This window comes from Rathayibacter sp. VKM Ac-2929 (assembly GCF_022815495.1).
GTDB classification, from domain to species: Bacteria; Actinomycetota; Actinomycetes; order Actinomycetales; family Microbacteriaceae; genus Rathayibacter; species Rathayibacter festucae.
Window position 1 is genome coordinate 316448 of sequence record NZ_JALGRV010000002.1, and the last position, 115343, is coordinate 431790.

Genomic DNA, 115343 nt, shown 5'->3' on the forward strand with positions numbered 1-115343 from the left:
CGGTGCTCCCGCCGCGAGCGGGCCGCCGTCGAGCGTCGTGAGGTACTCGTCGAAGACGGGGGCCGGGTCGGTGCCCGTCGCGACGGCGTCCACGAGGGCCCGCCGCACCAGCGCCAGCACGACCGTGGCGAGCACGGCCGCGCGCGGCTCGTCCGCCGCGGGCAGGCGCATCCGCCGGGCGATGCTCGGGGTGAGCGCGGCCTCGCCGTCGTGCAGCGACTGCGCCCAGACCGCGCGCATGCCGGGCGTCTCGGTGAGCAGCGGCATCAGCCGCAGCGTCCGCTCGAGCTGCGGGCCGGACGCGGCCGCGGCGAAGGCGGCGCCCAGCGCGGTGTTCAGCGACTCCGACTCCGGCCGCGCGACGAGCTCCCGCGCCATCGCCGCGATGGCCGCGTAGAGCACGGGCCGCACGCAGTCCTCCTTGCCGCCGAGGTAGCGGTGGAAGGTGCGCAGCGAGATGCCGGCGGCGTGCGCCAGGTCGATCGAGCTGACGCCCTTGGTGGTCCCGCGCTCGAGCAGCAGGGCGACGCACTTCTCGGACAGGGCGAGCGCGATGGTGCCCTGCCGCTCCTGCGGACCGCTCATGCGAGGACCTCCCGGTGGCCGGTGGTGAGGGCGACGAGGAGCTCGGGCGCGAGGGTGCCCCGCCCGACGACGTCCACGGTGTCGAGCCCCTGCCAGTGCGCGGCGGCGACGAGCAGCGCGGCGAGGCGCTCGGCCGTGTCCGGCGGCGCTCCGGGCTCGCGCCAGGCCGCCTGCACCCGCAGCACGCCGTTCTGCCGGTCGCTCTTGAGGTCGACGCGCGCCGCGATCACGTCGTCGAGCAGCACGGGCAGCACGTAGTAGCCGTGCACGCGCTGGGCCGCCGGGGTGTAGATCTCGATCCGGTAGTGGAAGTCGAAGAACAGCTCGGCGCGCGGGCGGTGCCAGACGACGGGATCGAAGGGGGAGAGCAGTGCGTCGGCCCGCAGCTCGCGCGGTCGCCGCGCCGCCGTGTGCCGCCAGAGCGGCAGCGGGCGCCCCGAGCGCTCCCAGCCGCGGACCTCGACCGGCACCAGCTCGCCCGCGTCGACCAGGTCGTGCACGGCCGCGAGCGTCGGCGCCTTCAGCAGCCGGTGGTAGTCGGCCAGATCGCCGAGCGTCCCGACGCCGAGCGCGAGGGCGGAGCGGCGCACCAGCTCGCGGACCGCGTCCTCGGTGGAGACCTCCGCCTCGAGCACCTCGCGGGGCAGCACCTGATCGGCGAGCGCGTAGGAGCGCTCGAAGCGCGTGCGCCCGGCGGTCACCACCTCGCCCCAGCGGAAGAGCACCTCGAGCCCGCGCTTCATGTCCGACCAGCCCCACCACGGTCCGGTCCGGGTGTTGGCCTCGTGCTCGATCTCCGACGCGCGGAGCGGGCCGTCGGCGAGGGCCGCGCGCAGCCAGTCGAGCGTGGACCGGTTCTCGGCCGCCCAGCCCTCGTGCTCGGGCAGGCGGACGCGGCGGTAGTGCTCCATCCGCCAGCGGTAGAGCGGGAGGTCGGCGCGGCGGATCAGCGCCGCCTCGTGCGCCCAGTACTCGAGGTAGTGGCCCTTCGGCGAGAACGCGACCGCGTCGAGGAGGGCGCGGTCGTAGGGGCCGAGCCGGGCGAGGACGGGGAGGTAGTGGCTCCGCTCGAAGACGTTGACCGAGTCGAGTTGCAGCGGCCGGATCCGGTCGATCACGCCGAGGATCTGCCGCGTGCCGACCCGCGGCGGCGGCGCGGCACCGAAGCCCTGGGCGGCCAGGGCGATGCGGCGCGCGAGCGCGGGGCTGAGCTGCTCGGTCATGGTGCCCCCACGCTAGCGAAGGCCGCCGACATCGGCCGATCCCGCCCCGGCGCCGAGTGTTCCCGTCCGGTTCATCCGGGCGGCCCCGGAATGTCGGGAGCCGCCCCTACGTTTCCCGAGGCGCCCGCAGGGGCCCACCCACCCGACTCCTGGAGGACTCTTGACGACCCAGCGCTTCCCCCGCCCCGGCGTGCTCGCCGCCGCGACCGCCGCACTCGCTCTCACCCTGACCGCCTGCTCCGGTGACGCCGGCGCCTCGACCGGCGACGCGTCCGTCGACGCCTCGACCGCGACCTCCGCCGCCGACCTCGGCGGGCTCGACGCCCTGGTCGAGGCCGCGAAGGCCGAGGGCGAGCTGAACGTGATCGCGCTGCCCGACAACTGGGCCAACTACGGCGAGCTCATCTCGGGCTTCGAGGACGAGTACGGCATCACCGTCAACTCGGCCGACCCCGACGTCTCCTCCGCCGAGGAGATCAGCACCGCGCAGAACCTGGCCGGCCAGGACACCGCTCCGGACGTCTTCGACCTCGGTGCCGCCGTGGCGCTCGCCAACACCGACCTCTTCGCGCCGTACAAGGTCGAGACCTGGGACGACATCCCCGAGGGCAACCGCGAGGAGACCGGCCTCTGGGTGAACGACTACACCGGCCTGATGTCGATCGGCTACGACGCCGACGCCGTGCCCGCGCCCGAGTCGCTCGACGACCTGCTCGGCGCCGACTACCGCGGCTCCGTCGCGATCAACGGCGACCCGACCCAGGCCGGCGCCGCGGCGGCCGCCGTGCAGCTCGCCGCCCTGCAGTCGGGCGGCTCGGCCGACGACGTCCAGTCCGGCATCGACTTCTTCGAGAAGCTCAACGACGCGGGCAACTTCCTGCCGCTGGACCCGACCGACGCGACCATCGCCTCCGGCGAGACCCCGGTCGTCTTCGACTGGAGCTACAACAACCTCGCCGCCGCGAAGGCGAACGAGGGCACCCGCGAGTGGACGACGACGGTGCTGCCCGGGACCGCGGTCGGCAGCTACTACAACCAGGCGATCAACGCCGACGCGCCGCACCCGGCCGCCGCGCGCCTCTGGCAGGAGTACCTCTACTCCGACGCCGCGCAGAACCTCTACCTCGCGGCCGGCGCCTACCCGGTGCGCCTGGCGGCCATGGTCGACGCCGGCACGGTGGACACGGAGGCCCTCGACGCCGTCGGCGCCGCTCCGGAGGACCTCGTCCAGTTCACCTCCGAGCAGACCGAGGCCGCCTCGGCCCTGCTGGCCGAGAAGTGGGGCGCGGCGATCCAGTGACGACCGCCGCCGTCCGCGCCGTTCCCGGGGCCCGCGCGCCCCGGGGACGGCGCGGTCTTCCCGCAGCGCTCGGCGTCGCTCCGTTCGCGGTGTACGTCCTGCTCTTCCTCGCCGTGCCGACCGTCCTCGCGGTCGGGACGGGCTTCGTGGACGGCGACGGGCGGCCGACGCTCGCGAACGTCGCGGCGCTGGGCGACCCGGTCGTCCTGTCCGCCTTCGGCGCCTCGCTCGGACTGTCGGCGCTCACCGCCGTCGTCGGCGCGGTCCTCGGCGGCGTCGTCTGCCTCGCTCTGCTCGGCGCCGATCCGCGCGGTCCGCTGCGCACGATCGTCGACGCCGCGGCGAGCGTGCTCGCCCAGTTCGGCGGCGTGATGCTCGCCTTCGCCTTCATCGCGACGATCGGCGTGCAGGGCCTGGTCACGACCCTCCTGGCCGGCGCCGGCGTCGACCTCTACGCCGACGGCGTCTGGCTGTACCAGCTGCCCGGGCTGATCCTGCCCTACCTCTACTTCCAGGTGCCGCTGATGGTGCTGACCTTCCTGCCCGCGCTCGAGGGTCTGCGCCCCGAGTGGGCCGAGGCGAACGCCGTGCTCGGCGGGGGAGCGGTGAGCTACTGGTGGCGGGTCGCGGTCCCCGTGCTCGCGCCCTCCTTCCTCGGCTCGGTGCTGCTGCTGTTCGCCAACGCGTTCTCCTCGTTCGCCACGGCCGCGGCACTCATCAGCCAGGGCGCGCAGATCGTGCCGCTGCAGATCCGCGCCGCGCTCGTCAGCGAGACGGTCCTCGGCCGGGAGAACCTGGCCGGCGCGCTCGCGCTCGGGATGCTCCTCGTGATGATCGTGCTGATGTCCGGCTACGCGCTGCTGCAGCGCCGGGCCCGTCGGTGGCAGCGGTGACCCGCGCTCTCTCCCGCATCGTCCTGGTCGTCACCGGCCTCGCCTTCGCGGTGCCGCTGATCGCGATGGCGGAGTTCACCCTCCGCGGCGCCGGCGGCTACGACCTCTCGCACTGGACCGCGATCCTCGACTCGGAGAACGAGCGCGGCTACCGCGCGCTCTTCCAGGGCATCGGCAACTCGCTGATCCTCGCAGTGGTCACCGCCCTGATCGTGCTCGTGCTGCTGGTGCCGACGATGCTCCTCGTCGAGATCCGCCTGCCGCGGCTGCGCCGACCGCTCGAGCTGGTCTGCCTGCTGCCGCTGACCGTCCCCGCGATCGTGCTGGTCGTCGGGCTCGCGCCGGTGTACTCGGTGATCACCCGCCTCGTCGGCTCGGCGCCCTGGACGCTCGCGCTCGCCTACGGCGTGCTCGTGCTGCCCTACGCCTACCGCGCGATCGCTGCCGACCTCGCGGGCCTGGACGCGATCACGCTCTCGGAGGCCGCCCGCTCGCTGGGCGCCGGCCCGTTCGGCGTGCTCGTCCGGGTGCTGCTGCCGAATCTGCGCCGCGGTCTCGTCGCCGCCGCGCTGATCACGGTCGCCGTGGTCCTCGGCGAGTACACCATCGCCTCGCTGCTCAGCCGCACCACCCTGCAGACCGGTCTCGTGCAGGTGTCGAAGCAGGACGCCTACGTCGCCGTGATCTTCTCCCTCCTCTCCCTCCTGTTCGCCTTCGCCCTGCTGCTCGGGATCGGCCGCCTCGCGCGGATCGGCCTCGTCGCCACCGGGCGCCGCGCCTCGAAAGGCACCTCGTGACCGCGCCCCTCTCCCCGGGCGCCCGCGTCCGCTTCCTCGACGTCGCCCGGCACTTCGGCGCGGCTCGCGCCCTCGACGGCGTCTCGTTCGACGTGGCGCCCGGGGAGTTCATCGCCCTGCTCGGCCCCTCGGGCTGCGGCAAGACCACTGCTCTCCGCGCCCTCAGCGGGCTCGAGCGGATCGACTCCGGCCGCATCCTGGTCGACGAGCGCGACGTCGCCGATCTGCCGGTCGCCCGCCGCGACATGGGCATGGTCTTCCAGTCCTACTCGCTCTTCCCGCACCTGCGCGCCCGCGAGAACGTGGAGTTCGGGCTGCGCACCCGCGGTGTCGCGGCGAAGGAGCGGCGGACGGCCGCGCAGGACGCGCTCGACCTGGTCGGCCTCGGCGCCCTGGGCGATCGCTACGCGCACCAGCTCTCCGGCGGGCAGCAGCAGCGGGTCGCCCTGGCGCGGGCGCTCGTGACCCGCCCCCGGGTGCTGCTCCTGGACGAGCCGCTCTCCGCGCTGGACGCGAAGGTCCGCGTGCAGCTGCGCGACGAGATCAAGCGGCTGCAGTCCGAGATCGGCATCACCACCTTCTTCGTCACCCACGATCAGGAGGAGGCGCTCGCCGTCGCCGACCGGGTCGCGGTGATGAACGCGGGGAGGATCGAGCAGCTCGGCGCGCCCGAGGACCTCTACGCCCGGCCGTCGTCGCCGTTCGTCGCGCACTTCGTCGGGCTCTCGAACGTCGTGCCGGGGGTCGTCTCGAGCGGGGCCGTCTCGGTGCTCGGAGCGCGCCTGCCCCTGGTGGACAGCGCGGCCGTCGACGGCGCCGTCTCGGCGTTCCTCCGCCCCGAGGACATCGAGATCGTGCCGGGCGGCGCTCCGGGCGATCTGCCTGCCGTGGTCCTCGCGACCAGCTTCCTCGGACCGGTGCGCCGCTCCACGGTCCGCACCGAGCAGGGGGACGAGCTCGTCGTCCAGCACGCGGCCGGGATCCGGCTCGAGCCGGGGGAGCGGGTCGGCCTCGCGCTCGCGCGGCGGCCGGTGGCCGTCCGCGCGGCCTCGTGAGCTGTCGCGGATTCCGCCCGCGGAATGCGGCGGGGATTAGTCTGGGCGGATGAGACTCGGCCGGTCCCGCCGCACGTCCGGCGCCCGCGACGCCGTCCGCGCCGCCGCGGCTCCCGAGCGGGCTCCGCAGCCCCGCCCGCTCGACCCGGACGCCGCCTTCGTCAGCACCGGGATGCGTATCGCCGGGGCCTGGGCCTGGCGGATCCTCGTCGTCGCCGGTGCCCTCGCCGTGATCGGCCTGCTGGTGATCGAGCTGCGGCTGATCGTCATCCCGCTGCTGCTCGCGATCGTCATCGCGGCGCTCCTCGTGCCGTTCTCGACGTTCCTGCAGCGGCACCACTGGCCCAAGTGGCTCGCGATCGTGGTGGCCGAGCTCGGCATCGTCCTCGTGATCGGCGGCCTGCTCTTCCTCGTCGTCACCCAGGTCACCTCCGGCTTCGACGACCTCAGCCGCCAGACCGTGCAGTCCTACGACGCCCTGAAGTCGTGGCTGCTCGAGGGGCCGCTGCACCTGACCGAGACCGACATCAACCAGTACGCGCAGCAGGCGCTCGCCGCCGTGCAGCAGGACTCGGGGATGCTCGTCAGCGGTGCGCTCAGCGTCGGCTCGACGGTCGGGCACGTGCTCACCGGGGTGCTGCTGACGCTGTTCTCGACCCTCTTCATCCTGATCGACGGTCCGAACATCTGGCGCTGGGTCGTGCGGCTCTTCCCGCACCGCGCCCGGAGGGCCGTCGACGGGGCCGGCCGCGCGGGCTGGATCACGCTGACCAACTTCGTGAAGGTGCAGATCCTGGTCGCCTTCGTCGACGCGGTGGGCATCGGGCTCGGCTCGTTCCTGCTCGGCGTCCCGCTCGCGATCCCGATCGGCGTGCTGGTCTTCCTCGGCTCCTTCGTGCCCGTGATCGGCGCGGTCGTCACCGGCGCGCTGGCCGTCTTCATCGCCCTGGTCTACAACGGCCCGGTCATCGCGCTGATCCTGCTGATCGTCGTCCTCGGCGTCCAGCAGCTCGAGGGGCACATCCTCCAGCCCCTGATCATGGGCTCCGCCGTCAAGGTGCACCCGCTCGCCGTCGTCCTCGCGGTCGCCGGCGGCTCGATCGTCGCGGGCATCGCGGGCGCGTTCTTCGCGGTCCCGGTCGTCGCGACCCTCAACGTCATGGTCAACTACGTCGCGAGCGGAGCCTGGCGCTCGCCGACCCGAACCCCCGAGAGAGTTGCCGAAGAGCATGCAGACTAGCCGCGTCGTCGGACCGACCCTGAGCGAGTTCGAGGCGGCCCGAACCGTCCTCGCCCCCGTCATCGCGAACACTCCGATGGAGACGAGCACCTTCCTCGCCGAGGTGCTCGGCTCGCCCGTCTTCCTCAAGTGCGAGAACCTGCAGCGCACCGGCTCCTACAAGATCCGCGGCGCCGTGTTCCGGCTCTCGCACCTCACTCCCGAGGAGCGGGAGCGCGGCGTCGTCGCCGCCTCGGCCGGCAACCACGCCCAGGGCGTCGCCTTCGCCGCGCGTGAGCTCGGCATCAAGGCGACCATCTTCATGCCGATCGGCGTCGCGCTGCCCAAGCTCGCGGCGACCCGCGACTACGGCGCGGAGGTGGTGCTCAGCGGGCACATCTTCAACGAGGCGCTCGCCGCGGCGGCCGAGTTCGCCGAGAGCACCGGCGCGGTCTTCATCCCGCCCTACGACCACCCCGATGTGATCACGGGCCAGGGCACCATCGGCCTGGAGATCCTCGAGCAGGCGCCCGGCGTCGAGACGCTCGTCGTCCCCATCGGCGGCGGCGGGCTCATCGCCGGCGTCGCGTCGGCGGCGAAGCAGAAGGCCGCCCAGGAGGGCCGCACGCTGCGCGTCATCGGCGTCCAGGCGGCGAACGCCGCGCCCTACCCGCTCTCGCTCGCGGCCGGCGAGCCGATCGCCATCACGATCTCGCCCACCATCGCCGACGGCATCGCGGTCGCGAAGCCCGGTCAGCTGAACTTCGAGATCATCCGCGAGGTCGTCGACGAGGTCGTCACCGTCGAGGACGACGACACCGCCCGCGCCCTGCTCGTGCTGCTCGAGCGCGCGAAGCTCGTCGTCGAGCCGGCCGGAGCCGTCGGCATCGCCGCGATCCTCACCGGCAAGATCCGCAACGCGGGCCGCACCGCGGTCATCCTCTCCGGCGGCAACATCGATCCGCTGATGATGGAGCGGGTGATCAGCCGGGGCCTCGCCGCCTCCGAGCGCTACCTGAAGATGAGCATCGGCCTGCCGGACCGGCCGGGCCAGCTCGCGCGGATCGCCGACCTGATCTCGGAGGCCAACGCCAACGTCGTCGAGGTGCTGCACACCCGGCACGGCCGCGGCCTGCAGATCAGCGAGGTCGAGCTCGAGATCAGCGTCGAGACCCGCGGCCCCGAGCACGCCGACCGCGTCCTCCAGGTCCTCCGCGACGCCGGCTACAGCCCGCGCCTCTCCCGCGGCTAGTCCGCCGGATACGCGAGATGCCACTTGTGACGCTTCGACACGGCGTGTCGAGCGCACAAGCGGCATCTCGCGGAGTGACTCACGACAACGCCGCGGACGGGTCACCGTGACGTGCTCAGTGGCCGTTCCAGGTCTCGACGTCGACGACCTTCACGGTGATGTTCCGGCCGTTGGGGGCCTCGAAGGTGGTGGAGTCGCCGACCTTCAGGCCCATGATCGCGCCGCCGAGCGGGCTCTGCGGGCTGTAGACGTCGAGGTCGCTCTCGCCCGCCATCTCGCGGTTGCCGAGGAGGAAGCGCGACTCGTCGCCGGCGATCTCGGCGGTGATGATCGTGCCGGCCTCGACGACTCCGTGGCTCTCGGGCGGCGTGCCGATCTCGGCCTCGCGCAGCAGCGCGGTCAGCTGGCGGATGCGCGCCTCGATCTTGCCCTGCTCGTCCTTGGCGGCGTGGTAGCCGCCGTTCTCCTTGAGGTCGCCCTCCTCGCGCGCGACCTCGATGCGCTTGGCGATCTCGAGGCGTCCGTTGGTGGACAGCTCGGTGTGCTCCGCCTGGAGGCGGTCGTACGACTCCTGGGTCATCCAGGTGACCTGAGGCTGGTCGGCCATGGTGGGCTCCTCACATGACGGCCGCGCGCGACCGACGGTGCTGTCGGGCGCCTGGCCCGTCGAGCGGATCGACCGAGGGCGTGCGGCGGGGGAAAAGACAAGGCCCCGACGAGTCCGTCAGGGCACCCCGACACCCTACGGGAGCCAGCAGGAGGAGATCAAACCTGTCGTGGCGAGCTCCGTGGTGCGCACCGTCTCGGTGTAGGAGCGGAAGCGATCGCTGGACGCGGGGTACTCGACGACGAGCCAGCCGACCACGGCGGACTGCTCGTTGAGCGCCTGGACGGCGCAGGCGGCGTCGCGGCCGGTGGGGACGGTGAGGTCGAACGACACCTGGACGGTGCGGTCGTCGACGACCACGTGCGCGGTGTCCTGCACGTCGACGCCGTCGCGGGCGCCGTCGAGGCCGGCCCAGATCACCCAGGCGGCGAAGACCGCGACGAAGGCGACGGCGACGAGGGCGAAGAGGCGCCGGTCGCCGCGGCGGCTGCGCGGGGTGCGCCCGTAGCGGGAAGCCAGAGGGCCGGCGGCGCGGACGGCGTCCGGGTCGAGGGCGGGGTCGCTCGCGCGCTCGTCGCTCTCGGACGTTCGGGCGGCCACGGAACTCCCTGGGGTGAAGCGACTATTCTGGCGGGTGACGTGCGCCGGTGAAAACCGAGCGACGCCCCCCCATTAAACCCCGACGAATCGAGCGATCGTGTCCCAGGCCGTCCAGGTCTCCGCAGATTCAGAGGCGCCTGCCGCTGTGGCGCCGCGCGAGGTCCCGCGCCTGCTCGCCGTGCACGCCCACCCGGACGACGAGTCCAGCAAGGGCGCCGCGACCCTCGCCTCCTACGCCGCCCGCGGTGCCGAGGTCATGGTCGTCTCCTGCACCGGCGGCGAGGCCGGCTCCGTTCTGAACGAGGCGCTCGGCGCCCGCGCGCACGCCGAGCGCGACATGGGCGGCCTGCGCCGCTACGAGATGGCCGCCGCGCAGCGCGCGCTCGGCATCGAGCACGCCTGGCTGGGCTTCGTCGACTCCGGGATGCCCGAGGACGGCGCCGTCGCCGCGGACTCCTTCGCCGGCCTGCCGCTGCCGACCGCGTCGGCACCGCTGGTGCGCCTCGTCCGCCGGTTCCGCCCGCACGTGATCATCAGCTACGACGAGAACGGCGGCTACCCGCACCCGGACCACATCCGGGCGCACCAGGTCGCGGTCGAGGCGTTCCGCGCCGCGGGCGAGGCCGACGAGTACCCCGGCACCGGCGCCGCCTGGTCGGTCTCGAAGCTCTACTACGACCGCGTGTTCAGCTCGCAGAAGCTGCGCGCCATCGCCGAGCACATCCGCGCGATCGACCCGGAGGACCCGCTGCTCGCGGCCTTCGAGGAGATGAAGCGCTGGAACGAGGAGACGCCCTACCTCGCCACCACGAAGATCGTCGTCTCCGGCTTCCACGACCGCCGCGACGCCGCCCTGCTGGCGCACGCGAGCCAGGTCGCGCCGGACAACAAGTTCTTCTTCCTCCCGCACTCGGCGATCGACGCCGCGTGGCCGACCGACGACTTCCAGCTCGTGCAGAGCCGGGTCGACGCGCCGACGCCGGAGACCGACCTCTTCGCCGGGATCGATGTCGCGCTGCCGGATGACGCCGCCCTCGCCGCCCCCGCCTCCGAGGAGCAGTCCGCATGATCGCCGCGACCGTGCTCGAGGCCGCCAACGTCGCCCTGATCCGCGCCGCTGAGGCCACGCCGGTGCCGACGACCGCGCCGGAGTTCAACGAGGACACGGTGACGCCCGGCCTGTTCGGCTTCATCACGATGTTCGTGATCGCGCTCGCCGCCGTGTTCCTCGCGCTCGACATGGTCCGCCGCGTCCGCCGGACGACCTACCGCGCCCAGGTCAACGAGCAGCTCGACTCCGAGGAGCGCGAGCGCGCGGAGGACGCCCCGTCCGGACGCTGACGCCCGGGCGCTGATTTCAGGGCGGTGACGCCTCCCGCGCTCAGCCGACGTTGTAGGTCGGGTTCAGGCAGACGATCAGCGCCGCCGTCCAGTGGCAGAGGAACGCCACCGCGGTCAGCGCGTGGAAGATCTCGTGGAAGCCGAAGACCCCGGGCACCGGGTTCGGCCGCTTGATCCCGTAGATGACCGCGCCGACGGAGTAGCAGAGGCCGCCGACCAGCACGAGCACCATCATCGCCGCGCTCGCCTCGAACAGCGGGCCGAGGTACATCACCGCCGCCCAGCCCAGCAGCAGGTAGAGCGGCACGTAGAGCCAGCGCGGCGCGGAGATCCAGAACACCCGGAAGCCGATCCCGAGCAGCGCCCCCGCCCAGACCAGGACCAGCAGCAGCGAGCCCTGCGCGGGCGGCAGAGCGAGCGCGGCGAGCGGCGTGTAGGTGCCGGCGATCAGCAGGAAGATGTTCGCGTGGTCGATCCGCTTGAGGATCATCTTGGTCCGCGGCGACCAGTCGAAGCGGTGGTAGAGCGCCGAGTTGCCGAAGAGCAGCAGCGACGAGACGGCGAACACGGTCGCCGCCCACTTCGCCGGTGCGCCGTCGGCGACGCTGACCAGGACGATGCCCGCGACGATCGCGACCGGGAACAGTCCGGCGTGGATCCAGCCGCGCCAGGTCGGTCGCGCCTCCGTCGCCGGGCCGTGCTCGATCTCGTCCTCGACGAGCGGGAGGGCGGGGAGCGACGGGCCGGCCGCGTCGTCCTCCGCCACGGCGCGCGCATCCGGATCGGGCGTGGGGGAGGTCGGCCGGTGGCTCATACGGACGAGGATACGACCCGCCGCCGCAGGGCGACCGGGAGAGCCTGCTCGAACGGGGGAACAGCCGTGGTCCGGTACCGGGCCGCGGTTTCGACTACCGTGGCACCGTGCCGAAGCCGAGACTGCCCGTGGGGAGCGACCTGCTCTACGGCGTCTACAAGAAGCGGCTGCGCTCGAGTCTCGAGGGCGCCGCGCTGCCGAACCACGTCGCGATGATCATCGACGGCAACCGCCGCTGGGCCCGCCAGCGCGCGCTGGAGACGGCCGCGCACGGCCACCGCGCGGGCGCGGCGAAGGTGCACGAGTTCCTGCAGTGGTGCGACGAGCTCGGCATCCGGCACGTCACCCTCTACCTGCTCTCGCAGGACAACCTGGTCGGCCGGGAGAGCTCCGAGCTCACCGAGCTGATCGCGATCATCGCCGACCTCGCCGAGGAGGTCTCGCAGCAGCCCGAGTGGCGCGTGCAGCACGTAGGCTCGGACGACGGGCTGCCGGAGTCGCTCGTCTCGGCGCTCGACCGCGCGGAGGAGCGCACCGTCGCGCACACCGGCCTGCACATCAACCTCGCGGTCGGCTACGGCGGCCGCCACGAGATCGCGCAGGCGGTCCGCAGCATCCTCGACGAGCACGGCAAGCGCGGCTCCTCGATCGAGGACGTCGCGGGCCTGCTCACCCCCGAGCTGATCGGCGAGCACCTCTACACAAGCGGTCAGCCCGACCCGGATCTGGTGATCCGCACCTCGGGCGAGCAGCGCCTCTCCGACTTCATGCTCTGGCAGAGCGCGCACAGCGAGTTCTACTTCATGGAGGCGCTCGGCCCCGATATCCGCGAGGTCGACTTCCTCCGGGCGCTGCGTGACTACGCCGGCCGGCACCGCCGCTTCGGCAGCTGAGCTGCCCTCCCGCGCGCGCTGTTCACATAGCCGTTACACGTTCGTCTCGGCAAGAACCACACGGCTGTCATTTCCGGGATTAGGTTCGGATCATCAGGTGACGCACCTGGTCGAGTCGGCCACACAAGTACGACTCGATGACTGCCAGTGAAGGAACTGCGCGGTGCCGAGACGCACCACCGGCCGACTCGAATCCTCTGAAGTGAGTCGGGGGCTCCGGCCCCCGGAATGTGGAGAGTCGACGTGACAGTTCCCCAGGGTACGGATCCGCAGAACGGCACGCAGGGCGCGGTCCACCGCCGCGCGCAGCACGGCTCCTCGGATCGCACCGAGCAGCTCCAGCGCACCTACGTCCTCGACACCTCGGTGCTGCTGTCGGATCCCTCCTCGATGTTCCGCTTCGCGGAGCACGCCGTCGTCCTGCCGATCGTCGTGATCAGCGAGCTCGAGGGCAAGCGCAACGACCCCGAGATCGGCTACTTCGCCCGCCAGGCGCTGCGGCACCTCGACGAGCTGCGGGTCAAGCACGAGCGGCTGGATTTCCCGATCCGGGTCGGCCGGGGCGGGACCCTCCGCGTCGAGCTGAACCACTCGAACATGTCGGTGCTGCCCAGCGGGCTGCAGCTCGGCGACAACGACTCGCGGATCCTCGCCGTGGCGATGAACCTGCAGAGCGAGGGCGCCCTCGTCACCGTCGTGTCGAAGGACATGCCGATGCGCGTGAAGGCCGCGTCGATCGGCCTCACCGCCGAGGAGTACCTCGCCGAGCTCGCCCCCGAGTCGGGCTGGACGGGCATGGACGACGTCACCCTCCAGGGCGACCAGATGAGCGAGCTCTACGACCGCGAGCGGCTGTTCACCGACGAGGTCGCCGACATCCCGATCAACACCGGCTTGGTCGTGCACTCGGATCGCGGCTCCGCGCTCGCCCGGGTGACCGGCAAGCGCCAGATCACGCTGGTGCGCGGCGACAAGGACGTCTTCGGGCTGCACGGCCGCTCCGCGGAGCAGCGGCTCGCGATCGACCTGCTGCTCGACCAGGAGGTGGGCATCGTCTCGCTCGGCGGCCGGGCCGGCACCGGCAAGTCGGCGCTCGCGCTCTGCGCGGGGCTCGAGGCGGTGCTGGAGAAGCGCCAGCACAAGAAGATCATGGTGTTCCGGCCGCTCTACGCGGTCGGCGGCCAGGACCTCGGCTTCCTGCCCGGCGACGCCGCCGAGAAGATGAACCCCTGGGCGCAGGCGGTCTTCGACACCCTCGGCGCGCTGGTCTCGCAGAACGTGCTCGACGAGGTGATCGAGCGCGGGATGCTCGAGGTGCTGCCGCTGACGCACATCCGCGGGCGCTCGCTGCACGACGCGTTCGTGATCGTGGACGAGGCGCAGTCGCTCGAGCGCAACGTGCTGCTGACGGTGCTGTCGCGGGTCGGCCAGAACTCGCGGGTGGTGCTCACCCACGACGTCGCCCAGCGCGACAACCTGCGCGTCGGCCGCTACGACGGCGTCGCCTCGGTGATCGAGACGCTGAAGGGGCACCCGCTGTTCGCGCACGTGACGCTGACCCGCTCCGAGCGGTCGGCGATCGCGGCGCTGGTCACAGAGATGCTGGAGTCGAACGAGTCGGCCTGAGTCCTCCCCGCCGGCGGCTCGCGTCTGAGCGGCCTCCGGCTCGCGGAACCGGTCCCGGCTCGCCGGATCGACCTGTTCCCGCGAGCCGGAGGTCGTTCCGCGTGCCGGAGGTGCTCCGCGACTGGAGTGATCCGGGGCTGCGGCGCGTAGCGTGGGGCGGGTGAGCATCCTCGACGACGCGCTCCTCGAGCGCTTCCGCCTCCGCGCGGCCGACTACGACGCGCGCAACGTCTTCTTCACCGAGGACCTCGAGGAGCTGAAGGCCGCCGGGTATCTGACGATGCTCGTCCCGGCGGAGCTCGGCGGCGGCGGCCTCGGTCTCGAGCAGGTCACGGCCGAGCACACCCGGCTGGCGACGGCCGCTCCCGCGACCGCGCTCGCGACCACGATGCACCTGGTCTGGACCGGCATCGCGAAGGCTCTGCGCGCCCGCGGCGACGCCTCGCTCGAGCACGTGCTGGTCGACGCGGCGGCCGGGCACGTCTTCGCCTTCGGCAACAGCGAGCCCGGCAACGACCTCGTGCTCTCCGACTCGCTCACCCGCGCGGAGCCGCTCGGCGACGGCGGCTACCGCTTCACCGGAACCAAGATCTTCACCTCGCTCTCGCCGGCCTGGACCCGGCTCGGCGTCTTCGGCCGCGACGACAGCGGGCCGGAGCCGCGGCTCGTGCACGGCTTCGTCGACCGGCCGTCGCCGGACGCGCCGATGCCGGGGCTCACTGTGCACGACGACTGGGACACCCTCGGCATGCGCGCGACGCAGAGCCGGACCACGGTGCTCGACGGCGTCGAGGTGCCGGCCGCGCGGATGTTCCGCTCGCTGCCCGTCGGCCCGACCGCCGACCCGCTGGTCTTCGCGATCTTCGCCGACTTCGAGCTGCTGATCGCCTCGGTCTACCTCGGGGTGGCCCAGCGCGCCCTCGAGCTCGGCGTGGCGTCGGCGCGGAAGCGGACGTCGCTCCGGGTCGGCGGGCGGCCGCTCTCCGAGGACCCGGACATCCGCTGGCGCCTCGCCGACGCCGCGATCCTGCTCGACGGACTCCGGGCACCGCTCGCGAGCGCGGCGGCCGACGTCGACGCCCTGGTCGAGCGCGGGGCGGCCTGGTTCCCGTCGCTCGTCGGCGTGAAGATCCGCACCACCGAGGCGGCACTGCGCATCGTCGAGAGCGCCGTCCGCGTCTCGGGCGGCTCGTCCTACCGCCGCGACTCCGAGCTCTCCCGGCTCTACCGCGACGTGCTCGCCGGGCTCTTCCACCCCTCCGACGACGAGTCCGCGCACGGGCTCTTCGCGAACGCGCTGCTCGGGTCGGTGCCGCCCCGGGAGTGACGGGCGGACGTCCGGCATCGCCTGTGGAGAACTCCGGCGGGCGCGGGGCGATCGGCCCTACAGTCTCCGGATGCACCGGCTCCAGGACCTCTCGGCGGCGCTCGTCGGCGCGCTTCTGCTCGGCGCGATCGGGCTCGCGCGGGTCGAGGGGCTCGCGGCGATCGTCATCCTCGTCGTCGCTGCGGCGACCGTGCCGCTCGTGGTCGCGGACGTGCGCGAGCGGCGGCTGCCGAACGCGCTGACGGTGCCGATCCTGCTGGCGGGGCTCGCGTCGATGGTCGGCGAGTCGCTCTCGGGGCGGGTGCCGGGGGAGCTGCCCGCCGCGCTGGCGACGGCGCTCGCGCTCGGGGTGCTGCACGCCGCGGGCGGGCTCGGCCGGGGCGACGTGAAGCTCGGGACGGGGCTGGCGCTCCCGCTCGCGGCGGTCGATCCGGCGCTCGCCCTCCTGGCGCCGGTGCTCGCGTTCGTCCTGGCCGGGGCGTGGAGTCTGCCGTCGGCGCTGCGGGGCGGGGGCGAGCGGATCCCGTTCGGGCCGTTCCAGCTCGCCGCGTTCTGGATCGTCATCGCCTGGACGTGACGTGCGAGCGTCCGACGCTGGTCCGCACGGCCGCAGAGGTGTAGACCGGGTGCCGAGCGAGGAGGCCGACGTGGCGGACGGCGACGGAGACGACGGGGTGGACGGTGGGAGCGCGGCCCTGCAGCGGGGGACGACCTGCGCGATCGTGGGCGGCGGGCCGGCGGGCCTGGTGCTCGGTCTGCTGCTGGCGCGGGCCGGCGTCGCGGTGACGGTGCTGGAGAAGCACGCCGACTTCCTCCGCGACTTCCGCGGCGACACGGTGCATCCGACGACGCTCGGGCTGCTCGAGGACCTCGGGCTCCTCGACCGCTTCGAGGCGATCCGGCACTCGCGGGTGGAGCGGGTGACGATCCCCGGCCGCGACGGGCGCGACGTGGTGATCGCGGACTTCGCGCGGCTGCCGGTGCGCCACCCGTACGTCGCGATGGTGCCGCAGTGGGACCTGCTGGCCCTGGTCGCCGAGGCGGCGCAGGCCGAGCGCTGCTTCACGCTCCTCACCGAGCACGAGGTGACCGGCGTCGTCCGCGAGGGCGGGCGGGTCGTCGGCGTCGAGTACCGGTCGCCGGCCGGGGAGGGGCGCCTGCTCGCCGATCTGACGGTCGCCTGCGACGGGCGCTGGTCGGCCGTGCGCCGCTCGTCCGGACTGCCCGTGCGGTCGCTGGCGGTCGGCTTCGACGTCTGGTGGTACCGCCTGCCGACCGCGCGGGCCGTGGGCGAGTCGCTCCTGCCGCGGATCGGGCGCGGGCGGGTGTCGATCGCGATCCCGCGCGACGGCTACCTGCAGATCGCGCGGCTGGGGCTCAAAGGCACCGACGCGGCGGTGCGGGAGCGGGGGATCGAGGCGTTCCGGGTGGAGGCGGCCGATCTGCTCCCCGAGGTCGCCGAGGACGTGGCGGGGATCGCGTCGATGGACGACGTGAAGCACCTCGACGTCCGGCTCGAGCGGCTGCCGCGCTGGCACGCTCCAGGGGTGCTCTGCCTCGGCGACGCGGCGCACGCGATGTCGCCGGTGGGCGGCGTCGGCATCAACCTGGCCGTGCAGGACGCGGTGGCGGCCGCGCGGCTGCTGGCCGGGCCGCTGCGCCGCGGTGTGCTGCGGACGGCAACGGGCGACCGCGTGCTCGCGCGGGTGCAGCGCCGGCGCGCGCTGCCCGCGATGCTGATCCAGTCGCTGCAGCGGGTCCTGCACGCGAGGCTGATCCTGCCGGCGCTGAACGGGCGGCTCTCGGGACCGCCGACCGCGCTCGCGGTGCTGCTCCGGCTGCTGCCCGGGCTCGCCGTCGTGCCGGCGGCACTGGTCGGCATCGGTCCTCGACCCGAGCGCGCGCCGTCGTGGGCGCGGCGGCCGGCCGCGCGCTGACGGCCGACGTCCTGGCCGCGGTGGGTCTCGATACGCGCCTGCGGCGCTACTCGACCAGCATGGTGTGGGCGCCCGTCCCACGGCGGCGGCCCGGTCCATGTTGATCGAGCAGCCCGCGGAGCGGGCGTATCGAGATCCACCGTTGTCTGGAGTGGGGGTCTCGATACGCGCGTGCGGCGCTACTCGACCAGCATGAGAGCGGGGCTCAGCCCGGGTGGGTCATCGACATGACGTCGAGGGCGCTGTCGAGCTGCGACTCCGTCACCTCGCCGCGCTCGACGAAGCCGAGGTCGACGACGGACTCGCGGACGGTGATGCCCTTCGCGACCGAGTTCTTCGCGACCTTGGCGGCGGCCTCGTAGCCGATCACCTTGTTCAGCGGCGTGACGATCGAGGGCGAGGACTCGGCGAGAGCTCGCGCGTGCTCGACGTTGGCCTCGAGGCCGTCGATGGTCTTGTCGGCGAGCAGCGTGGCCGAGGCGGTGAGCAGGCGGATCGACTCCAGCAGCGCCGTGCCCATCACCGGGATGGCGACGTTCAGCTCGAAGGCTCCCGAGGCTCCGGCCCAGGCGATCGTCGCGTCGTTGCCGATCACGCGGGCGCAGACCATCAGGACCGCCTCCGGGATCACCGGGTTCACCTTGCCGGGCATGATCGACGAGCCGGGCTGGAGGTCCGGGATGCTCAGCTCGCCGAGACCGGTGTTCGGGCCGGAGCCCATCCAGCGCAGGTCGTTGTTGATCTTGGTGAGGCTGACGGCGAGCACGCGGAGCGCGCCGGACGCCTCGACGAGCGAGTCGCGGGCGCCCTGCGCCTCGAAGTGGTTGCGCGCCTCGGTGACGGGCAGGCCGGTCTCCTCCGCGAGGCGGGCGATGACCTTCGCCGGGAAGCCGGCGGGCGTGTTGATGCCGGTGCCGACGGCGGTGCCGCCGAGCGGGACCTCCGCGACCCGGGGGAGGGCGGACTGCACGCGCTCGATGCCGAGGCGGATCTGCGCCGCGTAGCCGCCGAACTCCTGGCCGAGGGTGACGGGCGTCGCGTCCATCAGGTGGGTGCGGCCGGCCTTGACGACCTCGGCCCACAGCTCGGCCTTGGTCTCGAGGGCCTCGGCCAGGTGCTCGAGCGAGGGCACCAGGTCCTGGATCAGCGCGCCGGTCACGGCGACGTGCACCGAGGTCGGGAAGACGTCGTTCGAGGACTGCGAGGCGTTGACGTGGTCGTTCGGGTGCACCGCGCGGCCGAGCGCGGTCGTCGCGAGGGTGGCGAGCACCTCGTTCATGTTCATGTTCGACGACGTGCCGGAGCCGGTCTGATAGACGTCGATCGGGAAGTGCTCGCCGTAGCCGCCGCCGACGACGAGGTCGGCCGCGTCGGCGATGGAGCGGGCGATCTCGCCGTCGAGCACGCCGAGATCGGCGTTGACGAGGGCCGCGGCCTTCTTGATCCGGGCGAGGGCCGCGATCTGGGCGGGCTCGAGGCCGGCGCCGGAGATCGGGAAGTTCTCGACCGCGCGCTGCGTCTGCGCGGCGTAGAGCGCGTCGCGCGGGACGCGGACCTCGCCCATCGTGTCGTGCTCGATGCGGAAGGCGTCGTCGGCGCCGGAGTCGGTCGGGGAGGTGTCCACCACGCTGTGTTCGTCCTGTTCTGTTCGGTTCATCGGTTCGGTGAGAGGAGGTCGGTGGTCGGCTGCTCGGCGGCCGGAGCGGTCGCGTCGGGGCCCGACACGCTCTGCAGGGGGCTGGAGGTGCGCTCCTGCTCCGAGCGGTACGGGCTCATCTGCGGCGGATCGATGCCGAGGACCACGTCGGAGTCGACGGTGCCGTCGGCGAGGCGGTAGTTGGCGCCGACGACCGCGAGCTCTCCCGCGGCGACCGCGTCGGCGATGAGCGGGGAGCGCTGCAGCAGCTCGGCGACGGTGTCGCGGAGGTGCTCGCGGCCGACCGCGAGGGCGTCGGTCGTCGACGGGTCGACGAGCACGCGGCCGTCGGGCTGCGGGCCGACGATGCGGCGGACGGCCGGGATGATCGGCTCGATCAGGTGCTCGATGTGCGGCGGGAGGCGCTCGGCGTCGGGCGCCTGCGACTGGATCGCGGCCTTGACCGCTCCGCACTCGTCGTGGCCGAGGACGAGGATCAGCTTCACGCCGAGCACGGCGACGCCGTACTCGAGGGAGCCGATGATCGAATCGGCGATGACCTGGCCGGCGTTGCGGACCACGAAGAGGTCGCCGAGGCCGAGGTCGAAGATGATCTCGGCTGCAAGGCGCGAGTCGCTGCAGCCGAAGAGCGCGGCGAGCGGCTTCTGCTCGGCGGCGAGCTCGTTGCGGCGCTCGACGTCCTGGCGGGGGTGGCGGGGCTCGCCGGCGACGAAGCGCTGGTTGCCGCGCAGCATCTCCTTCCAGACCCACGACGGCGGGCGCGATTCGCGCGCGACGACGATGCTCTGCGGGACCTCGTGCTGGGGACTCGACGGATCGAAGCTCAACGGGACTCCTCCTGGCCGATCTGCGGGGTGATGGCGTCGACGACCTGGCGGATCTCGTCCGTCGGCGCCGTGCCGTAGACGAGGTAGGTGCTGCCACCGGCCGTCGTCTCGAGAGCGTAGGGGCTGTTGCCGGTCTCGCCGGCACCGTCGCGGTGGTCGTAGACCGTCCACTCGCGGCCGTCGATCTGCTCGACGCCGGTCGCCGCGGCGCTGTCGAGCTGGCCGGAGACCCAGCGCTCGTCGGCGTCGAAGCCCTGGCTGACGCCGATGTAGCCGCTCTTGGGCGTGATCAGGCCGACGTACCAGTACTCGACCCCGCCGTCCTCGCGCAGCTCGGCCGCGTTCGAGGACCAGGAGTCGGGCATGTCGGGCGCGGCGAGCGTCTCGCTCTCGCCGAGCTGGAACTGGGCGGCGACCGCCGGCACGTCCACCGGGTCGCGGACGGTGCCCTCGCCGCGCGGGACGATCAGCACGATCAGCGCCACGGCGCCGACGGTCGCGAGCAGCGAGAAGACGAGGTTGTTGACGGTCTTGCGCTGGCGGTAGAGCCGGGAGTTCTCGGCCTTGCGGGCCGCGGTCTCGGCGTCCGTCTCGGGACGGCCGAGCTCGGCGACGACGCGCGGCGGCTTCTCGCGGCTCATCCGGCGCTCGATCCGCCGGCGGCCGATCCGCCTGAGCGGGCGGCGTCGAGCCGAGCGCGGGCACCGATCAGCCACTCCTCGCAGCGGGCCGCGAGCGCCTCGCCGCGCTCCCAGAGGGCGAGCGAGCGCTCGAGGGTGGAGCTGCCCTGCTCGAGCTCGGAGACGACGCGGACGAGCTCGTCGCGCGCCTGCTCGTAGCTGAAGCCGGAGACGTCGGTCTCGCGGGTCGGGACGGGGTCGCTCGACGGCACGGCGGGGGAGTCGGTGCGGGCGTCGGCCATGGGGGTGATCCTATCGATCGGGGCTGCGAGGAGGGCGCGGGCGGGTGGGAGCGGGACGGGTCAGCCGCGGCCGGCGGGATCGGCGGCGGGCCCTGTCGAGCGGGCGGCGACGGCGCCCTCGGCGAGGGTGAGCACGAGCGCCTCGCCCTCGGCCGCGTCCTGCGGGGTGCGGACCACGTGACCGTTGCCGTTCTGCACGATCGCGTAGCCGCGGTCGAGGGTGTGCTGCGGCGACAGCGCGCGGAGGTGGCCGTGCAGGCGCTCGACCTCGAGGTGGGCGCGCTCGATCCGCCGCTCGACCAGCTCGGCGCCGCGGGCGACCCAGCGGGTCAGCTCCTCGGAGCGCTGGTCGACCAGGACGCGAGGCTGGGCCAGGACCGGCCGCGAGCGCAGCTGCGACAGGCGGTCGATCTCGTGCGAGACGAGCCCGCTGACGCGGGTGGTCATCCGCAGCCGCGCCTGCTGCACCCGGAGCAGCTCGTCGGAGACGTCCGGGACGACCCGCTTCGCCGCGTCGGTCGGGGTGGACGCGCGGAGGTCCGCGACGTCGTCGAGCAGCGGGCGGTCCGCCTCGTGCCCGATCGCGCTGACCACGGGGGTGGTGCAGGCCGCGACCGCCCGCACGAGGGACTCGTCGCTGAAGCCGAGCAGGTTCTGGAAGTCGCCGCCGCCGCGGGCGATCACGATCACGTCGATGCTCGCGTCGGCGTCGAGCGTGCGCAGGGCCGAGGTCACCTCGGACACCGTGCGCTCGCCCTGCACGGCGGCGTGCACGACGCGGAAGCGGACGGCCGGCCAGCGCAGCTGGGCGTTGCGGAGGACGTCCTTCTCGGCGTCGGAGTCCTTGCCGGTGATCAGGCCGATCCCGTGCGGAAGGAAGGGCAGCCGCTGCTTGCGCGCCGGCTCGAACAGCCCCTCCGAGGCGAGCTGCCGGCGCAGCCGCTCGAGCTTCTCGAGCAGATCGCCGAGCCCGACGTGCCGCATCTCGAACACCTGCATCGAGAGCGTGCCGCCCTTGACCCAGTAGTTCGGCTTGACCAGCGCGATCACCCGGTCGCCCTGCTTGAGGTCCGCCGGGAGGCGGGCCCGGACCGAGGACCAGACGGTGAAGCCGACGGTGGCGTCGCCGGAGAGGTCCTTCAGCTTGCCGTAGACGTTGCCGCCGGAGACGCCCCACTGCGTGATCTCACCCTCGACCCACGCGGTGCCGAGGCGCTCGATCCAGCCCTTGATCTTGCTCGCGAGCAGACCGACCGGCCAGGGAGCATCGGCGGTGGGAGGGGCGTCTGTCATCGGTGCCTTCGCTGGAGCGGGCGGGCGGGGGAGCGGGCGGCGGACCCGCGACGACAACGGTACGGGATGCCTCCGACACCTCGGCGGCCGCGGCGCCGGGCCGGGCGCGAGGCGGCCCGTCCGGCCGCCGGTCAGCGGATCCGGCCCTTCCGCGGGGAGCACAGGATGCACCGCGTAGAATCGCGGGGTGAGTGAAGCCCCGATCAGCCTGCCCATGCCGCGCATGCCCCGCGCTACCGGGCGCCTGCGCGACGAGCCCGTCGACGGTGCCAAGCGGGTGCTCCTCGCCGCCCCGCGCGGCTACTGCGCCGGCGTCGACCGCGCGGTCGTCGCCGTCGAGAAGGCCATCGAGCACTACGGCGCCCCCGTCTACGTGCGCAAGCAGATCGTGCACAACGTGCACGTGGTCTCCACGCTCGAGAGCCAGGGGGCGATCTTCGTCGAGGAGGTCGACGAGGTCCCCGAGGGCTCGCACATCGTCTTCAGCGCGCACGGCGTCTCGCCGGCGGTCGTGCAGGACGCGGCCGACCGGGGGCTCCAGGCGATCGACGCGACCTGCCCGCTGGTCACCAAGGTGCACCGCGAGGCCGTCCGCTTCGCGCGCGACGACTTCGAGATCCTCCTGATCGGCCACGAGGGGCACGAGGAGGTCGAGGGCACCGCGGGCGAGGCTCCCGATCACGTGACCCTGGTCGGCAGCCCCGACGACGTCCCGAACATCGTGGTGAAGGACCCGGACAAGGTCGTCTGGCTCTCGCAGACCACGCTCTCGGTCGACGAGACGATGGAGACGGTGCGCCGCCTCCGCGAGCGCTTCCCGAACCTGCAGAACCCGCCGAGCGACGACATCTGCTACGCCACCCAGAACCGCCAGGTCGCGATCAAGAAGGTCGCCGAGCACGCCGAGCTGGTCATCGTGGTCGGCTCGGCCAACTCCTCGAACTCGGTCCGCCTCGTCGAGGTCGCGCTCGAGTACGGCGCGAAGGCCGCGTACCGGATCGACTACGCCGGCGAGATCAAGCAGGAGTGGCTCGACGGCATCCGCACCGTCGGCGTCACCAGCGGCGCCTCGGTGCCCGAGGTCCTCGTCCGCGAGGTGCTCGACGACCTCGCCGCCGCCGGCTACGGCGACGTCGAGGAGGTCAAGACGGCCGAGGAGGACCTGATGTTCTCGCTCCCCAAGGAGCTGCGCAAGGACGTCGCCGGCAAGCGCGACGCCCGCGGGGCCGGCGGACGCGTGAGCGCCTCCGTCAGCGCCTGACGCTCCGCACGCAGAACGAGGAGAAGGCCGCCGCTCCCGAGGGAGGGCGGCCTTCTTCGCGTCAGCGGGTCGGGCGCTAGACGTCCGTGCCGGTCCCGGCGGACATCCGCGAGACGTAGTCGGCGAAGGTCGGATCGCCGAGGATCGCGATGGCCGCGACCGTCAGCGAGAGCACGACCGTCGCGACGATCCCCAGGATCGGCACGAGCACCGCGCGCTTGCCGGCCCGCAGCCGGCGGATCGAGATCCAGACCGCGAACGCGACGATCAGCGCCTGCGCGAGCGCCACGACCAGCCCGAGGGTGCGGGCGAGGTCGGGGGAGGCGTAGGTGCCGATGCCCTGGCTCGTGTACAGCTCGGAGAGGGTGGTGGCGAAGCTCGAGGGGTCGAGCAGCGTCGGCACGGCGAAGAAGACGCCGAGCGCCAGCAGGATGATCGTGATCAGCCGGTCGACGGGGTGCGCGACGGTCTTCGCGGAGGGCGCGGTCACGGGCCGCGGATCGGTCTCGGACCCTCGCGGGTCGGGGACGACGACGGCGTCCTCCGGAGGCGTCCACGACCAGCCGGGCGGCGCGTACTCGCCGTACTGCGGTTCCGGGCGCTCTGTGCGGCCCGGCTGGTCGTGTGCGTTCGTCACGGAGCGGTGCCCTACTTGCCGGAGTGGCCGGCGGAGCCGAGCTGGCGGGTCGCCTCGGCGACGCGGACGGCCATGGCGGACTCGGCGATCTTGCCCCACGAGCGCGGGTCGTAGACCTTCTTGTTGCCGACCTCGCCGTCGACCTTGAGGAAGCCGTCGTAGTTCTTCAGCACGGTGTCGGCGACCGAGCGGCTGAAGGCGTACTGGGTGTCGGTGTCGATGTTCATCTTCACGACGCCGTTGCGGACCGCCTCGGCGATCTCCTCGTCCGTCGAGCCGGAGCCGCCGTGGAAGACGAGGTCGAGCGGGAGCGCCTCGGTGCCGTACTTCTTCTGCAGGCCGTCCTGGATCTCGCGGAGCAGCTCGGGACGCAGGCGCACGTTGCCGGGCTTGTAGACGCCGTGGACGTTGCCGAAGGTCAGCGCGGCCATGTAGCGGCCCTGCTCGCCGAAGCCGAGGGCCTCGACGGTCGCGATCGCGTCGTCGAGCGTGGTGTAGAGGTGCTCGTTGATGTCGTGCGAGACGCCGTCCTCCTCGCCGCCGACGACGCCGATCTCGACCTCGAGGATCGCGTTGATCGCCTTCACGCGCGGCAGGATCTCCTGGGCGATCTTCAGGTTCTCGTCGAGGGGCACGGCCGAGCCGTCCCACATGTGCGACTGGAAGAGCGGCTCGCGACCGGCCTTGACCTCCTCCTCGGAGGCGGCGATCAGCGGGTAGACGAAGCCCTCGAGCGCGTTCTGCGGGCAGTGGTCGGTGTGCAGCGCGACCGTGACCGGGTAGTTCTTGGCGACCTCGGTGGCGAACTTCGCGAAGGCGATCGCTCCGGCGGCGCGGTTCTTGACCGTGTGGCCGGCGAAGTAGTCGGCGCCTCCGGTCGTGACCTGGATGATGCCGTCCGAGCCGGCCTCGGACAGGCCCTGCAGCACCGAGTTGATGGTCTGCGAGGAGGAGACGTTGAACGCGGGGTACGCGAAGCCGCCCTTCTTCGCCTTGTCGAGCATCTCTGCGTACTGGTCCGGGGTAGCGACGGGCATGGCATCTCCTTTGACGGATGAACGGGAGGGGGTCGGGCGAGGCCCGCGTCGGCGTCGAGTCTAGCGAGGCGGCTGCGGGGCGTCCCCCGGGCGCGGGGCGGGCCTCGGATAGACTCCGCTCCGGGATGGGGATCCGCTCCGCGGGTCCTGCGACGACGCCGTCTGCACGAACTCGAACGCGAAGGACTCCGCGCTGTGACCGATATCGACCACGACTCGCTCTACCTCCACCCGGACCGCAACCTCGGCATGGAGCTCGTCCGAGCCACCGAGGCGGCGGCGATCCGCGCCGTCCCCTTCATCGGCAAGGGCGACAAGAACGCCGCCGACGGTGCCGCCGTCGACGCGATGCGCACCTTCCTCGGCACCGTCAACTTCGACGGGGTCGTCGTCATCGGCGAGGGCGAGAAGGACAACGCGCCGATGCTCTACAACGGCGAGCACGTCGGCAACGGCTCCGGGCCGGCCGCCGACATCGCCGTCGATCCGATCGACGGGACCTCGCTGACCGCCGCGGGCCGGCAGAACGCGCTGTCGATGATCGCCGTCGCCGACCGCGGGGCGATGTTCGACCCCTCCGCCGTCTTCTACATGGAGAAGATCGTCACCGGGCCCGAGGGCGTGGGGATCATCGACATCGAGCGCCCGATCGGCGAGAACATCCGCGCGCTGGCGCGGGCCAAGCGCAAGCCCGTCGACGAGATGCGCATCGCGGTGCTCGACCGCCCGCGGCACGCGCAGCTGATCGACGACATCCGCGCGGCGGGCGCCGGGACGCGGCTGCTGCTCGACGGCGACGTCGCGGGCGGCATCAACGCCGCTCGGCACGACTCGCGCGTCGACATGTGCGTGGGGACCGGAGGGACGCCCGAGGGCATCATCACCGCGTGCGCCATCCGCGCGCTCGGCGGCGTGATCCAGGGCATCCTCCGCCCCAAGGACGACGACGAGCGCCAGCGCGCGATCGACGCCGGACACGACCTCGACCGCGTCCTGCACGCGAACGACCTGGTCCGCAGCGACAACACCTACTTCGTCGCCACCGGCGTGACCAACGGCGGGCTGGTGAAGGGCGTCCGCAAGGAGGGCCACATCATCACCACCGAGTCGATCGTCCTGCGCTCGCGCTCGGGCACGATCCGTCGCGTGACGGCCCAGCACCTCGCGGAGAAGTGGGTCTAGGCGGCCGACCCCGTCACCTGCTGGTCGAGTAGCCGCGCAGCGGCGCACCCCTGCTGAAGCAGTGTGCGCCGGTGTTGCGCTTCATGCTGGTCGAGTAGCCGCGGAGCGGCGTATCGAGACCGACGTCTGCAGGACGGCGGATCTCGATACGCGCCCTGCGGGCGCTACTCGATCAGCATGATGGGGGCGCGCCCTGTCCGGTGGTCGAGTAGCCGCGGAGCGGCGCACCCCTGCTCGAGCCGCCGCGGAGCGGCGCCCGCATGCTGGTCGAGTAGCCGCGGAGCGGCGTCTCGAGATCCCGCGGCTCAGGCCGTGCGCTCGTCCGGCGCGAGGAGCTCGACGGCGGTCAGGCGGCGCGGTGACACCGTGACGCCGCCGGCCGGCGCGATCACGCGGGACTCGTCGAGGGTGTCGAACTGGCGCGCGGTGACGAGGACGCGGGTCTCGAGCGAGCCGGCGAAGGCGTTGTAGGAGTCGACCGTCTTCTCGATCGAGCGGCGCAGCCCCTCCGCGTGGTCGGCGAGGGTCGCCAGCCGCGCGTAGAGGGTCTTGCCGAGATCGAGCAGGCGCTTCGCGTCGTCGGTCAGGACGTCCTGCTGCCAGGTGTAGGCGACGGTCTTCAGCACCGACCAGAGCGTCACCGGCGAGGCGAGGGCGACCCGCTTGCGGAACGCGTATTCCAGCAGCGTCGGGTCGACATCGAGCGCGCTGGCGAGCAGTGGCTCGCTGGGGATGAAGGCGATGACGAACTCCGGGCTCGCCGGCAGCCCGGTCCAGTAGGCGCGGCCGGCGAGGGCGTCGATGTGCCCGCGGAGGGCCCTCACGTGCGCCCGCAGCAGACCGGCGCGCCGGGCCTCCTCCTCGGCCCCCGCGCCGGCGGGGATCGCGCTCGCCTCGAGGTAGGCGTCGAACGGCACCTTCGCGTCGACGGCGATCGCCTTGCCGCCGGGGAGGCGGACGACCATGTCGGCGCGGCCCTTCCCGCCCTCGCCCTCCAGGCCGAACTGCACGTCGAAGTCGACCCGCTGCGTCAGCCCGGCCGCCTCGACGACGTTGCGCAGCTGCGTCTCGCCCCACGCACCCCGGCTGGCGCTCGAGCGCAGCGCGGACGCGAGCGTCTCGGTGGTCGAGCGGAGCCTCTCCCCGGCGAGCCGCTGCCCCTCCAGCTGCTCGGTGATGGCGCCGAACTGCGCGGCGCGCTCGCTCTCGAGGCGGCGCACCGACTCCTGCATCCCGCGCAGGCTCTCGGCGACGGGGGAGAGCGTCTGCAGGATCCGCGCGTCGTGCCGCTCGCGCTCGGCGACGACCCGCAGCTGCTCCTGCAGCTCGCGGATCTGATCGCGGGCGGAGCCGAGGTGCTCGCGGTGCTGCTCCACGACCGACTCGTGCCGCTCCTCGAGCCCCTCGGCCCGCGCCTGCGCCGTGGCCAGCTCGAGGGCGAGCGCGGTGTCGGGGGTGCGGGCACGGGCGAGCAGCACGGCGACGACGGCGGCGAGGAGCGCGCCGACCGCGAGGCCGAGGACGAAGCTGAGTTCCATGCGCCGAGGAGACCACGGACCTCCGACATCCGCCCTGCGGCGCTCCGACGATGTCCGTCTGACCCTCGGACGGGTGTCCGGAGCGGGAGGAGGCGGAGTCGGAGGTTGCCCCTAGGCTTCGGGACCATGGGGAATCACCGCCGTCCTTCGCGCCTGCTCACCGCCGCACTCGCCCTCGCCGTCGGACTCGGGACCGCTCTCGTCCCGGTCGCCGCCGCCGCCGCCGCCGACGAGACGCTGCCACCCGCGTCCGTCCTCGTCGATCCGGGAGCGGGGGAGGCGCAGGTCACCGCCGCCGACGGCTCCGTCCTGCCCGACGTGAAGGTCCAGTACGAAGCGGAGAGCACCAAGAGCTTCCGCGCCGGCTACATCTTCAGCGACGCGAACTTCTTCGACAGCGACGCCCGCTCGGCGCAGCAGATGCAGGCGCTCCTGGACGACAAGGGCCGCAACTGCTCCGGTACGCCCAACGGCGTGCCCTGCCTCAAGGCCTTCAGCCAGGTCACGCCGTCGAAGGCGGCCGACCCGATGTGCAAGGCGTACCGCGGCGGCGTCCTCGAGTCCGCGGCGTCGATCTTCGCCGGCGTCGGCGAGGCGTGCGGCATCAGCCCGCTCGTGCTCGCCGTCCTCGTGCAGAAGGAGACGAGCCTCGTCTCGACGACGAGCCCCACCGAGCGCCTCTACAACCGCGCGACCGGCTTCAACTGCCCCGACAGCACCGGCTGCGACAACGGCTCCGCCGGCTTCTTCACCCAGGTCTACGGCGCGGCCCGCCAGTTCAAGAAGTACGCGAACCCGCCCGGCTCCGGCTCGAACTTCACGGCCTACGCCGCGGGCACGACGCCGAGCATCCTCTTCAACCCGGACACGTCCTGCGGCTCGTCGCCGGTCGCGATCCGCAACCAGGCCACGGCGAACCTCTACTACTACACGCCCTACCAGCCCAACAGCTACGCGCTCACGAACACGGGCAACCAGGCCTGCGCCACCTACGGCAACATCAACTTCTGGTACATCTTCAGCGACTGGAACGGCTCGCTCGCCAACGCCGGCGTCGCCCCGGCCGGCCGCGTCGACGCCCCGAGGATCTCGGGCGGCACGCTGACCGCCTCCGGCTGGGCCGTCGACCCGACGACGCAGCGCGCGCAGCTCGCCACCACGGTCACCATCACCGCGCCCGACGGCTCCAAGACCGTCCGCACCCAGACCGCGAACGCCTCCCGCGGCGACATCCCGGGCGAGTACCCGGCCGCCGGCGGCAACCACGGCTTCTCCGCGACCGCCCCCGCCTCGGCCGCGGGCACCTACACGGTCTGCGCCAGCGCCGCCTCGGTGGACTGGAACCTCTGGACCGGCTCGGGCGACGCGAAGGCGCCCGGCACCAAGGACCTCGGCTGCACGAGCGTGTCCAACGGCACGACCGTTCCCGTCGAGCGGATCGCCGGCACCGACCGCCAGGACACGGCCGTCCGCGTCTCGAAGGCGACCTTCACGGCGAACGTCCCCGTCGTCTACGTCGCGACCGGCTCCGCCTTCCCCGACGCGCTGAGCGCCGCGCCCGCCGCGGCCAAGCAGGGCGGCCCGCTCCTGCTCGTCGACCGCGACTCGATGTCGCAGCCGGTCCGCACCGAGCTGACCCGCCTCAAGCCCGCGAAGATCGTCGTGGTCGGCTCCACGCTGAGCGTCAGCGACGCCGTGCTGCAGGACCTCAAGCAGTACGTGCGCGGCGGAGCGACCCCCACCCGCCTCGGCGGCGTCGACCGCTACGACACCGCGAAGAAGGTCGTCCAGTACGCCTTCTCCGACGGGTCGAGCCGGGCGTGGCTCGCGACGGGCGAGAAGTTCCCCGACGCCCTGGGCGCCAGCGCGGCGGCCGGCTCGGTGGACGCTCCGGTGCTCCTGGTCAACGGGACGCTGGCGACCGCGGACGCCACGACGAAGAGCCTCGTCTCGCAGCTCGGAGTCCGCTCGCTCACCATCGCGGGCAACGCCCTCTCGGTGAGCGACGGCATCGAGCGCTCGCTCGCCGTCGCCTCGAAGACCCGCATCGCGGGCTCGGACCGCTACGACACCTCGGAGAAGCTGAACAGGGCCGCCTTCCAGCGCGCGAGCACGGTCTACCTCGCGACCGGGGAGAACTTCCCGGACGCGCTCGCCGGAGCGACCGCCGCCGGCTACACCTCGAGCCCGCTCTTCGCGGTCCCGCGGGACTGCGTGCCGCAGGCGGTGCTGAACGACATCAGTGCGTTCGGCGCCAAGAAGGTCGTCCTGCTCGGCGGCCCGAACACGCTGTCGGACGCGGTCGCGCGGCTCACGCCCTGCGGCTGATGCTCCGGCGCACGGCCGCTAGCGTGGAGGGATGAGCTCGGCCGATCCCTCCCCGGTCGCCCCCTCCCCGTCCGTCGTGCGACGTCGACGGGGAGGGGCGGCGGCCCTCGCAGCCCTCGCGGTGATGCTGCTGCTCCCCGGCGCGACGGACTTCGGCGCCGCGGCCGCTCGCGCGACCGAGGTGCCGAGCATCCGGATGTGGACCGACCTGGCCGGCGGCGTCGACGGGTCGGGCTTCGATCCCGGCGACATCGTGTCGGACGAGGTCTTCTTCGACGGCGACGCCCTCGGCCCGCTGACGATCCAGGCGTTCCTCAACGCGCGGGTGCCCTCCTGCGCGGGGACCGATGTCCCGTGCCTGCGGGACTACGCCGAGGACACCGGCGACGTCGCCGCCGACGAGCAGTGCGCCGCCGTCACGGGTGGGCAGGACGTCTCGGCCGCCGAGATCATCGCCTTCGTCGCCGGCGCCTGCGACGTCAGCCCCGCCGTGCTGCTGACGCTGCTGCAGAAGGAGCAGTCGCTGGTGACCGACAGCGCGCCGAGCGAGCGCCAGTTCCGCAGCGCCACCGGCTACGGCTGCCCGGACACGGCCGACTGCGACACCGACTACTTCGGCTTCTTCGGCCAGGTCTACGGTGCGGCCTGGCAGTTCCAGCGCTACCGCAACCCGGAGAGCAGCTTCGACTGGTACCCGGTCGGCGAGACCAGCGAGATCCAGTACTCGCCCGACGCCGCCTGCGGGACGGCCCCGGTGCGGATCGAGAACGCGGCGACCGCGGGGCTCTACTACTACACGCCGTACCAGCCGAACGCGGCCGCGCTGGACGACCTCTACGGCTCGGGCGACGCGTGCTCGGCCTACGGCAATCGCAACTTCTGGCGCATCTTCAGCAACTGGTTCGGCGACCCGCGAGCGGGGGAGTGAGCGCGCCGGCTCTCGGATCGCCGCCCCGGGCGTCAGGCGGCGACCGGCGCCTTCGGCCGCAGGCGCTTGACGGAGACGCCGGCCAGCTCGCCGAGCTCGGCCAGGCTCCCGGCCCCGTGCCGGCGGGCGGCGTGCACCACGATCGCAGCACAGGCCTCGGCGTCGGCCGAGGCGTCGTGGTGGCGGAAGTCGTCGTAGCCGGCGGCGAACGCGACGGACGGCAGGCGGTAGGACTCGAGCTGGTAGGTCCTGCGGGCGAGCTGGAGCGAGCAGAGGTAGTCGTAGGCGGGGAGCTCGAGCGCCGTCGCGGCGCAGGCGGCGCGGATCACGCTCATGTCGAAGCCGGCGTTGTGAGCGACGAAGACGTCCTCGCCGGCGAAGGCGACGAGGTCGGCGAACTGCTCGACCCAGGAGGCGGCGCCGTGCACGTCGTGCTTGCGGATGCCGTGGATGCGGGTGTTCCACTCGAGGAAGTCGTCGTAGCCGTAGGGCGGGCGGATGAGCCAGCCCGCGCGGTCGACGACGCGGCCGTCGCGGACCTTCACCAGCCCGACGGAGCAGGCGGACGCTCCGTGCGAATTGGCGGTCTCGAAGTCGATGGCGGTGAAGTCGATGGGCACGACTTCACCCTCTCACGCACCTCCGACGCCGCCGGGACCGGCACGCGGCACCCCCGCGACCACGCCGTAGGATGGATGCCCGTGGCTCTTACTATCGCAATCGTCGGACTCCCCAACGTCGGCAAGTCGACGCTCTTCAACGCGCTGACCAAGAACACGGTGCTCGCCGCGAACTACCCGTTCGCGACGATCGAGCCCAACGTCGGAGTCGTGAACCTGCCCGACTCCCGCCTCGAGGTGCTCGCCGGCATCTTCGGCTCGGAGCGCATCCTGCCCGCGCCCGTGTCGTTCGTCGACATCGCCGGCATCGTCCGCGGCGCGTCGGAGGGCGAGGGCCTGGGCAACAAGTTCCTCGCCAACATCCGCGAGGCCGACGCGATCGCCCAGGTCATCCGCGGCTTCGAGGACGCCGACGTCGTGCATGTCGACGGCAAGGTCGACGCCGCGAGCGACATGGAGACGATCAACACCGAGCTCGTCCTCGCCGATCTGCAGACCCTCGAGAAGGCCGAGGCGCGCTACGAGAAGGAGCTCAAGGGGAAGAAGATCGAGCCCATCGTCCTCGAGACGGCGAAGAAGGCGCGCGAGTTCCTCGACTCCGGCAAGCCGCTCTCGGCGTCCTCGATCGAGCTCGAGCCGATCCGCGAGCTGGGCCTGCTCACCGCGAAGCCCTTCATCTACGTCTTCAACGTCGACGAGGCCGTGCTGACCGACGGGGCGCGCAAGGCCGAGCTGGCCGCGCTGGTCGCTCCGGCGCACGCGATCTTCCTCGACGCGAAGATCGAGTCCGAGCTGATCGACCTCGACGAGGCCGACGCCGCCGAGATGCTCGAGTCCACCGGCCAGACCGAGTCGGGCCTCAACCAGCTCGCGTCCATCGGCTTCGACACCCTCGGCCTGCAGACCTACCTCACGGCGGGCCCGAAGGAGACGCGCGCCTGGACGATCGGCAAGGGCTGGACCGCCCCGCAGGCGGCCGGCGTGATCCACACCGACTTCCAGAAGGGCTTCATCAAGGCCGAGATCATCTCGTTCGACGACCTCGTCGAGACCGGCTCCATCGCCGAGGCGCGCGCGAAGGGCAAGGCCCGCATCGAGGGCAAGGACTACGTCATGCAGGACGGCGACGTGGTGGAGTTCCGCTTCAACGTCTGACGACCGCCCGGGCTCCGGCTCGCGGAACGGCCTCCGGCTCGCAGGATCTCGACGATCCGGCGAGCCGGAGGTGTTTCCGCGTGCCGGAGGGCCGCGTCGGCCGACGTGCCGAGCCTCAGTTGAGGACGTCGCCGATGATCCAGCTCGAGAGGCCGACCAGCGTGCAGACGCCGACGACGACCCAGGCGACCGTCCGGCGGGTCGAGCGGGCGACGGCCTCCGAGGTGCGCGGGGTAGGCCGCAGCGGCGCGACGTAGGCGGGTGGCGCCCCGGTGGCCCCCGGGACCAGCCGGGGGAGCGTCACCGGCCGGCCGTCGACCCAGTCCGCCGGCAGCTCGGCGGCGCGCGCCGCCTGGAGGGTCAGCTCGGCCTTCAGCGGCGAGCCCTGGAGCGAGCAGTAGGCGACGGCGGTGAGGCCGAGGCCGGTGAGGTGGCGGAGGGTGGGCGCGAACTGCTCGGACATCGACGCGGTCAGCTCGCCCACGCGGTCGCCGTCGAGGCGCACCTCCACGAGACCGCCGACGAGGTGGAGCGTCACGAGGAGGAGGCCGCGGCCGCCCTGGGGGACCACGCCGGCCAGGCGGACGAAGTGCTCGTCCTCGCGCTGCACCTGCAGGGCGCGACCCCACGGCAGGATCGAGTAGCGCTCCTGAGGCGGCGCGTTGAGCGGCACGAGGAGCTCGGGGGCGACAAGGGCGACCTTCACCGAGGCGCGCAGGCCCTCCTCCGTCCGCTCGGCGCGCAGCCGGGCGGACGTCGTGGGGGCGGCGCGACCGGCGACGACGCGGGAGAGGCCGGTGAGCGCGGGGGCGCGGCGGTAGGCGTCGGGGAGGTAGCCGATCACGCGGCCGCCGGCACGGACGGAGACGGCGGGAGTGCCGGTGGGGTGGTCGGGCTCGGGGACGAGGACGACGTCGAGGATCCGGTCGGAGATCTCGCCGACGCGCAGCGGGCGGCCGACGACGGCGGCGATCTCCTCGATCCGCTCCGCCTCGTCCGTGGCGTCGACGGTGGGGGTGCCGGCGGAGTTCGGGAGGCGGTACTCGACGTGCTCGGGGGCGGTGTCCGGGAGCCTCCGCGTCTCCTGCGCGCCGGTGGAGCGCGTCGCCGCGTCCTCTGCCGAGCGGCGGGCGTCGGTCCAGGCGGTGCCGTCCCACCAGCGCATCGACTCCGGGTGGGCGTCATCGCGGTACCAGCCCGCAGGTGCGGCGCGTTCGTCGTCCACCGGGTCCCCGTTCTCTCGGCCCGTCGAGTCTACGAGGGGCCCGCGGCGTCCCTCCGCTCGGCGGGGGAGGCCCCGACTCCGCAGAAGCCGGGGTAGTCGCGCTCGACTACCGCAACTCTCGGGGAGTGGAGAGTGGCCGGGAGGCAGAGGCGCCTCCGAGTCCGCGGAAGTCGCGGTAGTCGCGCTCGACTACCGCGACTTCTGAGGAGTGGGGCGAGGCGGCGAAGTGCCGGGTGACGCGGTGGCGGTCGGGGCGTTCAGAGGGCCGGGTTCTCGTCCGCCGGGTCCTCCGACGCGAAGGCGACGAGCTGGGCCGGGGCGCCGGCGCAGTCGCTGAGGGCCGGGGCGGAGTCGAGGGCGCCGGCGAGCAGTCCGCTCACGTGCCGGGCGTGCCCCGGGTTGATCGGCGCGGGGTCCTCGAGGACCTCCACCAGTCGGTGGAGCACGGCACAGGTGTCCGGACGCGACATGCGATCCACCGTATTGACGGCCCTCGCCTCCCGGTAGAGGCGATTCGCGCCAGACCCCCCGTCTACGCTTCGGACATGACTCGATTCGAAGGCTCCGTCGTCCTCGTCCTCGGTGCCTCCGGCGGCCTCGGGCGGCTGATCGCGGACGAGCTGGAGCAGCGCGGCGCGACCGTGGTCCGCTCCGGGCGCCGCGCCGCCGACCTCGGCGACGCGCCGCTCGTCGCCGATCTCCTCGGCGAGGACGCCCCGCAGCGCCTGGTGGACGAGGTCCTCCGCCGTCACGGGCGACTCGACGGCGTCGTCGTCGCGGCCGGCGTCGTCGCCTTCGGCCCCTCGGCCGAGCTCGATCCGGCGGTGCTCGAGGAGCTCGTCGACGTGAACGCCCTGGCGCCGATCCGCGTGCTCACGGCGACGTTCCCCGCCCTGTCCGCCTCCGGGAATCGGCCCTTCGCGGTCACGATCAGCGGGGTGGTCGCCGAGGCGCCGACCGCCGGTCTCGCGGCGTACTCCGCGTCCAAGGCGGCCCTGTACTCGTTCGTCCGGGCATCGGCCCGGGAGTACCGGAAGGCGGGCGTCCTCCTGCTCGACGCGCGGCCCGGCCACACGGAGACCGCGCTGTCGCAGCACCCGCTGGCGGGCACGGCTCCGCGCTTCGGCGCGGGGCACTCGCCGGAGACGGTCGCGGCGCGCATCGTTCGCGCCGTCGAGGACGGCGAGACGGACCTGCCGCCGGCGGCCTTCGACGCCTAGACGAGTCCGGGAACAGAAGCGGTCGCTCGTCCCTCCACAGCCGCGTGATCGCTCGGCCCTCCCCAGATCTCGGTATCCGGCGCCGGAGCGAGCGCGGTGCTCGCCACCATCGACGCATGGGAATCCGTTATTACGCTTACGCCTTCGATGCCGATCTGACCGAGCGCGCGCTCGCCGACCCGCGGAGCGTGATCGGCGAGACCGCCCTGGCGGGCGCCTGGGGGATGCCGCACGGCGCCGAGATCGACGCCGCCGACCTGCCGCAGCCGGTGCCGGAGGACGACATGCTCTTCCTCGACCGGGCGTGGTCCGGGCTGCAGGCGCTGACCGCTCCGCGCTCGCCGGGGCAGCCGCCCCGGCCCGCGCACCGGATGCTGGAGGGCCGGGTGTCGCTGCGGGGGATGTGCTGGGATCCGTGGGTGCGCGCCGTTCCGCCGGGAGAGGTCGCCGAGATCGCCGACGATCTGCTCGCGCTCCGGCAGGAGCTCGAGGAGGGCCTGCCGCAGCACCCCGAGGGGGAGCAGCTCGGGCAGTACCTGGACCGCGCCGTGGAGTTCGCGTCCCGGATCGCGCGGTCGGGTCGCGGCTTCGTCTACCTGATCGGCTAGCGCGTGCCCCTCCCGGATCGGCCGGCGCGTGCGTCGCACCTCACGCCGTGGCGAAGCGCTGGGCCGAGCGCTCGCGGGCCTTCGCCGCCTCGACCTCGCGGTCCTTCGGCGGCGCGGTCGTCACCAGGTCCTCGAGGAGGTGGCCCGTGATGTGGGCGATCTCCGCCACGGCGCGGTCGAACGCCTCCTGGTTCGCCTTCGACGGGCGGGTGGCGCCGCTGATCTTGCGGACGTACTGGAGGGCGGCGGCGTGCACCTCCTCGTCGGAGGCGGCGGGCTCGAAGTTGTGGAGGGTGTGGATGTTCCGGCACATGCGACGAGGGTACGTCCGGGTGCGCGCGGGCGCGAGAGGGCGGACACCCGCCGTTCACCCCGGCGTCGCTCGGGGCCCCTAGCGTCGCTCCGTGCCCTCCGTCTCCGATCGCTCCCTCAGCCCCGACGCCGTCCTCGATGCCGCTCCCGACGCCGCTCCCGATGCGGCTCCCCGCGGCGCCCTCGTGCCGACGCCCGAGCTGCTCCGCTCGCTCACGCCCGAGGACGCCCGCGATCTCGTCGTGCTCGACGAGGACGACGACGATCCGGTGCTGCTGCGCCGCGACGGCACGCAGATCGACACCTGGCGCGAGGGCTACCCCTACGACGAGCGGATGTCGCGCGAGGAGTACGAGGCCGGCAAGCGGCTGCTGCAGATCGAGCTGCTGAAGCTCCAGAACTGGATCAAGAAGCACGGCCGGCGCTTGGTCGTCGTCTTCGAGGGGCGCGACGCCGCGGGCAAGGGCGGCACCATCAAGCGCTTCACCGAGCACCTCAACCCGCGGGGCGCCCGGGTCGTCGCGCTCGAGAAGCCGACCGAGCGGGAGGGCACGCAGTGGTACTTCCAGCGGTACGTCTCGCACCTGCCCGCCGCGGGCGAGATCGTGCTGTTCGACCGCTCCTGGTACAACCGGGCGGGGGTCGAGCGCGTGATGGGCTTCTGCACTCCGGAGCAGTACGACGAGTTCGTCCGGCAGACGCCGCTGTTCGAGAGCATGCTCGTCGGCGAGGGCATCGACCTGGTCAAGCTCTGGTTCTCGGTCTCGGCCGAGGAGCAGCGCACCCGGTTCACCATCCGGATGATCGACCCGGTGCGGCAGTGGAAGCTCTCGCCGATGGACCTCGCCTCGCTGGACAAGTGGGACGACTACACCGCGGCCAAGGAGGCGATGATGGCGGCGACCGACACCGCCGACGCGCCGTGGACCATCGTCAAGAGCAACGACAAGAAGCGCGCCCGGCTCGAGGCGATGCGCTACGTGCTGAGCCTGTACGACTACGACGGCCGGGACGACGAGGTCGTATCGCCGCTCGGACCCGATCCGCTGATCGTCGGCTCGGCGGCGGACGTCTACGAGCGCGGCGAGCACGCGGCGACCGCTCGGGCCGCCGAGTAGCGCTGGACCGGGGACGGGATCATGGGGGACACGACCGTGGGGGACGGGATGAGGAACGACGACGGCGTGCGTGATCTGCCGGGGGTGCACCTGCGCTGGCTCGCGCTCGACGAGCAGCGCCTCGACGCCGAGCGGCTACTGCCGCTGCTCGGCACGGCGGAGCGGGAGCGCTACCGCGCGACGGGGTCGGCGGCGGTGGCGGAGCGCTTCGTCTTCGGCCGCGTCCTGCTGCGCATGCTCGCGGGCGAGCTCCTGGGGCTGTCCGCCTCGATGGTCCGGGTCACCGCCCGCTGCTCCCGCTGCGGTGGTCCGCACGGGCGCCCCTGGATCGAGGGCGCCGAGCACCTCTCCGTCAGCATCGCGCACTGCCCGGGCGCGGTCGTCGTCGCGGCCAGCAGCGCGGGCGTCGTCGGGGTCGACGTCGAGCCGGTCGCGGGTCCGCCCGAGCGCGGCGTCGCGATCACGCGGATCGCCGGCGCTCCCTTCGCGACGGGCGGGTTCCGCGCCGCCGACCCGATCCTGCACTGGACCCGCATCGAGGCCGCGCTGAAGGCCGACGGCCGCGGGCTGGACGTCGATCCGCGGCGCGTCCGGATCCACGAGTCGCGCTTCACCGCGGAGGCTCGCATCGACAGCACGCGCTTCCGGCTCGCCGAGCCGCACCTCGACCCGTCGCTCCGGGTCAGCGTCGCGCTGGGCGACTCCGTCGGCGGTGCCGGTCCGATCATCGGCTGGCGCCGCGAGCACGGCGACGCGCTCGAGGACTCGCTGGTCTCAGCGGGCGGCCGGTAGCGGCGGCAGCCGCACGTCGACGAGCCAGGCGTCGAGCAGCGCTTCGACAGCCGAGACGGCCGTGCCGCCCGCGATCGCCGAGCCGCCGGCGACCTCGGCGCAGAGCGCGCGGAAGTCGTCCTCGCTCGCGGTGCCGGACGCGTGCCGCGCGGTCCAGGTGCGCAGGAGCCGGAAGAACACCTCGTCGCCGAGCCGGAGCCGCAGCGCGTGCAGCGTCAGCGCGCCCCGCTTGTAGACCCGGTCGTCGAAGAGGTCCACCGGTCCCGGGTCGCCCAGCACGAGGTCCTGGCGCTGGAACCGCAGGAGCGCGTGGTGCCGGCGGGCCTGGGCATCGGCGCTGGGCCCGCCCGACTCCTCCGACCAGAGCCACTCGGCGTAGCAGGCGAAGCCCTCGTTCAGCCAGATGTGCCGCCAGCGGGCGAGGCCGACGCTGTTGCCGAACCACTGGTGCGCGAGCTCGTGGGCGATCAGCCGCTCCGAGCCGCCGCGGCCGTCGACGTGGTTCGCGCCGAACACGGCCATGCCCTGCGCCTCCAGCGGGATCTCCAGCTCGTCCGCGGTGACCACGACGGTGTACTGGCGGAACGGGTACGGGCCGAAGACCCGGGAGAAGAACGCGAGCATGGCGCTGAGCGGTGCGAAGTCGCGCGCGACCCGCGCGGCCAGCGCGGCCGGGCGCGCGAGCGTGACGGCCACTCCGGAGAGCAGGCGGTCCTCGAGCACGTAGCGGCCGATCTGCACCGACGCGAGGTAGCTCGCGGTCGGCTCCCGCTGCTCGTAGAGCCAGGTGCGCCGGCCCGAGCGCTCGCTCGTCTCGAGCAGCACGCCGTTCGCGAGCACGGAGTAGCCCTCCTCCGCGCTCACCCGGATCCGGTAGGTCGCCTTGTCGGCGACGTCGTCGTTGCAGGGGTACCAGGTCGACGCGCCGGAGGGCTGCGAGGCGACGAGCACGCCGTCGGTCAGCTCCTCCCAGCCGAGTTCGCCCCAGTGGCTGGCGCGCGGCCCGGGGTGCCCGCCGTACTCGATCTCGACGACGGCGCTCGCGCCGGCCTCGAGCGGCTCGGCGGGGGTGACCCGGAGCTTGTGCGCGGCCTGATCGCTGCGCGCCTTGCGTCCGGCGACCCGCACCCGCGTCGCCCGGAGGCGGCTCAGATCGAGCGAGAAGCGGCGCAGCGGCTGCAGCGCGACGATCCGCAGGGTCGCTCGGCCGGCGAGCCGGTTGCTCGAGACCCGGTAGTCCAGGTCGAGCTCGTAGGACTCGACGCGGTAGCCGGTGTTGCCGATGCCGGGGAGGTACGGGTCACCCGCCGTCTCCAGCCCGGTCTGCGCGTCGCTCACGCGACGGGCGCGTGGTAGTCGCCGACACGGACCTCGCGCCACGGGCCGATCGGGTTGCCGCTCCAGCGGCTGCCCGCGGGCACGAGCTCGCCGCGCATGACGAGGGAGGCGGGGCCGACCGTGCCGTGCGCCGCGATGGTCGCGGCGGGGAGGATCACGCTGTGCGGGCCGAGGGTCGCGCCGGCGTCGAGACTCACGAGATCCATGCTCATGATTCGATCATGGAACAGGTGGGTCTGCACGACGCAGCCCCGGTTGACGGTCGCTCCGTCGCCCAGATCGACCAGATCGGCCTCCGGGAGCCAGTAGCTGTCGCACCAGACTCCGCGGCCGATCCGCGCGCCGAGGCTCCGCAGCCACCAGACGAGGGCGGGCGTTCCGGCCGCGGCGTGCGCGAACCACGGCGCCGCCACCATCTCGGTGAAGGTGTCGGCGAGCTCGCTGCGCCAGACGAAGGAGGACCAGAGCGGGTGCTCGCTCGGGCGGACGCGCTGGATGAGGAGCCACTTCGCCGCGGTCGAGACGCCTGCGGCGACCGCGCCTGCGGCGAGCAGGACGACACCGCCGACCACCGCCGTCGCCGGTGCCCCGATCACCGGCACCAGTGCCAGCAGGGCCGCGACGACGCCGAGGCCGATCGCGATCGAGACGACGACCGGGACGAAGCGCAGCAGCTCCCAGACGATCCGGGCGGCGCGGAGGCGCGCGGCCGGCCGGAACGTGCGCGCCGACTCCGCCTCGACCACCGTGCGCCGCAGCCGCACCGGCGGCGAGCCGAGCCAGGACGAGCCCGCCTTCGACTTGCGCGGGGCGGAGGAGAGGACCGCGACAAGCCCGCCCGCCGGCACCGTGTGTCCGGGCGCCGCCATCCCGGAGTTCCCGAGGAACGCGCGCTCGCCGATCTCGGCGCGGGCGAGCCGCATCCAGCCGCCGCCGAGGGCGTAGGAGGCGACGAGGGTGTCGTCGGCGAGGAAGGCGCCGTCCCGGATGGTGGTCATCGCGGGCAGCAGCAGCACGGTCGAGGCCTCGACGTCGCGGCCGACCTTCGCGCCGAGCAGCCGCAGCCAGACCGGCGTGAACAGGCCGGAGTAGAGCGGGAAGAGGAGGGCGCGGGCGTGGTCGAGCAGGCGCTCCGTGGACCAGACCTGCCAGCCGATCCGGCCGCGGACGGGATGCGTGCCGGCCTCGACGCCGCGGCCGAGCAGGCGCACGAGCACGACGACCAGGCCCGCCAGCACGACGCCGGTGACGGCGACCGCGGGGACGAGGGCGGCGACGGCGCGGGGGAGCGCCTCCGCGAGATCCGCTGCGCCCTGTACGGCGAGGGCGAGCACGCCGAGTCCCGCCGCGAAGGAGACGACCGGCACGGCGGCGAGGCCGACCGCCGAGACCGCGTAGGCCCAGACCCACGGCGTCGCACGCGGCGGGCGCTCGGCGGGGAAGCCCGCGCTCGCCTTGCCGAGGCGCTGCGCGGGCGAGCCGCCCCAGCGCTGGCCGGCCGGCACCCGGCCGAAGACCGCGGAGCCGGGCTCGATCTGCGCGTTCTTGCCGATGCGGGTGCCGGGCAGGAGGGTGCTGCGGGCGCCGACCGTGCTGCCGGCGCCGACGCGGACCGCGCCGACCCGCAGGACGTCGCCGTCGATCCAGTAGCCGGAGAGATCGACTTCGGGCTCGATCGCGGCGCCGCGGCCGAGGGTCAGCATGCCGGTCAGCGGCGGGAGCGAGTGCAGGTCGACGTCGTCGGCGATCCGGGCGCCGAGCGCACGGGCGTAGTGCGCGACCCAGGGTGCTCCGGCGAGGCTGACGGCACCGAGCTGGTGGGCGATCCGCTCGGCGAGCCACAGCCGCAGGTGCACCCCGCCGCCGCGCGGGTGGTCGCCGGCGCGCACCCCGCGCAGCAGTGCGCGGGCGGCGAGGACGGTGAGGCCCATCCGGCCGAACGGAGTGCAGAAGAGGGCGAACGCGACGACGAGCCCGGGCAGCGGCACGGTGGGCAGCCAGCCGAAGCCGGGCAGCAGGTCGAGCAGGGCGCAGACCGTGAGCACGACCGTCGTCCAGCGGGCGCCGCTCAGCACCAGGAGCGGCGCGCCGAGGAGGGTCTGCAGCACCTGCATCCGACGCGGGACCGGGGCGATCCGGTGGCTCGAGACCTCGCCGGCGCCGGTCGCGCGACTCGCGATCTCGGCCGACATCGCCGCGAGCCGAGGGTGCGCGTAGACGTCGGCGACGGTGAACTCGGGGTCCTGCTCGCGGATCCGGGCGACGAGCTGGGCGGCGGCGAGCGACCCGCCGCCGAGGTCGAAGAAGTTCGCCCTCTCGTCGACCGGGACGCCGAGGACCTCCCGCCAGAGCCCGGCGAGCCAGGCGGTCCCGGCGTCGAGCCCCGGGTCCGCCGCAGTGCTCTCGGGCAGCGGCCAGGGCAGTGCGGCCCGGTCGACCTTGCCCGACACGCGCGTCGGCAGCTCGTCGACCACCGCGAGCAGCGGCACGAGGGCGGCCGGCAGCTCCTCGCGCAGCCGCGTCAGCGCGGCGTCGCGGTCGAGCGCGCGCCCGCCGGCGAGGGCGAGGTAGCCGACGAGCACCTGGATCCCCGCGCCGGTGGTGCGGACGGCGGCCGCCGCGCCCGAGACTCCGGGCAGGCCCTGCAGCGCCGCCTCGACCTCGCCGAGCTCGATCCGCCGGCCGCCGAGCTTGACCTGGTCGTCGGCGCGGCCCTGGAAGACGAGTCCGGCGCTCTCGAAGCGCACGAGGTCGCCGGAACGGTAGGCGCGCTCCCAGCCCAGCGTCGGCGCAGGGGCGTACTTCTCGGCGTCCTTCGCGGGGTCGAGGTAGCGGGCCAGGCCGACGCCGCCGATGATCAGCTCGCCGACCTCGCCCTCGCCGACGCGGCGGCCCTCGGGATCGACGACGGCGAGCCGCCAGCCGTCCAGCGGCAGGCCGATCCGCACCGGGCCGGGCCCGCCGAGGGGAGCGGCGCAGGCGACGACGGTCGCCTCGGTGGGGCCGTAGGTGTTCCAGACCTCGCGGCCGTCGACGGCCAGGCGCTGGCCGAGCTCGGGCGGGCAGGCCTCGCCGCCGAAGATGAGCAGGCGGACGTTCTCGAGCGACTCGGCGGGCCAGAGCGCGGCGAGGGTCGGCACGGTCGAGACGACGGTGATGCCGTGCGTCGTCAGCCAGGGGCCGAGGTCCATCCCGCTGCGCACGAGCGAGCGCGGCGCGGGCACGAGGCAGGCGCCGTTCCGCCAGGCCAGCCACATCTCCTCGCAGGAGGCGTCGAAGGCGACCGAGAGGCCCGCGAGCACCCGGTCGCCGGGGCCGAGGGGCTCGGCCCGGAGGAAGACGCGCGCCTCAGCATCGACGAAGGCGGCGGCCGAGCGGTGGCTGACGGCCACGCCCTTCGGTGTGCCGGTCGAGCCCGAGGTGAAGATGATCCAGGCGTCGTCCTCGAGGGTCGGCGGCTGCAGCAGCGGGATCGAGGCGGTGCTGGGGTGCGGCGCCGACCCGGTGAACAGTCGCGCGGGCTCCGCGTCGGCGCGCTCGAAGCGTCCGGAGCCGGTGATGACACCGCGGACGGCGGCCTCGCCGAAGACGAGTCGCGCCCGCTCCTCGGGGTCGTCGGCGTCGACCGGGACGTAGGCGGCACCGGCGGCGAGGATGCTGAGGATCGCGAGGTAGAGCTCGCGCGAGCCGCTGGCCATCCGCACGCCCACTCGATCGCCGCGACGCACCCCGGCGGCGGTCAGCTCGGCGGCGGCGGAGACGACGCGGGCGAGCAGCTCGCGGTAGCTGAGGGCGCCGGCGGGATCCTCGAGCGCGGAGGCGTCGGGGTGGCGCTCGGCGGTGTCGCGGAGGACATCGATCAGGGTCCGCGGTGCCGGGGCGAGGGCGCCGGCGTCGAGGAGGTCCTGGGGATGCGCGTCCGTGCTCACGAGTGCTCTCCGTTCCGGCCGCGCGTCCGGGAGCGGGTCGGCCGGGGCGCCACGGTAGGGGCACCCGGTGTCGCGGAGGTGAACAGCCGGTGCCCCGCGCGGACGCGGAGCACCGGCGGTCGGCCTAGTGCGCGACCATCGGCCGCGGGCCGTCCGTCTCGGCGGGGCGCTTCACGAAGAAGGCGGCGACGATCGCGGCGGTCGCGATCGAGGCTCCCCAGACGAACGCGGAGTGGATGCCGCCCGCCGTGGCGACGACTTCGTCGACGCCCTCGCGGGCGAGCGCGGCCGACTGCACCGAGAGCACCGTGACGAACAGCGCCGTGCCGGCCGCGCCGCCGAGCTGCTGGACCGTGCCGATGATCGCGCTGCCGTGCGAGTAGAGCGCGGGGCGCACCGAGCCGAGGCCCGCGGTGAACAGCGGAGTGAAGACCAGCGCGAGGCCGAGGCTCAGCACCACGTGCAGGGAGAGGATGAACCAGGAGACCGAGTTCTCGTCGAGCGTCGTGTAGCCCCAGAGCGCACCGGCCACGATGATCGAGCCGGGCACCAGCAGCACCCGCGGGCCGAAGCGGTCGTAGCCGCGGCCGACGAACGGCGCGAGCAGACCCATCAGCAGCCCGCCCGGCAGCAGCAGCAGACCGGTCTCGAGCGGGGTGAGGCCGAGCACGTTCTGCGTGTAGAGCGGGAGCAGGATCAGCGTGCCGAAGAGCGCCGACATGCTCACCGCCATCATCACGATGACCACGGTGAAGTTGCCCGAGGAGAAGGTGCGCAGGTCCAGCAGGGCGCGGTCGGTCTTCTGCAGCAGCAGCTGGCGGACGATGAAGGCGGCGAGCGCGACACCGGCGACGACGAAGGGCACCCAGGGAGCGACGATCGCCTCGCCGCCCTCGCCGAGGCTGCTCAGGCCGTAGACCAGGCCGCCGAAGCCGAAGACCGAGAGGACGACGGAGAGCGAGTCGATCGGGATCTTGCGCGGCTCGGTGACGTTCTCGACCTTGCGGAGGCCCAGGATCAGCGCGCCGACGGCGATCGGCAGCACGATCCAGAACATCCAGCGCCAGCTGAGGAAGTTGAGGATGACGCCCGAGATCGTCGGCCCGACGGCGGGTGCGACCGAGATGACGATGGAGATGTTGCCCATCATCCGGCCGCGGATCGCCGGCGGCACGAGGGTCATCACGGTGGTCATCAGCAGCGGCATCATGATCGCCGTGCCGCCGGCCTGCACGACGCGCGCGGCCAGCAGGACCTCGAAGGTCGGCGCGAGCGCGGCGCTGAGCGTGCCGAGGCTGAAGAGGGTCATCGCGGCGGCGAAGAGCGTGCGGGTGTGCAGCCGCTGGATCAGGTAGCCGGTGATCGGGATGACGACCGCCATCGTCAGCATGAACGCGGTGGACAGCCACTGGCCCACGTGAGCTTCGACACCGAAGTCGCGCATGAGGTCGGGAAGCGCCACGCTCATGATCGTCTCGTTGAGGATGACGACGAAGGCCGAGACCAGCAGCAGGCTGATCACCAGGCGGCTGCGCGGATCGAGGGCCGTCGAGGGCGTGTCGGTCGCGGCGGCGGGCCGCGTCTCGGGAAGGGTGCGCTCGGTCACTGGTGCGTCTCCGGTCGTGAAGGGGATCGTCGTGAGGGGGCGCATCGCCAGGGTGACGTCGATGCGACGGGTGGTACGAGACTCAGAACACTGCCAGGCGCCTCCGACATTCCCGATCGGCCGACATCCGTCGCACAACCGGCGTGTCGGCCGCGAGGTGAGTGGTGGTGCGACGGCGCGCCTCCGCCGCCGTTCTGCATGCTGGTCGAGCAGCCCCGCAGGGGCCTGCCGCGACTGCATGCTGGTCGAGCAGCCCCGCAGGGGTGTATCGCGATTGCATGCTGGTCGAGTAGCCCCGAAGGGGCGTATCGAGACCCACCGTCCCCAGCAGGGCAGGTCGACAGTCGTCTCGTCTGTCGCCGGTGGATCTCGATACGCCCGCTCTGCGGGCTACTCGATCAGCAGGACGCCCGCGCGATCGTCACTCGACGGGAACCGGATCCCCGATCAGGCACCGACCGGTGGCGAGTGGTGCGACGCTCGCCCCGAGGTATTTCGTGTCACCGTCCTCACCTGACGCCTTGTGCCGGTACTGACCCACGAAGCACGAGTCACCGACTTTCACCGCGACGAAGACCGCATCGGCCCGCTCCTCCGCCGTCGTGATATCGACGGTGATCTCTACATCAGCCCGAGCGAAGCCGCCAGCAATGAGGGCCAGGGCAAGATCCCGGCCGGTCGGATCGCCGATCGTCGCGACAGTGGCCCGATTGATCGAATTGAAGGTCTCGAGATTCAAGCTCGTTGCTTGGTTCGTCGTTGCAGCGTCTGAAGTGCCAATGGTTGTAGACGGGACAGGAGTCGGCTCCTTCCCACGGGGAGATGCAGTTGTGCACCCACTGAGGACGAAACACGCGGCAGCAATGACCGCAGTCGTCTGGGACGAGCGACTTCGGAACCGTGCCCGCGATTGCTCTACTTCGGGGCGGACTCTTTCAGGGCTGCGTTCTGGTTCAACCCTTCGAGGCGTCAATGAGGTACCCATATCCATCCACGAAGGGGCAGTTCTTGAGGATCTTCCAGCCCTCGGTCCGGTACGCCTTCACTTCTGCGCGGCACGCGGATGAAGTCGTGAAATATCTACCGCTGTATTGAATTGCACTGGCCGAATTCGGTGTAGCGGCAAGTAGCGCGGCACCGATCAGCCCCGCCATCGCGGTCAGGGATGTCCATTTAGTCAACTGGAGTCGCATCATCGTCCTTCCATTACGCGGGCATCGTCGCCCTTGTCTGCGGAAAACGATAGGTAGGATGCGGCACCGAGAATCGCGAATGGTCAGGAATGGCGGGGAATCGGCGCGCGACGTCGGCTCAGGGGCTCGGCACGGCTCGAGCTAACCTTTGAGCACCGCCGCGAACGCGTCCGCCGCCGCGTCCGCGTCCGCGGGCGTCGACTCCGCGCCGAAGCTGAACCGCACCGCCGTCTGGGCGACGGCCGGCTCGAGGCCGAGCGCCAGGAGCGTCGGCGACGGCTCGTCGCGGCCGGCCGCGCAGGCCGAGCCGCTGGACACCACGACGCCGCGCTCCTCCAGGGCGAGCAGGATCGACTCGCCGCTGCGTCCCGGCACGACGAACGACGCGATCGAGGGGAGCCGGTGCTCCGCCGCCCCGAGCGGCACGGCCCGCGGCACCTCCGCCGCCACCCGCGCCGCGAACGTGTCGCGCACCGCCGAGACGCGGGCGCCCCGCGCGGGATCCACGAGCTGCACCGCCGCCCCGAGGGCCACCGCGAACGCCACGTTCTCGGTCCCCGAGCGCCGCGCCCGCTCCTGACCGCCGCCGTGCACGAGCGGCTCGAACGGCACGCGACTGCGCAGCAGCAGCGCCCCCACGCCCTTCGGCGCCCCGAGCTTGTGCCCCGAGATCGACACCGCGTCCGCGCCGAGGCCGGCCAGGTCGATCCAGCCCGCCGCCTGCACCGCGTCCACGTGCAGCGGGATCCGGTGCGGCCGGCAGAGCGCCGCGATCGCCGGCACGTCCTGCAGCGTGCCGATCTCGTTGCTCGCCGCGAGCACCGAGACCAGCGCCGTGTCCGGCCGCAGCAGCGCGGCGAGCGCCTCCGGATCGAGCCGCCCCTCGCCGTCCACCGGCGCGACCGACACCTCGAAGCCGTGCAGCCGCCGCAGATGGTCGGCCGACTCCACCGTCGCCTCGTGCTCGATCGCCGAGATCACGACGTGCCGGCCGCGCCCCGCGGCGAGACCACCGAGCGCGATGCCCTTGACCGCCGTGTTGATCGACTCCGTCCCGCCCGAGGTGAAGAGGACCTCCGAGCCGCGCCCGCCGAGGAAGCGCGCCACGTGCCGCCGCGCCTCCTCCAGCGCGCGCGCCGCCGACGCGCCCAGCGCATGACTGCTCGACGGGTTGCCGTACTCACCGGTGAGGAACGGCCACATCGCCTCGAGCACCTCGCGGCGCACGGGCGAGGTCGCCGCGTGGTCGAGGTAGATCACGCGGCCGGAGCCTCGATCGCGATGTCGAGGCCGAGGTCGAGCGAGCGGACGCTGTGCGTGAGCGCGCCGACGGAGATCACGTCGACGCCGGCCTCGGCGATCGCGCGGACCGTCTCGAGGTTCACCCCGCCGCTGGCCTCGACAACGGCCCGGCCGCCGATCAGCGCGACGCCCTGCGCCAGCTGCTCGGGCGTGAAGTTGTCGAGCATGATCGTGTCGGCGCCGCCGGCGAGGGCCGCGCCGATCTGCTCCAGCCGGTCGACCTCGACCTCGATGTGCGTCGTGTGCGAGACGGCCGTGCGCGCGGCGAGCAGCGCCTCCGTCAGGTCGAGTCCGCGCTGAGCGAGGATCGCGAGGTGGTTGTCCTTCGCCAGGATCGCGTCCGAGAGCGAGAAGCGGTGGTTGTGCCCGCCGCCGCTGCGCACCGCGTGCCGCTCGAGGGCGCGCAGTCCCGGCGTGGTCTTCCGGGTGTCGACGATGCGCGCGCGCGTGCCCGCCACGGCCTCGACGTAGCGCGCGGTCAGCGTCGCGATGCCGCTCATCCGCTGCACGAGGTTGAGCGCCACGCGCTCGCCGCGCAGCACCCCGCCGGCGGGGCCGTCGATCCGCGCGAGGACGTCGCCGGCCGCGAAGACCGTCCCGTCCGCGGCGACGTCCTGCACGCGGATCCGCGAGTCGGCCTGCAGGAACGTGCCGAGCAGCACCGCGCCGCCGCTGAAGACGCCGGGCTCGCGGGCGACGAGGGCCGCGGAGGCCGTCGCGTCGGCGGGCAGGAGGGTGTCGGAGGTGAGGTCGCCCCAGGGGGCGTCCTCCTCCAGGGCCAGGGTGACGATGCGCTCGATGCTCTGACGGGTCAGCACGGGACGGCGACCTTTCTCGTACCGGCGACGCGGTAGGCGCTCGCCGAGGGGTGGGGGTGGTCGGTGCGGTGGTGGGCGCCGCGCGACTCGGCGCGGGCCAGGGCGGCGTCGATCAGGGCGAGACCGCAGGCGCGGAGGTTCGCGTCCTCCAGCGTCGCTCTCGACAGCGGCGCGGGGGAGCCGGCGGCGGCGAGAGAGGTCCGTGCCGTCTCGAGGCCCGCGGCGTCGCGCGAGAGTCCCGCGCCGGTCCAGAGCGTCTCCTGCAGCTGCGCGCGGTCGAGCGCGAGCGGCACGAGGGCGGAGAGCTCCGGCGCCTCGGACGAGGGCTCCGCAGGCGGTCCGTCGAGCGCCGCCGCGACCCGCCGCGCGAACACCACGCCCTCGAGCAGGCTGTTCGACGCCAGCCGGTTCGCGCCGTGCACGCCGGTGCAGGCGACCTCGCCGACGGCGAAGAGCCCGGGGAGGCTGCTCCGCCCGTCGAGGTCGGTGGCGATCCCGCCCATCCAGTAGTGCGCGGCCGGCGTCACGGGGATGAGGTCGTCGGCGAGCGAGAGCCCGCCCGCGCGGCAGGCGGCGGAGATGGTGGGGAAGCGGTGCGCGAGCACGTCCGCGGGAATGGCGCGCGCGTCGAGGTGCACCGGCAGTCCGCCCTGGAGCAGCATCCGGTCGGCGATCGCACGGGCGACCACGTCGCGGGGCGCCAGCTCGGCGTCCGGGTGCACCCCGACCAGGAAGCGCTCACCCGCGGCGTCGCGCAGCACCGCGCCCTCGCCGCGGACCGCCTCCGACACCAGGAACCCGCCGGCCAGCGCGAGCCAGGTGGGGTGGAACTGGTAGAACTCCAGGTCGGCCGTCTGGGCACCGGCCCGGAGCGCCGCGGCGAGCCCGTCGCCGGTCGCGACCGCGGGATTCGTGGTGTGCCGGTAGAGCTGCCCGGCGCCGCCGGTCGCGAGGACGACCGCGTCGGCGTCGATCCGCTCGACCCGTCCGTCCCGCAGCACGTCCACGCCGGTCACGGCGGCTCCCGGCCGCACCAGGTCGACCAGCACCGTCTCCTCGAGCACCGTGACGGCGGCGGCGCGCACCGCGGCGACGAGCGCCTCCTCGATCGCGGAGCCGGTCGCGTCGCCGCCGGCGTGCAGGATCCGCGGCCGCGAGTGCGCCCCCTCCAGCCCGCGGGCGAGGTCGTCGCCGTCGCGGTCGAAGCCGACGCCCCACGCCTGCAGCGCGGCGACCGCCGCCGGGCCCTCGGCGCAGAGCACCTCGACGGCCGAGCGCGAGCAGAGCCCGGCGCCCGCGGTCAGGGTGTCCTCGACGTGCAGCGCGACGGAGTCTCCCGCCGCCGTGACGGCGGCGATCCCGCCCTGCGCGGCACGCGTGCTCGACTCCGCGAGCGCGCCCTTGGTGACGAGGACGACCTCGTGCCGGCGCGAGGCCAGCAGGGCGACGACCAGGCCGGCGATCCCGCTGCCGACCACGACGACGCGGGCCATGTCAGACCCCTGCCACGGGAGCAGGAGCCACGGGCCCGGCCGGCGGAACCGCCGCGAGCATCCGCTCGAGCGCCACCCGCGCCTGGTCCTGCACGGAGTCGTCGACCGAGATCCTGTTGTGCACCGTCCCCGCGACGAGCCCCTCCAGCACCCAGGCGATGTACCCCGGGTGGATCCGGTACATCGTCGAGCACGGGCAGACCACGTCGTCGAGGCAGAAGATGGTGTGCTGCGGGTACTGCACGGCGAGGCGCTGCACGAGGTTGATCTCGGTGCCGATCGCGAAGGTGCTGCCCGCCGGCGCCGCCTGGATCGCCTTGACGATGTAGTCGGTCGAGCCGTACTCGTCCGCCGCGTCGACGACCGCCATCGGGCACTCCGGGTGCACGATCACGCGGACGTCCGGGTGCTGGAGCCGCGCGCGCTCGATCTGCGCGACGGTGAAGCGCTTGTGCACCGAGCAGAAGCCGTGCCAGAGGATGACCTGCGCGTCGAGCAGCGTCGCCTCGTCCGAGCCGCCGCCCGGCTTCCGCGGGTTCCACATCGGCATCCGCTCGAGCGGCACGCCCATCGCCTTCGCGGTGTTGCGGCCGAGGTGCTGGTCCGGGAAGAAGAGGACCCGCTGCCCGCGCGCGAATGCGTCCTCGAGCACGGTGGTCGCGTTCGACGAGGTGCAGACCACGCCGCCGTTGCGCCCGCAGAACGCCTTGAGCGCCGCGGAGGAGTTCATGTAGGTCACCGGGATCAGCGGCACGCGGCCGTCGGCGTCCGGCTCGGTGCCGTAGAGCTCGGTCAGCTCGGCCCAGGCGTCCTCGACCGAGTCGATGTCGGCCATGTCGGCCATCGAGCAGCCCGCGGCGAGGTTCGGCAGGATGACCGCCTGGTCCGGCCGGGAGAGGATGTCCGCCGTCTCGGCCATGAAGTGCACGCCGCAGAAGACGATCGCCTCGGCGTCGGGCCGGTTCGCCACCGCCTTCGCGAGCTGGAAGGAGTCGCCGACGAAGTCCGCGTACTGCACCACCTCGTCGCGCTGGTAGAAATGGCCGAGCACGACGACGCGCTCGCCCAGCGTCTCCTTCGCCGCGAGGATGCGGCGGTGCAGCTCGTCGGCGCTCGCCGCGGTGTACTCGTCGGGCAGCCGGCCCTGCACGGGCGACGCGGCGGGGATCGGGTCCGCCTGCGAGGCGCCGGGTCCGTAGGCCGGGAGGCCGAGGTCGAACGCCCAGGGCGCCTCGGCGAGCTCGGGCGCGCAGGTCGCGCCGGGGGCGGCTCCCCGCTCGATGAGCTGGATGGTGCTGTCGACCGATGTCACGGTGTCTCCTCGATGGTGCGGTTCGGACGGCGGCGGCGGCCGGTGCGGGGCCGGCGGCGGCCTGGTGCGGGCGGCGGCCGGTGCTAGACCGGCAGGGGCCCGTTGTCGACGAGTGCCACGGACCCGTCGTAGCGGTACAACCGGGGCGGGCGGTGACGAGTGCCCGTCAGCCGCTGCTCGGTCGGCACCACGGTCTTGGAGGCCTCGATCGTCCGGCGGAAGTTCGCCGGGTCGAGGGGCTTCTGCAGGACGGCCTCGTGCACCTCGCGCAGCTGGGCGAGCGTGAACGTCTCGCCGAGGAAGGCCTGCGCGATCCGGGAGTACTCCATCTTGTTGCGCAGGCGCCAGAGGGCGTAGTCGACGATCAGCCCGTGATCGAAGGCCAGCTCGGGCAGCAGATCGGTGCAGAGCCAGGCGACGTTCTCGTCCACGATCGCTGCGTCGGCCTCGGAGGTGCGCACCAGGGCCCAGTAGACGATCGAGACCACGCGGCGCTCGCCGCGGGAGCGCTCGGTGCCGCCGACGGCGTACAGCTGCTCGAGGTAGCGCGGAGCGAGGCCCGTCGTCTCGCGGAGGGTGCGGCGCGCCGCCTCGGCGAGGTCCTCGTCGGGCCGGAGCGGGCCGCCGGGCAGCGCCCAGAGCCCCTGGTAGGGATCGCGCAGGCGACGGACGACGGGGATCCAGACGGCGGCGGCCCCGGTCTCCGGGTGCGGGCGCAGCGCGAAGATCACGGTCGACACCGCGAGCTGCGGCACTGCTGCCTCCACGAGCCCCTCCCTAAAGGTCACCCTGACCCTAACGACTCCCTGAAGCTTAGTGTCACCCCGACCCGAACACCACCCCGGCACCCGTCCTCCTCCCCGCCTCGAGATGCCACTTGTGCACGCGACACGCCGAGGAAAGCGTGCACAAGTGGCATCTCGCGAGGGGGAGGGACAGCGCGCGCGCCCGCCCGCTAGGGTGAGCGGACAACCGAATACCGGGCCGCATACGCGACGCGGGAGAGCCGACTCCGGTCGGCACCGAAGGAGCAAGCCTCCCCGCCAATCTCTCAGGTCTTGTACCGCGTCGAACTGGCCACTCTGGAAAGCGATCCGCAGAGGATCCGCCGATGGTGAAAGCGATCGCCCCGCGAGGGGCGGCGTGAATCTCTCAGGCACCACGACAGAGGGGGAGTTCCCACGGCACTGCTGTGCCACGCATCACCGACCTGTGCGGGCGCGTGCGCAGCACTGCGACGAAATGGAGAACTCCCACATGTCCGAAGAAAACTCTGCCGACGAGAACACTGTCGAAGGCATCTCCGCTCAGACGGCCCCTGTCGAGTCCGGCGCCCCCGAGACCGGCGGCATCGAGATCGACTCGCCCGACGCCACCGCGCCGAGCACCGAGCCCCGCCGCTCGCCGCTGCACGACGTGCACGTGGCCGCCGGCGCCTCCTTCACCGACTTCGCCGGCTGGTGGATGCCCGTCCGCTATTCCGGCGACCTCGCCGAGCACCACGCGGTCCGCACCGCGGCGGGCCTCTTCGACCTCTCCCACATGGGCGAGATCCTCGTCGTCGGACCCGAGGCGGTGGACGCCCTCGATTACGCGCTCGCGAGCGACCTCTCCGCCGTCGCCGTCGGCCGGGCGAAGTACACCCTCCTGCTCGACCGCACCGGCGGCGTGATCGACGACCTCGTCGTCTACCGCACCGGCGAGGACCGCTTCATGGTCGTCGCGAACGCGGCCAACCGCCACGTGGTCGCCGAGCAGCTGCGCGACCGCACCGCGATGTTCGAGTGCGAGCTCTACGACGAGAGCGACGACGTCGCCCTGATCGCGATCCAGGGCCCGCGCTCGCTGGAGATCCTGCAGAACGTGCAGGGCCTCGCGATCGAGGTCGACCGCGGCGAGGAGTCGGTGCTCGACACCGACGACGCCGCCCGCCTGCTCGAGGAGCTGCGCTACTACCGCGCCGTCCCCGCCACCTTCGAGGCGCACCCGATCCTGATCGCCCGCACCGGCTACACCGGCGAGGACGGCTTCGAGATCTACGTCGCCCCCGACACCGCCCCGGAGCTCTGGGAGGCGCTCGCCGAGACCGGCGCCGGCGCGGGCCTCGTCCCCGCCGGGCTCGCCGCGCGCGACACCCTCCGCCTCGAGGCGGGCATGCCGCTCTACGGCCACGAGCTCTCCCGCGACGTCTTCCCCGCGCAGGCCGGCCTCGGCCGCGTCGTCGCCCTCGGCAAGCCGATCGACTTCGTCGGCCGCGCGGCCAGCGAGGAGGGCCCGTCCGGCGACGCCCCCGTGCTGGTCGGCCTGATCGGCGAGGGCCGCCGCGCCGCCCGCGCCGAGTACAGCGTTCACGGCCCCGACGACGACGTCATCGGCGTCGTCACGAGCGGCGTCCTCTCGCCCACCCTCGGCGTGCCGATCGCGATGGCCTACGTCGCGCCGGCCTCCGCGCAGCCCGGCAGCGTCGTCTCCGTCGACATCCGCGGCAGCCGGCTCCCGATGACCGTCACCGAGCTCCCCTTCTACTCCAGAAAGAAGAACTGACCATGGCCGTTCCCACCGAGCTCCAGTACACCTCCGACCACGAGTGGATCCTGGTCGAGGGCGAGACCGCGACCGTCGGCATCACCGCCTACGCCGCCGACAAGCTCGGCGACGTCGTCTTCGTCGAGCTGCCCGAGGCGGGCACGCGGGTCGAGGGCGGCTCCGTCGTCGGCGAGATCGAGTCGACCAAGTCGGTCGGCGAGCTGTTCGCACCGGTCGACGGCGAGGTCCTCGAGACCAACGCCGCGGTCGTCGACAGCCCCGAGCTGGTCAACGCCGACCCCTTCGGCGACGGCTGGCTGATCAAGGTGCGCTTCGACGCGCTGCCGGACGGCCTGCTCGACGCCGCCGCCTACGACGAGCTGGTGGGCGAGTAGATGGCGGCCCGCACCCCCGGAGAGTTCGAGTCCCGCCACATCGGGACCGACGCCGACGCCCAGCGCACCATGCTCGCCGCCCTCGGCTACGACTCCGTCGACGCGCTGGTCGAGGCCGCCGTCCCCGAGTCGATCCACGTCCGCGACCTGGCGCCCGTGCTCCCCGCGCCGGCCACCGAGGCCGAGGCGCTGGCCGAGCTGCGCGCCCTCGCCGCGCGCAACACCGTCCGCCGCCCGCTGATCGGCATGGGCTACCACGGCACGCTCACCCCGGCCGTGATCAAGCGCAACGTCCTCGAGAACCCGAGCTGGTACACGGCCTACACGCCGTACCAGCCCGAGATCTCCCAGGGCCGGCTCGAGGCGCTGATCAACTTCCAGACGATGGTCGCCGACCTCACCGGTCTCGACACCGCCGGCGCCTCGATGCTCGACGAGGGCACCGCCGTCGTCGAGGCGATGCTGCTCGCCCGCCGCGCCTCGAAGGCGAAGACCGACGTCTTCGTCGTCGACTCCGACGCGCTGCCGCAGACCCTCGCGCTGCTGCGCGGCCGGGCGGAGGCGGTGGGCATCCGCATCGTCGAGCTGCCGCTCTCGCGCACCGACGCGGACGACGTGCCCGAGTCCTTCGGCGCCCTCGTCCAGTACCCGGGTGCCTCCGGTCACCTCTGGGACCCGTCCGCCGTCCTCGGCGCGGTCAAGGCGCACGGCGGTCTCGCGATCGTGGCGGCCGACCTCCTCGCACTCACTCTCGTCCGCTCGCCGGGCGAGCTCGGTGCCGACGTCGCCGTGGGCACCACCCAGCGCTTCGGCGTCCCGATGGGCTTCGGCGGACCGCACGCCGGCTACCTCGCCGTCCGCAAGGGCCTCGAGCGCCAGCTCCCCGGCCGCCTCGTCGGCGTCAGCCAGGACGCGGCGGGCAACCCCGCCTACCGGCTCTCGCTGCAGGCGCGTGAGCAGCACATCCGCCGCGAGAAGGCGACCTCGAACATCTGCACCGCGCAGGTCCTCCTCGCCGTGATGGCCGCGATGTACGCGGTCTACCACGGTCCGGACGGCCTCGCCCGGATCGCCGAGCAGGTGCACTCCCGTGCCGCCCTGCTGGCGCGGCTCCTGCTCGACCGCGGACACGCGCTCCGGCACGCCGACTTCTTCGACACCGTCGCGGTCGTCGTCCCACAGGGTGCGGAGGCGGCCGTCGCCCGCGCCCGCGAGGCCGGCTTCGACCTGCGCCTCGTCGACGCGGACACCGTCGCGGTCGCCCTCGACGAGACGGTGACCCCGGAGGAGGTCGTGGCGGTCGCCGTCGCGATCGGCGACCTCGACGCGCGGCACGGCGTCCTCGCCGGCGCCGCGCGCAGCATCCCCGGCGCGCTGGAGCGGACCACTCCGTTCCTGGTGCACCCCGTCTTCAACACGCACCGCAGCGAGACCTCGATGATGCGCTACCTCAAGCGCCTCGCCGACGCCGACTACGCGCTGGACCGCGGCATGATCCCCCTGGGCTCCTGCACGATGAAGCTCAACGCCGCGGCCGAGATGGAAGCGGTCAGCTGGCCCGAGTTCGCCGGCCTGCACCCCTTCGCGCCCGAGGCCGACGTCGAGGGCTCGCTCGCCCTGGTCGATCAGCTCGAGCGCTGGCTCGCGCACCTCACCGGCTACGACTCCGTCTCCCTGCAGCCCAATGCCGGCTCGCAGGGCGAGCTCGCCGGGCTCCTCGCGATCCGCGGCTACCACCGCTCGCGCGGCGACGAGGCGCGCACCGTCTGCCTCATCCCCTCGAGCGCCCACGGGACGAACGCGGCCAGCGCCGTCCTCGCCGGCATGCGCGTCGTGGTCGTCGCCTGCGACGAGCTCGGCAACGTCGACCTCGACGACCTCCGCGCGAAGATCGCGGAGCACGCCGAGGGCCTCGCCGCCCTGATGATCACCTATCCGTCCACCCACGGCGTCTACGAGCACGAGGTCGCCGAGATCTGCCGGCTCGTGCACGAGGCCGGCGGCCAGGTCTACGTCGACGGCGCGAACCTCAACGCGCTGCTCGGCTTCGCCCGCTTCGGCGACTTCGGCGGCGACGTCTCGCACCTCAACCTGCACAAGACGTTCTGCATCCCGCACGGCGGCGGCGGCCCCGGCGTCGGCCCCGTCGCCGCGAAGGCGCACCTCGCGCCGTTCCTGCCGGGCCACCCGCTCGCGCAGCGGCTCGAGCACTCCGTCGGCCAGCACGGCGAGACCGTCGTCCACGGCGGCGCGCCCGTCTCGGCGGCCCCGTACGGCAGCCCCGGCATCCTGCCGATCTCCTGGGCCTACGCCCGGATGATGGGCGAGGAGGGACTGCGCGCCGCCACCGGCGCGGCGGTCCTCTCGGCCAACTACGTCGCCGCCCGCCTCCGCGAGCACTTCCCGGTGCTCTACACCGGCGGCAGCGGCCTCGTCGCGCACGAGTGCATCCTCGACATCCGCCCGCTCACCGCGGCGTCCGGAGTGACCGTGGACGACGTCGCCAAGCGCCTCGTCGACTACGGCTTCCACGCGCCGACGATGAGCTTCCCCGTCGCGGGCACTCTGATGGTCGAGCCGACCGAGAGCGAGGACCTCGCCGAGATCGACCGCTTCATCGACGCGATGATCGGCATCAAGGCCGAGGCCGACCGCGTCGGCGCGGGGGAGTGGCCGGTGGACGACAACCCGTTGCGCAACGCCCCGCACACCGCGGAGTGCCTCGTCGACGCCGAGTGGTCGCACCCGTACAGCCGCGAGGAGGCCGTCTACCCGGTCCGCTCGCTGGTGCGCGGCAAGTACTGGCCGCCGGTCCGCCGCGTCGACCAGGCCTACGGCGACCGCAACCTCGTCTGCGCCTGCCCGCCCATCGAGGCCTTCGCCTGACGCGCGCCGACGATCCGTCGCGGACGGTCGTGTCCGCTCTCTCGACACGACCGTTCGTGACGGATCGGCCGCCCGGCGCCGGACGACGAGGGGCGTCAGGGGGTGGAAGTGACGGAGGGCGTCGGCTGCGGGGTCGGCGCCGCGAACAGCTCCGGCCAGAGGGCGACCGCCAGCGGGTAGCCCACGAACGACACGATGTCGATGATCGAGTGGGCGATCACCAGCGGCAGCGTTCGCCCGAAGCGCTGGTAGAACAGACCGAAGACCACGCCCATGATCACGTTGCCGATGAACGGCCCGATGCCCTGGTAGAGGTGGTAGCTGCCCCGCAGCAGCGCGCTCGCGAACAGGATCCTCCACCGCCCCCAGCCGAGGTCGCCGAGGCGCGCGAAGAGGTAGCCGATCATGATCACCTCCTCCTGCACCCCCGCCCGGATCGCCGAGAGCACCAGCACGGGCACCGTCCACCAGTAGGCGTCCAGCGGTGACGCGACCACCGCGACCGTGATCCCGAGCGCCCGCCCGAGCGCGTACAGACCGATGCCGGGTGCGCCGATCGCCACCGCGAGCACGACTCCTGTGCCGAGGTCGGGGAGCGGACGGCGCAGGTCGAGCCCGAGTCTCCCGAGCGGACGCCGGCCGCCCTGCCAGAGCAGGAAGACGCAGAGCAGCACCGGCACGAGGTCGAAGAACAGCGCGAGCAGCTGGTAGATCAGGTCGAAGGCCGGCCGGTCGCTGAGCGCCCCGTTGATCGTCGTCGACTGCTGCCCGAGCGAGACCGAGCGGGTGAGCTTGTTGGCGATCGAGACGACGGAGTAGACCGCCGACGCCCCGAGGGAGAGCCCGAGGACCAGGAGGATCTCCGCCCCGATCCGGCCCCGGGACTGTGCGGACGCTGGGGGAGCGGTGGACACGCGGGCCTCTTCCTCGGATTCGCTGGTGTGCGCGGAACGACGCGCAGACGCACGTTTCGTGCGAATCCGCGCAAGGATTCCACCTCCTGGTTACCGCTGTGTAACGGTTTCCTCATCGTTTTGTGGCGATAGGCAGTCGATACATAGTCTCGACGGAGGCATTCGCGCGGTGGCCACCAGTCTCGCGCGCCGACGTCGTCGCCACGCGCACGGCACTCCACGCGTCAGGGAAACCACTTCTCGCGCGCCCCCACACCACTGGAGGAATTGTGAAAATCAGACGTTACGGCCTCGGAGCTCTGGCGCTCGTCGCCGCGAGCACGCTGGTCCTGGCCGGCTGCAGCAGCTCGAACGACTCGGGCGGCGGAGACGCGAGCGGTGACACCGCCGCGATCATCTCCACCAACGGCTCGGAGCCGCAGAACCCGCTGGTCCCGACCAACACCAACGAGGTGGGCGGCGGCAAGATCCTCGACGAGATCTTCGCGGGCCTGGTCTACTACGACGCCGAGGGGGCGCCGAACAACGACGTCGCCGAGTCGATCGAGTCGGACGACGCGCAGAACTACACCATCACCATCAAGGACGGCCTGACGTTCACGAACGGCGACCCGGTGACCTCGAGCTCCTTCATCGACGCCTGGAACTACGGCGCGAAGCTCTCGAACAACCAGCTCAGCTCGTCGTTCTTCGCGAACTTCGAGGGCTACAGCGACACCGAGGACAGCGAGCTCACCGGCCTCAAGGCCGTGGACGACACCACCTTCACCGTGGCGCTCAAGTCCCCGCAGTCGGACTTCCCGATCAGCCTCGGCTACTCGGCGTACTACCCGCTGCCCGCCGTCGCGTTCGACGACATGGCCGCGTTCGGCGAGAACCCGATCGGCAACGGCCCGTACAAGCTGGCCGGCGACGACGCGTGGCAGCACGACGTCCAGATCGACCTGGTCAAGAACGAGGACTACTCCGGTCCCCGCGAGGCGCAGAACGGCGGCCTGAAGATCGTCTTCTACGCCACCCAGGACGCGTCCTACGCCGACCTCCTCGGCGGCAACGTCGACGTGGTCGACCAGATCCCGGACTCCGCCTTCGGCACCTTCGAGAGCGACCTCGGCGACCGCGCCGTGAACCAGCCCGCCGCGATCTTCCAGTCCTTCACCATCCCGGAGCGCCTCGCGCACTTCGGCGGTGAGGAGGGCCAGTTGCGCCGTCAGGCCATCTCGATGGCCTTCGACCGCAAGGAGATCACCGACGTGATCTTCGAGGGCACCCGCACCCCCGCCTCCGACTTCACCTCCCCGGTGATCGACGGCTACAGCGACTCCCTCGAGGGCGCCGACGTGCTCGAGTACAACCCCGACGAGGCCAAGGCGCTGTGGGCTCAGGCCGACGCGATCAGCCCCTGGGACGGCACCTTCAAGATCGCCTACAACGCGGACGGCGGCCACCAGGGCTGGGTCGACGCGGTGACCAACTCGATCAAGAACACGCTGGGCATCGAGGCCGAGGGCGACGCCTACCCGACCTTCGCCGAGGCGCGCACGAAGATCGTCGACCGCTCGATCGAGACGGCGTTCCGCACCGGATGGCAGGCCGACTACCCGAGCCTCTACAACTTCCTCGGACCGCTCTACGTGACCGGCGCCTCGTCGAACGACGGCGACTACACGAACCCCGAGTTCGACGCTCTCGTCGCCTCGGGTCTCTCCGACGCCGACACCGACGCTGCGAACACCACGTTCCAGCAGGCGCAGGAGACCCTCCTCACCGACCTCCCGGCACTGCCGCTCTGGTACGCGAACGTGACCGGCGGCTACGGCGAGGGCGTGTCGAACGTCGAGTTCGGCTGGAACTCGGTGCCGCTCTACTACGAGATCACCAAGAACTAAGCTCGAACCACTGGGGCGCTTCGCCCGTGCCGCCGGCCACCAGGTCACGGCACGGGCGGAGCGCCCTGTTTCGGTCACAATCGAATGAGGTCCCCATCCATGCGACTCCGGAACCGGCTGGGCTGACATGCTCGCCTACATCGTCCGACGCATCCTGCAAGCCGTCCCCGTGCTCATCGGCACCACGTTCCTCATCTACTTCATGGTCTTCTCCATGCCGGGGAACCCGCTCCTGTCGCTCTTCGGCGACAAGACGCCGAGCCCCGCGCTCCTCGCCCGCCTCGAGGAGCAGTACCACCTGAACGAGCCGTTCATCGTCCAGTACCTGTACTACCTGGGAGGCGTCGTCCGCGGCGACTTCGGCATCTCGTTCTCGGGCCAGTCGGTCAACGAGATCCTCGCACGCACCTTCCCGGTGACCCTGACCCTCGCGATGATGGCGATCATCATCGAGATCGTCGTGGCGCTGACCATCGGCCTCATCAGCGGACTGCGCAAGGGCAGCTTCTTCGACGCGAGCGCCCTGGTCGTCAGCCTCCTGCTCGTCTCGGTGCCGATCTTCGTGCTCTGCTTCATCGCGCAGTCGTTCTTCGCGATCCAGCTGGGCTGGTTCCCTCCGACGGTCGGTGCCGACGCGTCGTTCCAGAGGCTCCTGCTCCCGGCGATCGTGCTCGCGCTGTTCGTGGTCGCCTCGGCGATCCGCCTGACCCGCGGCTCGGTCATCGAGACCGCCGGCTCGGACTTCGTGCGCACCGCGTACAGCAAGGGACTCTCGCGTCGTCGCGTCATCCCGGTGCACGTCCTGCGCAACTCGCTGATCCCGGTCACCACGCAGTTCGGAGCCGACTTCGGCCTCCTGATCGTCGGTGCCACCGTGACCGAGGGCATCTTCAACGTTCCCGGCGTCGGGAACACGCTCTACCAGGCGATCATCCGAGGGGAGCGACCGACCGTCGTCTCCTTCGTCACGGTCATGGTGCTGTTCTACCTCGTGGTGAACATCCTCGTCGACCTGCTCTACGCCGTACTCGACCCGAGGATCCGCTATGCCAAATGAGTTCTCCGGCGGCGCGCAGAAGGCCCGCCGCATCGACCACTTCGTCGCCCCGCTCGAGGAGACGCCGATCGCGTCCGTCGACGCGGTCAGCCTCGACGAGAAGCCCAGCAACCTCTGGACCGACGCCTGGCGCGACCTGCGCAAGCGCCCGATGTTCTGGATCTCCGGCGTGATGATCGTCGTGATCATCGCGGTCGCCCTGCTCCCCGGCCTGTTCACCTCGGTGGACCCGCGGCAGTGCGCGCTCTCGTTCAGCAACCAGGGCCCGGGCGGCGGCAGCCTGCTCGGCTACACCAAGCAGGGCTGCGACGTCTTCTCGCGCATCATCCACGGCACGTCCACGTCGCTGACCGTCGGTCTGATCGTGATCGTCATCACGACCGTCTCCGGCGTCATCGGCGGCGCGCTGGCCGGCTTCTTCGGCGGCTGGGTCGACACCGTGATCATGCGCCTCGGCGACATCTTCTTCTCGATCCCCTACATCCTCGCCGCGGTCGTCATCATGTCGGTCTTCTCGGCCTACCGGAACGTCTTCGTCATCGCCCTGGCGATCGGAGCGTTCGCCTGGCCGACGACGGCGCGCGTGCTGCGCTCCGAGGTCCTCCGCGTCAAGCAGTCCGACTTCGTCGGCGCCGCCACCGCGACGGGCCTGTCCAAGATGGCGATCCTGTTCCGGCACGTGCTGCCGAACTCGATCGCCCCCGTCATCGTCGTCACGACCATCTCGCTCGGCGCGGCCATCACCGCGGAGGCGACGCTGTCGTTCCTCGGCGTCGGCCTGCCCGGCTCGGTGATGTCCTGGGGCAACGACATCAGCCAGGCGCAGCGCGACCTGCGCACCAACCCGCAGACGCTGATCTACCCGTCGATCGCGCTGACGGTGACGGTGCTGAGCTTCATCCTCCTGGGCGAGTCGCTCCGCGACGCGCTCGACCCGAAGGCGAGGGCCCTCCGATGACGTCCACGACACCGAGCACCCCTCAGGGGCCGCTGCTCCAGGTCACCGACCTCGAGGTCGGCTTCCAGACCGGCAGCGGACTGGTCCCCGCACTCCGCGGCGTCAGCCTGACGATCGAGCACGGCCAGACCGTCGCGATCGTCGGCGAGTCCGGCTCCGGCAAGTCGACGACCGCCGCGGCGATCATCGGCCTGCTCCCCGGCACCGGCACGGTCACCGGCGGCTCCGTCCTGTTCGACGGCAAGGACCTGGCCAAGGCGGCCAGGACCGAGCTCGAGGACATCCGCGGCCGCCGGATCGGCTACGTGCCGCAGGACCCGATGTCCAACCTCAACCCGGTCTGGTCGGTCGGCTTCCAGGTCGAGGAGACGATCAAGGCCAACGGCCTCGCCTCCGGCCGCAAGGAGGTCCGCGCCAAGGCGATCGAGGTCCTGCAGAACGCCGGGCTCGCGGACGCCGAGAAGCGGCTCAAGCAGTTCCCGCACCAGTTCTCCGGCGGCATGCGCCAGCGGGTGCTGATCGGCATCGGCCTGGCCGCGTCGCCGCAGCTGCTGATCGCGGACGAGCCCACCTCGGCGCTCGACGTGACCGTGCAGCGGCGCATCCTCGACCACCTCGAGACCCTGACGAGGACCGACGGCACCGCGCTGCTCTTCATCACGCACGACCTGGGCCTCGCCGCCGAGCGCGCCGAGAAGCTCATCGTGATGTACAAGGGCCGGATCGTGGAGTCGGGCGCCTCGGTGGAGGTGCTGCAGAACCCGCAGCACCCCTACACGCAGCGCCTGATCGCCGCGGCGCCGAGCCTCGCCTCGCGCCGCATCCAGTCGACCGCCGGGAAGGCCACCGAGGCGGTGCCCGGCGAGTCCGAGGCCGTCCGAGAGGTCGACCTGGTCGGCGCGGCCGGCGCCCACCACGGCGCGGCGACCACCACCGCGCGGCCGATGATCGAGCTCGACGGGCTCACCAAGGTCTTCAAGATCCGCCGCGGCGGGCTGAAGGCCGAGGACTTCACGGCCGTCGACGACGTGTCGTTCTCGATCCCCAAGGGCACCACCACGGCGCTCGTGGGGGAGTCGGGCTCGGGCAAGTCGACGATCGCCCGCCTCGTGCTCGGCCTCGAGACGGCGACGTCCGGCGCGATCTCGATCGACGGCCGTCGCACCGAGAAGCTCCGCGGCAAGGAGATGCTGGCGCTGCGGCGCTCGATGCAGCCGGTGTTCCAGGACCCGTACGGCTCGCTCGACCCGCTGCACAACATCGGCAACACCATCTCCGAGCCGCTGCGGGTGCACAAGGTCGGCGACCGCACCTCGCAGCGCGAGCGCGTGCTCGAGCTGCTCGACCAGGTGTCCCTCCCGCGGGTCATCGCGAGCCGCTACCCGAACGAGCTCTCCGGCGGCCAGCGCCAGCGCGTGGCGATCGCCCGCGCGCTCGCGCTCAAGCCCGAGATCGTGGTGCTCGACGAGGCGGTGTCGGCCCTGGACGTGCTCGTCCAGGCGCAGATCCTCCGCCTCCTGGCCGACCTGCAGGCCGAGCTCGGGCTCACCTATCTGTTCATCACGCACGACCTCGCCGTGGTCCGCGTGATCGCCGACGACGTCTGCGTGATGCAGAAGGGCCGGATCGTCGAGCACGCCTCGACCGACACCGTGTTCGAGTCGCCGCAGCAGGAGTACACCCGCGAGCTGCTCGCCGCCATCCCGGGCGCCGGGATCGAGTTCGCGGTCTAGTCCGCCGGATCCACTCCGCGAGGGCCCCGTTCCGGGCCCGGCGACACCCGATGTTCACCGGGTCGCCGGCCCGGAACGGCGCCCTCCGCCGTCTCGGCGCGAGCCTGCGGTACGATGGAGGGTCCCCCTTACTGCACGAGAACACGAGACGAGTCCGTTCACATGGCAAGTGCCACCCGCTCCGACCTGCGCAACGTCGCGATCGTCGCCCACGTCGACCATGGCAAGACCACCCTGGTGGACGCCATGCTCAAGCAGACGAACTCCTTCGACGCGCACGCCCACGTGGACGAGCGCGCGATGGACTCGAACGAGCTCGAGCGCGAGAAGGGCATCACGATCCTCGCGAAGAACACCGCTGTGTCCTACAGCGGCAAGCACGCGGTCGACGGCCCCATCACCATCAACGTGATCGACACCCCCGGCCACGCCGACTTCGGCGGCGAGGTCGAGCGCGGCCTGTCGATGGTCGACGGCGTCTGCCTCCTCGTCGACGCGTCGGAGGGCCCCCTTCCGCAGACCCGCTTCGTGCTGCGCAAGGCGCTCGAGGCGAAGCTCCCCGTCATCCTGCTGGTCAACAAGACCGACCGCCCCGATGCCCGCATCGACGAGGTCGTCGCCGAGAGCCAGGACCTCCTCCTCGGCCTCGCCTCCGACATGGCGGACGACGTCCCCGACCTCGACCTCGACGCCATCCTCGACGTCCCCGTCGTCTACGCGTCCGGCAAGGCCGGCCGCGCCTCCGCGAACAAGCCGGAGGACGGCACGCTGCCCGACGCCGAGGACCTCGAGCCGCTGTTCGAGGCGATCCTCAAGCACATCCCGGCGCCGACCTTCGACGACGAGGCCCCCCTCCAGGCCCACGTCACCAACCTCGACGCGTCGCCGTTCCTCGGCCGGCTCGCCCTCCTCCGCGTCTTCAACGGCACGATCAAGAAGGGCCAGACCGTCGCCTGGGTCCACCACGACGGCTCGCACACCAACGCGCGCATCACCGAGCTGCTGATCACCAAGGCGCTCGACCGCTACCCGGCCGAGACCGCCGGCCCCGGCGACATCGTCGCGATCGCGGGCTTCCCCGAGATCACCATCGGCGAGACCATCGCCGACCCGGAGGACATCCGCCCGCTGCCGGCCATCACGGTCGACGACCCGGCGATCTCGATGACCATCGGCACCAACACCTCGCCGCTGGTCGGCAAGGTCAAGGGCCACAAGCTCACGGCGCGCATGGTCAAGGACCGCCTCGACCGCGAGCTCATCGGAAACGTGTCGCTCAAGGTCCTCGACATCGGCCGCCCCGACTCGTGGGAGGTCCAGGGCCGCGGCGAGCTCGCGCTGGCCATCCTCGTCGAGCAGATGCGCCGCGAGGGCTTCGAGCTCACGGTCGGCAAGCCCCAGGTGGTCACCCGCCAGGTCGACGGCAAGGTGCACGAGCCCTTCGAGCACCTCACCATCGACGCTCCGGAGGAGTACCTCGGCGCGATCACGCAGCTCCTCGCCGCTCGCAAGGGCCGCATGGAGAACATGGCGAACCACGGCACCGGCTGGGTCCGCATGGAGTTCATCGTCCCCTCGCGCGGCCTGATCGGCTTCCGCACCGAGTTCCTCACCACGACCCGCGGCACCGGCATCGCGAACGCGATCCTGCACGGCTACGAGCCGTGGGCCGGCGCCATCGTCACCCGCAACAACGGCTCGATCGTCGCCGACCGCACCGGCGTCGTGACGCCGTTCGCGATCATCGCTCTCCAGGAGCGGATGACCTTCTTCGTGAACCCCACCGAGGAGGTCTACGAGGGCATGGTCATCGGCGAGAACTCGCGCAACGACGACATGGACGTGAACATCACCAAGGAGAAGAAGCTGACCAACATGCGTCAGTCCACCTCCGACACGTTCGAGTCGATGACGCCCTCGCGCCAGCTGACGCTCGAGGAGTGCCTCGAGTTCGCCCGCGAGGACGAGTGCGTCGAGGTCACCCCCGAGATCGTGCGCATCCGCAAGGTCGAGCTGGACGCGAACGCCCGCGCCCGCGCGACCAGCCGCCTCAAGAAGCAGGCCTGATCCCCGGGCGCCCCCGAGGCGCCCGCCACGACGAACGACCGGCCGGAGCCCCGCTCCGCCGGTCGTTCGTCGTTCCGCCGGGTCTCGATACGCCCTCTGCGAGGGCTACTCGACCAGCATGTCGGCGGCCCTCGCCTTCAGCGCAGGTCGGCGCTCGCCAGCGGCACGAGCGGGCGCCCGCTCGCGGTCCTTCTCCCATGCTGGTCGAGTAGCCGCGCAGCGGCGTATCGAGACCCGGCCGTCAGCCCGCAGGCGTCGGCGTCGGAGTCGCACCCTCCGCCTCGAGCGTGGCCGTGATGAAGGCGACGAACGCGTCGGCGTCGTCCGGCTTCCCCGTGTACTGCTCGCCGTTGACGAGCACGGTCGGCGTCGAGCTCAGCTTCGCGACCGAGGAGTTCGCCAGGGTCCCGCTCGTCGCCCGCTTCGTGGCCGCCGCGACCCACGGCCGGAACTCACCACCCGTGATGCAGGCCAGCACGTCGTCGTCCGTCACGCCCGCCCCGGTCACCAGCGTTCGCAGCTCGTCGTCGCTCAGCCCCGTCGTCCCCTCGGTCGGCTGCTTCGCGAACAGCGCCTCGTGCACGGCGAGGAAGCGGTCCGGATCCTCGTCCGCCACGCAGGCCGCCGCGTTCGCCGCCCGGCTCGAGTACTCCGACCCCGCCGAGGAGGAGTCGAGGATCGCGACCGGATGGATCTCGAGCGTGATCGCCCCCTGCGTCAGCCACGACTGCAGATTGTCCATATTCGCCGTCTCGAACTGCCCGCAGTACGGGCAGAGGTAGTCCACGTACAGGTCGACGGTGACGACGCCGCCCGCACGCGCGGCGGCCTCGTCGGTCGGCACCGGCTCCTCTCCCGCCTCGAGGGGGGCGGTCGTCACCGGAGTGACCGCCGACTCCGCCCCCGCGAGCACGATCCCGTCGCTCAGCATGTTCGCCGGACCGGTGCTGGCGATCTCCTGTTGCGACCAGACGTTCCACGCGACGAGCGCCACGACGGCGAGCACTCCGACGGCCGCTCCGCTCTGCCCGAGCACCCGGTTCCGCCGCTTCCGGCGCCGCTCCTGCTCGCGCCGCTCCTTCGCCTCGAGGCGGGCGAGCTCCTGGCGCTCGCGCTTGGTCGGCTGGTTCTTCGCACTGTTCCCGGACATCGTCGTCGACGCTAGGGAGCCGACCTTGCCGCACTCGGAGAGGCAGCCGTCGGCGACCTGTGCCGGGATGGAGATTCCCTCAGGAAAGCGGACGGCTCAGGTGAAGAGCCCCGACCCCACGTAGTCGCTCTCGTCGCGGACGCCCGGCGGGACGGCGAAGACCGCCGAACCCACGTGCTTGATGTACTCGTTGAGCGCATCGGTCGCGAGGTTCCTCTGCACGGTGATGAACTGCTCCGGCGACCGCTGGAACGAGAGGAAGAACAGCCCCGCGTTCAGCCGCCCGAGCTCGTCGTTCCCGTCGACGAAGTTGTAGCCGCGGCGCAGCAGCCGGACGCCGTTGTTCACGGTCGGGTGCGCGAGCCGCACGTGCGACTCCTTGTCCACCAGCGGCACGCCGGTCGCCCCCGCCGCGTCGAAGTCGGGCTCCGTGAACTCGCCGCCGCCCGAGAGCGGGGCGCCGGAGCCCTTGCTCCGGCCGATCACGCGCTCCTGCTCACCGAGCTGGCTGCGGTCCCAGGTCTCGATGATCATCCGGATCTTGCGCGCGACGAGGTAGCTGCCGCCCACGAGCCAGGCCGGGCCGTCCTCGTCCTGCACCCAGACGTGCTCCTGCACGGCGTCCGGCTCCTCGGACTTGATGTTGGCCGTGCCGTCCTTGAAGCCGAAGAGGTTCCGCGGAGTCGCCTGCGCGGTGGAGGTGGAGGAGGTGCGGCCGAAGCCGAGCTGCGACCAGCGCAGCGAGGCGCGACCGAAGGCGATGCGGCTGAGGTTGCGGATCGCGTGCACCGCGACCTGCGGGTCGTCGGCGCAGGCCTGGATGCAGAGGTCCCCGCCGCCCGCGGTCGGCACCAGCGCGTCGCCACGGAAGCGCGGGAGCGCCGCGAGCTCGGCCGGCCGGCGGTCGGCGAGGCCGAAGCGGTCGGTGCCCGACTCGTCGGTGAAGAGCGTCGGTCCGAAGCCGAAGGTCAGGGTGAGCGAGGACGCGTCGAGGCCGAGCGCCTCGCCGGTGTCGTCCGGCGGCGCCGTGTCCGGGCCGCCGACGGCGCCCTCCTCGCTGACGTCGAGGCCCCGGGTGAGGCGGGCGGCCGCGAGGGTCCAGTCCTGCAGCAGCTCGATCAGGTCGTCGCGGGTCGCCGTGGAGGCCAGGTCGAACGCCGCGAAGTGCAGCCGGTCCTGCGCGGCCGTGGTGATGCCGGCCTGGTTCGCGCCGTGGAACGGTACGACGCGCGTCGCGGCGGAGGAGGCGCTCGCGCTGGTCGCCGAGGTGACGGCGACGGTCCCGCCGATGCCCGCGGCGAGGCCCGCGGTCCCCGCCGAGACGAGGCCGAGCAGCCCGCGCCGCGAGAGGCGGCGGGGCTGCTCGTCGGGTCGGCCCGCCTCGTCGGCGGGGCCGGTGGCGTTCTGCTCGGGCTCCACTACTCCGCGGGCTCCTCGACGCCGAGCACCGTGTGGGTGAGCTGCGAGAGCGGCTCGGACAGGGCGTTCACCTGATCGGAGAGCTCCTTCTTCTGCTCGGCGGTGACGCTCGAGTAGGCGACGAAGCCGGAGTCGAGCGAGCCGTACTGGGCGAGCATCGCGTCGAGCTCGGCGAAGCGCTGGCCGATCTCGGCGGTGAGCGCGGCGCCGTCGTCACCGGTGGCGGTCGCGATCGGCTCGACGTTGCCGAAGGCCACCTCCGCGCCCTGCACGTTCGCGGCGAAGTCGGTCAGGTCGGTGCCCGACCACCAGTCCTCCTCGCCGGTGATCTTGCCGGCGGCGACCTCGTCCAGCAGGCCGATCGCGCCGTTCGAGATGTCGCCGACCGAGACGGTGAAGTCGGGCGCGGCGACGAGGTCGTAGAGGTCCTGCACGTCGGAGACGAGCCCGTCGGCGAAGGCCGTCCGCTGCTCGGGAGTGGAGGGCGCCCAGTCGAGCCAGGCGCTCGTCCCGTCGGAGTTCAGCGCGTCGGCGGCGGGGACCCAGAGGTCCTTCTCGATGCGGTGGAAGCCGGTCCAGTCCAGGCCCTCGGCGACGGCGTCGACCTCGCGGTAGTCGATCTTCGGGTCGAGGTCGCCGAAGGCCTCGGCGGTCGGCTCGATGCGCTCGTAGAAGACGCGGGTCGCGGCGAAGAGGCTGCGCGCCTTCTCGTCGTCGCCCGCCGCGTACGCCTCGGCGAAGGCCGTCACGGCGGGCAGCAGCTCGCCGGACTGCGACTGCACGTAGGAGACGTAGTTGGTGACGGCGGCCTCGGTCGCGGCCTGCTCGTCGGCCGACTGCTCGGTCGCCTCGCCGGTCACAATGAACTCGGCGAGACCGACGGGAGCGCCGACCTGCTGGAACTTGCAGGCCGTGTAGTAGGTGCCGGGCTCGAGCTGGGCGACGTAGGAGACGCTCTGACCGGGAGTGACGTTCTCCTTCTCGCCCACGATGCGCAGCTTGTCCTCGGCGAGGATCTCGAACTCGTTGACGTCCGATCCGGTGTTCTCGAGCGCGAAGGTCACCGCACCCGCCTCGGCGGTCGCGGCCGACACCGCGCAGGCGCCGTCGTCGATCGCGACGTCGAGGGCCGCGGCGGAGGAGGCGGCCGGGGTGTTCGGCACGCAGCCGGTGAGGAGGAGGGCGAGAGCGCCGGCGCCGGCGAGGCCGGTGGCGACGCGGGGGAGGCGGGGTCGAGTGCGCGGGGGCATGGTTCTCCTGGTGGTGGGAGGTCGTTCCGGCGGTGCCGGGGCGGGATCAGACGGAGGTGGCGACGGGTGCGGCGACCGGGGCCGCGCTGCCTCGTCGCGGCCGGCGGGAGCGGACCTGGCGGACGAAGAGGGACCCGACGACCACGAGGTAGAGCAGCCAGGCGGAGAACTGCAGGGCCGTCGGCTCGGGCGTGTAGTTGAAGAGTCCGCCGAGGACCGCGGCGGCCGTGGCCGGCAGGATCGGGCCGAGGTCGAACAGCGGAGTGCCCCACCCGGGCAGCAGCGCCGCCTCCTGCAGGTCGCCGACGCCGTAGAGCAGCACGCCGGCCGCGACGACGATGAGGAAGCCGCCGGTCCAGGTGAAGAAGCGGCCGAGGTCGATCCGGACGAAGCCGCGGAAGATCAGGTAGGAGGCGACGACCGCGCTGAGGATGCCGAGGAAGGCGCCGATCGTGCCGACCCAGGCGTTGGAGGCGGAGGAGGCGCTGCTCGAGGAGACGCTCGCCCAGACGAACAGGGCGGTCTCGATCCCCTCGCGGCCGACGCTGACGAAGCCGAGCACGACGATCCCGAGGGCGGAGCCGCTGACGGCCGCGTCCAGCTTGGACTCGAGCTCGCCCTTGAGGCTGCGGGCGTTGGCGCCCATCCAGAAGATCATCCAGGTGACGAGGCCGACGGCGAGCAGCGAGAGGCCGCCGCCGAGGAGCTCCTGCGCGGTGAAGCTGAGCCCGTAGGGGCCCCAGGTGAGGATCGCGCCGGTGACGAGCGAGAGGACGACCGCGGCGGCGATGCCCGTCCAGAGCCGGGGGAGCACGTCGCGCCGCTGCAGCTTGGTCAGGTAGGCGACGAGGATGCCGACGACGAGCCCGGCTTCGAGGCCTTCACGGAGGCCGATGAGGTAGTTTGCGAGCACGTGTGTTCTCTTCGTCGTCTGCACGGGAGGACGGTGCGAAGCCCACCCCCGGGCCGCATCCTCAGGTAAGCCTTGCCTAACCCGTGGACGACTGTAGTGGCCATCCGGTCGCGTGTCCACACAGGACGCCGGGCGCGCGATGTGCGGCGCCGAGCGGCCGGTCGGACGCGCTTCGAGCGGGGCCCCGCGGCGGAACGAGAGCACAGGACGGACGAGAGGCGAAGAGTGGACGCGAGTCGAGACGGCGCAGGCGAGCGGGTCGTGGCGGTGCACGCCCATCCCGACGACGAGACCATCACGATGGGCGGGACCCTCGCGCGACTCGTCGCGGACGGCGCCGCGGTCACCGTCGTCACCGCGACGCGCGGCGAGTGCGGCGAGGTCATCCCGGCCGATCTCGCGCACCTCGAGGGCTCGGACGAGCTCGCCGCGCACCGCACCACCGAGCTGGTCGTCGCCCTGACCGCCCTCGGCGTGGCCGATCACCGCTTCCTCGGCGATCCGGCCGCCCGCGCCGCCGGTCTCGCCCCGCGGGTCTACCGCGACTCCGGCATGCAGTGGGGCCCGGGTCGCGTGCCCGTCCCGCTCGAGCCTGTCGATCCCCGCTCCTTCACCTCCGCGCCGGAGGAGGAGGCGATCGCCGACCTCGTCGCCGTCCTCCTTCAGACCGGCGCGACCCTCGTGCTCTCCTACGACGTCGGCGGGGGCTACGGCCATCCCGACCACATCCGCGCCGCCCTGATCGCCTCGACGGCCGCCGAGCGGCTCGGACTGCGCTACCTGGCCGTCCTGCCCGACGCCGTCCCCGAGCAGCCCGGCGACGTCGCGATCGAGCTCGACGACACCGATTACGCCCGCAAGCGCGCGGCGCTCGAGGCGCACCGCACGCAGCTCGTCGTCGACGGCGACGAGCTGCGGCTCTCGAGCGGCCCGCCGTTCCCGATCGGCCGCCTCGAGCGCTTCCGCCCCGAGGGTGCGCCGAGGCCGCCGGAGCCGGTCGCCGAGGAGCGGCCCGATCTCGGCACCCGCATCGTCTCGGGCCTGCTCTCGGTGCTGACCGGCGCGGTGGTCGGCGCGATCACGACCGTCGCGCACCAGAGCACCGTGACCGTCGGCGACGCGGAGCTCCCGGTCGGCCTCGCCGTGTCGCTGGCCGCCGTGCTGCTCCTGCTGCTCGGACTCCGTCTCGTGATGGTGGACCGCTTCGTCGCCTTCTGCACCGCGATGGGCCTGCTCGGCGCGATCGGGCTGCTGGCGCTGCGCAGCACTGGCGGCTCGGTCCTCGTGCCGGCCAACGGCCTCGGCGTGGTGTGGACCTTCGCCCCCGCGCTGATCGCCCTCGTGGTGATCGCCTGGCCGCGGGTCCGCCCGCCGTCCCGCCCCGCTCCGGCGGAACCGGCGGCCGACAGCACCGCCCCGCCGCTCCCCGTACGATAGAGAACACTGTTCGAAGGGACGTCCACGACCGTGACCTACGTGATCGCACTTCCGTGCGTCGATGTCAAAGACCGCGCCTGCATCGACGAATGCCCGGTCGACTGCATCTACGAAGGCGAGCGCTCGCTCTACATCCACCCCGACGAGTGCGTCGACTGCGGGGCGTGCGAGCCGGTGTGCCCCGTCGAGGCCATCTACTACGAGGACGACCTCCCCGAGGAGTGGTCCGACTACTACAAGGCCAACGTCGAGTTCTTCGACGAGATCGGCTCGCCCGGCGGCGCCGCGAAGGTCGGAGTGATCGCGAAGGACCACCCGGTCATCGCCGTCCTCCCGCCGCAGAGCCACTGAGCGCGCGTCCGTGGCTCTCGGACCGCTGCCGGACTACCCCTGGGACCTGATGGGTCCCGCCACCCGGGTCGCCTCCGCGCACCCCGGCGGCCTCGTCGACCTCTCGATCGGCTCGCCGGTCGACCCGACGCCCGAGCCGATCCGCGAGGCCCTCGCCCGGGCGACCGACGCGCACGCCTACCCGACCACGGTCGGCACTCCCGCCCTGCGCGAGGCGATCGCCGCCTGGTACGCCCGGCGCCGGGGCGTCCCGGGGCTCGGCCTCGACGAGGTGCTGCCGACGATCGGCTCGAAGGAGCTCGTCGCCTGGCTGCCGTTCCTGCTCGGTCTCGGCGAGGGCGACGTCGTCGTCCACCCGCGCGCCGCCTACCCGACCTACGCCATGGGCGCCGCCATCGCCGGAGCCTCGGTGCTCGCCTCCGACGACCCCGACGAGTGGCCGGCCGAGACGCGCCTGGTCTGGCTGAACTCGCCCGGCAACCCCGACGGCGCCGTGCTCGACGTCGACGCGCTGAGGCGCGCGGTCGAGCGCGCGCGCGAGCTGGGCGCCGTCGTCGCGGGCGACGAGTGCTACGCCGAGCTCGGCTGGGACGGCCGCTGGGCCGACGAGCCGATCCCGAGCGTCCTCGACCCCCGAGTGGCGGGCGAGGACCGCCGCGGCGTGCTCGGCGTCTACTCCCTCAGCAAGCAGTCCAACCTGGCCGGCTACCGCGCCGCCTTCGTCGCGGGCGACCGCGAACTGATCGCTCGGCTCGTCACCGTCCGCAAGCACGCCGGGATGATCGTCCCCGCCCCGCTGCAGGAGGCGATGGTCGTCGCGCTCGCCGACGACGGCCATGTGGCGGAGCAGAAGGAGCGCTACCGGTCCCGTCGCGATCTCCTGCGCCCGGCGCTCGAAGCCGCGGGCTTCCGCGTCGACCGCAGCGAGGCCGGCCTCTACCTCTGGGCGACCGAGGGGCGACCCGCCTGGGAGTCGATCGACCGGCTCGCGCGCCTGGGGATCCTCGCCGGCCCCGGCGTCTTCTACGGCGACCACTTCACCCAGCACGTCCGCCTCTCGCTGACGGCCACCGACGAGCGGATCGCGGCCGCCGCCGAGCGGCTGGCGGGCGGTCTCTGACCCTCGGCTCACCGCGATCCTGAAGGATCCCCACAACGGACGGGGGCGAGCACTGGGCGGTGTCACAGTGCCGCCGCTTTGCCCATAGGCTGTATGGGGTTCGGTCAGCGTCGCCACAAACGGCCCTGGTTCCGGACAGTTCCAGCCCCCGGCGCCGCCCGCTCCGCGCGAGCGCACCCGGGTGCGACCGATGACCTGGGAGGCGTTGTGACCGAATCCGGCACGCAGAGCGACGGAACCGCGACGGTGGAGACACCCGAGCCCGCCACGGAGAGTGCGCCGGCCGCGGCCGAGGTCCTGCCCGAGAAGGTGACGCTCACGTTCGGTGATCGCACCGCGGAGTTCCCGGTCCTGCGCAGCGTCGACGGCTCCTCGAGCATCGACTTCTCGACCCTGTCGAAGCAGACCGGTCTGATGTCGCTCGACTACGGCTTCGTCAACACGGCCGCCACCAAGTCGAGCATCACCTACATCGACGGCGACGAGGGGATCCTGCGCTACCGCGGCTACCCGATCGAGGAGGTCGCGACGAACGCGACGTACCTCGAGGTGGCCTGGCTGCTGATCTACGGCGAGCTGCCCACCGCGGACGAGCTCGCCGGCTTCGACGACCGCATCCGCCGGCACACGCTGCTGCACGAGGACCTCAAGCGCTTCTTCGACGCGCTGCCGCACAGCGCGCACCCGATGTCGGTCCTCTCGGCCGGTGTCTCGGCGCTGTCGACCTACTACGAGGACAGCTCGAACCCGAAGGACCCGGAGGCGGTCGAGCTGACCACCATTCGCCTGCTCGCGAAGCTGCCGGTGATGGCGGCGTACGCGCACAAGAAGGCGATCGGCCAGGCGTTCCTCTACCCGGACAACTCGCTGAGCTTCGTCGACAACTTCCTCCGCCTGAACTTCGGCACCATGGCCGAGCCGTTCGAGGTGGATCCGGTGCTCTCGAAGGCGCTCGATCGCCTGCTGATCCTGCACGAGGACCACGAGCAGAACGCGTCGACCTCCACCGTCCGCCTGGTCGGCTCGACCGAGGCGAACCTCTACGCGTCGGTCTCGGCCGGCATCAACGCCCTGTTCGGCCCGCTGCACGGCGGCGCGAACGAGGCCGTGCTGACGATGCTCGGCCGCATCCGCGAGTCCGGCGAGAGCGTCCAGACCTTCGTCGAGCGGGTGAAGAACAAGGAGGAGGGCGTCCGCCTGATGGGCTTCGGCCACCGGGTGTACAAGAACTACGACCCGCGCGCGAAGCTCGTCAAGGAGAGCGCGTCCGAGGTGCTGCAGGCGCTCGGCGTCAAGGACCCGCTGCTCGACATCGCGATGGAGCTCGAGGCCCTCGCCCTGGAGGACGACTACTTCAAGGAGCGCCGCCTCTACCCGAACGTCGACTTCTACACCGGCGTCATCTATAAGGCGATGGGCTTCCCGACCCGGATGTTCACCGTCCTCTTCGCCATCGGCCGCCTGCCCGGCTGGATCGCGCACTGGCGCGAGATGAACACCGACAAGCAGACCAAGATCGGCCGCCCCCAGCAGCTCTACACGGGAGCCCCTGAGCGCCACTGGCCCACCGGCCGCTGACCCGGGCCGAGGAGCCCGTCGGCGGGTGGGTCTCGATACGCCGCGTGCCGCGGCTACTCGACCAGCATGTTTCGCCCTGCTGGTCGAGCATGCCGCGCAGCTGGCCCACCATGCTGGTCGAGTGGCCCGCGCAGCGGGCGTATCGAGACCCGATGTCTGCAGAGGGGTGGGTCTCCATATGCCGCGTTCCGCGGCTACTCGACGAGCAGGTGCCTCGCCCGCGCGTCAGGCGTGCAGGGCCGTGTTCAGCTCGATGCCGGCGCCGGTGCGGGGGAGCACCTCGACCGCGCCCGTGAGCGAGTTGCGGCGGAAGAGCAGGTTCGGCACTCCCGACAGCTCGACGGCCTTGACCGTCTGCGGACGCCCGTCGGCACGCGGGGCGCCGCCCACCACGACGACCTTCGTCCCCGCCGTGACGTAGAGCCCGGCCTCGACGACGGTGTCGTCGCCGATCGAGATGCCGATGCCCGAGTTCGCGCCGAGCAGCGCCCGCGCGCCGATCGACACGCGCTGCACGCCACCGCCGGAGAGCGTCCCCATGATCGAGGCGCCGCCGCCGACGTCCGAGCCGTCGCCGACGACGACGCCCTGTGAGATGCGGCCCTCGACCATCGAGCTGCCGAGCGTCCCGGCGTTGAAGTTGACGAACCCCTCGTGCATGACGGTCGTCCCGGGAGCGAGGTGCGCGCCCAGGCGCACCCGCGACGTGTCCGCGATGCGCACCTTCGCCGGCGTGACGTAGTCCGTCAGCCGCGGGAACTTGTCGATCCCTGCGGCCTGGATCCCGTGGCGCCGCAGCGACGGACGCAGCCGGGTGAACGAGTCCGGCGCGACCGGCCCGGCGTTCGTCCACACGACGTTCGGCAGGTGCGCGAAGATCCCGTCGAGGTTCACGGTGTTCGGCTGGACGAGCAGGTGCGAGAGCAGGTGCAGCCGGAGGTACGCGTCCGACGTCGACGCCGGCGCGCTCTGCAGGTCGATCTGCAGCGTCACCACGTCGATCCGCACCTCGCGCCGCGGGTCCTCACCGGCGAGGGCCTCGAACTCCGCCGGCACGATCCACGGGTCGCGGCCCGCGGGGATCGTGCCCAGCCGCGGCTCCGGGAACCAGGTGTCGAGGACGGTGCCGTCCGAGGCGATCGTCGCCAGCCCGTAGCCCCAGGCGGAGGCGGGCGCGGGCACGGCGGAGTCAGCGGTGTTCTGGAGGCTCATGTCGCCCAGGGTAGCGCGCACGATCCGGCCGGTACCCTGGGGCGCATGGCCGTACCGACCTCCGCCCCGGCGCCCGCCGCGCCCCTCGATCTGGGCTCCGATCCGATCGCGCTGACCCGCGTGCTCTGCGACATCCCCTCCGTCTCCGGCGATGAGCTGGCGCTGGCCGATGCGGTGCAGCTCGCCCTCGAGCAGTACCCGCACCTCGAGGTGCTCCGCGACGGCCACACCGTGGTCGCCCGGACGAACCTCGGGCGCGAGCAGCGCGTCGTCATCGCCGGCCACCTCGACACGGTCCCGATCAACGACAACCTCCCGGTGCGCGCCGAGACGATCGACGACGTCGAGCACCTCGTCGGCCGCGGCACCACCGACATGAAGGCCGGCGTCGCTGTTCAGCTGGTCCTCGCCGCCGAGCTGACCGATCCGGTCGTCGACATCACCTGGATCTGGTACGACAACGAGGAGGTCGCCTCCGACCTCAACGGCCTCGGCCGCCTCTCCCGCCACCGCCCGGACGTCTTCGCCGCCGATTTCGCCGTGCTCGGCGAGCCGACGCGGGGCGAGGTCGAGGGCGGCTGCAACGGCACCCTCCGCGTCGACGTGACGACGCACGGCCGCCGCGCGCACTCCGCCCGGAGCTGGGTCGGCGAGAACGCGATCCACGCCGCCGCCCCGATCCTGGACCGCCTCGCCGCCTACCAGCCGCGCGAGGTCGAGGTCGAGGGCCTCGTCTACCGCGAGGGCGTCAACGCGGTGCGCATCAGCGGGGGAGTGGCGGGCAATGTGATCCCCGACCTCTGCACGGTGCACGTCAACTACCGCTTCGCACCGAACCGCAGCGGCGACGAGGCGGTCGCCCACCTCCGCGAGCTGTTCGAGGGCTTCGAGGTCGATGTCGTCGATCTGGCCGAGGGCGCGCGCCCCGGGCTCGACGCGCCGCTCGCGCAGGCCTTCATCGCCGCGGTCGGCGCCGAGGCGAAGCCCAAGTACGGCTGGACCGACGTCGCCCGCTTCTCGGCGATGGGCATCCCCGCCGTCAACTACGGCCCCGGCGACCCGCTCAAGGCGCACGCCGACGACGAGCACGTCGCCGTGCACGAGATCACCGCCTGCACCGAGGGCCTCCGCCGCTGGCTGCGCGGCTCCGCGTGAGCGCCGTCCTCACCGGGCTCCCGGTCCGCCGCCGCGCGCAGCTGCGCCTCGTCCCCTGGTGGGCGCGCGTCCTCGCGGTCTTCGTCCTCACCCGCATCGTGACGACCGTGATCATGCTGCAGTTCGCCGCGAACCAGCAGGCGAACTCGTGGACCGGCCCGTCGCCGGCCTACGTCGACTTCGCGACGATGTGGGACGGCCGCTGGTACGAGATCATCGCGACCGCCGGCTATCCGACCGAGCTGCCCGTGACCGACGCGGGTGAGATCGGCGAGAACGCGTGGGCGTTCATGCCGCTCTACCCGGTCGTCGTGCGCCTGCTGATGGTGCTGACCGGCCTCGGCTGGGCCACCGCCGGTGTCGCCGTCTCGGTGATCTGCGCGGCCGTCGCCTGCCTGGTGCTCTACCGGCTGATGCGGCACTCGCTGAGCGAGTCGCAGTCCCTCGTCGCCGTCCTCTTCTTCTGCGTCGCGCCGACCTCGCCGATGCTGCAGATCGCCTACGCCGAGTCGATGGCGATGATGCTGACCGCGATCGTGCTGCTGCTGCTCGTCCGGCGCCGGTACGCCTGGGTCTTCCCGGTCGTGCTCGCGCTCGGGCTGACGCGCCCGAGCGGGCTGGCTTTCGCGGCGGCGATGGGCCTCTACGTCGTCTACCGGTTCGTCCGGCGCGCGAAGGAGCCGTTCCCGCGGGCCGACGCCGTCCCCGCCGTCGCGCTGACGGTGTGGGGCCTCGTGGTCGGCTTCCTCTGGCCCGCGGTGGCGTGGGCGGTCACCGGCTCGCCGACGGCCTACACCGACACCGAGCTGGCCTGGCGGGCCTCCTACATCGGCTACCAGGAGCTGTTCCCCTTCACCTCCTGGTTCCAGGGCGGCGCGTGGTGGGGCGGCTGGTGGTTCGGCGCGCCGATGGTCGGCATCGCGCTGGTCGTCGTCCTCGTGCTGCTGTTCGTCGGCATCCTCGCGTCGCCCTGGACGCGGCGGCTGGACCTCTTCAGCCGCGCGTGGATCGCGGGCTACGGCGTCTACCTCTTCGCCTTCTTCTTCCCGCAGTCGAGCACGTTCCGCCTGCTGGGCCCGATGTTCCCGCTGGTCGGAGCGCTCGCGGTGCCGCGCTCGCCCCTCTTCCGGAGCGCGCTGGTGCTCGTCTCGATCGCCGGCCAGATCGGCTGGATCACCATCGGCTGGGCCGTCGACGGCTACGACTGGACACCGCCGTGATCGACGCCGCGTTTCCGCGGGAGGCCGCCGATTTCGTCCCTGGCGCGGATGCACGATAATAGACGGATACGTCACGAAAGGGGAACTCTATGGCGGCCATGAAGCCGAGGACCGGAGACGGACCGATGGAGGCTGTTAAGGAGGGGCGACTCATCGTCGTGCGCGTTCCGCTCGAAGGCGGCGGACGCCTCGTCGTCTCAGTCAACGATGCAGAGGCGAAAGAACTCCACGACGCTCTCGCGTCGGTGGTGACTCCAGCCTGACCCACCAGCACCGTCGAGAACGCCCGCCGCATCCGATGCGACGGGCGTTCCCTCGTTCCCGGAGTCGGGCCCGTGCTACGCGCGGCGCTTGTTCGCCTGCAGCAGCCCGTCGCCGATCGGCGACAGCACGCTGACCACGGCCGGCGAGCCGCAGACCTCGGCGACCAGCGTGCGGAAGGCGGAGGCGATCTCGTCGCGCTGCGCGGGGTTGGAGACGCGGCCGCGCCAGAGCGCGTGCGGCACGAGCACGGTGCCGCCGACGCGGACGAGGCGCAGCGCGTGCTCGACGTTCTCGATGACCTGCAGCGGATCGCCGTCGACGAAGACGATGTCGTAGGAGTTCTCGTTCATCCGCGGGAGCACCTCGAGAGCGCGGCCGGGGATGAGGCGCAGGCGGTTCGGCGAGATGCCGGCCTCGTGGAACTGGGCGCGGGCGTGCTGCTGGTGCACCGCCTCCGAGTCGATCGAGGTGAGCATGGCCTCCGGGGCGCCGTCGAGCAGCCAGAGTCCGCTCACGCCGGTGCCGGTTCCGATCTCGATGATCGACGTCGCCCGGGCGGCCGCCGCGACGAGCGCGGACTGCGCGCCGATCGAGGGCGCGATCGCGTCGATGCCCAGCTCGACGGCGAGCCGGCGGGCGGAGGCGATGGCCTCGGGCTCGACGACGGCGTCCTCGGCGTACTTCCAGTTGGCATCCTTGTCGGACACGGGCGGGCTCCTCTGGTGGGGGTCGCGGCGGGCGGATCGCGCCTGCGCATCGCCAGGGTACGGGGGTCCGTGCGGTCGTCGGCGCAGGCGCGGCGGACTAGGGTGGTCCCGTGTTCGGTTTGACGTTCGACAAGCTCCTCATCATCGGAGTCATCGCCGTCTTCGTGCTGGGCCCTGACCGCCTCCCCTACTACGCCTCACAGCTCGCTGCGCTGGTGCGGAAGGTCCGCGGATTCGCCACGCAGGCGCGCGAGCGCGTGAAGGACGAGATGGGCGACGAGTTCGACGAGGTCGACTGGCGCAAGCTCGATCCGAGGCAGTACGACCCGCGGCGCATCATCCGCGACGCTCTGCTCGAGGACGAGCCGGCCCCCACGGTCAAGCCGCCCTCCACGGTCTCCGCGCCCGTCACCGCGGGCGGCGGCGCCTCGATGGCGGACAGCTACTACACGACGATGAAGCGCTCGGCCGGCGCCGGCGAGCTCTCGACGGTGGCGCCGCCGCCGATCGACCTCGAAGCCACCTGACGCGCTCCCGTCGGCCGAAGTGCTGACGACAGCGGGTCTCGATACGCCCCTGCGGGGCTACTCGACCAGCATGGTTGCGGCACTTCCCTCGGTCGCGGCCGGTCGAGCAGCCCGCAGTGCGGCCCTTGCCTGCTGGTCGAGCGGCCCGCGGAGCGGCCCTTGCCTGCTGGTCGAGCAGCCTGCAGTGCGGTCCTTGCATGCAGGTCGAGCTGCCCGCGCAGCGGGCTCCCTCATGCTGGTCGAGCAGGCCGCGGAGCGGGCGTATCGAGACCCACCTCAGTCAGGGCCTGCGGCGAAGGCCTCAGCCGACGGACATCGGGAGGCGCCGGCCCGTCAGACCACGTGGCCGCGAGGCGAGGGTCAGGGCCAGCTCCGTGATCGCGACGGCGGCCGGGTCCTCCGGGTCTCCGATGACGACCGGCAGGCCGTCGTCGCCGCCCGCGCGCAGCGCCACGCTGATCGGCAGCGAGGCGAGCAGCGGCACGTCCTCGCCGCTCGCGCTGAGCCGGCGGGCCACCTCGGCCCCGCCGCCGCTGCCGAAGAGCTCGAGCACCGACCCGTCGGGCTGCGGCAGCCCGGACATGTTCTCGACCACGCCGACGATGCGCTGCCCCGACTGCCGGGCGAGCGCACCGCTGCGCTCCGCCACGTCGGCGGCGGCCGGCTGCGGAGTCGTCACGATCAGCACCTCCGCGTGCGGCAGGAGCTGCCCGATCGAGATGGCGACGTCGCCCGTGCCCGGCGGCAGATCGAGCAGCAGCACGTCCAGGTCGCCGAAGTACACGTCGGTGAGGAACTGCGAGATGGTGCGGTGCAGCATCGGTCCCCGCCAGGAGACGGCTGCGCCGCGGGTGTCGCCCTCGAGGAACATCCCGATCGAGATCACCTTCACGCCGTGCGCGACCGGCGGGAGCATCAGCTCGCCGACCCGCGTCGGCCCCGCGACGCGGCCGTCGTGCATCAGGCCGAGCAGCCCCGGGATGGAGAAGCCGTGCACGTCGGCGTCGACCAGCCCGACCGCGAGCCCGCGCCGGGCCAGGGCCACCGCCAGATTCGCGGTGACGGTCGACTTGCCGACCCCGCCCTTGCCGCTGGTCACCGCGTAGACCCGTGTCAGCGAGTCCGGGCCGAACGGCATCTCGCGCCGCCCGCCGCGCAGCCGCTCGGTCAGAGCCGTGCGCTGCGCCGGCGTCATCACGCCGACCTCGACACGCACGGCGGCGGAGCCCGCCGCCGACTCCGCCGCCGCGCGGACATCGCGCTCGATCGCGGACGCGGCCGGGCAGCCGACGATCGTCAGCCGGATGGCGACGGTCACCGCGCCGTCCTCGCCCACCGTCACCGCGTCGACCATGTCGAGCTCGGTGATGGGCTTCCGGATCTCCGGATCGATGACCCGGGCGAGTGCCGCGAGCACCGCGCTCTCGAGAGCGACGGGATCCGCCGGACCCGTCACGGCGTCGTCAGGCATCGCGCCGCTCGCTCGCGATCGACTCCGCCCGATCCTTCTCGAGCTCCTCGACGAGGCTGCGCAGCTCGGAGCGGATGAAGTCCTTGCTCGCCATGTCACGGATCGCCAGGCGGAGCGCGACGACCTCTCGAGCCAGGTACTCCGTGTCAGCGAGGTTGCGCTCGGCGCGCTGGCGGTCCTGCTCGATCTGCACGCGGTCGCGGTCGTCCTGGCGGTTCTGTGCGAGCAGCAGCAGGGGCGCCGCGTAGGAGGCCTGCAGGGACAGGATCAGCGTGAGCACCGTGAAGCCCAGGGCCTGGGAGTCGAAGCGCGACTCCTCGGGGCCGTAGGTGTTGAACAGCAGCCAGAACACGCAGAAGATCGTCATGCCGACGAGGAACCACGGCGTGCCCATGCCGCGGGCGAAGGATTCGGTCAGGCGGCCGAAGCGGTCGCTGCTCTGCCGGTTGCGCCGGGGGAGCACCCGCGTGCGCAGGCCCTTCGGGGCGTCGAGCCGTCGATCCTGCTTGGTGTCCCTAGCCACGCGCACCCCTCCGTCCTCGTCGTCCTGCCCTGAACCTGCTGGTCGCCACCGCGGGCGGCGCGATCGGTATGCCCTGGGTCGTCGTGCTCACCGGCACGCGCGGTTCGTCGTCGCCGTCGTGGCTGCGCCAGTCGTCGGGGAGGAGGTAGTCGAGCACGTCGTCGATCGTGACGACGCCGACCAGGCGGTGCGACTCGTCCACCACGGGCACCGAGACGAGGTTGTAGCTCGCGAGGATGCGGGCGACCTCGGCCGCGGAGGTGTCGGGCGTGATCGGGTCGAGGCTCTGGTCGAGCAGCGTGCCCAGGCGCTCGTGCGGCGGGTAACGGAGCATCCGCTGGAAGTGCACCATGCCGAGGAAGCGGCCGGTCGGCGGCTCGTACGGCGGCAGAGTGACGCAGACCGCGGCGCCGAGCGCCGGGGCCAGCTCGTGGCGGCGGATCATCGCGAGGCCCTCGGCCACGGTCGCCTCGGACGAGACGATGATCGGCTCGGTCGTCATCAGTCCGCCAGCTGACTCGGGCGCGTAGGAGAGGAGCATGCGGACGTCGTCCGCCTCCTCCGGCTCCATCAGCTCGAGGAGCGCCTCGCCGCGCTCGTCCGAGAGCTGAGCGATCAGGTCGGCCGCGTCGTCGGGCTGCATCTGGTCGAGGACGTCGGCCGCGCGGTCGTCGTCGAGCCGGCCGAGGATCTCGACCTGCTCGCTCTCGGGCATCTCCTCGAGGACGTCGGCGAGCCGGTCGTCGGAGAGCTCGCCCGCGACCTCGAGCATCCGCTGCTGCGGCAGGTCGAGGAGCGTGCTGGCGAGGTCGGCGGGCTTGAGCTCGGAGAGGCTCGCCACGTACTGCTCGGCCGACTGCGCCTCGGTGGACACGCTCTCGCGGACCTCGCGCCAGCCGGCGAAGGTCGTCGCGCCCTTGGCGAAGGGGGAGGGGCTGGTCTTGGGGCGGCGGACGAAGAGCTGCGCGAGCTCCCACTCGCCCGGCCCGACCTCCTCGATCGCGACGTCCTCGACGATCGCGTCGCCCGAGCCGTCGACGAAGGTCATCCTCCGGCCGAGCAGCTCGGCGATGACGCGGACCTCGCCGCCGCGCTGCTCGAAGCGGCGCACGTTGATCAGGCCGGTCGTGATGATCTGCCCGCTGCCGATGCTGGTGACCCGTCCGATCGAGACGAACACCCGGCGGCGGCCGGGGATCTCGACGACGAGGCCGACCACGCGCGGCGCATCGTTCTGACGGTGCACGAGCAGCACGTCTCGGACCTTGCCGACGCGATCGCCCGCCGGGTCGAAGACGCTGCAGCCGGCCAAGCGCGCTACGAAGACTCTGGCGGAACTCACGGCTACCAACCTAGACCCGGGCGCCCCTGCGGAAGCCGAGCGCGGGGTCCCGCTACTCCCACCGCGCGCTCGGGAAGCTCTCGATCCGTGCCCAGAATGCTCCAAGTCCTCTGTGACAGTCTGAGCAGGTGACTCAGCAGATGCCCATGAACAACCGCCGGGGCGCCGCCTCCCCGACGATCCCGCGCGGCGAGATCCTCGCCACCTTCGACACCTACGAGAAGGCGCAGCAGGCCGTCGACGTCCTCGCCCGGGCCGACTTCCCGGTCAAGCAGCTGGCCATCCTCGGCAACGACCTCAAGAGCGTCGAGCGCGTCACCGGCAAGCTCACCTGGGGCCGCGTCGCCCTGGCCGGCGCCGCCTCGGGCGCCTGGCTCGGTGTCTTCCTCGGCCTGCTGCTGATCATCTTCTCGCCGGCCACCGAGTTCTCCTTCCTCATCGCGGCCGTGCTGCTCGGCGCCGGCTTCGGCATGCTCTTCGGCCTCGCCTCCTACGCGGTGAACCGCCGCCGCCGCGACTTCACCTCGACGATGCAGGTCATCGCCACCAGCTACTCGGTGATCGTCGACCCCGAGGTGGTGAACCGCGCACGCAACCTGCTCGACGGCACCCCCGCCGAGTCGGAGGCGCCGGTCTGGTCGCCGCCGCCCGCGAACGCGGAGCCCGTGCCGATCCGTCCGGAGGACGAACGGCGCTGACCCCCTCGAAGGCCCCCGGAGCGATCCGGGGGCCTTCGTCGCGTCCGGGCCGTGGCGACCGGGCGGGTCCGTCTGCCGGGCCGTCGCCTCAGCGGGCGGCGGAGCCCACCGGAGGCAGCACGATGTCGACCGCGAGACCGTGCGGCTCCCGGTTGGAGAGCGCCACGGTCCCGCCGCCGGAGAGCACCGTCGTGTGCACGAGGGCGAGACCCAGGCCGCTGCCGCCGGAGGCGATCGTGCGCGAGTCGTCGGGACGGGAGAAGCGGTCGAAGGCGACCGGGATGAACTCGGCCGGCATGCCCGGTCCGTCGTCGGAGACCGTCAGCAGCAGCCGGCCGTCCTTCTGCGCGAGCGCCGCGACGATCGTCCCGCCGTGGCCGATCGCCTGGATCGCGTTGCGGACGAGGTTGTCGATCACCCGGCCGAAGTCCTGGGTGGCGACGGCGTAGAGCCGAGCGGGCTCGCGCTCGTCGATCTCGTAGTCGATCTCGACGTCCGACTCGGCCGCGAGCAGCCGGGTGCGGTCGACCGCGCCGACCAGCTCGTCGACCAGCTCGGCGAAGGGCGAGGCGGGCCGGGCCGAGCGGCTCTCGATCCGGGAGATGTCCAGCAGTGCGGAGGCGAGGCGGACAAGGCGGTCGACGCTCTTCTGCGCGTCGAGGATCACGCGATCGACGGCGACCGGGTCCTCGACGCGGTGGTGCGCGATCTCGAGCTGGGCCGAGAGCGCGGCGAGCGGCGTCCGCAGCTCGTGGCTGGCGTCCGAGACCATCTGCTTCTCCCGCGCCAGGGAGGCCGTCTGCTTGGCGAGGAACGCGTTGAGCGTCTCGGCGAGCTCGTCGATCTCGTCGCGGGTGCCGACGACCGGCAGCTGATCGCCGGGAGTGGGGTCGGCGGCGATCTGGTCGGCGCGCGCGCGCATCCGGCGCACCGGGGCCAGAGCCGCTCCGGTGAGGATCCACGAGGCGAGCCCGAAGGTGACCACGAGGAAGATCGCCGCGTACACCAGCACGTGCGCGAAGTCGTCGAGCACCAGCTGCGACGCGGCCTGGTCGCGGGCGGTGGCGACGCTCCAGGTGCCGTCCTCGCCCTCCACCGCGGTGATGCGCACCAGGTAGCGCGTGGTGGCGGTGGCGACCTCGGTGTAGCGCGGCACCGCGTCGGCCGCGCGGTCGCGCAGCTCCGCCTGCACCGAGCGGCGCACCTCGGTCGGCATGGTGGTCGCGTCGATCGCGCCGTCCGGGGTGATCGCGAGGTAGAGCTGCCCCGTGGAGGAGTCCCGGACCCGGGGGACGTCGCCTGCCGCGATGTCGCGCCGGATCTCGTCCTCGATCGAGACGAGGATCGTCCGCTCGCTGCGCTCGACGATGCCGGTGACGACCTGGTAGAAGAGCATCGCCGCGAGGGCGAAGAGCACGGTCGCGACGGCGACGGAGCCGACGGTGATCCTGGCGCGGATCGACAGGGCTCCCGAGCGCCGCCTCGCGGCACGCGCCGCGGCGAGCGGGCTCGGGGCGGCCATGCGGCTACTCGACCGGGCGGAGGAAGTAGCCCTTGCCGCGCACCGTGACGATGCTGACCCCGGTGTCCTCGGCGGGCAGCTTCTTGCGCAGGTAGCTGACGTACTGGTCGACGATGTTGTTGTCGACGATCTCGCCGCCGCCCCAGATCTCGGAGAGGATGCGCTGGCGGGTGACGACCGAGCCGACCGGCGAGATCAGCAGCTTCAGCAGCTCGAGCTCCTTCGGGCTGACGTGGATGCGCGTGTTGTCCGCGGTGCGGCGGATGCTCGACCCGTCCACCGTGATGCGGCCGACCTCGATGGAGGTGGACATCAGCGAGGGGCTCCGCCGCAGCAGCGCCCGCAGCCGCGCGTTCAGCTCGGTGAACGCGAACGGCTTCGTCAGGTAGTCGTCGGCGCCGGCGTCCAGGCCGAAGACGCGGTCCTCGACGGAGTCGCGCGCCGTGAGCAGCAGGATCGGGGTGGACCGGCCCAGCTCGCGGATGCGCCGGCAGATCTCGAAGCCCGACATCGCGGGGAGCATCACGTCGACGATGGCGGCCGAGAACTCGGCGTTGCTGAACGCGACGAGCGCGTCGATGCCGTTCGTCGTCAGCTCCGCCTCGTAGCCGGCGTCTTCTAGGCCGCCCACGAGTGCTTCGCCCATGGCTGGATCGTCTTCGACGACAAGGATCTTCACGGGCTCACCCTACGACGCCGCTCTCAGGAACCGCGTGTGCGCCGAGCGTGTCTCGGCGGCGCGAGGGAGAGGAACGCGCTGCTCACCGGCCGGGACGTGATCGCACTGCTGCCGCTCCTCTGTCGCGGACGGGCTGAGCGCGGAGGCCCAGACTTTCCAGCACTTGCACGGAATTCCACCCTGCCAGTACCCCTACGGGGGGCGTAAAGTACGTCAAAACGCGACGACCCGAAAGTCGCGTAGATACGGAGCGAACGATGCTCATGAAGATCTCTCGACCGCCCTCGATCCTCGCCCGGATCATCGGAGCGCCCGTCAGAATCCCCAGGGAGTCGGCAGCCCAGCGGGCCACCCCGCAGCAGTCGCACCAACGAACTCCTGCGGCGGCGTTCTCGTTCTCGCGCAAGAGCTCCGGCTCCTCGCAGTGCGAGGCGTGCGGCGTCAAGCCGGCTCGACGCGACGGCTTCTGCGACGACGCCTGTGCGAGGACGAATTACCTGTACGCCTGATCGCGCCCGACCTCCCTGTGGGTACTGCGGGGAGACGAACCCCGCGGCGGAGCCGTACTGCTCCTCCACGTGCGCTCGCCGAGCGCAGAGGTTCGATCTGAACCCCTGACGCCGGCGTCGCGCAGAGCGTCGGACGCGCGTCCCGCGCCTTTTCCGCCGCCGGCTGCGACTTGCGGACGAGGGCTGCCGCCGATACGGCAGCCTGCTGACGTCCCCCGCCTCCATCGCTGCGAGTTCCGCCGCGTCCGGGTGACCGGTCGGAGTGGCAGCGATGACCTACCGGGCCCTCGACTCCGTCCGGGCCTGCGCTGCCCTGCTCGTCCTCGTCGCCCACGTGCGGCAGGCCTTCCTGGTTCCGGCTGCTGAGACGCGAATCGGCCCCGTCGACAGCGCGCTCTACGCGCTGACGTCCCTCGGTCACGGCGCCGTCATCGTCTTCTTCGTCCTGAGCGGCTTCTTCGTCGGCGGCTCCGTCCTCAGCGCTCTGTCCCGCGACGCCTTCAGCGGGACGAGGTACCTCACCTCCCGCCTGACCCGGCTGTGGCTCGTCCTGATCCCGGCCCTCGTGCTCACGGCCGTCCTCGACGCCGTCGGCGTCGCCTTCCTCGCGGACCGGCCGCAGTACGCGCCGGGCGGTTCCGCGCAGGTGAACGGCGGTGTTCTCGGGGCACTGGGCAACGTGGTCTTCCTCCAGCCGCACCTGGTCCGCCCCTTCGGCACCGACCAGCCGCTCTGGTCGATCGGCTACGAGGCCGGCTACTACCTGCTGTTCCCGTTGCTCCTCGTCGGGCTCACGCGCGGCTCCTGGCGGCGGCGAGTGCTGTGCGCCGCAGCCGGCGTCGTGATCGTCTGCGTTCTCGGGCCGGCGGGAACGGGGCTCTTCCTGGCCTGGCTCGCCGGCACGGCGGTCGCCTGGAAGGGAGCGGCGGCCACGCGGTTCCTCTCCCGACTCGGGCCGAAGGGCACCGCCGCCTCGATCGGTTTGGTACTCCTGCTCGTGATCTCGGCGATGTCGGTCGACCGGCTCGCGAAAGCCGGCCCGGATGATCTCGGCTGGACGACGTGGGCGACGACGATCGCGGCGGCGGCCCTCGTCATCGTGCTGTGCCACTCCGAGGGGACTCCAGGGAAGGGTCTCGACCGTCTGCTCCGCGGCGGCACCTGGGTCTCGGGGTTCTCGTTCTCGCTCTACGCGACGCACGTGCCCGTGCTGATCCTGCTCCACGCGCTGCTGTTCCCGCCGGCGTCGGCCTGGTGGCCGCCGTCCGCGGCGAGCTGGGCAGGTGTCCTCGCCCTCGCGCTCCTCGCCTGCGCCGTGGGCTGGGCCTTCGGCGCGCTCACGGAGCGGAGGACCGAGGCCGTGCGCGCCCGGGTGCTCGGCGCCGTCGAGCGTCTCCGGCGACCGCGGCGCACGGCCGTCGGCGAAGGCTGATCAGCCGAGGACCCCGACCTGGTCGAGGCGGCCGTCGGAGAAGGCGAGCGGGAGCGAAGAAGGCCCGGCTCGCGCTGCTTACCGCGTGATTCCGGGCCTTCGAGAGTGGTGCCCCCAGTAGGATTCGAACCTACGCCCCTGCCTCCGGAGGGCAGTGCTCTATCCCCTGAGCTATGGGGGCCAGGAGTGCCTGACAACATTAGCACCCGGGGTGGGCGCCGCCGGACGCCCTGGCGGGCCGTGCGGTCGTGCCACGATGGGGGCATGCTGCGCACCGTCTCCGCCTCGCTGGGCCTGCGACTGAACGGGCCGACCGACCTGATCTTCCTCCTGGCGGCGACGCCGACAGGAGACGGGTTCGAGGACTCGTTCACCGTCACGCTGGACGGCGAGCCCGTCCCGGTGCGGGAGTTCCCGGCGCGGCACGGCGCGCGGGTGCACCGCGTCGCGGCGAACGCCGGGGCGATGCAGGTGGAGTACCGCGGCCGCGTCTCCGGGCGCGGCGTGCCGGACGAGCCGAGCGAGCTCGAGCTGGTCGAGTACCTGCGGCCGAGCCGCTACGCGGAGACCGACGCGCTCGGCGGCATCGCCCGGCGCGAGTTCGGACGGGCGCGAGGCTTCGAGGCGCTCGCCGCGGTCGAGGAGTGGGTGCACGCGCACCTCTCCTACGTCTACGGCTCGACGGTCGCGACCGGGGGAGCCGCGCAGGTGATCGAGAGCGGGCAGGGCGTCTGCCGCGACTTCGCGCACACCGTCGTGGGGCTGCTGCGCGCGCTCGACATCCCGGCGCGGGTGACCGCCGTCTACGCTCCCGGCCTCGAGCCGCGCGACTTCCACGCGGTGTCGGAGGCCTGGGTCGACGGGGCCTGGCACGTGGTCGACGCGACCCGGCTCGCTCCGCGGCCGTCGATGCTCCGGATCTCCTCCGGCCGCGACACCGCCGACACCGCCTTCCTCAGCAGCTACCTCACCGACCTGCGGCTCGAGACGATGAACGTCGAGGCGACCTGCGACGAGGTCGTCGAGGACGACCACGTCTCGCCGGTGCGCCTGGGCTGAGCCCGCACGTTCCGACCGGGTGGTCAGCCGGCGAGGGCGGCGAGCGCCGCGCGCACGAGCGGCTCCGGGTCGCCCGGCTCGACGAACGACGCGCTCGACGCCTCGAGCCAGTAGTCGCCGATGAAGGCGTCCGCGATGCCCCGGCTGTCGGCGACCTCGTAGTAGCCCTCGATCTCCGGGGGCCGACCGTAGGTGGGGACGGCCTCGCTCGTGGTGAAGAACTCGTTCTTGAGGGCCTCGATGACGGCCGGGTCGAGCCGGGCGACCGCGAGCTGGAAGTCGGCGCCCTCGGAGTCGGCCCAGCCGCAGACCAGGCCGTCGTAGCCGGCGATCTCGGTGGAGACCGCGGTCGGCTCCACCGCGCCGCTGGGGGAGAAGCCCGCCCAGAGGCCGGTCAGGGCGGAGGCGGGCACGAGCTGCTCGCAGGTGACGGGAATAGGAGTGCCGGTGACCGCGTCGCTCGCACTCGGCGCCGGATCCGCGGCCGGCGCGCAGCCGGCGAGGGCCGCGACGGCGACGATCAGGGCGAGGGCGGCGGGTCGGCGCATGCGCTGCACCCTAGCAATCGCGGCGGGCGGGGCGCCGGGGTGCGGGCGGCGGGGGCTCCGGGGAGGGTGGATCTCGATACGCCGGCTGCGCCGGCTACTCGATCAGCAGAAGGAGAGGGGTGGCTCGATCCGGAGGAAGAAGGCGCGTGGGGACCGGCCGGTAGAATCGTGCCCCGTGACTCCCGAACAGCTCGCCGCCTCCCTGCACGCCCTCGTCCTCGACGCCGTGCAGCGACGAGGGAGCGACGCCGAGGTCGCGCTCGGCGACGTCGTGCTCGAGCGGCCGAAGAACCGCGAACACGGCGACTGGGCCTCGAACATCGCGATGAAGATCGCGAAGAAGGCCGGGGCGAACCCGCGCGAACTCGCGACCGAGCTCGCCGAGGGCCTCGGCGCGGTCGACGGCGTGGCTTCGGTCGAGGTCGCCGGCCCGGGGTTCCTCAACGTCCGGCTCGACGCCGCCGCCGCGGGCGCGCTCGCCGGCACGATCGTCGACGCGGGCGAGGCCTACGGCACCGGCTCCGCCTACTCCGGTCTGAAGATGAACCTCGAGTTCGTCTCCGCCAACCCCACCGGCCCGATCCACATCGGCGGGACCCGCTGGGCGGCCGTCGGCGACAGCCTCGCCCGGGTGCTGATCGCGCAGGGCGCCGAGGTGACCCGCGAGTACTACTTCAACGACCACGGCGCGCAGATCGACCGCTTCACCCGAAGCGTCCTGGCCGCCTACCGCGGCGAGCCGACTCCGGAGGACGGCTACGGCGGCGCGTACATCGCCGACATCGCCGATCGCGTCGTCGCCGCCTACCCGGGCGACCTCTCGGTCCTGCCCGAGGCCGAGCTGAACGAGACGTTCCGCTCGATCGGCGTCGACCTGATGTTCGGCGAGATCAAGCAGAGCCTGCACGAGTTCGGCGTCGACTTCGACGTCTACTTCCACGAGAACTCGCTGCACGAGTCGCGTGCTGTCGAGCGGGCGATCGAGCGCCTCCGCGAGCTCGGCCACATCTTCGAGGCCGACGGAGCGACCTGGCTGCGCACCACGGACTTCGGCGACGACCGCGACCGCGTCATCATCAAGAGCGACGGCGAGGCGGCCTACATCGCCGGCGACCTCGCCTACTACCTCGACAAGCGCGAGCGCGGCTTCGACCGGGCGATCATCATGCTCGGCGCCGACCACCACGGCTACATCGGCCGGATGATGGCGATGTGCGCGGCCTTCGGCGACACCCCGGGCGTGAACCTCGAGATCCTGATCGGGCAGCTCGTCAACCTGCTCCGCGACGGGCAGGCGGTCCGGATGTCCAAGCGCGCGGGCACCGTCGTGACGATGGAGGACCTGGTCGAGGCAGTGGGCGTCGACGCCGCGCGCTACTCGCTGGTGCGCTCCTCGGCCGACTCCTCGCTCGACATCGACCTCGACCTGCTCACCAAGCGCAGCAACGACAACCCCGTCTACTACGTGCAGTACGCGCACGCCCGCACCCGCCAGGTGGCGGCCAAGGCGGAGGCGTCGGGCGTGCCGCGCGAGCCGTTCGCTCCCGAGACGCTGGTGCACCCGAGCGAGTCGGCGCTGCTGGGCGGACTGCAGGAGTTCCCGCGCATCGTCGCCCTCGCCGCCGAGCTGCGCGAGCCGCACCGCGTGGCCCGCTACCTCGAGGAGATCGCCGGTCTGTACCACCGCTGGTACGACAACTGCCGCGTGGTCCCGCAGGGCGACGACCCGATCGAGGCCGTGCACTCGACCCGCCTGCGCCTGAACGACGCGACCGCGCAGGTCCTGCGCAACGGGCTCTCGCTGCTCGGCGTGACCGCTCCGGACCGGATGTGACCGCCGCTGACGCCGGTGCGCCGCGCCGCGGCCGCCGGATCGCGATCGTCGCCGTGATCGTGATCGTGCTGCTGGCGGTGGCCGCCGTCGTCGGCGACGTGCTCGCCCGCCGCGCCGTCGCCGACACCGCGGCGTCGAGCATCCGGGAGGCGCTCTCGCTCCCCGCGGACCACCCCGTCGAGGTCGAGGTCGCCGGCTGGGCGGTGCTGCCGCAGCTGATCGCCGGCTCGCTCGACCGGCTCGACATCCGCAGCGAGGACGTCGCGTTCGGCGACCTGAACGGCGATGTCGACGCGACCCTCGAGGGCGTCCCCGCGAGCGGCGACGGTCCGCTCGAGGCGGGACGCGCGACCGTGGCGCTCGACCCCGACTCGGTCAGCACGCTCGTCGCCGCGCGGAGCCAGGTGCCGATCGACGGCGTGACGCTCGATCCGCCGCTGGTGCGCGTGAACACCTCGGTCGACGTGCTCGGGCTCACCCTCGCCGCGGGCGTCGGCATCGAGCTCGGCGCGGCCGACGGCGCGATCGAGCTGACGCCGTCCGAGGTGACGGCGGGCGGCACCACGATCAGTGCCGCCGACGTCGAGGACCGCTTCGGCGCCGTGGCCGAGGGGCTGCTCGCCGCGCACTCCGTCTGCATCGCCGACGCCGTGCCGCAGGGGCTCGCGCTCACCGACGTCACCGTGACGGCCGACTCGCTGGACGCCTCCTTCGACCTCTCTCCGACCTTCCTCAGCGACCCGGCGCAGCAGGAGACCGGCGTCTGCTCCTGACCCGGGACGGACGCGCAGCGCCCGACCGGTAGGATCGGAGCCCTGTGCCCGCGTGTCCCGCGGGACGAACGCCGGCAGTGCGAGCACCGAGAGCACTGCCACCGACAGCACTCTCAAGGATCTTGCTGGCTTCAGGGGTCAATCCGGACTCGCTCGCCACGCAGTGACGCTCCCACTCTCTCCTGTGAGGTCTCACCCGTGGCACACGCCGACGCACCCGTCCGCGCCCCCCGTCATCCCCTCGCTCCGGACTGGCTGCACCGCCCCGAGGACGCGAACGCGCTCGCCGACGGCGTCTGGTCCGGCGGCACGCTCCGCTCGGCGGACGGCGTTCTCGAGATCGCCGGTGTCGCGGCCACCGAGCTGGCCGCCCGCTTCGGCACCCCGCTCTACGTCGTGGACGAGGACGACGCCCGCCGCCGCGCCGTCGCGACGCGGGAGGCCTTCGAGCGCGAGCTCGGCCGGATCGGCACCGGCGTCACCGTCTACTACGCCGGCAAGGCCTTCCTCTCCACCGAGGTCGCGCGCTGGATGCGCGCCGAGGGCCTGAACATCGACACCTGCAGCGGGGGAGAGCTCGCGGTCGCGCTCGCCGCCGGCGTCGAGCCCGAGCACATGGGCCTGCACGGCAACAACAAGTCGCTCGCCGAGATCGACCGGGCGGTCGAGGCCGGTGTCGGCGCGATCGTCCTGGACAGCGTGCTCGAGATCGAGCGGGTCGCCGCGGCGGCCGAGCGCCACGGCCGCGTCCAGCCGGTGCGGCTGCGGGTGAACAGCGGCGTGCACGCGCACACCCACAGCTTCCTGGCCACCGCGCACGAGGACCAGAAGTTCGGCATCACCCTCGAGGACTGCCCGGACGCCGTCGCGCGGATCCGCTCGCACGGGAGCCTGCGCTTCCTCGGCCTGCACTGCCACATCGGCTCGCAGATCTTCGGCTCGGCCGGCTTCGCCGAGTCCGCCTCGCGCCTGCTCGCGGTGCACTCGGGGCTCCTCTCCGACGGCCCGGTCCCGCAGCTCAACCTCGGCGGCGGCTTCGGCATCGCCTACACGAGCGCCGACGACCCGACCCCGATCGGCGAGATCGCCGCGGCGATCGCGGACGCGGTCGGCGAGCAGTGCGCGACCCGCGGGATCCCGGTGCCGCACATCGCCATCGAGCCGGGCCGCTCGCTGATCGGGCCCGCCGGGCTGACCCTCTACGAGGTCGGCACCATCAAGGACGTCGCGGTCGGCACGGACGGCGTGCGCCGCTACGTCAGCGTCGACGGAGGGATGAGCGACAACGCGCGGCCCGCCCTCTACGGCGCGGACTACACGGCGCGGATCGCCAACCGCGTCTCCGACGCCGAGCCCGCCCTCGTGCGCGTGGCCGGCAAGCACTGCGAGTCGGGCGACATCGTCGTCCACGACGACTTCCTCCCCGCCGACGTGCAGCCGGGCGACCTGCTCGCCGTCGCCGCGACCGGTGCCTACTGCTGGTCGCTCTCGAGCAACTACAACCACCTCGGCCGCCCCCCGGTCGTCGCCGTCCGGGACGGAGTCGCGCGCGTCATCGTGCACGGCGAGACCGAGGACGACCTCCTCCGCCGCGATGCCGGCATCGAACGAAAGGCCATCCTCCGATGATCGAGTACCGCAGCCTCCGCGTCGCCCTGCTGGGCGCCGGGTCCGTCGGTGCCCAGGTGGCGCGCCTCCTGCTCGACCACGGCGACGAACTCGCCCAGCGCGTGGGGGCGCCGCTGGAGCTCGCCGGCGTGGCCGTCCGGGACCTGGACGCACCGCGCACCGCGGACATCCCGAGGGAGTACCTCACCACGGACGCCGAGGCGCTGATCCTCGGCGCCGACATCGTCGTCGAGCTGATCGGCGGCCTGGAGCCGGCGCGCAGCTACATCCTCAAGGCGATCTCCTCGGGCGCCGACGTGATCACCGCCAACAAGGCGCTGCTCGCCGCGCACGGCAACGAGTTGTTCGAGGCCGCCGACCAGGTGGGCGCGCAGCTCAACTACGAGGCCGCGGTGGCCGGGGCGATCCCGATCATCCGCCCGCTGCGCGACAGCCTCGCCGGCGACCGGGTGCACCGGATCCTCGGCATCGTGAACGGCACCACCAACTTCATCCTCGACCGGATGGACACCGAGCACGCCACGCTCGAGGAGGCGCTCGCGCTCGCCACCGAGCTCGGCTACGCCGAGGCCGATCCGACCGCCGACATCGAGGGCTACGACGCCGCGCAGAAGGCGGCGATCCTCGCGCGGCTCGCCTTCCACACCGACGTCCCGGTCTCGCTGGTGCACCGCGAGGGGATCACCGGCGTCACCCAGCAGCAGGTCGAGCAGGCCCGCGCCTCGGGGTACGTGATCAAGCTGCTCGCGATCTGCGAGCGACTCGTCGACGCGAAGACGGGGGAGGAGGGCGTCTCGGCGCGGGTCTACCCCGCGCTCGTGCACCGCACGCACCCGCTCGCCGCCGTGCATGGCGCGAACAACGCCGTCTTCGTCGAGGCGGAGGCCGCCGGCAGCCTGATGTTCTACGGCGCGGGCGCCGGCGGCGTCGAGACCGCCTCGGCCGTCCTCGGCGACGTCGTCTCGGCCGCCCGCCGCCACGTGGTCGGCGGCCCCGGCCTCGTCACCAGCGCCAGCTCCGGACTCCCGGTGCTGCCGATCGGGCACGTCACCACCCGCTACCAGGTGACGCTCGAGGTGCTCGACCGTCCCGGCGTGCTCGCCCAGATCGCCGGCGTCTTCGCCGAGCACGGGGTCTCCGTCGAGACGCTCGTGCAGACGCCGCCCGTGCTCGACCCCCTCGCCGACACCGGTGCGGAGCGGCGCGAGCCGACCGCTACCCTGGTCATCGGCACGCACGCCGCGGCAGAGTCCGATCTGGCGGCCACCGTCACCGCTCTCCAATCCCACGGGTTCGTCGGCGCCGTGACGTCCGTTCTACGAGTTGAAGGAGCCTGAGATGGCCAAGCAGTGGCGCGGAGTCCTGCACGAGTACGCGGACCGCCTCGATGTCACCGAGGCGACCCCCGTCATCACGCTCGGCGAGGGCGGCACCCCGCTCATCCCGGCGGCGGCTCTCTCGGCCCGCACGGGCGCGAAGGTCTGGGTCAAGTACGAGGGGATGAACCCCACCGGCTCCTTCAAGGACCGCGGCATGACCATGGCGATCTCGAAGGCCGTCGAGCACGGCGCGAAGGCCGTCATCTGCGCCTCGACCGGCAACACCTCCGCCTCGGCCGCGGCCTACGCGACGCACGCCGGCATCACCGCGGCGGTGCTCGTGCCCGAGGGCAAGATCGCGCTCGGCAAGCTCAGCCAGGCGATCGCGCACAACGCGCAGCTGCTGCAGGTCCAGGGCAACTTCGACGACTGCCTCGACATCGCCCGCGACCTCGCGAAGAACTACCCGGTGCACCTGGTCAACTCGGTGAACCCCGACCGCATCGCGGGTCAGAAGACCGCCGCCTTCGAGGTCGTCGAGGTCCTCGGCGACGCGCCGGACTTCCACATCGTCCCGGTCGGCAACGCCGGCAACTACACCGCCTACTTCCGCGGCTACTCCGAGGAGCTCGAGCGCGGCGGGTCGACGAAGCTGCCCCGGATGTTCGGCTTCCAGGCCGAGGGCTCCGCGCCGATCGTGCACGGCGCGGTCGTCCGCCACCCCGAGACCATCGCCAGCGCGATCCGGATCGGCAACCCCGCGTCGTGGGAGCTCGCGCTCAACGCGCGCAGCGTCAGCGACGGCTACTTCGGCGCGATCAGCGACGAGAAGATCCTCGAGGCGTACCGCATCCTCGCGGGCGAGGTCGGCGTCTTCGTCGAGCCCGCCTCCGCGATCAGCGTCGCCGGCCTGCTGGAGCGCGCCGAGGCGGGGGCGATCCCCAAGGACGCCACCGTCGTGCTGACCGTCACCGGCCACGGCCTGAAGGACCCGCAGTGGGCGCTGCGCACCGCGGACGGCGAGGACATCACGCCGACCGTCGTGCCCGTGGACACCGCGGCGATCGCCGACGTGCTGGGGCTGGCCGGCGCATGACCTCGGCGGTTCCCGTCGGCCGCTCCGTGCACGTCAAGGTCCCTGCGACCTCGGCGAACCTCGGCCCCGGGTTCGACACGCTCGGCCTCGCGCTCTCGGCGTACGACGAGCTCGAGGTCACGGCCGTCACGGCGACGGGCGCCCGGGTCTCGGTGCACGGCGTGGGCGAGGGCGAGGTGCCGACCGACGAGACGAACCTCGTCGTCCAGGCCATCGCCTACACCTTCGCCGATCAGCGGCAGGAGATGCCCGGCATCGACGTGACCGCGCGCAACATCATCCCGCACGGCCGCGGGATGGGCTCCTCGGGGGCGGCGATCGTCTCCGGGATCATGGCGGCGAAGGGTCTGCTCGACGGCATCGTCGAGCTCGACTCCGACGACCTGCTCCGGATCGCGACCGAGATGGAGGGGCACCCCGACAACGTCGCGCCGGCGCTCTTCGGCGGTCTCACCATCGCCTGGGTCGAGCCCGGCGCCGAGGGCGGACCGGAGGCGCCGCTGCGGCCGCGCTCCAAGAAGCTGATGGTGCACCGCGGCGTCTCGCCGGTCGTCTTCGTGCCCGAGCACACCATGTCGACGCGGCTGGCGCGCTCGCTGCAGCCGATCAGCGTCCCGCACGAGGACGCCGTCTTCAACGTCTCGCGCTCGTCGCTGCTGATCGCGGCCCTCATCCAGAGCCCCGAGCTGCTGTTCGCGGCGACCGAGGACAAGCTGCACCAGAACTACCGCGCGGCCGCGATGCCGCAGACCTCCGAGCTGATCGCGCTGCTGCGCTCGCACGGCTACGCGGCCGTCGTCTCCGGCGCCGGACCGAGCGTCCTCGTGCTCTGCAGCGACCCCGCGCAGCGCCTCGCAGCCGCGGATCTGGTGGCGAAGCAGGCGCACACGCCGTGGCGGGCGCACATGCTGGCCGTCGACTTCAAGGGTGCTACAGTGGGGATCGCATCCCGAGGAGCCGCGTAACGAGCGGAATCTGTCCGACGGATCGTCCCGACAATCACGGCCATCACATCGTGTGAAGGGCGCCCCTGCTTCTCGTGCAGATCAGCGCCTGGTCGCTCGTGCCCTCTCTGCGCTTTCCGAGGCAGGTCGAGCCGGCGACCGAGAGCATCGCGTGGATCAGAACTCGCGATGGACCCGCACGGCTGATGTGCTCTCCCGGTGAGCGATCGCTCCCGGGGGGAAGGAACCCCTCTCCAGTGACAGATGTCAACACCCGCGGTACCGCCGCGGACACCAACGCCGATCTCATCGGCCTCCGCGTCGCGGAGCTCCAGGCCCTCGCGACGAGCCTCGGCATCGGCGGAGCCTCCAAGCTCCGCAAGGGCGAGCTCGTCTCGGCCATCTCGGACCTCCGCGCCGGTGCGGACTCCGAGGGCGCCGAGCCCGCCGCTCCCGCCGAGGAGCAGGCGCCCGCCGAGCCCTCGGTCGCCGAGCAGTCCTTCGCCGAGCCGGCCGAGGCCGAGACCGTCGTGGACGGCACGAGCGTCGAGGCCGAGCCCGCCGACGTCACCGAGCAGAGCGCCCCGGCGCTCGAGACGCCCGTCGAGTCGACCGCACCCGCCGAGAGCACGGAGGCGGACACCGCCGACGTCCTCGAGCAGGCCGCCACCACGGTCGAGGAGCCGGCGCCCGCCGCCGCCGAGGCCGCCCCGGTCGAGCTCGAGCTCCCCGTCGCCGCCGAGCCGGTGGCCGAGCCCGCCGCCGAGCGCGCTCCCCGTCGCCGCGGCTCGCGTCGCGCCTCCAGCGGCACCGTCGCCGCCGGCGAGCACCTGAACGTGCCGGCCGGCAGCGGCGTCGAGTCGCTCATCCCCGAGCTCCCGCCCGTCCTCGAGCAGGTCCCCGACGCCGAGCAGGCGCCGCGACCGGTCATCGAGATCGAGCTGCCCAACGGGCCGGAGTCGGACGACTCCTCCCGCGAGGGCGGCCAGCGCGAGCGTCGCGGACGCCGTCGCAGCCGCGGCGGCAGCGCCGAGCAGAGCGAGCAGCCCGAGACCACCGACGCCGTCGAGTCCTCCGCGCAGGACGCCGGCGACGAGCCGGACTCCGGCGACCGCCAGGACGACCAGCAGAACTCCGGCGAGCAGCAGGGCAACGGCGAGCAGCAGAACGGCGGCGACCAGCAGGGCACCGGCCGCGGCCGCAACCGCCGCAACCGCAACCGCCGCGGCGAGGACCGTCAGGCGAACGACGGCCAGCAGAACGGCCAGGGCGGCAGCGCCCAGAACAACGGCGGCCAGAGCAACGGCGGTCAGAGCAACGGCCAGAACGGCGGCGGCCAGAACGGCGCCGCGCAGAACGGCAACGGCCAGGCGCCGTCGAACCAGGGCGGCAACCAGGGCAACCAGGGTGGCCAGCCGCAGGGCGGCAACGGCCAGAACGCCCAGGGCTCCGCGCAGAACGGCCAGCAGGCCGACGGCGAGGACGGCCGCCGCAGCCGCTACCGCGACCGCAAGCGCCGCGGAGGAGCGGTCGGCGACGACTTCGAGCCCGAGATCAGCGAGGACGACGTCCTCATCCCGGTCGCCGGTATCCTCGACGTCCTCGACAACTACGCCTTCGTGCGCACCACGGGCTACCTGCCCGGTGTCAGCGACGTCTACGTCTCGCTCGGCCAGGTCAAGAAGTACAACCTGCGCAAGGGCGACGCCGTCGTCGGCGCCATCCGTCAGCCCCGCGAGGGCGAGGGCGGCGGACGCCAGAAGTACAACGCGATCGTCCGCGTCGACTCGATCAACGGCCAGACCGTCGACGAGGCCGCCGCGCGCGTCGAGTTCCACGACCTCACGCCGCTCTACCCGACCGAGCGACTGCGCCTCGAGACGGAGCCGGGCAAGCTGACCCAGCGGATCATCGACCTGGTCGCTCCGATCGGCAAGGGCCAGCGCGGCCTCATCGTCGCGCCGCCCAAGGCCGGCAAGACGATCGTCCTGCAGCAGATCGCGAACGCGATCGTGCAGAACAACCCCGAGGTCCACCTCATGGTCGTGCTCGTCGACGAGCGTCCCGAGGAGGTCACCGACATGCAGCGCACCGTGCGCGGCGAGGTCGTCGCCTCCACGTTCGACCGCCCGGCCGAGGACCACACCACGGTCGCCGAGCTGGCCATCGAGCGCGCCAAGCGCCTCGTCGAGCTGGGCCACGACGTCGTCGTGCTGCTCGACTCGATCACCCGCCTCGGCCGCGCCTACAACGTGACCGCCGCCCCCTCGGGCCGCGTGCTCTCCGGTGGCGTCGACGCGTCGGCGCTGTACCCGCCGAAGAAGTTCTTCGGCGCGGCGCGCAACATCGAGAACGGCGGCTCGCTCACCATCCTCGCGACGGCGCTCATCGAGACCGGCTCGAAGATGGACGAGGTGATCTTCGAGGAGTTCAAGGGCACCGGCAACATGGAGCTCCGTCTCTCGCGCCACCTCGCCGACAAGCGGATCTTCCCCGCGGTCGACGTCAACGCGTCGGGCACCCGCCGCGAGGAGATGCTCCTCAGCTCGGACGAGGTCAAGATCACCTGGAAGCTGCGCCGCGCCCTCGCCGGGCTCGACCAGCAGCAGGCGCTCGAGATCATCCTGTCCCGCCTGAAGGAGACGTCCTCGAACGTCGAGTTCCTGATGCAGGTCTCGAAGTCCGCTGTCGGCCCGACCACCGCGAACCACGGCAACGGCCACCACTAGCTGCCCCGACGTCCGCGGTCGCCCCTCCGAGGGCGGCCGCGGGCGTTTTCGCGTCCGTCGGCACCTTCGGTGCGATCATGCTGGTCGAGTAGTCCGCGAAGCCGGCGTACCGAGACCTACCCCACCGTGCACGTCGGTCTCGATACGGCGCCTGCGGCACCTACTCGACCAGCATGTGCGGTGGGTCGGCCAGCCCGCGAAGCGGGCCGCTCATGCTGGTCGAGTAGCCCGCGCAGCGGGCGTATCGAGACCCACCCCTCCACCACCACCCGGAAACCAGGAACCCCATGTTCGAATCCGTCAGCGTCCTCCTCGCCGAGCACGAGGACCTCCAGACGCAACTGTCCGACCCCGCCCTGCACGCGGACGCCGCGCGCGCGAAGAAGGTCAACCGCCGCTACGCCGAGCTGAACCAGATCAACTCGGCGCACGCCGCTTGGATCCAGGCCGGCGAGGACCTCGAGGCCGCGCGCGAGCTCGCCCGCGAGGACGACGCCTTCGCCGAGGAGGTGCCGGAGCTGGAGGAGTCCCTGCGCGTCGCGCAGGAGAAGCTGCGCCGCCTGCTCATCCCGCGCGACCCCGACGACGGCCGCGACGTGATCATGGAGATCAAGGGCGGCGAGGGCGGCGCCGAGAGCGCGCTGTTCGCCGCGGACCTGCTCCGGATGTACCTGCACTACGCCGAGGCGAAGGGCTGGAAGACCGAGATCCTCGACCGCGACGAGTCCGACCTCGGCGGCTACAAGAACGTCCAGGTCGCCATCAAGAGCAACGCGACCGACCCGTCGCAGGGCGTCTGGGCGCACCTGAAGTACGAGGGCGGTGTGCACCGCGTGCAGCGCGTCCCCGTGACGGAGTCGCAGGGCCGCATCCACACCTCGACGACCGGCGTGCTGGTCTTCCCCGAGGTGGACGCCCCGGAGGAGGTCGCGATCAACCAGAACGACCTCAAGATCGACGTCTACCGCTCCTCGGGCCCCGGCGGCCAGTCGGTCAACACCACCGACTCCGCGGTGCGGATCACCCACCTCCCGACCGGCATCGTCGTCTCGATGCAGAACGAGAAGAGCCAGCTGCAGAACCGCGAGGCCGGCATGCGCGTCCTGCGCGCCCGCATCCTCGCCCGCCAGCAGGAGGAGATCGCCGCCGCCGCCTCGGACGCGCGCAAGACGCAGATCCGGACGATGGACCGCTCCGAGCGCATCCGCACCTACAACTTCCCCGAGAACCGCATCGCGGACCACCGCACCGGCTACAAGGCCTACAACCTCGACGGCGTGATGAACGGAGCGCTCGACCCCGTGGTCGAGAGCGCGATCCAGTTCGACGAGGAGGCCCGCCTGGCCGACATCGGCTCCGACGAGTCGTGAGCGCGGTGACGATGGTCCTCGACGCGCGTGCGCTCCTCGCGGACGCCGTCGCCCGGCTGACCGCGGCGCGCGTGCCCACCCCGGACGTCGACGCCGAGCTGCTGCTCGGCCACCTGCTCGGCCTCGGCCGCGGGTCGCTCCAGGCGCGGCTGATCACCGGTCTCTCGCTCGACGAGACGACCCGCGACGCCTACGATCACGCGATCGAGCGCCGGGCCTCGCGGGAGCCGCTCCAGCACATCACCGGCGTCGCGCCGTTCCGCTCGCTCGAGCTCGCGGTCGGTCCCGGCGTCTTCGTGCCGCGGCCCGAGACGGAGGGAGTGGCGCAGCTCGCCATCGACGCCCTCCGTGCCGTCGCGGACGAGTCGCCCATCGCGGTCGACCTCGGCACCGGCAGTGGAGCGCTGGCGCTCGCGCTCGCGCACGAGGTCCCGCACGCGCGGGTGATCGGCGTCGAGAACTCCGTCGACGCCTTCCTCTGGGCGCGCGGCAACCGCGACCGCCTGGGCCTGGAGAACGCCCGCATCGTCTTCGTCGACCTCGCGGACGCGCTGCCCGAGCTCGACGGCACCGTCTCCGTCGTCGTCTCCAACCCGCCGTACATCCCGTCGGCCGCCATCCCGCGCGACATCGAGGTGCAGCGCTACGACCCGCCGGCCGCGCTCTACGGCGGCGAGGACGGGCTCGACGTCGTGCGCTCGCTCTCGCGGACGGCGCTCCGGCTGCTCCGGCCCGGGGGAGTGCTCGTCATCGAGCACGGCGAGCTGCAGGGGGCGGAGATCCGCGCGCTGCTGACGGCCGACGGCTGGCGCGGGGCGACGACGCAGCGGGACCTGACCGGGCGCGATCGGTCGACGGTGGCGGTGCGCTGAGGGGCCGGTCTGTCCCCACTTGCACCAACTCGGTTGAGGCGACGATCCTCATAGATCCCGCCTCGGCGGAGCTCCGCCATCGGGGGCCTGTCTCCTCAAGTTTCGGGGACGCCCGTATCATCGAGATCGGGCTCATTCCGCTAGGCGGGAGAGCCTGCTGATCGAAGGGCCCATCCATGGACAACGGCACGCCGCGCGAAGCGGTCAATCTGCCGTTGAAAGTGGCTGTCGAACTCGCTCATGCCCTGGCGCAGCACATCGCCTCCGAGAGAGGCATCCGCGTCGTCTTCATCAAGGGGCCGATCGCGAATCACCATGGTCTTCGTCCAGAGAGGGTGTCGAGCGACGTCGATGTTCTGGTCGATCCGACGAGATTCGACGACTACGTCGCAGCGCTGGAGATCTACGGATGGCAGCGGCGGCCGGGCTCTGCTGCTCATGAGGCGTTCGTCACTCACTCTGTCAGTCTCGCGAACAGCGGGTGGCCCCTGGACATCGACGTCCACCACGCCTACCCGGGAGTCTTCGCTTCGGACATGCAGCTGTTCGAGGTCCTGTGGCGGAACCGGACGTCCATGGAGATCGCCGGTCGACCCATCACGATCGCCGATTTCGACACGAGTCTTCTGATTGCTGTCCTCCATTCGCTGCGTTCGATGTACTTCTCCAGGCAGCAGCAGGAGTACCACTGGGCGGTCGAGGCTGTACGAGCGCATTATCCTACAGTTGCCGAACGGTCTTGTCTGATCTCTTTGGTACAAGATCTCGGATGCGAGGAGCCGTTAGTCCCTTTCCTCACGGATATTGGCCTTCCCGTCATGGCTCCAGACACGCCGTCCGCCGAGTATTTGCGGTGGAAGGTGAAGTCCACCGAGCTGAACAGAGCGGCGAGCTGGCTCCTCCTGATCAGTGATGCAAGCGGTGCGGCTCGTTTTCGCTTCATGGCCAGGGCTGTCTTCCCGACCAGGCGGGACCTGGAACTCGATCATCCGACGGCCGCCGACGGTGTTGGCTCGCGAGCACGTCTACGTGTTCGACGGGCCCTTGCGGCAATCAGTGCCCTCCCCGCCGCGATCCGCATCGTCGGCGAGGCGAGGGACGAACGGCAGCCCTCTGTGGTCGCCAAGATAAGCCCGAGGACGACGGCGACCGGCATCGTGCAGGCTGCGGCGAAATCGTCTGTTCCGGAGGTCGTGGCTTCAACTGATTGCTCGGAAGATCGAGTCCCAGTTGTCAAGGAGAGGAGAGGCCGGGACGGCTCCTTCCTGTCACTCAAGCGAGCGGATGCAGTTGCCTACGTCGAAGGCACTTCCACTTATGTCCTGGGTTTGAGTGCGGCGCCGAGCAGACTGGCGCCGATTGTGTTGACCGGTACTGCCCACGAGCTCTGGGTGGCGATCGAGGTCCCCACGACTCTGAACACAGTCGTGACGGACATCGCCGACCGCACGGGGCTACCGGACTCGAGCTTGCGCGAGTCGATCGATTCCTTCTTCGAGCATTTGGCTCACCTCTCGGTTGTTGAGCGCGGCTGACACTGGCTGGGGGAGACCGTCTTCACGGTTTGCACCGTCGCTCGGAGACACATCTCGGGCGGCGCTGAGCTCCGAAGCGATGAGTCATGCGTCGGCCCCTCGTTCAGAGGCCGGTGACGATGAGAGACGCTCAGCGGCTCACGGGCGGAGGGAATTCGAGCCAGATTCATGTCTCTCCGACCTGTCCGGGGGCCGCCGAAATCGACGTCTCGCGATTTCATCAGGGATGAGCAAACGCTCACATCATCTCAGAGGTGACCTGTGGAACCGAACTCCCGCTTCGATTTCCCACGGCGGACGTTTCTTGGCGGCGGACTGGCAACGGTGCTCCTCGCGGCAGCCGGCGATGCGCTCGATGCTCCGCGCGCAGAGGCCGACGAAGTTCATCCTCGTCTGATCGTGACCGGATCCTTCTTCGACGATCTTCGAGCGAGGGCTGCTACTGATAAGAGGCTCGGAACTACAGCAAGTGTGCTGATCTTTCAGGCAAAGGCTCTCTCGGATATCTCTACCAATCCTCTCCCTAGTTACGGGGTTTCCGATGGCGTTCGTATGCTCGAGCAAGCTCGTTCAGTACTCGACAGGACCTACAAACTCATTTTCGCGTACCACTTCGCGGCAGATGAGGCGACCAAGGCTCAGCTCGGGGAGAGGCTGTGGAAGGAGCTGGAGGCCGCGGGGAACTTTCCTGATTGGAATAACACGCGTCACCTTCTCGATACCGCAGAGTTGTCGCATGCCTTCGCTGTCGCGTACGACTGGATGTATCCCTACTGGAGCCCGGAGCGAAGAGTTTTTCTTCAAACAGCGCTACTGCAGAAGGCACTGAGGCCGGCGGCGGCGCTCTACTCCTCCGGTACCGCCGGAACGTTTCTCGAGGACGGCACGAACAGGACGCTCGTGACGAACGCCGGTTTCGGCCTGGGGTCGCTGGCCGTTCAGGGTGATGTGACTGATTCCGCCACCGTGCAATACGTCCTCGACAACGCGGTGTCTCGATTGTCAGCTGGTGCCGGTCAGCTCGCGCCGGACGGCGGCTTCGCTGAGGGCCTCGCCTACTTCGTCTACGGTGTGGGGTACTTGGCGACGTTCATGGCGGCGCTCCGCAGCGTGACCGGCGGGTACCGCGGTCTGGATTCGATCGTTGGCCTCTCCGACTCCGGCCTCATGCCGATCCATCTCACCAGCCCGAGCGGCGATACGTCCTTCAACTTCGGGGACGCGGGAGAGCAATCGTCGCGCTATCGGAGTCCCGAGCTTCACGCTTTGGGAGCGATCTTCAATCGTCCGCTCTACGACTGGTATTCGGAGTATGACACTCCCGCTGAGGCGGAGATCGTGGATACCAAGGCGCTCCTGTGGTATCAGCCTCAGGCCGTGACGGTGAATCCCGTCTCCGGGACGCTGCCTCTCGATCGGTCCTTCCTCAACGGTCAGGTAGTCTCCATGCGCCAGAGCTGGGAGCAGCCGCTCGCAGCTTGGGTGGCAGTCAAGGCTGGAACGCCGGCCTCGAGCCACGCAGACGCCGACTCAGGGCACTTCGTCTTCTCGGCGCGTGGGCAGCAGTGGGCATTGGACCTCGGGATCGAGAATTACGACCTGCCAGGAATGGGCTCGGCGACTGCAGAAACGGTCAACCGCTTCTTCTACTACAGGAAAAAAGCTGAGGGTCACAACACTCTTGTCTTCAATCCGCGTCCGGGCCCGGATCAGGTCGCGAAGAGTACGACGAAATATACGACTACGATCTTCACGCCGGAAGAGGGAATCGCAATAGCCGACCTCTCGTCCGCGCAACCTGTCGTGACGAAGTGGTTGCGGGGTTTTCGCCTCTTCGATCAGCGCCGGCAGCTTCTAGTGGAGGACGAGGTCAGCTCGGGGTCGGTCTTCGAGGTGTGGTGGCTGATGCACACGAAGGCAGTCATCGCCATCGCCGCTGACGGTAAGTCGGCGACTCTGTCGCGTGGCGATCAGAAGCTTCTCGCTCGGATCGTCGGAGACGCGGGACAGTTCGTAGATCTGCCGGCGGAACCGATGCCTTCGATGTCCAATCCGGATGGGCAGACGGCCAATGACGACGTCCGTCGTCTCGCCATCCAGTATTCCGGCCGGTCCGAGTACAGGATCGCAGTCCAGCTCACTCCTGTGCGAACCGGAATGACAAATGCTGCGGCCGTTGTGCCGCGTCCTCTTCAAGAATGGTCATCGAACCTTCCGAGCGGGGCTCCCGCGCGCGCAACTTCTGTGTCAGTGAACAGTAAGAAACTGGCTTCTTTCCGATCGGACACATATTCATACGAACTCGAGGTTGGGATCGGAGGAGGCCTTCCCAAGCTCGCGGCCACAGGTGCGTCTGTGACAGTCGTGCAGCCCACGTCTGTACCAGGCACGGGACGAGTGACAGCGAAGGAGTCGGGACGGTCTGCTACGGACTATGTATTCAACTTCACTCGCGGATCGCACGCGATCAGCGGGGTTAAGCAGATCAGCAGCGACTCCGGACACGACGTTTCGAACACGATCGACGCCACGAATGCATCCGCATTTGAGCGAAACAGGGCGGACGCATGGCTGCAGTACGACATCGGCGGACAGAAGACCATCGGAAGTGTCTCCGTGGACTGGTTTCCCAGTGAGAGCAGTCAGTACGGTGATCCCGCGACCATTCGGTCGACCGTGTTCGAAATTCTCGTATCGCCCGACGAGCTCTCCTGGTCGAAGGTCTACAGTGGTAAATCGACGTCTTCGACTAGGTCTTCGGAGGAGAATTACGCCTTCACCGCCGTCGTAGGACGGTTCGTACGTCTCCTGATGCGATCAACCGAGATCAATTCGATCGTGACTGCAAAACATAAAGTACGGGACGTCCGCATCTTCGACCGTGCAGTGCCGATGGCTGTCACGCCGGACTACGGTGCTCTGTCATTCTCTGCGGCTGCTGAGTCGAAGACGATCGCCGTGGGCGAGACGACGACGATCGCCGTCTCGGTTGAGAGTCGGGCCTCGTCAGCCAAGATGGTGACCGAGTACTCAACATCCGACCCGACCATTGCGAAGGTCAGTTCCAGCGGTGAAGTACTCGGAATCGCGCGAGGCGAAGCGACAATCGGGGTCATCAGGCGTTCCCCGGAGCGTCGGTGCACGTGGAGCCGAGTCGCTGTCACCGTGGCCGACTCGTCCGTCCACATCGTTCCCGTGGCAGGAGACGCACACGTCGACCGAGGGAACCCAACGACGAACTATCAGACCTCGACGAGCCTCGCGGTCAAATACCGCAAGAACGATCCGGCTCGGAACAGGGAAGCATATCTGCGATTCGACCTCGCGGCGGTGTCGGGCAACATCATCGGCGCGCGACTTCGATTTGTCGGCGGGACGCTCGATGCCGAGCCGACAGCTGTGGTGACAGCTCACGCGATCACCGGCGAGTGGGACCCTTCCACAGTGACTTGGAGTACGAAGCCGGCCATCGGTCCCGCGCTGGGCTCGACGACGTTGGACGCGGATCTCAACGTTCAGCGGGTGATTGATGTCTCGACTCATTTCACGCAGCAGGCCGGGATGCTGGAGGCGTCGTTCGCGTTGACGGAGGACAACCCTCCCGGTGGATTAGGCATGGCGGTGTTCATCAAGAGCAAGGAGAACGTCACGGCTCCGGTATTGGAGCTGGACGTCGAACCATCGAAGGAGAGTCGCCTGAGCGCTGCAGTGGACACCTACGTCGAGGAGGTGGCGGGCTCCGGACGCGACCGCTCCGGTGAGACCACGCTACGCGTCAACACTGCTACAGCATCGAGGGGCGCCCTCGAAGCCTATTTGCGCTTCGCGCTGCCGCCGGATCTTCAGCTGGAGACCATCGCGACCGCGACACTCTTCGTCTCTGCTCGCCGGTCCGCGGCTGGAGGGCAGAGCGTTGTGGCGGTGAGCTCGAGCGAGAACTTCACTCAGGGTGGAATCGACTGGAACCGGCGGCCGGCCATCATCGCCGAGATCGCTCGCGGCGGGGTCGGCTACGAAGAGCGTTGGATCCGGGCGGATGTGACGAGTCAATTGAAGTCCGCTGTCGAGAGCGGCACGGGAGCTGTATGTGTCGCTGTGACAAAGGTCAGCGTTGAAGGCGGTGAGGTGTCTCTTCGCTCGAACGAGGCAGACGCGGACGTTCGTCCCTTCATCTCGATCAGCCGGCAGGCGTGAGGAGTGGTGGTGCACAACGCCGCTGCACCAGCGGCCTCGTCGGTTGAGTACTCGGCTAAGCTGGCGCAGTTTGGTGCTCAACGGCGAGTGGTTGGAACGTCTCCGCGCCGCGGGGCACGAATCGAGGGGGCTCAACTGCCGATCGAAGCGCTCGACCGACGGGACGGCGACGGGCGTCCTGCTGCGGTCGTCTGGAAGAACAGTTGGCTGTCGCCATCAGAGACCTTCGTGAGGGATCAAGTCGCTGCGATGCAGCAGTGGCGGCCGGTGCTCTTCGGGATCAGCGTCATGGCTGACGGTTTGCCGATGCCGGTCGACTGTGCGCCCTTCCCGGACTCGAAGGCCGGACTGGTGCTGAGGAAGATCCTCGCCCGCTTCGGCTACCCCGGGGTGTACGACCGTGAGGCTCATAAGAACAACGTTCGACTCATCCACGCTCACTTCGCTGGTGGTGGGATAGCGGCCGCTTCCCTCGCTCGGCGTCTGGACGTTCCGCTTGTCGTGACGTTCCACGGGAAGGACGTGACCGGTGACCCACTTCTTCCTGGAGCGGTGGGTCGGCGTTACCGCCGCAATCTGGGTCGCCTCTTCGACCAGTCCTCTACCCTCATTGCGGTTTCCGAGCACATCCGACGCCGGCTGATCGAGCTGGGAGCTCCGGAGGAGAAGGTCATCGTCCATCGGATCGGTATCCCGCTGCGAGCTGTGAAGGCGGACCAGCGACGTGCCGGCGTGCTTTTCGTCGGGCGGCTCGTCGAGAAGAAGGGTGTTTCGGACCTCTTGAACGCCATGGACCGGCTGCCTTCCGCGCTCCGCGAATCGGTTCCGCTGACGATCGTCGGATACGGTCCGCTTGAGGGCGAGCTCCGTCGGCAGGCCGATCGGCTCGGTCTTCCCGATGTGCGCTTCCTGGGTCGTCTGGGTTCAGAGGAGGTCGCAGTGCACCTCGCATCGAGCCTTGTGTTCTGCGCTCCCTCCAAGACGGCTTCGGATGGAGACACCGAGGGCTTGCCAATCTCTCTTCTCGAAGCAGCGCTGCACTCGGCCGCCGTCGTGTCGACTCAGCATGCCGGGATCCCAGAGTTCGTTGCGAGCGGCGAGTCCGGTCTCCTCTCGCCGGAGGGCGACATCGACTCGCTGACGGTGAATCTCGAAAGGATGCTCAGCGATGCGGCGTTTCGAAACAGTGCAGCTGCAGCTCTGCGGCGGACACTCTTCGACGAGTACGACATTGCTGAGCAGACCAGGAAGCTCGAGTCGATCTACGATCGAGTCATCGGCGTTCCGAGCTGATGACGCGATCGTCTAAGGTCGACCATCACTCGGATCAAGGTCTCTTGACAACAAGCCGCACGGAAGATGATCGACCATGAGCTCTCGCAATAGCCTTCGACCGGTGGGAAGATCGAGACCCGTGAACGACGCGGGTCCGGCGGCTGGTGCCTCTCTCGCGACAACGAAAAGTGTGCAGCGACTCGCCCTCTGGTCAAGCCCGTTCATAGTCTTCGGAGTCTTCTACCTCGCAGCCGGAATCGACTCCACCGGGCTTGTTGCTGTTTTCGTGTCGATCTGGGCGCTGGGGTCCATCTATGCCGTCGACGTGGTCGAGGCGCGGGGATGGGCGGCGACACTCGCTCTGTTCTCGGTCGCGGTGCTCAGCCCGATCAATTCGACGTCGACGGTCCGGGTCATCGGGCTGGCAGCAGCGACGATCGTCATGATATTGGTTCTCTTCAGATCAGCTCGACCGAGCGTGCCGAATTCGGGGCAGATTCGTGCCGGTGCGTGGTTGTTCACCTCGTACGTGCTGATCACTGTTGCGTCGTCCATCGGCGGCCAGACCACGGCGGCCCAATTCCTCGTCTTCCTTCTCGCCTTTCTGGTCGCAGCGGCAGTGTGTACCCTCCGGTTCACTCGGGAGGACGTGCGGACATTCATGTTCGGCATCTTCGGCCTCGCGGTGTTCGAAGTGATACTCGGTGTCATCGAACTCCAAACCGGTCGTGGACCTCTGTGGGCGCTCGTCGGGCGGACAGAAGGACCCGGCCTCAGAAACACGTTCCTCGGATCGGGAGATTTCCGCGTTCTCGGCTCGCTCGGCCATCCGATCATCTACGGGATGATCGCCTGCATTGTGATCCTCTTCGCGGTCGACATGTCATTGGCCCTCGCGAGACGCTGGCGAATCGTCTTCGGCCTGGTAGGGGTCACGATGCTCGTGCTCTCGGGAACGCGCAGTGCAGTCGTCGCTCTGAGCGTGACACTGGTTTATCTCTTCATCGTCATCGCTCGCTCAGCCGTCACGCGTCTGAGGAACGCCTTCATCGCTCTGATCGGGACCGCCTTCACCGTGCTGCTCTTCCCCGGCCTTCTCAGCGCCCTGGACGACTCGACGGACTATCTGGTCAATTCCGGGTCCTACACTCATCGGCAAGGAGCTATCGAGGCTATTCCTCGCCTTCTCGCCCAAGAGGATCCGCTTCGCTGGCTGTTCGGTACAGGGTTCAATTCGCTGTCTCGCGCTTACGCCGAGGGTCTTCTGCAGAACGACGGACTGGATGTGCCCGACAACCAGGTCGTCACGTCGCTGGTGACCACCGGCGTGATCGGGCTGCTGGCCGTTGTCGGCCTCTTCGTTAACGCCATCGTTCGAGGCTCACGTGCCTTCACGCCTTCGCTCGTGCTGGTAGCGATCATGTTCTTCTCGTTCGACGCCCTCGTCTGGCCGGTCGCACTCCTCCTGATCACGGTCTTCTGGCTCACCCCGAGGGAAGGGGCGGTGCTCGCCGAACCGGACGGAAAATTAGCGGTGCCGAGCCGCTTCGACCACCGAGGGGCGCTCCGCCCTGCCTTTCGATCCTGACCACTGCACGCACTGAACTTTCGAGGACCTGCTAGATGAAAATTGCTATCACTAACGCCGTGCTGTCCAACACGGGCGACGCGGCGATCTTCCAGGGGATCATCGACTCGCTGGTCCATGCGGGCGTGTGCTCCTCAGACGACGTCATCGTGTTCGACGCGAATGCGGCTGTCACGAGGAGGCTCTACCCGGAGTGGACGATCTATCAGCAGCTCACCGTGGCGAAGCGTAGGAAGCCTGCACGACTCGGAATCCCCCTCCAGAGAGTCCGAGCATCTCTGGGACGGCGACTCGTCCGGCGTGATCCGCTTCTCGAGAGGTTACTTGCTTCTCCTCTTCTGGCCTGGACCGAGTACGCGCGTTCCTTTCGCGCCCTGTCGGCATGCGACCTCGTGATATCGAGCGGCGGTACTTACCTGGTCGACCATTACAACTTCGCACCGAGGGTGCTGGAGTCGGAGATCGTTCGTGCGCTCGGGAAAGAGCTCATCCTGTGGACGCAGTCGATGGGCCCGTTCGCACGTCCGAGAGCCGCCGCGCAGGCGACGCGGATCAGTGAGCTGGTCGCGGGTGTCTACTTCCGCGATCAGCGATCCTCAGATGCGTGGGGACGTATCGATGTCGGCGGTGTCGTCGGTGACGTCGTCTCCGATGTCGTCTTCGCGCTCGACACACTCCGCGCTACCGGCCCTGACGCCCAGGGCTGGTCCATGGGAGAGGAAGACGCTCGCGCGACGGCCGGCGGCAGGGCCCTGGTGTCGGTGCGCGAATGGGGCCGAGGTGTCGACTCGGGAGAGATGTCGTCCAACGCCTACCGAGAGATGATGCGCGAGGGCATCCGCACCATCCACGATCTGCGAATCGAAGCTGTCGCCCTGTCGACCTGCCAGGGGGTTCCCAGCTACGCGTACGACGACTCCGCCGTAGCGCTCGACTTCTTCCGGGGACTCCCGGTCATCGTCGACCAGGACTTCCACACGCCGCGGCAGCTGCTCGAGGAGATAGCGCAGTCGAGACTCGTCGTCGCAACTCGCATGCATCTCGCGATCCTTGCGCTCATCTCACGACGGCCCGTCATCGCGATCGCCTACGAGTTCAAGACCATCGAGCTCTTCGAGTCGCTGGGACTTGGACATCTGGTGATCCGAATCGAGGACGCCGACCCGGAGTGGCTGAGGCGTACGATTCAGACCGTGGTTGCCGACCCGACGTCGGCGATGTTGAGCGAGGACCAGTTGCAGGACCTACGTGCAAGCGCTCAGAAGCCGGCAGTCGCGCTAGCCAGTCGTGGCCGCAGTTGACAGTGGGCAAGGTGAGGACGGACTACGACTATCGGGATGACGATTCTCCAGGAGGTGGAGCGCGCAACGTCCGTTACAACATCCTGGCCCTTGTCGGCCGCCAAGGCCAGATCATCGTCTTCTCGGTCATCCTTGCGCGGATCCTGGGACCTGCGAGTTATGGTGTGGTGGCGCAGGCGAATGTGTACATGGCCTTCGCTGCCCTCCTTCTCGATCAGGGCCTGACTCCTGCCCTCATCAGTAGGAAAAAGGTCGATCGCACTCTCGTCGGTGCCGCGTCGTCAATAAATATCGGTCTCGCTTTTCTTTTGGGCGCAGCGACGATCCCACTCGCTGGTCCGGTGGCTGACTTCCTTCAGACACCGCAGCTCGTCGTCGTTCTTCCGGTGATGGCGATCGGGTTGCTCGTGAAGGGTTTCGCGATAGTTCCTCGCATGCTGTTGATGCGGATGTTGCGCTTCAAAGTCATCGCTGTCGCTGAGACCGTTTCTGCTGCCGTCGGCGGGGTCTCGGGCGTTGTGCTCGCACTGACCGGCTTCGACTTCTGGTCGATCGTTGTTCAACTGATGGTTACAGATGCTGTTGCGCTCATTGTCATGTATATCGCGGCTCGCCCTCCTCTGCCGAACCTGGCACTCGGAACACTTCGAGACACGATGAACTTCGGTGTCAAAGTGTTTGCCGGCAATCTGCTCTCCTTCGGTTCGCGAAACATCGACAATCTGCTCGTCGGCAAGTTGTTCGGCGCCACCGATCTTGCGCTGTACTCCTTGGCCTATCGGGTCCTCTTGACGCCTGTCCAGATGATCGGCCAGGCAGTGACGCGTGTACTTTTCCCCGCCCTGGCGAGAGTGAGAGACGTGCCTGGTGAAGGCGCCCGCCTCATCCAACGCAGCACCGCGACTATCGCCTTCATCTCCTTCCCTCTGATGTTTTTCATCGCGGTGGCGTCGTACGACGGCATCCAGCTCTTCCTCGGGGAGGCATGGATCGGAGCGGTTCCGGTGCTGGCCGTGCTCGCTGTGACAGGCGCGCGTCAGGCGGTGACCTCCGTGAATGCGCCGGTCTTGCTGGGATATGCACGCGCTGACATCCATCTCCGGTTCAACATCCTCGCGAGTGTCGTTCAGATCAGTGGGATCATCATCGGTTCTTTCTGGGGAATGGTCGGTGTCGCGGTCGGGTACACTATCGCTGGTATAGCCCTGATGCCGGTCATCCTCCTCATTCAAAGGCGTCTGGCGGCGCTTCCCGTGCGCCGTCAACTCGGCGCATTCCTCCCTGCGATGCACGCCGCCACGTGGGCCGCGGGATCATATCTATTGCTCTATCTGATCCCTTTGTATCCGGCCGCGCGCATCGCGGTGGGCCTGCCTCTCTTCCTCGGGGTCTACTCCGCCGTCATGGTGGTCGTTCATCGAGCCGCCTGGCGCACCGCTATCGGGAACGCATTGGCTGTCATCGGCAGATAGAGCAGGGAGCAGCGCTGAACGAGATGTCGAGAGGGAGCCTCGCCGCCTGGCGAGTGTGTCTGATTGGTCGAAGGCTGACGGTCCTTAACCGGCGCGAGGTTCGGTCGCTCGAACGGCTCCGCTGATCACGTTCGATCGCACCGACCATCCTGGACTACCCTCGAAATAGACGCCGTCGGTGATTCCTCGATCACGACGTTCTTCACTGATCTCGTTCGCCAGGATCGTCACGGCGGAAGACGTGGAGCGGTCCGAGTCGGATCTGCCCTGGTTGGATACCCCATAAAGGGTTTGTCCGGCGACGGCGTCCTCGCGGAGGCGTCCCGTGTGATCCGAGAAGGAGATAACGTTGCTCTGCACTCTGATCTCCTGAGCGTGATATATTGCGATTCCGCCGCGTGTCGAGTCGATGATGCGATTTTCCGTAATCGCGATGTTTTTTGCTGTGTAGTCGTCAGTCCATGTGAACCTATTGGTTCCCCTGGAATATGTCGCTGCCTTGTCGAAGACCCAGCCGCAGACCGCTATGCCGAGATGGGCACCCTCGATCTGATTATGCGTGACTGTGATGTTGCGCGGAGCCAAGGTGAGGTCTATTCCGTACGCTCCTGCGTTAGAGACGACGTTGTGAGCGACCCGAACATGATTTGGTCCGCGCTCTGCAGTTCCGATGTTACCGCCGACGAGAATACCGCTATAAAAGGAATTGTATATCCTATTTCGCAGGCAAAGTCCGCCCTCGTTGCCTCGCGAGACGGATACTCCGTTATCAGCTGAGTAGACGATGACGTTGTCGCAGAAGTAGACGTTCTCGTTGAACGTGAATCCGACGTCTTTGCATCGTTCGAATCTGCAGTGCGAAACCTCGACGCGGCCATCGGTGTTGAACACTACGATCGGAAGCTCTTTCGTGCCGTAGACGTGGACCCCTCTGATGCTGACGTCCTTCACCTCCCGGCCCGAGGTGAGTCCCCGATTCCCAATGAGCTTGACCGCGGCCTTCAGGACTCCGGCGTCGTCCGCGGGCCAAGGGCGGCTGTCCCGGAGGCGTTCTGTTGCCTGCGCGTCCGTCAGCTCACGCATCCCTCCTGCGACGGAGAAGTCTTCGAACGACAAGGATCTCACTGCTCTGGTGCCGGCGGCCGACGTGGTGTTCGAGAACACGGCTTCGAGAGGTCCATCGAGCTTGGCGCTCGAGAAGACCGTCTTTCGGGCACCCTGACCGGAGATGGTGATGTCCTGCAGTCCACTGATCTCGAGCGTCTCGGTGATTCGGTATTCGGCTGCGGTTCCGAGGATCCGGCTGTAGCAGCCGGGCCCGTCGGCCACCGCGCGACTGATGGCTGCCTTCCATCTAGCGGTCGGGCTGTCTCCCGGTTGTTCTTCGACGATGAGCACACGCGCGTCGCGCTCGGGGTTCCCAAGGAACTTCACGTCTGCGGCTCCGGCCGCGACACCCAACGTCGCCGCTGCCGCGAGGCCTAGGAACAGGCGCCGGCTTCTCTGTTCTTCGCCCACGTCGGGAATCTATCTCCGGAAGGTGAACGCTCGTTCGTCGGGTACTCGGTGGATTTGAAGCCTCCGAGGGCCGCGTGGAGCCGTCTCGCAGATGGCGACCCGAACCAGGCAGCAGCACACCGATCCGAGTTTGTGCGCGAGCAGAACCAGCTCCGAAGCACTCATCGAGCCTTCTGTAGAACCTCGAGTCGCTCGCAGATCCTGTCGACCGATCTATCGATGGAGAGCTCCAGCGCATTCGCCCGAACGTGATCGGAGACCCG

General features: G+C 71.2%; 96 protein-coding genes, 1 tRNA gene, 1 pseudogene and 1 riboswitch (2 of these 99 running past the window's edge). Of the genes and pseudogenes, 56 read left to right on the top strand and 42 right to left on the bottom strand.

Annotated elements, in window-relative coordinates:
- Together MT355_RS06095 and MT355_RS06100 are read right to left on the bottom strand one after the other, a co-directional pair.
- Nucleotides 1-585, bottom strand: partial view of a TetR/AcrR family transcriptional regulator gene (locus MT355_RS06095; protein ID WP_243598884.1) — the 5' portion only. The gene continues 12 nt to the left of window position 1, outside the view; only the first 585 of its 597 coding nucleotides appear in the window; the start codon lies at nucleotides 583-585; the stop codon falls past the left edge of the window.
- Entirely contained in the window at nucleotides 582-1808 is a 1227-nt protein-coding gene (locus tag MT355_RS06100) for a winged helix-turn-helix domain-containing protein (RefSeq protein ID WP_243598885.1), read from the bottom strand. Before MT355_RS06100 ends, MT355_RS06095 begins: the two co-directional genes overlap by 4 nt.
- 160 nt (nucleotides 1809-1968) lie before the next feature.
- On the opposite strand from MT355_RS06100, the gene MT355_RS06105 reads away from it, so the two are divergent.
- From MT355_RS06105 to ilvA, 6 genes are read left to right on the top strand one after another with little or no spacing between them, the layout of a single operon-like run.
- Nucleotides 1969-3108 (top strand): ABC transporter substrate-binding protein, encoded by a 1140-nt coding sequence (locus MT355_RS06105; protein WP_243598886.1) that lies wholly within the window; start codon nucleotides 1969-1971, stop codon nucleotides 3106-3108.
- Nucleotides 3105-4001: an ABC transporter permease subunit gene (locus tag MT355_RS06110; protein WP_243598887.1), complete on the top strand. Its 897-nt coding sequence runs from the start codon at nucleotides 3105-3107 to the stop codon at nucleotides 3999-4001. Before MT355_RS06105 ends, MT355_RS06110 begins: the two co-directional genes overlap by 4 nt.
- Nucleotides 3998-4798: an ABC transporter permease gene (locus tag MT355_RS06115; protein ID WP_243598888.1), complete on the top strand. Its 801-nt coding sequence runs from the start codon at nucleotides 3998-4000 to the stop codon at nucleotides 4796-4798. Before MT355_RS06110 ends, MT355_RS06115 begins: the two co-directional genes overlap by 4 nt.
- Complete coding sequence (locus MT355_RS06120) at nucleotides 4795-5853, top strand: ABC transporter ATP-binding protein (protein ID WP_243598889.1); 1059 nt, start codon at nucleotides 4795-4797, stop codon at nucleotides 5851-5853. The genes MT355_RS06115 and MT355_RS06120 overlap by 4 nt, the downstream gene beginning before the upstream one ends.
- 49 nt (nucleotides 5854-5902) lie before the next feature.
- Nucleotides 5903-7093: an AI-2E family transporter gene (locus MT355_RS06125; protein ID WP_123735277.1), complete on the top strand. Its 1191-nt coding sequence runs from the start codon at nucleotides 5903-5905 to the stop codon at nucleotides 7091-7093.
- The gene (ilvA, locus tag MT355_RS06130; protein ID WP_123445410.1) at nucleotides 7083-8324 is read left to right on the top strand and encodes a threonine ammonia-lyase; all 1242 of its coding nucleotides are present in this window, start codon (nucleotides 7083-7085) and stop codon (nucleotides 8322-8324) included. The genes MT355_RS06125 and ilvA overlap by 11 nt, the downstream gene beginning before the upstream one ends.
- A 115-nt stretch (nucleotides 8325-8439) precedes the next feature.
- Here the strand turns inward: ilvA and greA are convergent, their stop codons facing one another.
- Both greA and MT355_RS06140 read right to left on the bottom strand, forming a co-directional pair.
- The gene (gene greA, locus MT355_RS06135) at nucleotides 8440-8931 is read right to left on the bottom strand and encodes a transcription elongation factor GreA (protein ID WP_123445411.1); all 492 of its coding nucleotides are present in this window, start codon (nucleotides 8929-8931) and stop codon (nucleotides 8440-8442) included.
- Between the two features lie 135 nt (nucleotides 8932-9066).
- Complete coding sequence (locus MT355_RS06140) at nucleotides 9067-9531, bottom strand: DUF4307 domain-containing protein (protein WP_243598890.1); 465 nt, start codon at nucleotides 9529-9531, stop codon at nucleotides 9067-9069.
- Between the two features lie 145 nt (nucleotides 9532-9676).
- Between MT355_RS06140 and mca the strand changes: the two genes are divergently transcribed.
- Both mca and MT355_RS06150 read left to right on the top strand, forming a co-directional pair.
- Nucleotides 9677-10600 carry a mycothiol conjugate amidase Mca gene (gene mca, locus MT355_RS06145; RefSeq protein WP_243598891.1) on the top strand — a complete coding sequence of 308 codons (924 nt, stop codon included), beginning with the start codon at nucleotides 9677-9679 and terminating at the stop codon, nucleotides 10598-10600.
- A complete protein-coding gene (locus tag MT355_RS06150; protein WP_243598892.1) occupies nucleotides 10597-10872 on the top strand; it encodes a hypothetical protein in 276 nt (91 codons plus the stop codon). Before mca ends, MT355_RS06150 begins: the two co-directional genes overlap by 4 nt.
- Nucleotides 10873-10912: 40 nt before the next feature.
- Here the strand turns inward: MT355_RS06150 and MT355_RS06155 are convergent, their stop codons facing one another.
- Entirely contained in the window at nucleotides 10913-11686 is a 774-nt protein-coding gene (locus MT355_RS06155) for a hemolysin III family protein (RefSeq protein ID WP_243598893.1), read from the bottom strand.
- Between the two features lie 107 nt (nucleotides 11687-11793).
- On the opposite strand from MT355_RS06155, the gene MT355_RS06160 reads away from it, so the two are divergent.
- From MT355_RS06160 to MT355_RS06180, 5 genes are all read left to right on the top strand, one after another.
- Entirely contained in the window at nucleotides 11794-12579 is a 786-nt protein-coding gene (locus MT355_RS06160; RefSeq protein ID WP_243598894.1) for an isoprenyl transferase, read from the top strand.
- 228 nt (nucleotides 12580-12807) lie between these two features.
- Complete coding sequence (locus tag MT355_RS06165) at nucleotides 12808-14205, top strand: PhoH family protein (protein ID WP_374204642.1); 1398 nt, start codon at nucleotides 12808-12810, stop codon at nucleotides 14203-14205.
- 151 nt (nucleotides 14206-14356) lie between these two features.
- The gene (locus MT355_RS06170) at nucleotides 14357-15532 is read left to right on the top strand and encodes an acyl-CoA dehydrogenase family protein (RefSeq protein WP_243598896.1); all 1176 of its coding nucleotides are present in this window, start codon (nucleotides 14357-14359) and stop codon (nucleotides 15530-15532) included.
- Nucleotides 15533-15602: 70 nt separating this feature from the next.
- Nucleotides 15603-16109 carry a prepilin peptidase gene (locus MT355_RS06175; RefSeq protein ID WP_243598897.1) on the top strand — a complete coding sequence of 169 codons (507 nt, stop codon included), beginning with the start codon at nucleotides 15603-15605 and terminating at the stop codon, nucleotides 16107-16109.
- Between the two features lie 70 nt (nucleotides 16110-16179).
- The gene (locus MT355_RS06180) at nucleotides 16180-17469 is read left to right on the top strand and encodes an FAD-dependent oxidoreductase (protein WP_243598898.1); all 1290 of its coding nucleotides are present in this window, start codon (nucleotides 16180-16182) and stop codon (nucleotides 17467-17469) included.
- A 205-nt stretch (nucleotides 17470-17674) separates the two neighbouring features.
- Here the strand turns inward: MT355_RS06180 and MT355_RS06185 are convergent, their stop codons facing one another.
- From MT355_RS06185 to xseA, 5 genes and pseudogenes are all read right to left on the bottom strand, one after another.
- Nucleotides 17675-19096 carry an aspartate ammonia-lyase gene (locus MT355_RS06185; RefSeq protein ID WP_243598899.1) on the bottom strand — a complete coding sequence of 474 codons (1422 nt, stop codon included), beginning with the start codon at nucleotides 19094-19096 and terminating at the stop codon, nucleotides 17675-17677.
- A 158-nt stretch (nucleotides 19097-19254) separates the two neighbouring features.
- A pseudogene (locus MT355_RS06190) lies at nucleotides 19255-19860 on the bottom strand (carbonic anhydrase); the annotation flags it as partial.
- An 89-nt stretch (nucleotides 19861-19949) separates the two neighbouring features.
- Entirely contained in the window at nucleotides 19950-20594 is a 645-nt protein-coding gene (locus MT355_RS06195; protein ID WP_243598900.1) for a DUF4245 domain-containing protein, read from the bottom strand.
- On the bottom strand, nucleotides 20591-20875 hold the full coding sequence (locus tag MT355_RS06200) for an exodeoxyribonuclease VII small subunit (RefSeq protein WP_243586462.1): 285 nt from the start codon (nucleotides 20873-20875) through the stop codon (nucleotides 20591-20593). Before MT355_RS06200 ends, MT355_RS06195 begins: the two co-directional genes overlap by 4 nt.
- 60 nt (nucleotides 20876-20935) lie before the next feature.
- The gene (gene xseA / locus MT355_RS06205) at nucleotides 20936-22168 is read right to left on the bottom strand and encodes an exodeoxyribonuclease VII large subunit (RefSeq protein ID WP_243598901.1); all 1233 of its coding nucleotides are present in this window, start codon (nucleotides 22166-22168) and stop codon (nucleotides 20936-20938) included.
- A 214-nt stretch (nucleotides 22169-22382) separates the two neighbouring features.
- Between xseA and MT355_RS06210 the strand changes: the two genes are divergently transcribed.
- Entirely contained in the window at nucleotides 22383-23429 is a 1047-nt protein-coding gene (locus tag MT355_RS06210) for a 4-hydroxy-3-methylbut-2-enyl diphosphate reductase (RefSeq protein WP_243599279.1), read from the top strand.
- Nucleotides 23430-23505: 76 nt separating this feature from the next.
- On the opposite strand, the gene MT355_RS06215 is transcribed toward MT355_RS06210, so the two are convergent.
- Together MT355_RS06215 and fbaA are read right to left on the bottom strand one after the other, a co-directional pair.
- Entirely contained in the window at nucleotides 23506-24066 is a 561-nt protein-coding gene (locus MT355_RS06215; RefSeq protein ID WP_243598902.1) for a DUF6264 family protein, read from the bottom strand.
- An 11-nt stretch (nucleotides 24067-24077) separates the two neighbouring features.
- Nucleotides 24078-25103: a class II fructose-bisphosphate aldolase gene (gene fbaA / locus MT355_RS06220; RefSeq protein ID WP_123445424.1), complete on the bottom strand. Its 1026-nt coding sequence runs from the start codon at nucleotides 25101-25103 to the stop codon at nucleotides 24078-24080.
- 249 nt (nucleotides 25104-25352) lie between these two features.
- On the opposite strand from fbaA, the gene glpX reads away from it, so the two are divergent.
- Nucleotides 25353-26285, top strand: a complete 933-nt coding sequence (glpX, locus tag MT355_RS06225) for a class II fructose-bisphosphatase (protein ID WP_123445977.1) — start codon at nucleotides 25353-25355, stop codon at nucleotides 26283-26285.
- Nucleotides 26286-26590: 305 nt separating this feature from the next.
- Here the strand turns inward: glpX and MT355_RS06230 are convergent, their stop codons facing one another.
- Nucleotides 26591-27823, bottom strand: a complete 1233-nt coding sequence (locus MT355_RS06230; RefSeq protein ID WP_243598903.1) for a DNA recombination protein RmuC — start codon at nucleotides 27821-27823, stop codon at nucleotides 26591-26593.
- Between the two features lie 126 nt (nucleotides 27824-27949).
- On the opposite strand from MT355_RS06230, the gene MT355_RS06235 reads away from it, so the two are divergent.
- On the top strand, nucleotides 27950-30151 hold the full coding sequence (locus MT355_RS06235; RefSeq protein ID WP_243598904.1) for a cell wall-binding repeat-containing protein: 2202 nt from the start codon (nucleotides 27950-27952) through the stop codon (nucleotides 30149-30151).
- Between the two features lie 31 nt (nucleotides 30152-30182).
- Nucleotides 30183-31079, top strand: a complete 897-nt coding sequence (locus MT355_RS06240) for a hypothetical protein (RefSeq protein ID WP_243598905.1) — start codon at nucleotides 30183-30185, stop codon at nucleotides 31077-31079.
- Between the two features lie 32 nt (nucleotides 31080-31111).
- Here MT355_RS06240 and MT355_RS06245 read toward each other — a convergent pair whose 3' ends face one another.
- A complete protein-coding gene (locus tag MT355_RS06245) occupies nucleotides 31112-31699 on the bottom strand; it encodes an exonuclease domain-containing protein (protein ID WP_123445426.1) in 588 nt (195 codons plus the stop codon).
- 81 nt (nucleotides 31700-31780) lie between these two features.
- Here MT355_RS06245 and ychF point away from each other — a divergent pair, with 81 nt between their 5' ends.
- Complete coding sequence (gene ychF / locus MT355_RS06250; RefSeq protein WP_243598906.1) at nucleotides 31781-32854, top strand: redox-regulated ATPase YchF; 1074 nt, start codon at nucleotides 31781-31783, stop codon at nucleotides 32852-32854.
- 115 nt (nucleotides 32855-32969) lie between these two features.
- On the opposite strand, the gene MT355_RS06255 is transcribed toward ychF, so the two are convergent.
- A complete protein-coding gene (locus MT355_RS06255) occupies nucleotides 32970-34079 on the bottom strand; it encodes a DUF2510 domain-containing protein (RefSeq protein ID WP_243598907.1) in 1110 nt (369 codons plus the stop codon).
- Nucleotides 34080-34336: 257 nt separating this feature from the next.
- Nucleotides 34337-34549 carry a hypothetical protein gene (locus MT355_RS06260; protein ID WP_160088252.1) on the bottom strand — a complete coding sequence of 71 codons (213 nt, stop codon included), beginning with the start codon at nucleotides 34547-34549 and terminating at the stop codon, nucleotides 34337-34339.
- A 75-nt stretch (nucleotides 34550-34624) separates the two neighbouring features.
- On the opposite strand from MT355_RS06260, the gene MT355_RS06265 reads away from it, so the two are divergent.
- Nucleotides 34625-35299: an SDR family oxidoreductase gene (locus MT355_RS06265; protein WP_243598908.1), complete on the top strand. Its 675-nt coding sequence runs from the start codon at nucleotides 34625-34627 to the stop codon at nucleotides 35297-35299.
- A gap of 116 nt (nucleotides 35300-35415) precedes the next feature.
- Nucleotides 35416-35907 carry a hypothetical protein gene (locus tag MT355_RS06270; protein WP_243598909.1) on the top strand — a complete coding sequence of 164 codons (492 nt, stop codon included), beginning with the start codon at nucleotides 35416-35418 and terminating at the stop codon, nucleotides 35905-35907.
- A 40-nt stretch (nucleotides 35908-35947) separates the two neighbouring features.
- Here MT355_RS06270 and MT355_RS06275 read toward each other — a convergent pair whose 3' ends face one another.
- A complete protein-coding gene (locus MT355_RS06275; RefSeq protein WP_123702785.1) occupies nucleotides 35948-36220 on the bottom strand; it encodes a DUF2277 domain-containing protein in 273 nt (90 codons plus the stop codon).
- Between the two features lie 199 nt (nucleotides 36221-36419).
- Between MT355_RS06275 and ppk2 the strand changes: the two genes are divergently transcribed.
- Complete coding sequence (gene ppk2 / locus MT355_RS06280) at nucleotides 36420-37337, top strand: polyphosphate kinase 2 (protein WP_279392201.1); 918 nt, start codon at nucleotides 36420-36422, stop codon at nucleotides 37335-37337.
- Between the two features lie 21 nt (nucleotides 37338-37358).
- Nucleotides 37359-38129, top strand: coding sequence for a 4'-phosphopantetheinyl transferase superfamily protein (locus tag MT355_RS06285; protein WP_243598910.1), 771 nt, complete (start codon nucleotides 37359-37361; stop codon nucleotides 38127-38129).
- Here MT355_RS06285 and MT355_RS06290 read toward each other — a convergent pair.
- The 9 genes from MT355_RS06290 to MT355_RS06330 all read right to left on the bottom strand — a co-directional run bounded on the left by MT355_RS06290 (nucleotide 38112) and on the right by MT355_RS06330 (nucleotide 51887).
- Nucleotides 38112-39467, bottom strand: a complete 1356-nt coding sequence (locus MT355_RS06290; RefSeq protein ID WP_243598911.1) for a M1 family metallopeptidase — start codon at nucleotides 39465-39467, stop codon at nucleotides 38112-38114. The genes MT355_RS06285 and MT355_RS06290 overlap by 18 nt on opposite strands.
- The gene (locus MT355_RS06295; protein ID WP_243598912.1) at nucleotides 39464-43396 is read right to left on the bottom strand and encodes a Pls/PosA family non-ribosomal peptide synthetase; all 3933 of its coding nucleotides are present in this window, start codon (nucleotides 43394-43396) and stop codon (nucleotides 39464-39466) included. Before MT355_RS06295 ends, MT355_RS06290 begins: the two co-directional genes overlap by 4 nt.
- A gap of 124 nt (nucleotides 43397-43520) precedes the next feature.
- Nucleotides 43521-45047 (bottom strand): DHA2 family efflux MFS transporter permease subunit, encoded by a 1527-nt coding sequence (locus MT355_RS06300; protein ID WP_123735304.1) that lies wholly within the window; start codon nucleotides 45045-45047, stop codon nucleotides 43521-43523.
- A 376-nt stretch (nucleotides 45048-45423) separates the two neighbouring features.
- Nucleotides 45424-45741, bottom strand: coding sequence for a hypothetical protein (locus MT355_RS06305; RefSeq protein ID WP_243598913.1), 318 nt, complete (start codon nucleotides 45739-45741; stop codon nucleotides 45424-45426).
- 595 nt (nucleotides 45742-46336) lie between these two features.
- Nucleotides 46337-47455 carry a cysteine desulfurase family protein gene (locus MT355_RS06310; RefSeq protein ID WP_243598914.1) on the bottom strand — a complete coding sequence of 373 codons (1119 nt, stop codon included), beginning with the start codon at nucleotides 47453-47455 and terminating at the stop codon, nucleotides 46337-46339.
- Nucleotides 47452-48315 (bottom strand): carboxylating nicotinate-nucleotide diphosphorylase, encoded by an 864-nt coding sequence (nadC, locus tag MT355_RS06315; RefSeq protein ID WP_243598915.1) that lies wholly within the window; start codon nucleotides 48313-48315, stop codon nucleotides 47452-47454. Before nadC ends, MT355_RS06310 begins: the two co-directional genes overlap by 4 nt.
- The gene (gene nadB / locus MT355_RS06320; protein ID WP_243598916.1) at nucleotides 48309-49808 is read right to left on the bottom strand and encodes an L-aspartate oxidase; all 1500 of its coding nucleotides are present in this window, start codon (nucleotides 49806-49808) and stop codon (nucleotides 48309-48311) included. Before nadB ends, nadC begins: the two co-directional genes overlap by 7 nt.
- Before the next feature lies 1 nt (nucleotide 49809).
- Complete coding sequence (gene nadA / locus MT355_RS06325) at nucleotides 49810-51120, bottom strand: quinolinate synthase NadA (RefSeq protein WP_243598917.1); 1311 nt, start codon at nucleotides 51118-51120, stop codon at nucleotides 49810-49812.
- A gap of 83 nt (nucleotides 51121-51203) precedes the next feature.
- On the bottom strand, nucleotides 51204-51887 hold the full coding sequence (locus tag MT355_RS06330; protein WP_123445439.1) for an NUDIX domain-containing protein: 684 nt from the start codon (nucleotides 51885-51887) through the stop codon (nucleotides 51204-51206).
- Between the two features lie 221 nt (nucleotides 51888-52108).
- Nucleotides 52109-52196: riboswitch (glycine riboswitch) on the top strand.
- 181 nt (nucleotides 52197-52377) lie between these two features.
- Between MT355_RS06330 and gcvT the strand changes: the two genes are divergently transcribed.
- From gcvT to gcvP, 3 genes are read left to right on the top strand one after another with little or no spacing between them, the layout of a single operon-like run.
- Nucleotides 52378-53664 (top strand): glycine cleavage system aminomethyltransferase GcvT, encoded by a 1287-nt coding sequence (gcvT, locus tag MT355_RS06335; RefSeq protein ID WP_243598918.1) that lies wholly within the window; start codon nucleotides 52378-52380, stop codon nucleotides 53662-53664.
- Nucleotides 53665-53666: 2 nt separating this feature from the next.
- Entirely contained in the window at nucleotides 53667-54041 is a 375-nt protein-coding gene (gene gcvH / locus MT355_RS06340) for a glycine cleavage system protein GcvH (RefSeq protein WP_243598919.1), read from the top strand.
- Nucleotides 54042-56927 (top strand): aminomethyl-transferring glycine dehydrogenase, encoded by a 2886-nt coding sequence (gene gcvP / locus MT355_RS06345; protein ID WP_243598920.1) that lies wholly within the window; start codon nucleotides 54042-54044, stop codon nucleotides 56925-56927.
- A 95-nt stretch (nucleotides 56928-57022) separates the two neighbouring features.
- Here gcvP and MT355_RS06350 read toward each other — a convergent pair whose 3' ends face one another.
- A complete protein-coding gene (locus MT355_RS06350; protein ID WP_243598921.1) occupies nucleotides 57023-57841 on the bottom strand; it encodes a CPBP family intramembrane glutamic endopeptidase in 819 nt (272 codons plus the stop codon).
- Between the two features lie 269 nt (nucleotides 57842-58110).
- Here MT355_RS06350 and MT355_RS06355 point away from each other — a divergent pair, with 269 nt between their 5' ends.
- From MT355_RS06355 to typA, 5 genes are all read left to right on the top strand, one after another.
- The gene (locus MT355_RS06355) at nucleotides 58111-59730 is read left to right on the top strand and encodes an ABC transporter substrate-binding protein (RefSeq protein ID WP_123735315.1); all 1620 of its coding nucleotides are present in this window, start codon (nucleotides 58111-58113) and stop codon (nucleotides 59728-59730) included.
- A 127-nt stretch (nucleotides 59731-59857) separates the two neighbouring features.
- Nucleotides 59858-60787, top strand: a complete 930-nt coding sequence (locus tag MT355_RS06360) for an ABC transporter permease (protein WP_123445445.1) — start codon at nucleotides 59858-59860, stop codon at nucleotides 60785-60787.
- Nucleotides 60777-61745 (top strand): ABC transporter permease, encoded by a 969-nt coding sequence (locus MT355_RS06365; RefSeq protein ID WP_123445446.1) that lies wholly within the window; start codon nucleotides 60777-60779, stop codon nucleotides 61743-61745. Before MT355_RS06360 ends, MT355_RS06365 begins: the two co-directional genes overlap by 11 nt.
- Nucleotides 61742-63478, top strand: a complete 1737-nt coding sequence (locus tag MT355_RS06370; RefSeq protein WP_243598922.1) for an ABC transporter ATP-binding protein — start codon at nucleotides 61742-61744, stop codon at nucleotides 63476-63478. The genes MT355_RS06365 and MT355_RS06370 overlap by 4 nt, the downstream gene beginning before the upstream one ends.
- Before the next feature lie 162 nt (nucleotides 63479-63640).
- Entirely contained in the window at nucleotides 63641-65545 is a 1905-nt protein-coding gene (gene typA, locus MT355_RS06375) for a translational GTPase TypA (protein ID WP_123445448.1), read from the top strand.
- A 241-nt stretch (nucleotides 65546-65786) separates the two neighbouring features.
- Here typA and MT355_RS06380 read toward each other — a convergent pair whose 3' ends face one another.
- The 4 genes from MT355_RS06380 to efeU form a co-directional block, all read right to left on the bottom strand.
- A complete protein-coding gene (locus MT355_RS06380; protein ID WP_243598923.1) occupies nucleotides 65787-66695 on the bottom strand; it encodes a thioredoxin domain-containing protein in 909 nt (302 codons plus the stop codon).
- A gap of 96 nt (nucleotides 66696-66791) precedes the next feature.
- The gene (gene efeB, locus MT355_RS06385) at nucleotides 66792-68114 is read right to left on the bottom strand and encodes an iron uptake transporter deferrochelatase/peroxidase subunit (protein ID WP_308197310.1); all 1323 of its coding nucleotides are present in this window, start codon (nucleotides 68112-68114) and stop codon (nucleotides 66792-66794) included.
- The gene (gene efeO, locus MT355_RS06390) at nucleotides 68114-69364 is read right to left on the bottom strand and encodes an iron uptake system protein EfeO (RefSeq protein WP_243598924.1); all 1251 of its coding nucleotides are present in this window, start codon (nucleotides 69362-69364) and stop codon (nucleotides 68114-68116) included. The genes efeB and efeO overlap by 1 nt, the downstream gene beginning before the upstream one ends.
- A 46-nt stretch (nucleotides 69365-69410) precedes the next feature.
- On the bottom strand, nucleotides 69411-70277 hold the full coding sequence (gene efeU, locus MT355_RS06395) for an iron uptake transporter permease EfeU (protein WP_243598925.1): 867 nt from the start codon (nucleotides 70275-70277) through the stop codon (nucleotides 69411-69413).
- Between the two features lie 225 nt (nucleotides 70278-70502).
- On the opposite strand from efeU, the gene MT355_RS06400 reads away from it, so the two are divergent.
- From MT355_RS06400 to MT355_RS06415, 4 genes are all read left to right on the top strand, one after another.
- Nucleotides 70503-71714, top strand: coding sequence for a PIG-L family deacetylase (locus tag MT355_RS06400; protein ID WP_243598926.1), 1212 nt, complete (start codon nucleotides 70503-70505; stop codon nucleotides 71712-71714).
- A 30-nt stretch (nucleotides 71715-71744) separates the two neighbouring features.
- Complete coding sequence (gene fdxA, locus MT355_RS06405; protein WP_085475430.1) at nucleotides 71745-72065, top strand: ferredoxin; 321 nt, start codon at nucleotides 71745-71747, stop codon at nucleotides 72063-72065.
- Between the two features lie 10 nt (nucleotides 72066-72075).
- Entirely contained in the window at nucleotides 72076-73185 is a 1110-nt protein-coding gene (gene dapC / locus MT355_RS06410; RefSeq protein ID WP_308197311.1) for a succinyldiaminopimelate transaminase, read from the top strand.
- 297 nt (nucleotides 73186-73482) lie between these two features.
- The gene (locus MT355_RS06415; RefSeq protein ID WP_123735615.1) at nucleotides 73483-74763 is read left to right on the top strand and encodes a citrate synthase; all 1281 of its coding nucleotides are present in this window, start codon (nucleotides 73483-73485) and stop codon (nucleotides 74761-74763) included.
- 225 nt (nucleotides 74764-74988) lie between these two features.
- Here MT355_RS06415 and dapD read toward each other — a convergent pair whose 3' ends face one another.
- On the bottom strand, nucleotides 74989-75975 hold the full coding sequence (gene dapD, locus MT355_RS06420; RefSeq protein WP_243598927.1) for a 2,3,4,5-tetrahydropyridine-2,6-dicarboxylate N-succinyltransferase: 987 nt from the start codon (nucleotides 75973-75975) through the stop codon (nucleotides 74989-74991).
- 45 nt (nucleotides 75976-76020) lie between these two features.
- Between dapD and dapE the strand changes: the two genes are divergently transcribed.
- From dapE to MT355_RS06435, 3 genes are all read left to right on the top strand, one after another.
- Entirely contained in the window at nucleotides 76021-77130 is a 1110-nt protein-coding gene (gene dapE, locus MT355_RS06425) for a succinyl-diaminopimelate desuccinylase (RefSeq protein WP_243598928.1), read from the top strand.
- Nucleotides 77127-78350: a hypothetical protein gene (locus tag MT355_RS06430; RefSeq protein ID WP_123735325.1), complete on the top strand. Its 1224-nt coding sequence runs from the start codon at nucleotides 77127-77129 to the stop codon at nucleotides 78348-78350. The genes dapE and MT355_RS06430 overlap by 4 nt, the downstream gene beginning before the upstream one ends.
- An 89-nt stretch (nucleotides 78351-78439) precedes the next feature.
- The gene (locus tag MT355_RS06435; RefSeq protein WP_077221916.1) at nucleotides 78440-78613 is read left to right on the top strand and encodes a DUF3117 domain-containing protein; all 174 of its coding nucleotides are present in this window, start codon (nucleotides 78440-78442) and stop codon (nucleotides 78611-78613) included.
- Between the two features lie 75 nt (nucleotides 78614-78688).
- Here the strand turns inward: MT355_RS06435 and MT355_RS06440 are convergent, their stop codons facing one another.
- The gene (locus MT355_RS06440) at nucleotides 78689-79321 is read right to left on the bottom strand and encodes an O-methyltransferase (protein ID WP_123702830.1); all 633 of its coding nucleotides are present in this window, start codon (nucleotides 79319-79321) and stop codon (nucleotides 78689-78691) included.
- Nucleotides 79322-79431: 110 nt separating this feature from the next.
- Between MT355_RS06440 and MT355_RS06445 the strand changes: the two genes are divergently transcribed.
- Nucleotides 79432-79848, top strand: coding sequence for a Sec-independent protein translocase TatB (locus MT355_RS06445; RefSeq protein ID WP_243598929.1), 417 nt, complete (start codon nucleotides 79432-79434; stop codon nucleotides 79846-79848).
- 301 nt (nucleotides 79849-80149) lie between these two features.
- Here MT355_RS06445 and MT355_RS06450 read toward each other — a convergent pair whose 3' ends face one another.
- The 3 genes from MT355_RS06450 to MT355_RS06460 are packed head-to-tail and all read right to left on the bottom strand — an operon-like array spanning nucleotide 80150 to nucleotide 83184.
- On the bottom strand, nucleotides 80150-81319 hold the full coding sequence (locus MT355_RS06450) for an Mrp/NBP35 family ATP-binding protein (protein ID WP_243598930.1): 1170 nt from the start codon (nucleotides 81317-81319) through the stop codon (nucleotides 80150-80152).
- Nucleotides 81312-81842 carry a DUF1003 domain-containing protein gene (locus tag MT355_RS06455; RefSeq protein ID WP_123445981.1) on the bottom strand — a complete coding sequence of 177 codons (531 nt, stop codon included), beginning with the start codon at nucleotides 81840-81842 and terminating at the stop codon, nucleotides 81312-81314. Before MT355_RS06455 ends, MT355_RS06450 begins: the two co-directional genes overlap by 8 nt.
- A complete protein-coding gene (locus MT355_RS06460; protein WP_243598931.1) occupies nucleotides 81835-83184 on the bottom strand; it encodes a magnesium transporter MgtE N-terminal domain-containing protein in 1350 nt (449 codons plus the stop codon). Before MT355_RS06460 ends, MT355_RS06455 begins: the two co-directional genes overlap by 8 nt.
- A 146-nt stretch (nucleotides 83185-83330) precedes the next feature.
- Here MT355_RS06460 and MT355_RS06465 point away from each other — a divergent pair, with 146 nt between their 5' ends.
- On the top strand, nucleotides 83331-83882 hold the full coding sequence (locus MT355_RS06465) for a general stress protein (RefSeq protein WP_207901626.1): 552 nt from the start codon (nucleotides 83331-83333) through the stop codon (nucleotides 83880-83882).
- A gap of 88 nt (nucleotides 83883-83970) precedes the next feature.
- On the opposite strand, the gene MT355_RS06470 is transcribed toward MT355_RS06465, so the two are convergent.
- Together MT355_RS06470 and MT355_RS21545 are read right to left on the bottom strand one after the other, a co-directional pair.
- The gene (locus MT355_RS06470) at nucleotides 83971-85404 is read right to left on the bottom strand and encodes a cell wall metabolism sensor histidine kinase WalK (RefSeq protein WP_243582707.1); all 1434 of its coding nucleotides are present in this window, start codon (nucleotides 85402-85404) and stop codon (nucleotides 83971-83973) included.
- 4 nt (nucleotides 85405-85408) lie between these two features.
- Nucleotides 85409-86083 carry a response regulator transcription factor gene (locus MT355_RS21545; protein ID WP_260300519.1) on the bottom strand — a complete coding sequence of 225 codons (675 nt, stop codon included), beginning with the start codon at nucleotides 86081-86083 and terminating at the stop codon, nucleotides 85409-85411.
- A gap of 780 nt (nucleotides 86084-86863) precedes the next feature.
- On the opposite strand from MT355_RS21545, the gene MT355_RS06480 reads away from it, so the two are divergent.
- On the top strand, nucleotides 86864-88024 hold the full coding sequence (locus tag MT355_RS06480) for an acyltransferase (RefSeq protein WP_243598932.1): 1161 nt from the start codon (nucleotides 86864-86866) through the stop codon (nucleotides 88022-88024).
- Between the two features lie 106 nt (nucleotides 88025-88130).
- Here MT355_RS06480 and MT355_RS06485 read toward each other — a convergent pair.
- A tRNA-Arg gene (locus MT355_RS06485) sits at nucleotides 88131-88205 on the bottom strand.
- 83 nt (nucleotides 88206-88288) lie between these two features.
- Here MT355_RS06485 and MT355_RS06490 point away from each other — a divergent pair.
- Nucleotides 88289-89083, top strand: coding sequence for a transglutaminase family protein (locus MT355_RS06490; RefSeq protein ID WP_127886176.1), 795 nt, complete (start codon nucleotides 88289-88291; stop codon nucleotides 89081-89083).
- Between the two features lie 23 nt (nucleotides 89084-89106).
- Here the strand turns inward: MT355_RS06490 and MT355_RS06495 are convergent, their stop codons facing one another.
- Nucleotides 89107-89631: a hypothetical protein gene (locus MT355_RS06495; protein WP_243598933.1), complete on the bottom strand. Its 525-nt coding sequence runs from the start codon at nucleotides 89629-89631 to the stop codon at nucleotides 89107-89109.
- A gap of 175 nt (nucleotides 89632-89806) precedes the next feature.
- Between MT355_RS06495 and argS the strand changes: the two genes are divergently transcribed.
- The 15 genes from argS (at nucleotide 89807) to MT355_RS06570 (ending at nucleotide 113562) form a co-directional block, all read left to right on the top strand.
- Entirely contained in the window at nucleotides 89807-91465 is a 1659-nt protein-coding gene (gene argS, locus MT355_RS06500; RefSeq protein WP_243598934.1) for an arginine--tRNA ligase, read from the top strand.
- Entirely contained in the window at nucleotides 91462-92238 is a 777-nt protein-coding gene (locus MT355_RS06505; protein ID WP_243598935.1) for a DUF2993 domain-containing protein, read from the top strand. The genes argS and MT355_RS06505 overlap by 4 nt, the downstream gene beginning before the upstream one ends.
- A 198-nt stretch (nucleotides 92239-92436) precedes the next feature.
- Nucleotides 92437-93867 (top strand): diaminopimelate decarboxylase, encoded by a 1431-nt coding sequence (lysA, locus tag MT355_RS06510; RefSeq protein WP_243598936.1) that lies wholly within the window; start codon nucleotides 92437-92439, stop codon nucleotides 93865-93867.
- The gene (locus MT355_RS06515; RefSeq protein WP_123445472.1) at nucleotides 93864-95204 is read left to right on the top strand and encodes a homoserine dehydrogenase; all 1341 of its coding nucleotides are present in this window, start codon (nucleotides 93864-93866) and stop codon (nucleotides 95202-95204) included. Before lysA ends, MT355_RS06515 begins: the two co-directional genes overlap by 4 nt.
- Nucleotide 95205: 1 nt before the next feature.
- The gene (thrC, locus tag MT355_RS06520; protein WP_123735336.1) at nucleotides 95206-96282 is read left to right on the top strand and encodes a threonine synthase; all 1077 of its coding nucleotides are present in this window, start codon (nucleotides 95206-95208) and stop codon (nucleotides 96280-96282) included.
- A complete protein-coding gene (gene thrB / locus MT355_RS06525) occupies nucleotides 96279-97247 on the top strand; it encodes a homoserine kinase (protein WP_243582700.1) in 969 nt (322 codons plus the stop codon). Before thrC ends, thrB begins: the two co-directional genes overlap by 4 nt.
- 236 nt (nucleotides 97248-97483) lie before the next feature.
- Nucleotides 97484-99955: a transcription termination factor Rho gene (rho, locus tag MT355_RS06530; RefSeq protein WP_243598937.1), complete on the top strand. Its 2472-nt coding sequence runs from the start codon at nucleotides 97484-97486 to the stop codon at nucleotides 99953-99955.
- A gap of 287 nt (nucleotides 99956-100242) precedes the next feature.
- Entirely contained in the window at nucleotides 100243-101325 is a 1083-nt protein-coding gene (gene prfA, locus MT355_RS06535) for a peptide chain release factor 1 (RefSeq protein ID WP_243598938.1), read from the top strand.
- An 11-nt stretch (nucleotides 101326-101336) separates the two neighbouring features.
- On the top strand, nucleotides 101337-102197 hold the full coding sequence (gene prmC, locus MT355_RS06540; protein WP_243599283.1) for a peptide chain release factor N(5)-glutamine methyltransferase: 861 nt from the start codon (nucleotides 101337-101339) through the stop codon (nucleotides 102195-102197).
- 176 nt (nucleotides 102198-102373) lie between these two features.
- Nucleotides 102374-103732: a nucleotidyltransferase family protein gene (locus MT355_RS06545; protein WP_243598939.1), complete on the top strand. Its 1359-nt coding sequence runs from the start codon at nucleotides 102374-102376 to the stop codon at nucleotides 103730-103732.
- A 261-nt stretch (nucleotides 103733-103993) separates the two neighbouring features.
- Nucleotides 103994-107926: a DNRLRE domain-containing protein gene (locus tag MT355_RS06550; protein ID WP_243598940.1), complete on the top strand. Its 3933-nt coding sequence runs from the start codon at nucleotides 103994-103996 to the stop codon at nucleotides 107924-107926.
- 9 nt (nucleotides 107927-107935) lie between these two features.
- Nucleotides 107936-109219, top strand: coding sequence for a glycosyltransferase (locus MT355_RS06555; protein ID WP_243598941.1), 1284 nt, complete (start codon nucleotides 107936-107938; stop codon nucleotides 109217-109219).
- Between the two features lie 121 nt (nucleotides 109220-109340).
- Nucleotides 109341-110789: an O-antigen ligase gene (locus tag MT355_RS21550; RefSeq protein WP_243598942.1), complete on the top strand. Its 1449-nt coding sequence runs from the start codon at nucleotides 109341-109343 to the stop codon at nucleotides 110787-110789.
- Between the two features lie 59 nt (nucleotides 110790-110848).
- Nucleotides 110849-112090 (top strand): polysaccharide pyruvyl transferase family protein, encoded by a 1242-nt coding sequence (locus MT355_RS06565; protein ID WP_243598943.1) that lies wholly within the window; start codon nucleotides 110849-110851, stop codon nucleotides 112088-112090.
- An 11-nt stretch (nucleotides 112091-112101) separates the two neighbouring features.
- Nucleotides 112102-113562: a lipopolysaccharide biosynthesis protein gene (locus MT355_RS06570; protein ID WP_243598944.1), complete on the top strand. Its 1461-nt coding sequence runs from the start codon at nucleotides 112102-112104 to the stop codon at nucleotides 113560-113562.
- A gap of 84 nt (nucleotides 113563-113646) precedes the next feature.
- Here MT355_RS06570 and MT355_RS06575 read toward each other — a convergent pair whose 3' ends face one another.
- A complete protein-coding gene (locus MT355_RS06575; protein WP_243598945.1) occupies nucleotides 113647-115080 on the bottom strand; it encodes a right-handed parallel beta-helix repeat-containing protein in 1434 nt (477 codons plus the stop codon).
- A 161-nt stretch (nucleotides 115081-115241) separates the two neighbouring features.
- Nucleotides 115242-115343, bottom strand: partial view of a glycosyltransferase family 4 protein gene (locus MT355_RS21555; RefSeq protein WP_243598946.1) — the 3' portion only. It continues 948 nt past the right edge of the window; 102 of the gene's 1050 nt are visible here — the last part of the coding sequence; the start codon falls outside the window, past its right edge — the gene reads right to left on this strand; the stop codon is at nucleotides 115242-115244.

What these genes read in the sequence shown, in the direction of transcription:
- MT355_RS06100 (WP_243598885.1), bottom strand. Translation starts at nt 1,808, where the DNA reads ATGACCGAGCAGCTCAGCCCCGCGCTCGCGCGCCGCATCGCCCTGGCC.
- MT355_RS06125 (WP_123735277.1), top strand. Translation starts at nt 5,903, where the DNA reads ATGAGACTCGGCCGGTCCCGCCGCACGTCCGGCGCCCGCGACGCCGTC.
- ilvA (WP_123445410.1), top strand. Translation starts at nt 7,083, where the DNA reads ATGCAGACTAGCCGCGTCGTCGGACCGACCCTGAGCGAGTTCGAGGCG.
- greA (WP_123445411.1), bottom strand. Translation starts at nt 8,931, where the DNA reads ATGGCCGACCAGCCTCAGGTCACCTGGATGACCCAGGAGTCGTACGAC.
- MT355_RS06150 (WP_243598892.1), top strand. Translation starts at nt 10,597, where the DNA reads ATGATCGCCGCGACCGTGCTCGAGGCCGCCAACGTCGCCCTGATCCGC.
- MT355_RS06155 (WP_243598893.1), bottom strand. Translation starts at nt 11,686, where the DNA reads ATGAGCCACCGGCCGACCTCCCCCACGCCCGATCCGGATGCGCGCGCC.
- MT355_RS06165 (WP_374204642.1), top strand. Translation starts at nt 12,808, where the DNA reads ATGTGGAGAGTCGACGTGACAGTTCCCCAGGGTACGGATCCGCAGAAC.
- MT355_RS06175 (WP_243598897.1), top strand. Translation starts at nt 15,603, where the DNA reads ATGCACCGGCTCCAGGACCTCTCGGCGGCGCTCGTCGGCGCGCTTCTG.
- MT355_RS06195 (WP_243598900.1), bottom strand. Translation starts at nt 20,594, where the DNA reads ATGAGCCGCGAGAAGCCGCCGCGCGTCGTCGCCGAGCTCGGCCGTCCC.
- MT355_RS06200 (WP_243586462.1), bottom strand. Translation starts at nt 20,875, where the DNA reads ATGGCCGACGCCCGCACCGACTCCCCCGCCGTGCCGTCGAGCGACCCC.
- xseA (WP_243598901.1), bottom strand. Translation starts at nt 22,168, where the DNA reads ATGACAGACGCCCCTCCCACCGCCGATGCTCCCTGGCCGGTCGGTCTG.
- MT355_RS06210 (WP_243599279.1), top strand. Translation starts at nt 22,383, where the DNA reads ATGCCGCGCATGCCCCGCGCTACCGGGCGCCTGCGCGACGAGCCCGTC.
- fbaA (WP_123445424.1), bottom strand. Translation starts at nt 25,103, where the DNA reads ATGCCCGTCGCTACCCCGGACCAGTACGCAGAGATGCTCGACAAGGCG.
- glpX (WP_123445977.1), top strand. Translation starts at nt 25,353, where the DNA reads ATGGAGCTCGTCCGAGCCACCGAGGCGGCGGCGATCCGCGCCGTCCCC.
- MT355_RS06230 (WP_243598903.1), bottom strand. Translation starts at nt 27,823, where the DNA reads ATGGAACTCAGCTTCGTCCTCGGCCTCGCGGTCGGCGCGCTCCTCGCC.
- MT355_RS06235 (WP_243598904.1), top strand. Translation starts at nt 27,950, where the DNA reads ATGGGGAATCACCGCCGTCCTTCGCGCCTGCTCACCGCCGCACTCGCC.
- MT355_RS06240 (WP_243598905.1), top strand. Translation starts at nt 30,183, where the DNA reads ATGAGCTCGGCCGATCCCTCCCCGGTCGCCCCCTCCCCGTCCGTCGTG.
- MT355_RS06260 (WP_160088252.1), bottom strand. Translation starts at nt 34,549, where the DNA reads ATGTCGCGTCCGGACACCTGTGCCGTGCTCCACCGACTGGTGGAGGTC.
- MT355_RS06265 (WP_243598908.1), top strand. Translation starts at nt 34,625, where the DNA reads ATGACTCGATTCGAAGGCTCCGTCGTCCTCGTCCTCGGTGCCTCCGGC.
- MT355_RS06270 (WP_243598909.1), top strand. Translation starts at nt 35,416, where the DNA reads ATGGGAATCCGTTATTACGCTTACGCCTTCGATGCCGATCTGACCGAG.
- MT355_RS06275 (WP_123702785.1), bottom strand. Translation starts at nt 36,220, where the DNA reads ATGTGCCGGAACATCCACACCCTCCACAACTTCGAGCCCGCCGCCTCC.
- MT355_RS06285 (WP_243598910.1), top strand. Translation starts at nt 37,359, where the DNA reads ATGGGGGACACGACCGTGGGGGACGGGATGAGGAACGACGACGGCGTG.
- MT355_RS06300 (WP_123735304.1), bottom strand. Translation starts at nt 45,047, where the DNA reads ATGCGCCCCCTCACGACGATCCCCTTCACGACCGGAGACGCACCAGTG.
- nadB (WP_243598916.1), bottom strand. Translation starts at nt 49,808, where the DNA reads ATGGCCCGCGTCGTCGTGGTCGGCAGCGGGATCGCCGGCCTGGTCGTC.
- gcvT (WP_243598918.1), top strand. Translation starts at nt 52,378, where the DNA reads ATGTCCGAAGAAAACTCTGCCGACGAGAACACTGTCGAAGGCATCTCC.
- gcvH (WP_243598919.1), top strand. Translation starts at nt 53,667, where the DNA reads ATGGCCGTTCCCACCGAGCTCCAGTACACCTCCGACCACGAGTGGATC.
- gcvP (WP_243598920.1), top strand. Translation starts at nt 54,042, where the DNA reads ATGGCGGCCCGCACCCCCGGAGAGTTCGAGTCCCGCCACATCGGGACC.
- MT355_RS06360 (WP_123445445.1), top strand. Translation starts at nt 59,858, where the DNA reads ATGCTCGCCTACATCGTCCGACGCATCCTGCAAGCCGTCCCCGTGCTC.
- MT355_RS06365 (WP_123445446.1), top strand. Translation starts at nt 60,777, where the DNA reads ATGCCAAATGAGTTCTCCGGCGGCGCGCAGAAGGCCCGCCGCATCGAC.
- MT355_RS06370 (WP_243598922.1), top strand. Translation starts at nt 61,742, where the DNA reads ATGACGTCCACGACACCGAGCACCCCTCAGGGGCCGCTGCTCCAGGTC.
- typA (WP_123445448.1), top strand. Translation starts at nt 63,641, where the DNA reads ATGGCAAGTGCCACCCGCTCCGACCTGCGCAACGTCGCGATCGTCGCC.
- MT355_RS06380 (WP_243598923.1), bottom strand. Translation starts at nt 66,695, where the DNA reads ATGTCCGGGAACAGTGCGAAGAACCAGCCGACCAAGCGCGAGCGCCAG.
- efeO (WP_243598924.1), bottom strand. Translation starts at nt 69,364, where the DNA reads ATGCCCCCGCGCACTCGACCCCGCCTCCCCCGCGTCGCCACCGGCCTC.
- dapD (WP_243598927.1), bottom strand. Translation starts at nt 75,975, where the DNA reads ATGAGCCTCCAGAACACCGCTGACTCCGCCGTGCCCGCGCCCGCCTCC.
- dapE (WP_243598928.1), top strand. Translation starts at nt 76,021, where the DNA reads ATGGCCGTACCGACCTCCGCCCCGGCGCCCGCCGCGCCCCTCGATCTG.
- MT355_RS06435 (WP_077221916.1), top strand. Translation starts at nt 78,440, where the DNA reads ATGGCGGCCATGAAGCCGAGGACCGGAGACGGACCGATGGAGGCTGTT.
- MT355_RS06450 (WP_243598930.1), bottom strand. Translation starts at nt 81,319, where the DNA reads ATGCCTGACGACGCCGTGACGGGTCCGGCGGATCCCGTCGCTCTCGAG.
- MT355_RS06465 (WP_207901626.1), top strand. Translation starts at nt 83,331, where the DNA reads ATGAACAACCGCCGGGGCGCCGCCTCCCCGACGATCCCGCGCGGCGAG.
- MT355_RS06470 (WP_243582707.1), bottom strand. Translation starts at nt 85,404, where the DNA reads ATGGCCGCCCCGAGCCCGCTCGCCGCGGCGCGTGCCGCGAGGCGGCGC.
- MT355_RS06480 (WP_243598932.1), top strand. Translation starts at nt 86,864, where the DNA reads ATGACCTACCGGGCCCTCGACTCCGTCCGGGCCTGCGCTGCCCTGCTC.
- MT355_RS06490 (WP_127886176.1), top strand. Translation starts at nt 88,289, where the DNA reads ATGCTGCGCACCGTCTCCGCCTCGCTGGGCCTGCGACTGAACGGGCCG.
- MT355_RS06495 (WP_243598933.1), bottom strand. Translation starts at nt 89,631, where the DNA reads ATGCGCCGACCCGCCGCCCTCGCCCTGATCGTCGCCGTCGCGGCCCTC.
- MT355_RS06515 (WP_123445472.1), top strand. Translation starts at nt 93,864, where the DNA reads ATGATCGAGTACCGCAGCCTCCGCGTCGCCCTGCTGGGCGCCGGGTCC.
- thrC (WP_123735336.1), top strand. Translation starts at nt 95,206, where the DNA reads ATGGCCAAGCAGTGGCGCGGAGTCCTGCACGAGTACGCGGACCGCCTC.
- thrB (WP_243582700.1), top strand. Translation starts at nt 96,279, where the DNA reads ATGACCTCGGCGGTTCCCGTCGGCCGCTCCGTGCACGTCAAGGTCCCT.
- prfA (WP_243598938.1), top strand. Translation starts at nt 100,243, where the DNA reads ATGTTCGAATCCGTCAGCGTCCTCCTCGCCGAGCACGAGGACCTCCAG.
- prmC (WP_243599283.1), top strand. Translation starts at nt 101,337, where the DNA reads ATGGTCCTCGACGCGCGTGCGCTCCTCGCGGACGCCGTCGCCCGGCTG.
- MT355_RS06545 (WP_243598939.1), top strand. Translation starts at nt 102,374, where the DNA reads ATGGACAACGGCACGCCGCGCGAAGCGGTCAATCTGCCGTTGAAAGTG.